The sequence below is a fragment of the Bacillus horti genome, assembly GCF_030813115.1.
GTDB lineage: Bacteria > Bacillota > Bacilli > Caldalkalibacillales > JCM-10596 > Bacillus_CH > Bacillus_CH horti.
The window spans coordinates 1-115,343 of the sequence record NZ_JAUSTY010000003.1 but is presented as its reverse complement, the minus strand read 5'-3'; the positions used below and the strand labels follow the sequence as shown (position 1 = coordinate 115,343).

Below are 115,343 nucleotides of genomic sequence, written 5' to 3'. Positions count from 1 at the left end.
TTCGAGGTCGATTTTAAACATGTTTTTCCTCCATCCTATTCGGCCGGACTTAATACGTATTCTTTCTATTTTATCACGTTGTGACCGCAAATCCTAATGGTTGGAAAACTCCCTTTCTAGCTCTAAGGTCTATTTTTTGTATATAATTAGGAGAAGACATATAGGATGAAAGAGGTAAACGTGGATGAAAAAAGTAATTAGTATCATGATTATTGCATTCCTTCTTACAGGGTGTGGGGTGGTAAATACGAATCAAGAGGATGAAAATATCGATACCAGTGGCACGATCCAAAATGAGAATGAACAGAGCCCGGCGCAAGATGAATCACAGATCATTGAGAGCAAAGAAATCATTTTCTCAATTGAAGGAGTCAAGCTACTTGCTGATGAAAAATCAGACGATGTGTATAAAGGAATTACGGTACAAACAGAAGCAACAAGCAAAACGTTTCCTTGGTATACTGTAACCAATGAAACGTATAGCCCTGTCGTGAAGAAAGCAGATGTCAACGAAGATGGGACAGAAGAAATCGTCGTCATTTTAACCATTGGAACAGGAACCGGAGCCCATGTCCAAGAGATTCATGTATTACATCAAGAGGATCTTTCGGAAATCCCAGTGGAAGATCCCGTTGCTTATCTACAACAACATGTGGAATCTAGCATCACCCATGAAGTTGATGGCAGAGTAACCGTGAATGTCAAATGGGACGATCAAGAAATATCCATGACCTTTGACGAGTCGGATGTTGGCGTTTGGAATGAATTCGTAAGTTTCGGACAAATCATCCGCTACGACGCGACTGACAATAAGCTACGAGCTGAATTGCCTGGTGCGGTCTCTCCTGCTTTATTCGCTGTAACAGCAACTGTAGAGTATGATGAGAAGCTTGAAGTATCGACGATTACACTGACAGAAATAATCGATTAAACTTCTTTAGATCAAAAATCTTCAGATTTAAAGTAATGAAAGAAAAAAGCAAGTTCCAACGCGATCGGCATTAGGACCTGCTTTTTCGTATGAAAGGACAGATAGTAGGATACTATTCAAAAGGAGCATGTAGTTTAGCTGGCATTTCTTCATACGTTTCTGTGTTGATGGTTGTCTCACTGTCAATTAGCCAAACCGATGTACCGTCAACGATTTCTTTCTTCAACGTATATACTTTTGTATATTTGGTGTAACGCTGTTCGGTAGTCGTTAACAACCAGTAACTCGCTGCAATTTCAGCTGTTACTTCTTGATTGGACCGTACTAATCGCCCATCCAAAATCTCATATGAAGGAATGTAGTTCAGGCTAGAGCCTCCATAGCTTGGCATAAAAATTTCATTATTTCCTGTTATTAGCCTTTGGTAGTCTGTCGGATCGTTCAATGTCGGATCATACACAGATTGGAGAAGTACAAGGTACGAGCTAACTGTGTTAGCAGCACCCCTTAATTCCAATTTATCCCCATCCTGAATAGGCTCTTTCCAGACTTCTCTGTCAATGGACACCTGCTTTTTTCCTTGGTCCCACTGAATATTGTAACCCAGGGCTTCCGAAACAAAACGAATGGGAACCATAACCCGTCCCTGTGTTATCAAAGGGGCTACGTCAGTTTTAACGAATTTGCCGTTAACCACCAGTTGAATGGTATTGGCTGCAAATATACTTCCTGCTAAAGCTGATACTACAAGCATAATAGCCAGAGTAAAAACCGCTACCTTCCTTTTCATAGAAGTCGCCTCCAAGTTAATTTTTAACATCTATTAATAAAAGACGCATGTGCACTTAATTTGGTTGCGACAAATTTGCGAGCATCCTCTACTTCCATTTCAGCCTGAGTATTCAATTAGAATGCTTTGAGTGCTAGGGTCCTATTTCACGGTTGATCCAGTTAGACTGGTTATAAAGCTAAAGCGAAGCGGTACCATCACGAGGCCACTCTCCTAGATAACTCCAACCAATTTTTGGATTCTATATATTAATCTATAACCTCTCCCTGAAATCATAAACAAATAATTTTCTATTTTATTTTTTTTGTGAATATTGCAAACCAAAATAAACATTCATTTGAGAGAAAATAAAAGAAGAATGAGCCCGTTTATCGAGACTCACTCTTTTTTATACCACGCCAAAATATATCCCATACTTTCTTAGCGTTTCGTTCTATATCTGTCAATGAGTAAAGAGTAATCGTATTTCCTATGCCCTCCAATAAACAAAAGTAAGTAAAAACAACATCTCGTTCGTCTAAATCGTTATCAACTTCACCGGACATTTTGGCTCTTTTAATAGCATTCTCCATAACAGCATTAACTCGTTCCTGACTTTCATTCGTTGCCTTCGTTAATTGTTCCTCTAGCTCTGAAGGAGGATACAGTAGGATACGATTATAGAATTGATTTTCCGTTTCATCACTATAAAAATGCAGGACATGATCCAAAAAGGCGACGAATAGCCTTTCTTCTTCTGTGTCAGCTGACTTTGCTAAAGAAGCTTCAGTAAACTCAACATAGTCCACACACATTTGATCCACTACAGCCATAAATATCTCTTCTTTATTTTTATAGTGAGCATAAAGGGACGGTTTCTTGATCCCCACCTTTTCTGCTATTTTACTCATTGAAGTTGCTTCGTACCCAAGAATCGAGAAAAGCTCTATTCCAGCTAGCTTGATCTTCTCCTTCGTATGCATATCATTCTCCTTTACAATTAAATTAGTTTGAGATATACTTCCTGTTATGCGACCTAACGGTAGGTAGTTTATGTTGATTTAATGTTATCATTGCTACCCTGCTATGTAAAGGCAGTTTTTTAGTCCCTATTTCCGACCTAACGGTAGGTTCCTAATCTATTAGCTTTATTAATTAAAGGAGTAATAACTATGGTACAAAAATCTATTTTTCGTAATCGCACTTACATGCTTTTGCTTATCGCTGGTATTTTCGCCGTTGTAGGCTTTAGTTTGTTTCTGACAACAACAACCTGGTACGTAGTAAGCGAAATGGGCTCTCCTGGTATGCTAGGTTTTGTTTTGATGGCAGCGACTATCCCTCGCTTGCTCCTCATCACCTTCGGTGGAGTGTTAGCTGATAAATATAAAAAAACAACGATCATGTTCAGCACAAACTTAGTTCAAGCTATTTCGTTATTCGTTATTTATTGGCTTGTCGATACAGATTCAATGACTATGCTTTTATTATTTATGCTGTCAGGATTGTTCGGGATGCTTGATGCGTTCTTTGGGCCAGCCAGTTCATCCATGATTCCTAAAATTGTTGAAAAATCTCAATTACAGCAAGCAAACGCTTATTTTCAAGGGGCTGACCAAGTCTCATTTATTATAGGCCCCATACTTGCAGGACTGATTATGGAGACAATGGGAGTTTCAACAAGTTATTTGGTGGCAACCGTTTTGGTTCTATTATCAGCTGTCATTATCTTTCCTCCATTTATTAAAGAAGAGCCCGTAGAGAACAACATAAAACAAAGTCCATTAAAAGATTTCCGCGAAGGCTTCACTTATGTTCGCTCATCTACATTTCTGCTTACAGGCATTACAGTGTTGATTACATTAAACTTTTTTATTTTTGGAGGTATACAAATTGCTATTCCCATCCTGGTCGATACGCTCGGCGGGACACCGATTCATCTAAGCTACATGGAAGTAAGTCTTGGGATTGGAATGGTTGCTGGAACACTTATTATGAGCTTTGTTAAGCTGAAGCGTAAAGGATTCACCTCTTTAATGGGGCTTTTTTCTTCCCTTATATCCTTACTCATCTTTAGCTTGGCCCCGAACTTGGCACTTCTAACTGGAGTAGTGTTTTTTATAGGATTTTCAATGGCTTTTGTGTTTGTTCCTATTTTTACAGCGATACAGGAATTTACGGACAATCGAATCATGGGACGAGTGATGAGTATTGTTTATTTAGCTATGAATGGCTTTGATCCTATCGCCTATGGTATTGTCAGTGCTTTAGTTTCAGCTGGCTATAATATTCAACTTATCTTGTTTGTATCAGGCATCTTGGGAATGATTGTCGCTATTCTTGTATGGTTTAAAGGGAAAACGTATGTGAAATCATAAGATAGTTTTTTTAAGCAAGCTCCAAGCCTTGGCTGAAGCTTGCTTTTTAATGGATAATTTTCTGTTAAGCATCCAATGAATCACGGAAACGCATGATATCCCTAATTGGCGGTTGCCCAAACATGCGCGCGTACTCACGACTGAAGTGTGAAGGACTTTCGTAGCCGACAAGGAAAGCAGCATCAGCGGCATCTATCTTTGAGGAGAAAAGCAAACGCCGAGCCTCCTGTAATCTAACCTGCTTCTGATACTGGATCGGGCTCATCGCCGTGACTTCCTTGAAGTAATAAAAAAAGGATGAAGGGCTCATATGGGATTCTTCCGCTAATTCATCAATGCGTAACGGTAGTGCAAAATCGCGATTTAGTCGCTCTATTACCTTGGCAATTCTTTGAGCATGACTGCCTATCAAAGCGAACTGTTTAATCGCATCACCTTGTTCTCCCTGGAGAATTCGATAAATAATCTCTCCGATTGTATACGGTGCTAGTACAGGTATGTCATGTGGATGATCCAGTAGCCTAACGAGCCGTAGTACGGCATCGAGGAGAGAAGCATTCATTCCGCTAATCATCAGGCCGCGTTTAGAATTATGCCTGTCTCGTTTTCCTTCTTCCCTTTGATCAGAGTTCTGAATAACTTCGAGAATCTGATTCATATCGAATTGCAGCTGCAGAGATAAATACGGTGCCACGGGAGTTGCTTCAACCACTTGCCCAGTAATGGGTAAATGAACAGAAGCGGCTAAGTAATTGGCTGGACCATATCTATAGCTCTCCGGTCCCAACATAACTATCTTTGACCCCTTAGCAACGACGCACAGAGATGGCTCATATACCGCATGAACCGGCTCAGATATCTGAGAAGCACGAATGAAACGTAAGGAAGGTATAGCCGTCTCATGCGTACCATCTTGCTTCGAGAACCGCTCAATTAATTGACCCAATTCTTCCCTTTCTCTAAAAAACTGTTCTCCCATTTCGAGCCCCTCCAGATTCCTAATTGTTGTTGTACTTGATTTTATACAACATTGGAGGATTAGGCAATAATAGCACACGATCCGACTACCACCTTGCTTCAGCAAGACGTCATAATTGGGATTAGTAACCACTTGAATGCATTTACCATATCGGCACCTCTTTTTATCCCATTCAACAAAACGTCACTTTAGAAACGATAAGGAGGATGGAGACTTGTTATCAGGAAGAAGATTTTGGTTACAGCTGTTCATAGCCATTGGTTTGATACTAATCCCTTCCGCTTGTAGCAGTGAAGGACCTGAAGCAATTGCAGACATGCAGAGTGGTCATACAAATCAGATTGAGGAAAACAATGATTCCGGCGAGAAAGGCGATGGTGAGATGAAAAACAACAGCACACATCCGCATCCTTATGTTGGCATGTGGGTGACTGAGGACGGATATATCCGTCATGAATTGCTACCAAATGGAAGATATGATGAAGCACGTGGAGATCGCGAAAGCGCCTATCAAGGAAGCTATACTATCACAGGAGATTACATCGAATATCTCGATGACACTGGCTTCACAGCAGATGGCGAATTTCGAGATGGAGTGTTATACCATGCTGGTATGGTGCTTTACCGTGAAGAGTAAGTTGGAAAGTTTCAAATTGGACAATCTAGAAAGTCAAATACTATAAACAAATCGTATAACAAACCATTAATAAAGGAGCGTTGGTAAGATGTCTGGAATTAAGGGAAAGGTTGTTGTTATTACTGGGGCTAGCAGTGGGATTGGTGAAGGTACGGCACGCTTGCTTGCAGAGCAAGGTGCCCATGTTGTCCTCGGGGCTCGGAGATTGGATAGACTGGAGGCTTTAGTAGCCGACATTCAATCTGAAGGAGGCTCGGCGATATATCAGCAGCTAGACGTGACAGACCTCGAACAGGTGCAGGCCATTGTTCAATTGGCCAAAAAGGAGTTTGGACACCTTGATGTCGTCATAAACAATGCAGGTGTCATGCCACTATCACCACTTGATGCTTTGAAGGTTGATGAATGGAACCGTATGATTGATGTCAATATCCGTGGTGTACTACATGGCATTGCTGCCGGGATTCCGGTTATGAAGGAGCAAGGATTTGGACAATTCGTTAATGTGGCTTCCATCGGGGCCTATGCGGTCTCTCCTACTGCAGCCGTATACTGCGCTACAAAATACGCTGTTCGTGCTATCACTGAAGGCTTGCGACAAGAGGTTGGTCGAGATATTCGGGTAACATTAGTATCCCCTGGTGTAACGGAGTCAGAGCTTGCCGAGAGCATATCGGATGAGGAGGCAAGACAGCTAATGAAAGAATATCGGCGTGAAGCCATTCCGGCTTCCTCCATTGCTCGGGCTATCGCTTACGCTATTGAACAGCCAACTGATGTAGACGTGAACGAACTTGTTGTCAGACCTACCGCATCGCTTGCTTAATCCGTTCAAAGCGAGCAGAGGTTAATCTTTCGGCAATAATAACCCTTAAAGGCAAATCATTTGATAAGCACATAACTCTCCTCCTGCATAGGATATAAGAGTCGAAATCTGTGTGTAATAACACTAAGGAGGCAGAGCTTTGTCTTTTAACTACATTAAATATTGGGAAAATACGTATCAAACAGGAGGAACATCAGGAGATGGCTCGTACGGTGTCCTTGCTGCCTTTAAAGCAGAGGTTATCAATACGTTATGCTTAAAGCATGGCGTACAAAAAGTAATTGAGTTCGGCTGTGGTGACGGGAATCAGCTCCAGCTCATGAACTATCCTGAATATCTTGGATTAGACGTGGCCTCCAGTTCGATTAAGCTTTGTGCCGAAAAGTTTAAAGAGGATGATAGCAAGAGCTTTCTACAGTATGTACCTGGAGCTTTCGTGAACAAGGGGTTTTTACAAGCAGATTTGGTAGTCTGTTTGGATGTACTCTATCATATTACGGATGAGGAGGATTTCAAAGCGACATTACAGGATATTTTTCAAGCGTCCACTCAGTTTGTTATTCTATATACTCGTATAACGGATGGAACTGATCCCCAAGTCATTGATACGATAAAGGATAGAGATATTATGAGCTACCTGTCACAGTTTTCGGATTTTAAAATTGTCGAGATCATTCCGCAGCGTTACAAAGAGCTATCCTCAGCTGATTTTATAATTTTCCGTAAGGTTTCAGACTAATAAATTTCTTTCTATGGCAAGGTTGAACTGCCCTAGTAAAAAGGGCGGTTATTAAGAAAATAGCTTCAGGTACCCTATCCATGGCCCTAAACTTAAGGGACTGCCCTAAAAAGGTAGAACTGAGTGAGACAGTCCCAATAAACACAGAAGGACACCTCTAATCCACATAAAAGTGGGGAAGAAGTGTCTTTTTTTATGGTGGGTGACCAAAAATCGAGGGATAACTTTCTAAACAGCCCCTTTTGTAATGTCTTTTAACCTTTGGGTAACGGAGAGTATTATACCTCTGGATATTCAAAAACTGTTTGAAATTAAACGATGTGCTCTGTGCTCTATACGCCAAGCTGAATCCTTCCTTTTATTATATCAGGAAGTTGAGCAGAGCTATCTAACCAATCTTTTAATGATAGAGCTATCGGTTCACTGTTCCCCCCCACCCCAACCATAACGTCTAACGTTTTTGGAGAGTATACAACGGTATGCAGCGTACCAAAGAATTGCTGATATTGCTTATAAAATAGCGGAGATTTTTCATCATTGAACTGACGAAACAACTGAAGTGGCGATAATTCTTCCCTCCATGTACTTAATTCCTGAAGGAAGCTTCTACGCTCTAGAGAGCTTTGAATATACTCTCTGTTTTCGCTCCTCATATCTTGATGCAAAAAATGATTGGTACACATAACAGGATTTACTTTTTCAATATGTTGTTTGTGTGGAGAAGCTTCTACTAAGGCACTGTTCCCGTACTTATCCGTTATGGAATAATTGAAAGCATATCCATGTGGGAGTTTCTCTATTAGGTTAATGGCTTCATCCGTATTGGAGCAATGATCCAAAATCGAACGCCCAATTGTAGTGGCTACGAAGCCTTTTTCGCCTTTCTTATTATTCACAAAGTGGAGTCCTACAGTGAGGCCTTTCTCATTCATACCATCTAATCGACCGATAATTTGGCCACTAAACCCAACACTTGCATAGCCGTTGTTAGGCTTATTAAACACAAACCTAGCGTCATAAAAGCTTGGCCCAAAATCATAGTTTCGCACATAATAATCGCCTTGTATCATTGTCGTGCAGCCCATTTCTGGAAAGGGAAAATCATAACCACTATATAGTTCTAGTGCCCTCTCAAGGGGGATCCCTAGTCCTGCTGCTAGCCCATCTATCTCCTCCCCTAGTTGTGGAAGTAAAGCCTGCACAACCTCCCTTGCCTCAGTGTCTGAGAAAGCAGTCTCTCTAAACATCATTAAATTCTCGCAAGCACGATGAATAGCTGGGTCAATAGTTTTTCCTTGCGTAAAACCAATTTCTTTATAATTCCCTTTTAGTTCTATGACTTTAACGATTAAATCCTCATATTTGAAATCCCTCATCCTCTTTTCCCCTCCATTTTATGTAGCTTGGCTACTGGCAGCAATATCTCCATACGTCTAGAGTCTGCCCCTTTATATTTCTCAATAATCGGCCCTGCAGCAATCCATTCGTGAGTATAGGCATATTTTACAAGGGCTTTATAGGCCTCTGCTATTTTAAATATGGGTTCAGTAAATGGTAACGTTAGACATACGCTTGAAGGCAAATTCTCAATAGAGTAAATGTCATGTACATGATCTACATGAGCAAGGTCTCTTTTGGAAATGCCAAATCCAACTAATGCTTTTACCGAATTAAGGCCAGACAAGTACTTTAAATAAGTGTTATGGTAAGATATTCTCACCTGTCTAAGCTCTTTTCCTCTTCTAAAGAATGTTTCATTGAAACCACCCATTGGGGCTTCCTCTGCAAACCAAATTATCGTCTCTGCTTCATGTTCAACTAAAAAAATGGACTCTTTCTCACCAGACGACTCTAGATATTGTAAACCAATACCTAAAAGCTGATGCTTCCTTCTCAGCTCTTCTATCCAGCCCTGCTTCAGTTGTTCCCGCTCCGGTAACGCTGCATGTAAATATCTCTTAATTTCAGAAATAGGTACATCTGCTAAACGCAGACTTTGTATCAGCTGTGCCTTATGAATTTGATCTTCCGAAAATAACCGATATCCATTCTCTCCTCTAGTTGTCTGCAACAGCCCTTCAGACTCATAGTATCTTAACGTACTTTTTGAAAGTCCTGACCTTTTCGAGAAAGCTTCAATGGTCATCATGATGTGCTTGCTACCTCCTTTCTTCATTCTTCATCCAGTCTAATCGTACACCTTCAAGTTACTTGAAGGTCAAGAGGATATTTAAAAATATCTACTTAAAATGAATAAACACTAAAGCAAACGGTACCCTAGTGTTTAAAACAGTATCATTCTATTTAATTACATATTGAGACAGAGGTAAATCTAGCTCTAATAGTCCTTCTACCACTAGCTTGGCCATCTCTAGCGCACCGTATTCTGAGAAGTGAGTATCATCTTGGATACCAGAAGGGTAGTTAGCATGGGCGTCTGGTTTAAGCCATAAATACAGCTCTTTTGCTTTTTCGGTGCCTAAATCTTGAAGCAGCCTCTCACTTTTAGCTCCTAAGTCAATTAGGGGCGTTTTAGTTTCCTGAGCTAGTTGTTTCATAGCATTAGGATATTCACCATGCGTAGCTTGAAGCTCTCCTTCTTGATTAAAAGACCTTCGCTGTACAGGAGTGAACAGCACAGGAAATGCTCCCTTTCTTTTAGCTACCTCAATATATTTCAGCAAATATTCCTTATACGTAGTAAAAGGCTCTGTTCGTCTTTCTGTGTCAGGCTTTGCATCGTTATGTCCAAACTGGATGAACAGGTAGTCTCCTGTAACCAACCGCCCTTCTATTTCCAACAGTCTTCCCTCTTCAATAAAGCTTTTTGTGCTTCTCCCTGAAGACGCTTTATTATGAACGTGAACATGCTCATTCATTAAATTCCCCAACAGTTGCCCCCATCCAGATCTAGGATAATAGGAAGTGTCATAGTAAGACACTGTTGAATCTCCTGCTAAGTAAATGTTGACTTTTTTCATGCTATACCTCCTGTAAGTTCGTTCATTTCTCCTATTAAAAAAGACTAGCCAAATACCGATTACTGAAATATGTAGTTATTTAATAGCCCCTTAAACATAACTCTTAGATATAGGAAAAAAATAGATAAGCTAAACATTATAAATACTAGAGGGAGATAGGCTGAATGAAGTGGTTGGTAAAGAAAAATTTTATAGTGAAAGTTTTATCCATTATTTTAATTATACAGGTTCTGCCCATCAAATCCCTAGAGGATATCGAAGCATCCTCCTCCATCCATACGCTTGTGCTTAGGCAAAACAGTACCACCTTCACCCATAACGGACAAGCTCTAAAGGCCGTACAGCCCGTCACGTTAAAAAATGGAGTGACGTATGCTCCTTTAAGCAGCTTAGCAAAGGTCTACCAATTTAACATTTCCTTTGACCCCAATACAAAAGAATCTATCGTGAAGAACGACGCTCTAGAAATACGTTTTAAAGCTAATACATCAACCATTAGGGTTAATGGACGCACGGTACAATCAAGTGGGGAGCTTTTTACACAGCAGGGCTATTTAATGGTACCTGTTCGCACCTGGGCAGAGCTGACAAGAAGCACTTTTGCAGTAACTAAGGACTCCATCACGTTCAAATGGAAGGACTCTTATTTAGCACCTAACACCGCGCCGATTGCCGCTTTTAAGACGGATAAGCAGGAGTATCGCTTAGGTGAGCCTATCCGATACACGGATCAAAGCTATGATGATGAGGATCAGATTGTTCGAAGAACATGGAAGGGAAATGAGCCAGCCTTTTTTAAGCCCGGGGATTATACGATCCACTTAGAGGTTGAGGATCGGCATGGACTTAAAAATTCCGTTCGGCATACGATCACCGTAACGGATGTACAGCTTCACTCTGAGGAGGAGTTCTATCGCCTTTTTACTCCTGTTGGTGATAAGTTCCCTATTGCTGGTCCGTCTGTTTTAGAGTTTGAGCCTATAGCTTACACCGTTCATCCTGAGAATGTAACCTTTGTGCGTAGTAATAGCCCAGAGCACTTAAACGGAGAGGAAGGAATTGCTTATCAGGATACACTTTCTGGTCTTATTCGCTTTAATACGCATAATCAGAACCTAGCCAATCAAAATATGAGAATCCATCTTATCGCTACAAATCCACATCGTACATCGGCTCTAGTAGATATCCGTGCTTTTGGTCAGGGAGGTCCCACCACTTTCGTCTCTACAAGTGGAAAGACTGCCGTTTCTAGGTATCTCACTTCTTGGATGAATTCACGTAAGCATTCAACCATACGTATTCAGGCTGGGCAGTCAAAAATAATTGTACCTGAGGTAAATGAATCGCTTCTCCGCTCTGGATTAACGATGACTACCTATACAGATGTTTACACAAATAAAGAGTTGACGTTTTCTATTGTAGTTACAGCTGCTGATACGGACCCTATTGAAGTTCTTTCAGAATTAAAATCTTTGAAGCGAGACGGTAAACACATTAGAGGAACGTTTCATGGGGCTAATCGCACCCTTGAGGTAGTGGAAGTAGAAAGTGTAGGGTATGCTCCTCAACGTCTTGTTATTGGGGATACAGAGTTTGATGAGATTGTTCAAGGGGTCGATCGGATCACTGGATCACGAGAATTGAACAGAGGGAATCAAGGTATTTTATATACCACGAAGCTTCAAGTAGCCCCACACACGCTAGTCGCTCTAAATGCTAGAGGGGGACATTATGCTGGTGCGTTTCTAGTCAATGGACAGGTGGTCCATGCTACTGACACAAGTATTCTTCGAAATCAACATGAAGCTGGTGTCCTGTATCGTACGGGTTTTTATGAGGAGACCGTAGAGCTTTCGTTTGTTCTAGCATCTGGCAGTAATTTACCGTTACATGTTCTCTTTCTTCCTGTATATGAAAAACAGATGGATGAAGAGCCGGTGAATGAGGAATTGTAAAAATTCTCTGAGGCTAGTTAATATTCCTCTATTTGTTGTGTTACAATAGCTACTAACAAGGATAAACTACTAAGGAAGATTGCTTTTTCTTGCTATTTTATATTCGATTTCATAGTCCCTTTTTAGCTATGAATAGCGAGATGAATAACAGAAGAATTTAAACAATGAGGAAGGTTGAAAACAGTGGAGCATAATAACTCAAACAATTTTATCAGAAGCATTATTAAAGAGGACTTGGCAACAGGTAAACGAACTCATGTCACCACTCGCTTCCCTCCGGAGCCGAACGGGTATTTACATATTGGACATGCCAAATCGATTATCATCAACTTTGATTTAGCCGATGAATTTAAGGGCACAACCAATCTGCGTTTTGACGATACGAACCCGCTTAAGGAGGATACGGAGTACGTCAATGCGATTAAAGAGGATGTTGAGTGGCTAGGTTATGAGTGGGACAACCTGTTTTTTGCCTCGGATTACTTTGAAGAGATGTATGAACGTGCCCTGCTCCTGATAAAAAAAGGGAAGGCCTATGTGGACGATCTTTCTCCTGATGAAATCCGCGAATATCGTGGTACGTTAAAGGAGCCTGGAAAAGACAGTCCTCACCGCGACCGTTCTGTAGAGGAGAATTTGGATTTATTTAAGCGTATGCGTGATGGTGAGTTCAAGAACGGAGAAAAGGTACTAAGAGCGAAGATTGATATGTCCTCTCCTAATATTAATATGAGAGACCCTGTTCTTTATCGTATTTCTCATGCTACTCATCACAATACAGGTGACAAATGGTGTCTTTACCCTGTTTATGCCTATGCTCATCCATTAGAGGATGCGATTGAGGATGTAACACACTCTCTTTGTACCACAGAGTTTGAGGATCAACGCCCCTTATATAACTGGGTTGTTGCAGAATGTGAGATGGATAGCCAGCCTCAGCAAATCGAATTTGGACGCTTAAATTTGACTAGTGTTTCCTTTATGAGTAAAAGGAAGCTTAAGCTTCTTGTCGATGAGGGTATCGTGGATGGCTGGGATGATCCTCGTATGCCTACGATTTCTGGCTTGAGAAGAAAAGGGTACACAGCAAGTGCTATTCGTACATTCTGTCGTGAGTTAGGTGTTTCTAAGGGAGACGGTGCCGTAGATGCTAGAATGCTGGATCACTTTGTACGTGAGGACTTGAAGCTAACTTGTCCACGAACAATGGGGATTGTTCGACCGCTTAAAGTGGTCATTACAAATTATCCAGAGGGACAAGTGGAATATCTTGATGCTGAGATTAATCCAGAGAATCCTGAAATGGGATTGAGACAGATTCCATTCTCTAGAGAAATCTATATTGAGCAGGAGGATTTCATGGAAAACCCTCCGAACAAATACTTCCGCTTATTCCCTGGTAACGAGGTACGTCTGAAGCATGCTTACTTTATTAAATGTGAGGATGTAGTTAAGGATGATCAGGGCCAAGTGGTTGAGATTCACTGTACGTATGATATAGAAACGAAAAGTGGAACGGGCTTTACTGGCAGAAAAGTAAAAGGAACGATTCACTGGGTGGAAGCTTCTCAAGCAGTTCCTGCTGAATTCCGTTTGTATCAGCCACTTGTGTTAGCTGAGGAGAACAATGGGATTGCAAAAGGAACTGAGGAAACGGTGGAAGTGACGGAAGCTGAAGAAAAAGATGGAACGGTGGAAACGAACAACGGAGCAGAGAAAACATTCCTAGACACTATCAACCCAAACTCGCTGCAACGCTTAAACGGTTTTGTAGAGCCTAATATGAAGGGTGCACAGCCGCAGGATAAGTTTCAATTTTTTAGACACGGTTATTTTAACGTAGACTCCAAGGACACAACGGCCGACAAGCTCGTATTTAACGAGATTGTTTCTCTGAAAAGCTCGTTTACGTTATAGGAATAAAAGCAGATAAAAAGAGTTTGTTTCATAAGTAGAATTTTCTACTTGGGACAGGCTCTTTTCGTTTCACTTAAATAGGAGTCATATCAGTTTACAAATAGCATATTTTGCACTATAGTATACATTATAGACTCATAATATCCATAATTAAAGGAGGAGCTTCTATGAATGATAAATTGCAAAGGAAAATAAATAATCTACAAAATATTGACAGGCTACCTTTCGATGAATTAGTAGAGTTTTTCCCTCTTAATGATCGTGATCAAGTCCTAGACCTCGGGGCGGGAGCAGGATACACCTCCCTATCTATTGCTAATCAAGTGGATCGAGTATGTGCCTTTGACTTCGATCAAGATATTCTAGAGTACTTAGGGACCGTAGCCAAGGAACAAGCCATCAACAACATTGAAGCTGTCGCAGGTGATTTTCGAGATATGCCGTTAGAGGATAAGCGCTTTGATAAAGCCATTGCCTCCATTTCTTTACATGAAGCTTCACCATTAGAATCCGCTTTAAAGGAAATTAATAGAGTACTGAAGGACAAAGGCCTATTCTTATGTATTGAATTAGAAAAGAATGATACGATTCATGCACCTAGAGTGCCCTTTGCGGAAATGAAAGCTACGCTGCTTCAATCTGGTTTTTCCATTGTTGATACTATTTTTCCTGAAACAAAAGTAGCCAATCAAGCTATTTATATCATCATTGCTCAGAAAAACTGAATTTCAAATGTAAGGATAAAGATATAGATAAAAGAACTGTCAGAAGCTGGATTTAGCTATTTAGACAGTTCTTTTATACATGCTTATCATCCTGTTACTTTACAGCATACAAGGGTCTTCTTCTTTCTAGTACTACATAGAAAACAACCATTTATGACACAAGTAAAAACTATGCTTGAGCTGCTTTATATTCTTTATACAACCGTATTATGGTTTGGAAGTCTAGTTGGTCTGTAGAATGTACAATATAGTCAGCGTGGGAAAGGATTGACCCATCTCCCACCGCTACGGCAAACATGCCTGCTCCTTTAATCGCCGTAACTCCACTAGCAGCATCCTCTACACCGATACAGTGAGCCGGATCAACATGTAATTGTTCCGCTGCCGTAAGGAAAATCTCAGGATGAGGCTTTCCTTGTGCTACTTTTCCAGCGTCTACAATGGTGTCAAAGCTTTCCCTTAGTCCCAATGACTCCAGTACACTTAATGCGTTTTTACTAGCTGAAGCAAGTCCAATTGCTATGCCTTCCTTTTTTATATCATCTATAAGCTCTTTAATCCCTGGAAGAATATCCTGTGGACTAATCTGCTCAATAAGGGTGACATAGTGCTCATTTTTCTTTGAGGCAAACTGCTCCTTTTGAACGTCTGAGTAATCCTGCTGTTTGTTACCACGCTCTAGGATAAGCTCCAAGGAATCTGTGCGACTAACCCCTTTAAGCTGTTCATTAAAGGCACGATCAAACGGAATATCTAGCTCTTCGGCTAACGCCTTCCAAGCCAAGTAATGGTATTCTGCCGTATCTGTAATGACACCATCCAAATCGAAGATAAACGCATCTATTTTCATTGTCTACCTCCTAATGCGCGGGTGCTGTTTGGAGCTTGTGGAGAAAGCTCTACTTTCTCTCCATAGAGATGAACCTCTAGCTTTTCACCCTCCAAAAGCTGTAGATCCACACCTTTACCATCAACCTGTAAGCGAAGGCGTCTTCCTTGGTATTGTAACGGAATGGCATACCCTTTCCATGAGTTTGGAAGAGTAGGTGCTAGGGATATTCCTGCTTCCTTAATTCGTAGCTGAGCAAAGCCAAACACAATGGCTAGCCACGTCCCTCCCATGTTTGCCATATGCAGGCCATCCTTTGTATTCCCATGAGTGTTATCTAGGTCTAAGCGAACCGTTTCGTTAAAGTAGCGGTACGCTTTTTCCTGCTCCCCTATTTTAGAAGCCATAATGCTAAACACACAGGAGGACAAAGAGGAATCATGTGTTGTGACCTTTTCATAATACTCATAGGAGCTCTTGATCACATCTAGCTCTTGCTCGTCCTCTAACAAGAAATGAGCTAACACGGTATCTGCCTGCTTACAAACCTGATAACGATACAACGTTAAAGGATGGTAATGTAAAAGTAATGGGAAATGCTCTTTAGGTGTGTTTTCTATATCCCATATATCCTTCTGCAGGAAGGAATCGTCCTGCGGATTAATGTTCAGCTCCGCATCATATGGCAGATACATATTCTTGTATGCCTGCTGCCAGCCTTCTACCTCATCTTCCTGCATGGCTAGACGCTTCTTTAAGCCCTCCAGTACATGAGGAGTTTCTTCTTGTAGACGTTGGTAGGCTAGCACGGCTCCCTTTAGATTATGCTTGGCCATGGCATTTGTATAATAATTGTTATTCACCACACAGGTATATTCATCTGGTCCTGTTACAGCGTCTAGCCTGAACTGACCTTGATAGAAGTGACCGGTATCCATCCATAAGCGAGCCGTTTCAAAAAGCACCTCAGCACCGTACTTCTCCATAAATTCGCGATCCTGTGTCACAGCATCATATTGAATGTAGCTGTAAGCAATATCCGCACTGATGTGATATTGAGCCGTACCCGCTGGAAAGAAGGAGGAGCATTCTGTACCTGAAATGGTTCTCCAAGGGAATAGGGCACCTTTTTGATGTCCCATTTCCTTCGCTCTTTCCTTCGCCTGCTCTAAAATCGAATAGCGATATAGAAGTAGGTTTTTCGCCAGCTCAGGATTAGTTAGGAGGAACACGGGGAACATATAGATTTCTGTGTCCCAAAAATAATGACCCTCATAGCCTTCTCCAGACAAGCCCTTGGCCGAAATATTAGAGAAGCGATCACGTCCAGTGGATTGAAGTAAATGATAAAGATTGAAGCGAACCCCTTCTTGAATCGATTCTTCTCCCTCTACCTCCAGATCGGTGTTTCTCCAGTATTCCTTTAAATAGGCTTGTTGCTGCTCAAGTAAAGCACTAAACCCTATTCCACTAAAACGCTTGTGAAGATCCTGAGCCGCTTGCTGTAAGGAGGGTTCCTTCTGATGTCTCAGTGTATCTACGAAAACCGTTTTCTTCTCAAATTTCACCGTTTCATTTAGCACGAAGTGGAATTCACTTTTAAACGCTGAATCACTTGCCTTATCGGTTCTTCGAGCTGACGCAGAAAGATGATAGACTGTAGCACATCCACAGCTGAGCTCTGAACGCTCTGTTTTACACTCTACGTACGCTACCTCTCCATCCTGTTCAATCTGTGAAACACTTAAATGCTTCCCATGACCCGAAGCCACCCTTGGATCATTCTGATTCACATAGTTTGTTACATCTCCATCCACATAGGATGTCATTCGCACCTTACCGGTAAAGCTAATCGGTTCAATCGTGACCTGTTGAATGAAAAGCTCCTTTTCCGTAAAGGAGACAAGACGCTTAAACGTGACCTTGATTTCCTTCCCTAAAGGAGAGCGCCAGTGCACGGATCTTTCTGTAAAACCTTGATCCAAGTGCAGGGTACGTGTATAGTCTAGCACTTCACCCTCAAATAGGCTGAAGCGTTCTTCCTCTGCGCCTTCGCCCACGTAGATCAAGGTCGTTTGAGCATCAATAATATTCACGAGCTTTTGTACCTTCTCGGGGAAAGCGTAAAGCTTCTCCCCGTATGAAATATCCTCTATATCATGAAACGCATTTAGGTATGTTCCCCTAATAGTTGAGCTTCCTTCTGCATAGCCCTCTTCAAAATTCCCACGAACGCCAATATAGCCATTTCCCGTAAAGTACAAGCTTTCTTCATTAAGGAGCTGGTCCATCTGCCTAGCCTCTGAGCTGATTTTCCAAGTCAACGTCAACACTCCTAATCCTAGTTTAGTTTCTCTTCTCTCTATCCTGATTCATCTATTCTTCTCTACTTTATTTCTGCTTTAATTCTTCCTACTTCACTGATCTTGTCAGCCAAATTGATTATTGGCTAAGTGTTATTCTTTGACGCCACCACTCGTTAAACCAGATACGATTTGCTTTTGGAAGAAAAGCACAATGATTATGGTTGGAATCGTCACAATCGCTGTTGCTGCGGCAACCTCACCCCAAAGAATCTCAAACTGTGTACGCAGGAATGAAATCGCAACGGGCACCGTATGATAAGACGAGTTCGTATTTAATGTAATGCTTAATAGAAACTCATTCCAAGCTGCAATGAAGGTGATGATAGCCACGGTAAATACACCCGGCGCAGCAAGAGGAAATAGAATTTTATATAAAGTTTGAAACGCTGTAGCCCCGTCAATTTTCGCCGATTCCTCCAGAGCCAGTGGAATTTGATTAAAATGCGTAACCAAGATCCATACAGCAATAGGTAACGTAATAGTTGAATACGGCAATACAATAGCAAAGCTGTTCAGCCAGCCTAGGCTTAAAAACATATCATAGACAGGCCCAATGACCACCATTTGTGGAAACATAGACACCGCTAGGATAATACCGAGGAATACGTTTTTCCCCCAGAAATCAAACCTAGAAATCGCATACGCAGCTAATGTAGCAACAACCACAATATATAGCGTGGTAACCGTTGAAACAATGAAGCTGTTCAATATAGCACTCAAAATGTTCTTCTCGAACATTACTTTTATATAGTTCACTAACGTTGGATTCTCTGGAATGATATTAAAGGCACCTGCACCAAAAATTTCTCCTGATGTCTTAAAGGAAGTGACCACAATCCAGAAGAACGGAAAAACCATAGCAAACAAATACAGGGCAACGACAATACCAAAAATAACCCAAAACTTTCTCTTTGACTGTTGCATGATTATACCTCCCTCTGAATTAGCTTCTATCCATAAGATTTGTGCCTAACAATCTGACAAACAAAGTAGCGATTAAAGCTACACACACGAACATAATCACAACGACCACTGAACCGTATCCAAAGTTTGTTGCTCCAAACATGATTTTATACGCATAGATGGATAACGTTTCTGTACTTCCACCTGGACCTCCACCAGTCAACACGTAAATGAGGTCAAACACCCGGAAGGCATCTAAGGTACGGAATAACAACGCTACTAGAATAGCCGGCTTCAATAACGGCAGGGTAACTCTGAAGAAGGATTGTACCTTATTCGCCCCATCAATGGAGGCAGCCTCATATAGGTTGTTAGAGATATTCTGTAGTCCTGCCAAGAGAAGTAAAGCCATATATGGAGTCGTCTTCCACACATCCGCTAAAATAGCGGAGAACATCGCTCCAGCACCTGTTAGTAACAAATTTTGCGACTGTGAAACAAGTCCGATATTTTCAAAGAAATGAGCGACCACTCCACTTGTTCCATCATACAGGTAGCCCCACATCATCGCCGCTACCGCTGTTGGAATGGCCCACGGTATTAAGGACGTTGTTCGAATAAGACCTTGACCCCTCATAGCTTTATTCAGAACAAGCGCCAATCCTAGCCCCAGTACAAGCTCTATGGAAACAGAGGAGAAAGTAAAGATTAACGTATTGACTAACGCCGCCCAGATCCTTTTATCAGCTAACGCTTTCTGGTATGCCTCGAGTCCGATAAAATTCGAGGGAACTAAGCTGTTTTGAATATCCTCCACCAGAGCAGGGAGGTTCTGTGCATGGATGAGCTCATATTTAGCATTTAAGTCCTGAATCACTGCCGTTGACTTAGTGTATAACTCCTGAAGTTCATCCATCTGCTCACTACTGATTTGGATGACACCACTTTCTTCTCTATACTGTTCTCCAGTGCTCTCCAGCTCCTGGATTAGGTCTTGAACCTTAGCCTGATCCTCTGTATCGGTTACGTTCTCTAGGTCATCCTCTAAAAACATAGCCACATACAATTCCGTTTCTTTAAACAGGTTCACATTAAACTGCTCACTTAAGTAAAGACCGGATTTTTGCTGGTTGTTAAGCTGATAGTCAAATAACGTATAGGTAAGGGATTGTACAACTGGCCACAAGGAAAAAATAGCGATGATAATAATGGCTGGTAAAATAAATAGGCTTTCCTTGAAGCTCAATCTCTTCTTCATCGATCTCACCCTTTCATCTTTCTGTATAGAAAGAGGCTCTAATCAAATTAGAGCCCCATCCATTTGATCCCTATTCCGCTATAGCTTCTTCAATCGCCTGAGTGATTTGATCTAAGTTATCACCAGAGCTTAAATAACGGTGAGCTTCGATTTGAATCGTATCAGACACCTGAGAATAGTCAGGTGAAACCGGGCGTGCAATCGTCCCTTCAAGAGCAACCTTAAAGCCAGGGAAGGAAAGCAGCTCATTAGAAGCAATAACCTCGTCGTTCTCTAGCAATGCGTTATACCCCGGAAGGTAGCCACCTGTTGTAGAGAAAATCTTTTGTCCTTCTTCACCAGAAACAAACTTGATAAACTCCCATGCTCCATCCTTGTTTTCAGAATGGTTATTAATCCCTAGAAGCCATCCACCAACAGATCCTCCATTAGGTAGGGGAGCAATTCCAACATCATCAACACTAATTGTTACGCCATCCTCCTGAGAGTTGATACGCCCAAACTGATAAGGCCAGTTTCTAGCAAACACGGCGTTTCCTTGTTCAAAGTTTGTGTGAACCTCTCCCTCTGAGTAGTTCAGCAGGTCTCTTGGAGAAAAGTCTGCTTGTGTAAATTTGTACATCGTTTCTAATCCACCACTAACATCCTGATAAGAATCACTGAATTCTGTTAGGTTAACCGTTAAGCCTTCATATTGTCTTGATTGATAGACAAAGCCTAGGTTTGTATCAGCTTCCCCTGTGTATCTCTCAGCCATGTCATATAGATCATCATACGTATAGTCACCACTTTCAAGTGTAGCGGCATCCTCTTCACTTACAATATCACTCCGGAAATACAATAGACCTAGGTCAGGGAAAAATGGAAGTGTAAACTGTTTACCCGTATAGTTTCCAGAATCCATAGAACCAGAGTTGTAATCATCTTTACTTAATCCATCTTCTCTCATTCTTACATCAATCGCTTCAAGATAGCCTGCATCAGCAAATTCACCAGCCCAAACGACATCAAGAGATAAAACATCATACTCACTTGAACCACTAGATAATGAGTTTAAAAGCTGATCATGCATTTGAGCAGAATCATTCGTCATTTCTACCCATTCTACGGCATACTCCTCGCTGCTTTCATTAAAAGCGTCAATAACTGCTTGTGTCGCTGGAGTGTTATCATTTTGTCCAGCAAATTTAATGACTGTCTTATCCCCAGTGCTTGTATCTCCACCAGGTGCTTCGTTTCCACCAGCATTGTTATCTGTTCCGTTTGACGTGTCGCCACCGTCATTTCCAGCGGCACAGCCTGCCAAAATAAGAGCGAACATCATTGTAAACGCTATCAATTTGAATAGGTTTTTTCTATTTCTCATCGTATTGATCCTCCTTGTGCTTCATTCTATTTGTTTCTATTTGCTTGCATTGTACCCTGATTTTTTTTAAACTTATATTAATATCTTAAACTTTTTGTTAATATTTTAATCCAAGTTGCGTGAGGAGGCTTGTCATGAACAGTACAACCTTGAACAGCTCCATAGTGAAAAAGTTCATGAAAACAAGAATGGAAAATAAGCAGAATATGTACGCCCATCCTTCTTATACCCTAGAGCAAAGACTTTTACACTGTGTGGCGAGAGGAGAATTGGAGGAGGCTAAGCTTGTTTTAAGTCAAATTAATCAGTTGGATCGAGCAAGGCTAGCAGATAATCAGATCCGTTCCTTGAAGAATTCCTTAATCATCACATGCAGCTTATTCACTAGAGCCATTATCAAGGGTGGTCTTTTACCCGAGGATGCCTTTAACCTTAGTGACGTATATATTCAACAGATAGAGAAAGTGAATACCAAAGAAGAGCTCGATGAACTAGAGTATGAAATGCTCGTTTGCTTTGTAGACCGTCTTCATGCTGAAAAAAAGCCCGCCTATAATTACACGATTAACCGTGCCATTACTTTTATTCATGAGGAGCTTCTAAAAGACCTCTCTTTAGAAAAAGTGGCAGAGCATGTCAACGTGCATCCTAACTACCTATCGAAAATGTTTAAGGAATCTGTAGGAGTTAGCCTAACAGAATTTATTAACAGTAAGCGTATAGAGGAGTCCAAGTATTTCTTGCTCCATTCTAAGCTCACCATATCAAACATTGCCCAGCTGTTTCAGTTCTGTAATCAGAGCTATTATTCCTCACAGTTTAAAAAATATGCGGCCATGACACCTAAGCAGTACCGGGATCGCCATGCTCTTACTGAGCAATTAGAGGCTTAAGTTCGTTCCAATAGTGTAAAAAGATGAGGAGTTCTATCATTACTTTTTAAGCGTGTAGGAGCTTTTATTTATCCAAGAAATGAGTTAAAAATAATCCTTTAACTTGGAGAACGGAGTAAGCAAGAAAATTTATTTAAATGTCCAAAAGTGGGATACTATTAGTACGAATCCTATCCAAAATGAAAAGTAGGGGATATAGACTATGAAATGTAAAATTAATCGTAATGCAGCAAAAGTATTAAATCAGATGTTAAGTAGTGAAGATGCACAGGGAAAAACGCTACGTGTAGTGATTACACATATGCATGGGGATCATGCTCACTATGATTTAGCTTTAGATACACCAACCGAGCATGATGAAGTTGTCAAAACGGACAAAGATATCGATGTATTACTTGATACACGTGAAGAATTCCTTGATGGGGTCTGGATTCAGTATTATTATGTACCTGAAGAAGGGTTTGTCATTACAAATCCATCAAAGGGTAATCATCATCATCATTAATCGTTCTTAGATTTGGTAGCAAACCCAGCTCTTCAATATAACAAATGAGAAAACCCGAAACTGTTCGCATAAGCATACAGTTCCGGGTTTTAATTTTTCAAGCTATTCTGCAACAGTCCACTAACTCCAAATAATGTTTTGTTATCCATTATCGTTGTACTTTTCTGGAGATACTCTGCTGTTTTACGTCTTTCTTAATTAACATTTGCACCTTCTTTCTGGAGAACGTTTGGTTAAATGGTTACTTTTCATTATCCTGCGGATTAAGAGATCCCTTACTGCCAATCAGCTCCTCAATAACCTTTTCCATAAACCTCTCCTCTTCTTTGTTAAAAGCACTAGGAAATAAATAAGGATTAGGCTCTTCAAAGGAACCTTCATTACTATCGAGCTGTTTCATCGAAACACCATCTAAAAGGGGTTCAACTATAGGGTTCATTATTGATACCATTGCTTTGGTATGTGCAAGAACTTCAGGATCATTAGGTGCTTTTCCTTCTTGAATGAATCGCTTCATTTTGCTAGTCCACGTGATTATTTCCTTATCCGATTCAAGTCGCACCGTATGCGAGTGTAATTTATTAAGAACCGAATCGGATGCATGTTCACTTATCCAGCGGTTTCGTGCCTCTTTATTTTTCAAGGCATGAATGAGTACCAGCAGCGACTCATGATCTACGAGTTGTGATCCTGAAACCGTTCTTTGAATGCGGGTAATAACTTGTAAAACCGTCTCAATCTGTTTCTGCTTTTCTTCCAGCATATTAGCCTGATTGGCCAGTGTCATTGCTAAGTCTTGCTCAGGTTGATTTAGATATTCTGCAACTTCCCCGAGTGACAAATCCAAAAACTTTAGTACTAATATTTTTTGAAGCTGAGCAATGGATTTGTTGTTATAGATTCGATGTCCATGTTCTGTGTATTCAGAAGGTGTCAGTAGCCCCAACTGATCATAGTGACGAAGTGTTCTTTCAGTGATTCCTGTCAGTTTTGCGAATTCTCCAATAGAGTAATTTTTCTCCATTGTCATTTGTCCTCACTCCCCTTCACTTTAAACTTTAGCACTTGACGTTACGTCAATAGCAAGGACTATTTTTTATATGTAGGAGAAGTGTCCAAAGTAATCCTTATAGCTATACTTTCTATAGGAACATTTCTTTTTTCCCTTTAGTTCATGTATGGCTATCCACTTAAAGCCACAGCGATTTTCTCCATCCCTTACTTTGGAGTGCGATATATGTATGCAATGGTAGCTTTTTTGTTAAGAAAAACACTATCTTCTTAGCACCCAGCAATCAGGCACTACGATATAATTTTTTAAAAATAAGGCTCGACTTTATCACAGCCGCGCCTTTAATCCAAACATTATTTTCAGTTGCATTGAAAAGTGTCCTTTAATACCATCAATCTAAAGTAAACGTATACCCTGGAAACATCAGATGCTCCTTCACAACATTTCTTTCGACCTTTTCAAAGGAATCCACTAGATACGTCGTATTACCTAAGCCTCCGCCAGGTCCATGTATTACTCTTAACTCCCAGAACTCTTCAGACGCTAGGACTCCCCTAAAAGTTGTTATCTTTTTTGAAATTCCTCCAAAATTTCATGTGTACCTACTTCTCGTTAATTAATTGCTCAAGCATTTGAAAGGGCATAAAAAAAGCTCAACTAACACAAGTACGACGTAGAATATAGCTATCTACGGCTACTACGCTAAAATTGAACGGTTGTTAAGAAGAGCTGTTTTCATAGTATCTGAGTTTCTATCGAGGTTACCCATAATCTTTATTCTGCGCTTCCTAACATCTAGACTTTTCAGCTGATCTGTTAGGATAACTCCCGTAAAAACAAGACCGTCTGGTAGTGGCACTTCAAAAGGGTAGTCCTTAGCTTGACTAGTAATAGGGCACACGAATGCAAAACCGGTTAGTTCGTTAAACTCTACTTCACTGAGGATGACGGCAGGACGACGACCAGCTTGTTCATGACCAGCCTGCGGATCAAAATCGAGCCATACCAAATCCCCTCGTTTAGGGATGATCAAATCTTCTCATCTCCTTCAATGCCGAGGTCAATTTCTTCATGCCTTGAGGCAGGCTTTATACGTGAGAGCAAGGAACTCAAATGAGCACGTAAATCTTCATTTGAAGCATCTGGCTTCTTTTTGGGTCGAATTAAAATATCATTGTCTGACGTTACGTGAATTTCGACTTCCGCACCAGCTTCAAGCTCCAAACGTTTTAGTATTTGATTAGGAATCCGAATAGCGCTACTATTGCCCCATTTACTAAGTGTTGAAGTTGTCATTAGGACCATGCCCTTTCCTTTGGTTTGATCATTAGTTCGATCCAAGTATACCACACCCTTATTTTAATGTATATACATATGATATACATATGATATACATATAAGATAGAAGTGATACCTTAGGCAATACATTTTTTCTATAGCTAACATAAACACACTTATCTAAGAGTAAGCCTATTGTTTCACCTCCCGTCCTATGTCACTATAAAGTAATGGAGGGGATAAAGTGAGAAAGATATCTGGCATTCTACTTATTATAACTCTAGTAATCTTCGTCAGTGGTTGTTTTGAAAAAGCAGAAGTTCAAATTGAAATGCAGGCTTATATTGGTCTGACAGATGCAGAAAGAGCATTGATCCCGGTGAGTCCAGGTGATTCCATTGTGGCAAAGATTATCGTAACTGAGGAATTGACCTCTATTATTGGAGAACAATATGTGGGGGAAGACGTATACTCGGTGACATTTAATCAAACGGCAACAGATGCTAATGGAGATATTATTGTGTATATGGCCTTAGATAAAAGAACTGTTCTTGGAAAAGGTTACTCAACTCATTCTCTAACCCGGTGAACAATAATTATTTCCCTCTAGTGGAAATGTACCAAACATGATCTATAGGTATTAGATAATAAAGCGAATGCCAATCCAGCAACACGCTACACTAAGCAACACAGACAGAAATATGTAGGCCACGGCTAATAGAAACTTTTTCTTTTTTACTAGTTGAAGTGTTTCATAGCCAAAGGTAGAAAAAGTGGTGTATGCTCCGCAAAAACCAGCACCAAGCATAAACCATACCTCGTTTGGTATGTTGCCTTGAGTATGAAGGGCATAGAGCATCCCAAGTACAAGTGATCCTGAGACGTTGATCATCAGGGTTGCGATTGGGAACGAAGCTTTTACTTTTGAGGATATCCATTTCCCTAAATAAAATCGAGCACAGGCACCTACTACCCCTGCTATTCCTATCCATGCAATCATATAGCTTCTCTCTTTCTCTTCCTATTTTTCACCTGAAGCTTTGCTATGCCATATCCCACCGCTGCAAGCAACACCCCTCCTCCAGTACTTAACAGAACATAGACCACAGCTAAACCTAATTGATTTTGTTCAATTAAGGAAATCGTTTCTAGGGAGAACGTAGAGAAAGTGGTAAATGATCCAGTGAACCCAACTCCAATACCGGTTTGGACGGCTACTGAAATTTTTGACCCTGCTAATGCTAAGGTAAAAAACCACCCAAGAAATAAACAACCACTCAAATTAACAAGCAATGTCGCATATGGAAACCCGCTTGATACTGGCTCCATCCACACGCCTATCCCATAACGAGTAATCGTTCCGAAAAATGCCCCTATTGCCAAAGCGATACCATTCATCTGGTCTTCCTCACCTTCTACTCTCATGTCTGTATTATATCAAATCGAGGACCGCACATTAATTTATGGTAAAATTGGGACAAACAAACGACAACTATATCTAGGAGGACATGATGAGTAAAATCAAAAGGGAATTCTTTCTCAATGCATTTGTTATCTCCCCTATTGCCGTACTCATCTGCGGCTATTTCGCTGCTAGAATAAGTGTCAGCCATTCAGAGCTTTTAAATACAGGTGACTGGTTTCTTCCTTTTATTATTTCGTTTCTCGTGTCGTATCCTTCTTATCTACTTATTAGTTTCATTAACTACGTCATTGGTCGCAAGCTAAAGAAGTTAGGGAAACGCCTAATTCTGTTTAATGCTTTAGGAGTCCTTGTTGTATTTATCGGATGGCTACTATTCGATGAAATGATTGCTCTCATTATCTTCCTCACCCCATTTATTCTTTTTTCTATAGTGTCCGTTATCATGAACCAAACAAATAACTGATTAAGGCAAGAACTACGCTTTTAGGGAGGATCGTGAAAGATCAAAGAAATTTTTTATAAAAAAATTGAGAGGCGGTGTCGATCTAGTCAAAAACCAATCGTCGTATATGTAGAAAAGAAAATTTAACAGAGGAGAATGCTTATGTATACGGTAAAATCACATGATGGTACCAAGATTGCTTACGACAAGCAAGGTCAGGGTCCGGCTGTCATATTAGTAGGCGGTGCGTTTAGCTACCGCAAGTTTCCAGGACAAATGGAGTTGGCTGAGCGTTTAGCAGAATCATTCACGGTGTACAATTACGACCGTCGTGGTCGGGGGGATAGCGAAGATAGTAAGACTTACGCTATAAATCGTGAGGTTGAAGATTTGAAAGCGTTAATTGAGGTAGCTGGAGGACAGGCCTATGTATATGGCTTATCTTCAGGTGCGGTTCTAGCCCTTCAGGCAGCAGCAAACGGAGCTTCAATTGAAAAGCTAGTGCTACACGAGCCTCCTTTTGTGGTGAAGCCTACAGATCCTAGACCACCAAATGATTTCCTCCCGCAATTGAAGGGAATGATCGAAGGGGATCAGAGAAAAGAAGCGATACGTTATTTTATGGTTAAAGGGATGGGGGCTCCTTCTTTTGTACCTTTTATGCTTCGGTTAATGCCCGGAACGTGGAAAAGTATGATGTCTATTGCTCACACTTTACCCTACGATGCAGCTTTACTGGATGGATATTCAGATGGTAAGCCATTAGACACTAAGCTATGGAGTGGCGTTGATTGCCCAACACTTGTGGTGGAGGGAACGGAAAGTCCGGCCTCCTTACGTCATGGAGCTCAAGCTTTAGCTAACATCCTTCCGAACGCGAAACTGCAGAGTAAAAAAGGCCTGGGGCACACGAAAAAGCTTGATGCGGTAAGGATTGCAGAAGAATTGAAGGCTTTCTTTACACAGACTAGTCTTACGTCTACGACCTCAAAGTCCGATGGATCTGTCTCTCTAGATAGATCAAAGGTCTCCCCCGATAATCTTGCTGGAGTAGGGAAGGAGAGACGTTAATGAGTACATTGAACACAGCAGTCGTTAAGTCTAACACAAGCAAAGGGGTTAAATTCCTTTTAAGCTGTGGTGTTGCCGTTGCTCCTTTGTTTTTCGCTGTCTCTATAGCTCAATTTCCGCGTGAAGGCTTTGATATCCGGCAGCACGCCTTAAGTACATTGACATTAGGAGATCTGGGATGGCTTCAAAGCCTTAATTTTATCCTGACCGGTCTACTCTCTCTGTTCGCAGCTCTCGGAATAAGGGGCTTGATTCGCAAGCAAAGAGGTGGTGTATGGGCACCGCTTCTAGTCGGTCTTTTCGGACTGGGAATGATGATGGCAGGTATGTTCCGTCCTGATCCCGGCTTTGGTTTTCCTGTAGGTGCTCCTCCAGGGATGCCTGAATCGATGAGCACTATGGCTGCTATTCATTCTTTCGCGTTCTTTACAGCCTTTATTTGTTTAATTGCAGCTTGTTGGGTTATGGCCTCTCATTTTTCTAGTAGAGGCAAACGCAGATGGAAGCGATATTGTATCCTAACAGGTATTGTAACCCCACTTTTGATCATGGTTGGTATGTCCTTAGGCATTTGGGTTGGGGTAATCATGGGTACTGCTGGACTTGTTGCCTTTGGTTGGTTATCTGTGTTAGCTGCCAGCCTACGCAAGAGGGTAGCTACTGTAAGATAACGGACGTTATTTGACGATGTAAGATATATAGGGCGTTACATTTCAAAAGAGACTAAAATTTACATTTAATAAAACAACAATTAAATTACATTTATAAATTAGAGGAGGAAAAAACGATGCGTTTTATGATGATTGTAAAAGGTACAACAGACTCAGAGGCGGGGACACCCCCTAGTCCAGAACTAGTTGAGGCGATGAGAAAATATAATGAGGAATTGGTTAAAGCCGGCGTCCTTCTTGCCGCAGATGGACTGCAGCCTACGTCTACAGGGGTTCGCATCTCCTACCCTGAAGCAGGAGGTAAACCTACTGTTGTGGATGGACCGTTTACAGAGGCGAAAGAAATCATTGCTGGCTATACGCTCATTGAAGTGAAATCACGGGAAGAGGCGATTGAATGGGCTCTTCGTATGCCTGATCCTCATGGCTTGGGACAAGGAGAAATCGAGCTAAGACAGGTGTTTGAGCACCATGAAATCACGAGTGATCCCGAGGAATTGGCTCAGGAAGCGCTATTACGTAAGCAATTGGAGGAGAGGAAGACCTTGTGAAGCAAACATCCACACATCGTACCATCGATACAATTTGGCGCATGGAATCTGCCAAGCTTATCGCAGCATTAACTCGAATGGTTAGAGATGTGGGGCTTGCTGAGGATCTAGCTCACGACGCACTGGTCATCGCTTTAGAGCGATGGCCAGAGGCGGGTATACCAGATAATCCAGGGGCATGGCTGATGACTGCAGCAAAGAGGAAAGGCATTGATTTCCTACGCAGAAATAAGCTGAGATCTGAAAAATATGCTGAGATGGCCCATAGTACGGATGGATATACGCAAGATCTGACAGATGAGCTAACTTCTGGAGAGGTCCGCGATGACCTTCTCCGACTTATCTTCATGACATGTCATCCGGTTTTGTCCCAGGAAGCTAGGGTAGCTCTGACACTGCGACTGCTTTGTGGACTGACCACCGAGGAAATAGCCCATTCTTTTCTTGCAGCCGAGCCAACAATCGCTCAAAGAATCGTTCGAGCTAAAAGAAAGCTGAAGGATGAAAAAGCATCCTTTGACATGCCTATAGGAGCAGAGCTGGTAGATCGGTTATCCTCCGTGCTTGAGGTCATCTACCTCATGTTTAATGAAGGCTATGCGTCGACCTCTGGAGAACATTGGGTCAAGCCCCTGCTCTGTCAGGAGGCTCTCAGAATGGGACGTATGCTTGCTGAGCTAGCTCCACAGGAGACGGAGGTGCACGGACTGGTAGCATTGATGGAAATCCAGGCTTCTCGACTTAAGACACGCGTCAGCTCAACAGGTGAAATGATCCTCCTGATGGATCAGGACAGAGCCCAATGGGATCGGCTACTCATACGCCGTGGACAAATGGCACTAGAGCGTTGTCGGAAGCTAGGTCGTCCGTTAGGACCATATGCTATCCAAGCCTCGATTGCCGCCTGTCACGCTGAGGCACCCACAGTGCAGGATACTAATTGGATTCGCATTGCAGCCCTTTATGAGGCTCTAGCAACAGTTTCACCCTCGCCTATCGTTGAGTTGAACAGAGCTGTAGCGGTGGCCATGGCTTTCGGCCCTGCTTATGGTCTTCAAATTGTTGAAGAGATTGCCACACAGTCAGCGTTGAAGGACTATCATTTGCTACCGAGTGTACGTGGAGATTTATTGAAGAAACTAGGAAGGCTTGAAGAGGCACGTAAAGAGTTTGAACGAGCAGCATCATTGACACGTAATGTTCGTGAACAGGAGCTGTTGCTTAAACGAGCCTCAGAGTGCGGTCCTATCTAAGTAAAGTAAGAAAGGAGGGATGCAGATGAGATTTATTTTGCTTGTGAAAGCAACAGGTCACTCTGAAGCTCGTGTACCACTTAGCCCCGAATTCCGTCTTGCTAAAGCAAAGTACTTAGCCTCCATGGCTGAGAAGGGTGTGCTGATATCTGCAGAGGAGCTTTTACCGAGTAACAGTGGTCTTCGTATGACCTATACCTCACATGAGGATGCACCCGAGATGGAATGCGGTCCTTTTTCCCTAGACTCTAGTCTATTGGCAGAATACATGGTCATCGAGGCTAAATCGCTGGAAGATGCGGCCGACATTGCAAATCAATTTCCCATTCCAGAAGGGTATGAGCACAAAAATATTGAGTTACGCAGGCTGAAAGATGCACCCCCTAGTTTGACGAACCCGTGGCTAGAGAATGACTTGGAGAATCAACTTGGTATGCTACGAAGCTATGAAAGAACTAAACATAAAGGAGAGGATCAAGTATGAACCCTGAAGTAACAGAATTTATAGAAGCCTTAACAGAGGATTGGCAGAAAGAACTAGCCGTGGCCCTTCGCGACGTAGTTCATAACAGTGTAGAGGATATCCAAGAACGCATTCAGTACAAAAAGCCTCATTTTCTCAAAAACGGAAAATATGCAGCCGTGATTTCCCCATCAAAGGCTGCTGTCAGCTTCACTATTTTCAATACAACAGGCCTAGAGCTTCCGGCAGACAAATTCGAGGGGCCAGCAGAAAGAAAAACGTTGAAGCTTAAAAAAGGACAAACAGTTGATACTGTCGAGCTCTCTGAGCTACTGAAACAAACCACGTCTAGCCTTTGATAAAATTGTGGTCTGTACATAAGGCGTTGGAAGTATTCGAAATATCCAGCGCCTTGATTGTAGAAGGATTCCAAGTGAGCCTTTTTCAAAAGTTGATGGTTTTCTATGATGTTAGTCTCAAAGCTATAACGGTCAACACAATACCAATCATCGCTGTAATTCGCATAAAATTGACAGGCTCTTTGTATAATACAATTCCAAGGATCCCAGCTCCAAGTGTACCGATCCCCGCCCATACGGCATAAGCGAGGCTTAAAGGAAGCGTTTCTATTGCTTGAGAAAGAAGAAGAACACTCATAACAAATGCCCCCATCATTAATCCATAGTTTAGCCATGAATCTTTCATTGCCGCTCTTTTTAACCCTATAAACCCTACTATTTCAAAAACACCTGCTGCAATAAGATAGGCCCAGCTCATAGACTCTCTCCTTTCCTCCTCCATTCTATTTTGACTAAATCCTCTTTATTTGAATTGTTATGTTTCTGTTCTCCTGATTTTTTCAGCAAAACAATAAAGAAGAATAAGAGACAAACAAGGCAGAACCTAAGCAAGCTCCATGGCTCACCGAACAAAAGAATATCTAGTATAAACGTTCCTCCTGCCCCCACTCCAACAAATACAGCATAGACAGTTCCTGCTGGAAAGGTTTGCGTTGCTTTCATCAGGCAATGAAAGCTTAAAAAGAAAATTAACAGAAGGGGCCCACCTAATAAATTAGCTTTTAATAATCCCGCCCAAACGATTTCTAGCATCCCTCCAAGCAGTAAGTATCCCCAACTTGAGGGCTGGATACCAGAGAGAGTAGAATCAGCAGTGCCTTTCAGTTCTATTCCTTGCTCATCTAAGGTAGAGGAATCAAGAATGCCTTCCTGCACGTTCGCTCTCCCCTTTTGGATGAGTAGGTCAGTAGTTTCTTTAATCTGATCCTCTTTTTGTTTTTCAATATTGGACCGTGTACTAGATTTAAATAAAAGGTAGGCTCCATCTATAACATAAAGAATCGCCCATAGTGTGACCACATAAATCCCTGTAGATTCGTGATAAAAGCCTGATTTACCCTCTTTGGCCGCCTCTTTCCACCACTCTAGGCTATCTGGCAAAGGCATTTTGGAATGAATAATAAAAAACAGAATCACATGGATGAAGATAAATAAAACAGTGTGAATCAGAAAGCCCTTAACCCTCTTCATCGTCTTTCTCCTTTTTGTTCAAGTAAACTTCCATCATTTGTTCGATATAGGCTACTAATTCGCTATCATGTCCATAAACTAACGATGAATCAGCTGAAATAGAAGACCAATATTTCTCTAGCAGCTCCACATTTCCTCCAAACATAGCAAGAGCCCATTCCCATAGTCTCTCAGCTAAACGTTGAACCTCCTCTGATTCAGGTGAAGCATTCATGTGACTACGAATTTCACTGAGCAAGGCGATATATTCCTGCGTACGTGGGTCCTCACTCCCCATGATAGGAAGGTTGGATAACGTTTCGATCTCACTTGAGGTATACTCCTTTTCGGAGAAGTATGGAGGGATGACACCATCCACAACTTCCCTTTTTTGAAGCTCTTGTAGCAATAGGATAAGCTCCTTTGCTTCCAGCTTTCCACTTGTACCGATGGCATGTAACACAGATTGCAACAAAACCCGCTGTCGCTCCAATTCCTTCTGTTTTTGATCAATAACGCTGATTTGCCATTGCAGCGAGCGTGCCCAGACCATCTCTTCTGCCTCATTAAGTGAATGCGTTTGATCGTGCAGCACATTCAATATTTGCTTTAACGAGTACCCTAAAGACTTTAAAAGTAAGATCTGTTGCAGCCTTATTAGCTCTCGTTCTCCATACTCGCGATATCCGTTTTCTAGCATTTTATCCGGTTTTAATAGTCCGATTTCATCATAGTAATGCAAGGTTCTTTTACTTACCCCTGTAAGCTCTGCAAGTTTTCCGACGCTATACATGTTCATCACCTCAAACAAAGTATAAACCATAACGCAAACGTTATAGTCACATCTAAGGGAATTTTTGATCATCTTCCCTTATTCAATTGTTCTTCTATTATTGGTCAACGCCTTTATAAAATATCTTTATAAAATAATGTTATAATATATGTTTGATTGTTGACTTAAATACAGTTATTATATATACTGACTTCAAATTAATAATCAAACAAATATTTGATTAAATGAGGGATATCATGCACAAGTTCAATGAAAACCAAGATACATGCGATATATTTTGCTACGATCAGGAAAAAGTCGAGCGTGTTTCGGTGCTCGTGCAACAAGAAGAGCTAGCTCCTGCTGCTGATCTATTTAAAGCTTTGTCCGATCAAACAAGATTAAAGATTGCTTATGCTCTATTACAGGAAGAAGAGTTATGCGTATGTGATGTGGCTCATATCATCGGAGCTACTATGGCAACAGTCTCCCACCATTTAAGACTTTTACGGAGCTTAGGAATAGCGAAAAGCAGGAAGGAAGGCAAATTAGTTTTTTACTCGCTAGATGATGAGCATGTTAGGCTGTTGGTACAAACAGCTATCATTCATAGCAAAGAATCAAAGTAGATGGTAAAGGGGATGCCAATATGGAATATGATGCTATTGTGATTGGTGGCGGTCAAGCAGGACTAGCTACTGGCTACTTTTTAAAGCAAAAGAAAAAGAAATTCTTAATTATTAACGAAAAACAAAACATCGGAGATTCATGGCGTGAGCGCTACGATTCATTAATCCTTTTTACACCCAGATCCTTCAGCGCTCTCCCGGGTCTTCAGCTATCTGGTGACCCGCAGGGCTATCCAACCAAAGATGAAATGGCAGACTACCTATATACCTATGCCACACACTTTGAATTACCCGTTTTAAATAATATGAAGGTTATTTCTCTGAAAAGAGAGAGTTCATCTTTTATCCTTAGCATGCAAAATGGAGATACGTATCGTGCCAAGCAGGTCGTCGTAGCCACTGGTGGCTTCCATACCCCTTTCACTCCAGCAATAGCTCAGTCTATTAGCCGTGATGTGTTTCAGATGCATGCTTCTGATTATCGTAGACCGGACCAAATTCCACCTGGAAATGTCCTTATTGTTGGGGCAGGTAATACTGGAGTTCAGATCGCCGCTGAGCTAAGTGAAACCCATCAAGTCACTTTGGCCAAAGGTAAAAAAATTAAAGCTCTTCCTCAATCCATCATGGGGAAGGATCTGTTTTGGTGGCTTGATCTCCTTGGCATTTTGGATGTGAAGATAACTTCAAGGTTAGGAAAGTGGATTAGGCAAAGAGATCCAGTTATTGGTGGAGATATTCATAAAGTGAAAAAGAATGTCACTATGAAAGGCAGGCTTGTGGAGGTGGATAACCAAACAGCGGTGTTTGAGGACGAGAGTCGTCAAGATGTACAGTCGATTCTATGGGCAACAGGATATCGTAATGACTACTCCTGGATTGACATAGAAGGAATACTCGACCAAGACGGGAAGCCTATTCATCAAAGAGGAGTATCAACCATTCAAGGCCTCTATTTTGTAGGACTTAGCTGGCAGTATAAGAGAGGCTCCGCTCTTATTCATGGGGTAGGTGAGGATGCGGAGTTTCTGGTTACTAATATGGGATAGGTACCTGACTAAGTGGCTCCCGCAGCTCTTTCAGCTGTTTCATTACGCTTTCAATATCATCGTATTTAAACGAAGAGACAGCTCATATTTTACCGAGGATTCAGCCATCATAGTTTGATTCCCTTAACATGATGAGCATATGTGCATGAATCAGCTGCTCAAAGGCATTTAGATTTCCTTTCTGCGCCTTTTTCACTTCTTTTATTATGTCCACCTAATTCCCCCTTTCGTTTAGACGTATGTTAGATGCACGAAGGTACAAATGGGTTTTAAAAAAATTAAAAGCCTCGTAAATTTTCTCATATTAGAGGAACCTTTTTGTCATTTCCTAAAACATTTTCCTCTGTTCTACGTCTAATATAGTAACAAAAAGCTTGGAAGGGAAGCGTTAATCTATGAAGAAACAAGCACTAGCTCTACTCCTTACCTCCGCCATGTGTGTATCATTAACAAGCACTTCATTTGCTACTCCTACTAAAGAAGTACAAGTATTGGTTAACGGAGACTTCATGAACATGCTAGTTCCGCCCGTCATTAAGCAGGGACATGTACTAGTACCGGTAAGAGAGTTATCTGAAGCGTTAGGCTACACAGTAAAGTGGGAACAATCCAGTAAAACCGTTTATTTGGATAATGAGGAAGAAAGATCAGATGCTCAAAACCCTAGCAATGAAAAGATTATCGTAAATGGTAATCCTATTGCCTCTGATATTCCCCCACAGATTATACAGGGGAGGACAATGGTTTCTGTTCGGACTATTTCTGAAGCGCTAGGCGCAAAAGCAAGTTGGGATCAGGCTAACCGAAGAGTTACAGTTGATACGTTAAAGAATACGGTATCTTTTCCAGAAAACGTTCCCTTATCTTTTGAACCACTGGATTTGCAAAATATTGAGCAGCTTTCATCTATTCCCTCTACATGGGTTAAGCAAGACACCATTACGATAGGACAAATAGATCAAACTGAAATTGAAATGGACTTATATAAAGTGGATTCAGATATTGTTCCTATAATCAATGGAATTTTCAGCTATAAAGGTCAACAATTTGTAGTAAACGATCTAAATGCTTGGACAATTAACGAAGTGGAATTTCAACAATTGAATTTGGAGTTTGGTATAGAAGGGAACAAGTATCTAATCATGTCCGCTATAGGGGTTGAATACGCGTCAAAGATCATTCTATTCGATCAAATAAATGAGGAATGGTTAGTATTAGACACTTGGGGAACTCTAGTGGCTAGTGATAGTCATGGGCTGTATATTCAGTTTCCAGGTCGAGGAACGAATCCGCCAGATTTTTCGTTCATTCGTTTACAAAACAACCGCTTTGTGAGGGCTAGTATGAATGAAATCTTCCAGCCTTTTTTAGAATCTCTTGATTTAGGAAGAGAAAGATTAGCTAGCCGATTTGTAACAAAAGATGAGCAAGCTGAATGTATTTGTCAACTGAAAATCCAGCCACATAGTCATTTAATTTCCGGCCACTTGGCATAAAAAATAATGGCTTTTTTAATTTTCAAAGAGCAATTCTTATCCGCCTGTATCAGTGGCGTTGGGACATGAATTTCAAGCTAATTCCTGGTTTTGCAACCACTCCTTTGTTTCCTTCATTCGGTATGAGTTTCCATTCATGTTGACGATGTAGGACTGATGCGTCAGTCGGTCAATCATGGCTGCTGTCATGACCGGATCCTGAAAGATCTCGCCCCATCGTTCGAAGGATAAATTTGTTGTAATAATCGTCGATTTGCGACCGGCTCGAAGTGAGAGATGGGTAAACAACAACTCCGATCCTTCTTTGTCAAAAGAGATGTATCCCATTTCATCGGCGATGACCAAATCATACTTCTCAAAACGGTTCTGGAACGCACGCAACGTTTGTTCAGAACGACATTCCTTAATACGATTGACGAGTAGGGGCACCGAAGTGAACCACACCTTGTAGCCCTCCTGACATGCCTTCAAGCCGAGTCCCGTTGCAATATGCGACTTCCCCGTCCCTGGATTGCCAGCCAAAATGAGATTGCGACCTTCACGGATGAAGTCGAGTGTCTTGAGGAGCTTGAATTTCTTTTGGGCATCTTCCGGTAAGTACTCAATACATAAATCCTCAAGATATTTCTTGTGCGTAAATTCAGCGCGTCGAATTCGGTTATATCGAGCGGATTCATGGCGGGCGTCACATTCTTTTTCTAGCAATTGGGCAAGAAACTCCTCATAACTGATGTCCCGCTGGTTGGCTTCTTGGATTTGCTCTTCCAGATGGTGACGAATCATTGGGAGACGCAGCTCCTTACTGTACGCTTCAATCGCTTCTTTCCACGCTTTACGTGGGCTTTTTGTCATGCAGTGACCTCCTTGGTTTCTTGGATATGGGCATAAAACAATTCATCGTACATGCGTAAATGCTCTTTGGCTTGATCGGCTATCTCGCACTCGTTCTTCGAAAGAGCAGCCGTAGGAATGGCGATTTCTCGGTTTTTAGCACATAGCACCTTAATCTTGTCCGTTGTGACATGGTTGGGATGAATGGCACGCAATTCCTCGATGCTGCACTCGACTTCGGTTAGACTGACATCGTCTTGCATATATTGCAGCAGGTGTACAAAATCCCTCTCATGTTTGGTATAATAGGTCTCGTAAATGTTTTTTATTTTTTTGGATGCCTGATGCAGTGCCGTGCTACCGGCTAATGCACCAGGTTTTTTCTTTAGCGTTTCAATATAATGACTTAGGTCCAGCCTCCATTCATGGCAACCGGTCAGACGAGCATGCTCAGCGAATCTCTTTCCTTCATGAAAACATAGAATCTGCGTGGAATAGACTTTCACCATCACTTGTTTGCCAACCAAATGATCAGGCACAGAGTAGCGATTTTGATCCACAGCCACCGTGGCATACTTGTCTACCCGACAGTAAAGAACACGTGCCGCATCAAACATCGGCAGGGCAGGGAGTAGGCCATCTCGCTCTTGTTCCATGAGCTCATTTGCCGACTGGTTCTGGTGATCCATTTGTGGTTTTTGGTTCCGCTTGGTACAAGTCTCAAGCAGATACTGATTCGCTTCCTCCAAGGTTTCAAAGGTATCCCTAAATGCAAATGCTTTACGACGAACGACTTCCACACTCCGCTCTACATGGCCTTTCTCATTTCCGCTGTGAATGTTACAAAAGCGAAATTGAAATCCATAGTATAGTGATAACTTCAGCAGGCCTTCTGTCGGCTCCTTTCCCGTTCCGGCGAATTTCTTGACCGCGACTCTCATGTTGTCATAAACCATTGTTTGATACACACCCTTCACGTGATCAAAGAATAACGCGTGAGCCTCTTGAAAGCATTCTGTCGTCTGTTTCGTGAACAGCCAAGCAAAACGGTAGTTTCCATAGGCTGAGGTGAATACAGCCATTTGGTACGTTTGTGTTTTCCCGTTGATCGTTAGTTTAACCTCACCCCAGTCGAACTCACATATGTCTCCCGGTACGTAGGTGGCTTTGATGAATGCCTCCTTTACTTTGTTTTCGTTCTTACGAATGGTACGAAGAACGGTACTGTAGCTAATGTCAACGCCTCAGCTTCTAATGCTTCGAAGATGTCCATGGGCTTCTTCTGCTGCTTACGCATTCCCTTATTGCGTTTTTCTTCATTCTCGGTTAAATGCTGTTTGATTTTCTCGTTGATCTCAGGGGTGAGCTTACGTTTTGGACGTTGGCCAACCTTGTATTTTGGAGCAGTGGTCAGGGCATCAATTAAAGCTTGTACATCGAAATTGGTGTTGCCCGCTGCCAGTAGTTGCTCCCTCCTTTTCTCATATTGGTTGATATATTTGCCCACCGTTTCACGGTGTATCCCCGTCAATCTCGCTATCTCCCTGCGTGACTTCCCTTCATGAATATGCATCATTAATATGTTTTGCATCATGTTCATCTCTAGCATTCTCTCCCAGCCCCCACTTGTTGATTTTCTCTACAAGTAGGTTTATCGGTTGTGGCTGGTTTTTCAATGAATACGGTGGCCTATTTTTAAGTTATCATATACAGCTGAATTTAGAGTATTTCTTTTTAAAGATGGGCAACAAGAAGAAATGACTTACTCGCTTAAGTCTGATGAAATGATAAAAAAGCACTAGGATAATCTGTGGACTCCTGTCTTATTTTCCTCTCTAGCATCTACATCTATTGTAGGTGCTTTTTTCCTGAAATTTATTTTTACTACTGACACAAATTTCGCAAAATTTAATTGACTGAATAATTTAAATTACTATATGATTTATATAATAATTCATGTTAGGTTTTACATCTTTGTTAGCGCTCCATATGATGGAAAGGGGGAAATGAATTGGTTCAGGAGCAAATCCTACAGATTATAGAGAATAAAGAAGTAGCTCAACGAAAGCTAGCACGTATTGCCGGATTAAGTGAATCATCAATTTCAAGGTTTCTGCACGGGTTTGAGGAGGTCAACTTTGAGGCTGTTCTTCGAATGGTCAAATATCTGTTCCCAGATAAAGAATTCGAAATAATGAAAAAATACATGTTAACGCAAAAATCAAAAAATGCTCGGATTTCTATGGAGTACTGTACCGTAAACAGATTGCACGAGGAACTTCGTGAGCTGATTGAGAATCTTGCTTCTGCTGTAAACCCAATAGATAAAGAATGGGCAGTGATGTACCAGTTGATTTTAGAGCATAGAGGGAGGAAAACTCCTTCTTATGATCTGCTCACTAAAGTAGAGGTCTACAAACCGAAAGAAATCGAAATGCGGGTTCTCAAATCTATCCTTAAAGGATACATTTATTACGACTTAGGTCAGTTTGGTGCATTATCTTTACATCTTAAAGAAGCGGAAGTACAAATAGGCGAAATCAAGGATGGATTCCTCAAAGACTCTTTTATATTACGAATTGATATCTTGATGAGTATGGTGTATTTATTAGAAAACAATGTTGAGAAAGCAAGAGAATACGGCAAAGCTTTGCTTAACAAGGATTGGTTCGAGCATACAAAGGCAATAGCTTACAGCCGATTAGGGCATTCGTATATGTTTGATGACTTTTATACATCCAAGATGTATTTGGAAAAGGCCTTAAAGTTATATACTGAAATGGAAGATTGGAATAATGCTACAATCGTAGAATATGATATTTCCTTTATGTCCTCCTATTGGAAGGCTGATCAAGAACATCCCAAAAATCTTGATGATTTTGAGATATTAACAAATTATATCTACTATTTAATTCAAACAGGTGATAAATCCTTTGCTGAAAAACTTTGGAATAAAATAGACGTTACTGCTCTTTCAGAACGGGATCAAGCGTTTCATTGGTTTTATAAAGGGTTGTTAACAGATGACACCAAGTACTATTACTACTCAATTGATTACTTTGTAAAAGTCTCTGATTATTTTCATGTACGCCTCCCTGTTGACGAACTTCTAAGGTTAGGTGAGAATGAAGAAGCATTGAAAATCTTTTTAAGAAAGGGGATTTCACATGAAAAAAATAAAGAAATTGTTCTTAATCGCTAGTTTCACACTATTAATCATTAGTTCTTTCGGACAACAGTTTGCATTTGCTAATCCAAGTGGGGCTGGAACTTATTCCACTACTAGTGTCTCAATTAACCCAAGTCCGTTAGATATTCCTGTAGGGGACACTGAATAATTACACGAAGATAAAGGGGCAAATCTCACAGTATGTTTTCATATTGCTGATTTGCCCTTTAAGTATGTTCTATAACAATTTTAATATCTTGATGACTACCTCTTAAGCTATGGAATCTCAATATCCAAATCCTCAAGATGCCTATGAACGTCTTCAATAGGAACAGCTAAGCCTACCCGTGTGGCTTTTCCTTGAATATCTACACGCGAAGTGGCGAATACCACTCCAATGACCTCACCCTGCTCATTAATGATTGGACTTCCACTATTTCCTTTATAGATAGGTGCATCAATTAAGAGAAGCTCACCCTCGTCACGTTGTAAGTACCCTGCCACATGTCCTTCATTGGCAATATGATTGAAAAACAATGGATTCCCTATGACATAAATGGATTCATCTGTAGCATCCTCATTCCCTTCCGATAAAGGTAAAACCGGAAGACCCTGAGCATTTATGTGAAGGACAGCAATATCCCGAACAGGATCACTTACTAGGACATCCGCAATGTATCCGTCTCCAGTGGGGAAAATGACTCTGATCTGTAGCCCACCCTCAATGACATGATGATTCGTAATAATAATGCCATCCTCCGTAACGGCAAAGCCTGTTCCTTTACCATCCTCCGTACGTATAGTTACAATTGATTCTTTGTACTGTTGAATATCCTCATTTTGAGATAGCTCACTGGATTTCACTAGAAACTGGATTGCTGCTAACGAGTAAACCTGTGGCCAAAAAGCTAGAATATTAGCCACTAACGCTAAGGAGAAGACAAAGGCGATGATTCGTCTAAATCCCTTTCTCTGCAAAAGAGGAGGCGGTATATCTTCATCTTCTTCCTCGTCATCATCAAACCAGTCATCTGGTAGAGCTCCTTGCTCTTGCTCCCACTCCTCCTGCTCTTTTTTTATTTGGTTCTGCTGATCTCGTTGCCCCTCCTGTTCCTCACTTTGCCCTTGCTCTAAGGTTTCTTTATTTCGCTTATCCTTATTGTTCCGATCATTATTCATATCATCACAGTACCTTTCCGTATTTGCGTATACTATACTCCGTTCCTTACTACATTTATCTCATTTCATGACTCTCTTATTGATTTGTTCCTTAATTCGCCTTACTTCATTCTATGAATCTATCCATTTACTCCTAATCATTACCTCTATCTTATCTTATAAAAACCTTATGATGCTAGCTATTTATACGTTAGACATAGGGCTTAGTTTCGACCCTATGTAGATTTTGAATCCGATTTAGCTTTACAAAAGATGTCCCCAAGCGAAATGTGTGTTTTCGTTTGACTATAAATTTTACCCATGCTAAAATTTGATTACTTAATCAAAAAATTAATTAAATAATCAATAAGGTATGTTTTTTATGAAGAATATTAATGCTTAAAAAGGAGACAAAAGCAGTGTACAACGAAACTACTCTAGGTCTATCAAAGATCGAAAAAGCTTTACTTATCATATTATCACCCATTATAGGAGCATTATTAGGTTGGTTTATCCCTTCAATTGCTGAATGGGCTATAAAGATACCTTTTATTCCTTTTGAAGGAGTTTTTGAGTGGATTGCAACTCTAGAAAGCCAATGGGTTTCCGTGATAGCAGCCGTTTTAGGGATGTTAGCTGGGGTATTTTTTGTCTTTTATGCTTTTAGTGAATCTCTTAAAGTAACAATCACAGATGAACAACTGAAGCTTGAATTTAAAGAAAAGGCAACGACGCTTCATAAAAGCGAAATATCCGCGATTTACTTAGAGAAAAAAGAGCTGGTCATCTTAAGCTTGAACGGAAATGAACGGTTTAGAGTACCGTTTGATGCCAAAAGAGATGCTGTATCGGGGGCTTTTGAAAAACACAGGTATCCATGGAAGGATAAAGATCCTTTTGAAAATCAGTATCAGCGGTGGATAGCAGACCATCCAGACTTTCCTGCACATGTGAATGCTCTCATATCCGCTAGAGAGCGAGCTTTAAAGAACGAAGAATCCGAAGAGGCCCAGGTGCTAAGAAAGGATTTAGCTAGCCAAGGTATTGTTGTTCGTGATAAAGATACAAGACAGTATGTCAGAATCGTTAAGGAGAGATAAATGAGTGACGATGCCAAAAAAGAAGATAAGCCATCCTTCATTGCAGAAGCAAGGCGTAATCAAATTATAGAGGCTGCTATCCGTACTCTCGATGAAGATGGATACGTAAAAGCAAGCCTTGCTCAAATAGCCAAAAAAGCAGGCATTAGTACCGCATTGATCTCCTATCACTTTTCTGATAAGAGCGATTTGATGAATCATCTCCTGATGTACCTATTAGAGGATTCAACTGCCTATATTTTAGGGAAGGTCCATCAAGAAAGGACACATACTGAGAAATTAAAGGCGTTTATTAAAGCAAGATTATCTTACCAGCATGCACAGCCAGACCGATACACAGCATTAATAGAAATCATCTTTAATGCTAGAACCCCTGACAATATTCCATATTATAAGCTGAACTCTGAAGAGGATGAGGATGCTATTATGAATGAGCTACAGTCCATTTTACTTGATGGGCAGAAAAAGGGAGCATTTGGAGATTTTCATGTTAGTGTTGTAGCTACTATGATTCAAGGAGCAATTGGAGAATACGTGCTGAACTCGGATATAACAAAGAAGGTTGATGTAGAAATATATAGTAATGAGTTAATAAGTATAGTTCTTCGGGTAGTAGAAGGAAAATAGACTAACTTAAAATCAATAGGCTACCCGTTAGTGGGTAGCCTACAATCTATAATTTTTCTTCTTTACACTATTTTAAATACTTTCCTCATAAAGAATCTCGTCATCAATTCCTAATTACCACCTTTACTAGATTATAGCTAGTTAAGATTAACGTCAAAAATTTATTACAGCCCATTGGTGCTCTTCACTTACCTTATTATCTACTTATATCTCTCCTATAATATAAAAAGCCCTCATAACCCATTGGCTTTGAGAGCTTAACATCGTGTCGTTACTTTTTACTTTTTACTTTTTACTAGCTATATTCAGGAGCTGACCAGACAGGACTTTTCTATCCTTGCTTAGCTACACCTTCAACAAGCTTTTCTAGATCAGGATTAAAACCCTTAATAGCCTTCTCCCCCACCACAGTAACCGGAACACCTAGAAAACCAAATTTTTCAACCTCTGCTTGATATTCCTCACTGCTTAGTACATCTCTGACCTCAAAAGGATATCCCTCTGTAGTAAGGTATTGCTTAACCGCATCACACTCTACACAGTTTTTCGTGGAATACACTATAATTTTATCGCTCATCTCTATGACGCTCCTTTTTATATAAGTCTTTTTTTAATAAGTCTTATTGCTGTTTTAACATCTATCTCATTATCCTATTAAACAAATATCTATTGACCTTTCACCTATTATACTACAATCCCCTAAACGGATGCCTTTAAAGTGATTGTTTTCTTTTCTCGGTACGTTTCTAACACCTCTAAAAAAGGCTCAGCATACTTCTCAAGCTTCTGACTCCCTACACCATGGATTTGCAAAAGCTCCTCCTCACTCAGAGGAATGTAAGCACTCATTTCACGAAGGGTTTTATCTGAAAAAATCATATATGGCGGTAGTTTGTTTTCCTCCGCTAAGGCTCTCCGACATTCACGCAACGCTTCAAACACGTCATCCAGAGGTTCAGCCTGTTCGACTTGAACCTGTATTTTACGGAAAACCTGCTCCTCCCCTTTTAAAATAGGAACTGATTTCGCTGTAAGCTCAAGAGTTGGGTAAGCACTATCTGTGGGCTTCAGGTATTGTTCAGCGATAAGGAAATCGATAAACAGCCCTATATCTTTCAGCGTCATTCCTTTTAAAATGCCATATGTCGGTAGCTTCGTTAAGCCAAACTCTAGTACCTTTTGATTGGATGAGCCCCCTAACACCTGCGCAACGATTGCCTTACCAAACCTTTCTCTCATCCTTTTTACACAGGAGAGAACCATCTGTGCCTCTCTCGTGACATCTACGGCTTCACCTGTATCTAAGCAATTGCTACATTGACCACATGCATCCCCAATCTGGTCTCCAAAATACTGCAGGATATATTGCTGTAAGCATTGCTCTGTATGGCAGTACGTGACCATTTGCTGTAGCTTATGAAACTCTGCCTTTTTTCGCTCCTCTGCAAGCTCAGATTGATCAATGAAATACGTTTGTGTTCTAGTATCCTGAGGCGAGAAATACAGGACACACTCACTCTCTAAGCCATCTCGACCTGCTCTTCCTGCCTCTTGATAGTATGCCTCTATATTCTTCGGTAGATTATAGTGCACCACGTAGCGCACATTGGACTTATCGATTCCCATTCCAAACGCATTGGTTGCCACCATCACTAGCTTCTGATCGAGCAAAAAAGCTTCCTGTGCCTCAGTCCGCTCCTGTTCTCCTAGTCCACCATGATATCTGCCTACACCATACCCCGCACGACTGAGCCTCTCATACAAATGCTCAACCTCCTTACGCGTAGAAGCATAGATAATTCCCGCTTCATTGCGCCTTTGCTGCAGAAACTGTTCTAGCGCTTTAGCTTTATCTATTCCTTTACGTACAGAAAGCTTAAGGTTGCTTCTTCCAAAGCCAGTAACTATTGTGTTCTCTCCAGCTATATCTAAGTGCTGCATTAGATCCTGCTGCACATCAACAGTGGCTGTGGCTGTTAGAGCTAGAACGGCTGGCTTTTGAGGTAAGCTTTGAAGCCATGACCGGATGCTAAGGTAGCTTGGCCTAAAATCATGACCCCACTGAGACATGCAATGAGCCTCATCAATCGCTACTAGAGAAAGGGGTAGCTCTCCTAGAAACCTTACAAAGCTATCCATTTCTAGCCGTTCGGGAGCTAGGTAAAGCAAGCGAAAGTCTCCCCTGCGTAAACCCCTCATTCTATCTACTACCTCTTCTCCCGTTAACGTACTATTTAGAAAGGTAGCTTTAATTCCCATTTCATTTAACCCGTCCACCTGATCCTTCATTAACGAAATGAGTGGAGAAATGACGATTGTTAGTCCAGAAAAAAGTAAAGCGGGGACCTGATAACAAACAGACTTGCCCCCTCCCGTTGGCATAATCCCTAATGTATCCTGCTGAGCGAATAGACGCTCTATTATAGCCGCTTGCCCCGGCCGGAAGGTGGGGTAACCGAAGTATTGCTGTAGCTTTTGTTCCGCTGCTTTCATCATTTGAATACTCATTAACTAGCTCCTTGATCCGTGTACTTCGTCTGACGTCTAATTCTATTTTACAAGTATAACAAGAAAAGCCACGCATGTCTTTTTCAACGGTAAATGGGCATAAATTTGCTTTGTGGGTGAAAGCACTACGGCAATATTGTGATTGAAGTTCAATAGGGATGGGCTATCTATGGATTACTAGTACAAGCAGCCTTATTTAGCTCCCTAATTAATTCCTTATTCTTCGCTCCTTTAGAGTTCTTTATTTCATAGCTTTTGAATAAATAAAAACTTAAGGAGGTGCTGTTCATGCAGTATTATTACGGAGATCAGATGCCATTGCGAGTTCTCGATGAGGCTGAATTTTGGAAGCATCAAGAGGAGGAACATACTGTTGTCATTAGAGAGCTAGTAAGAGATCTTGAACAAGAATATGTGAGCGGCTTAGAGGAATGGGAGGAGGCATTTGCCAAGACACACCAGCTTGTGGTCAGGTACATAGAAACGGTGAATCGTTCAAAAGGTCAGATTTCTCAAGAGTTTTATCAAAATGTTTTGGAACTTGTTTCCTTCTGCTTAAAACAGAGTGAGGAGTTTATTAAAAATTTGAGATTTGACTTTATATGTAGATGATGCTTCTGATAGAAGCAGACTTAGGAACACACCTACCTGAGAATTAGGTGTGTTTTTTGTTTCTAGGTGTCCATGAAGGTAACCCGTCCATCCTTACAAGTATTCAATTCATAATAATCATATTACTTATATAATTTTAATTCTTCTAAAAAATGTATTGACCAATTTATTCCATACGTATAAAATTGGTATAGACAACATGACAATTCCTGTAAACTGTGAAAAAAGGTGGGGGTAAGGTTGAAAAAAAGTTTAATGCTGACCGTAGCCATGCTTCTAGTGTTCGCTGTATTTCTAGGAGCTTGCTCAGGAAACGGAAATGAAATTACAAATTCTAACGTAGAGGGGGATAGCGGAGGAGGGGAGGATACGAGCCAAGCTTCTGGCGATACGATTGACCTACATCTGATCACGATGTTTGGAGGAACAGATCCTGCCACTGACGTATTTAAAAAATCTCTGGAGGAGTTCACCCAAAAACATCAGAACGTCAAGATTACAGAGGAGTCTTTAACGTCAGGTGATGAGTTTAGAACGAAGGTTTTTGCCAGCTTCTCTAGTGACAGCGAGCCCGATGTCACGTTCTTTTTTACAGGTGCTGATTCAAGGAACATTATTGATGCAGGAAAGGTTGTTCCTTTTGACGAGCTTTTGAAAGCGGATACAGCTTGGGCAGATGGCTTATCTCCAGCCGCTTTGGACCAGGTGCGGGAAGCGGATGGACAGCTTTTTGCCGTTCCACTGACAGGCTATTATGAGGGCTTGATTGTAAACAAAAAATTATTCGAGGATCACGGGCTTGACCTGCCGACTGATTGGGATAAATTCGAAACGGCCATCAAGACGTTCGCTGAAAATGGAATTGTCCCACTTGCCGGTTCCTTGGATGAATCCTATTACCTTGTTGAGCATTACATCCTATCAGCAGGCGGTCCTGAAGGGAATACGGCCGGGTTAAAGGACGGAATTCATGAGAGCTGGATCACTGGCTTGAACAAAATTAAAGAGCATTATGAATTGGGTGCCTTTCCTAAAGACACGCATACGATAAACGATTCTATGGCCCAGAATCTATACCAGCAGGAGCAAGCGGCGATGATGGTGAATGGCTCATGGGCACTAGGCGGACTGTCTGAGGAAGTGATGGCGAATACTACCGTTCTGCCATTCCCTGTTATGCCAGGCGGGAAGGCCACGTATGGCGATCTTGTGGCCGGCTTTGGTTCAGGATATTTTCTAAGCAAAAAATCCCATGAGGATGAGAGTAAGCAAGAAACGGCCTTGGAGCTGATTAAGTTTTTGACCTCCAAAGAGATTGTTAAAGCGTTTGCTGAAGCTAACGGAGGGGTGCCTGCTGCCAACGTTGAAGTAGAGGGATTATCAAGTGCGGCTCTTGATGGACACAAAATGGTGCAGGAGGCCAACTCCCTATCTTACCCGATAGATTCCCAAATTTCTCCTGAGGCGTTTACCCATATTCGAACAAACCTCCCGCATATTGCTGTTGGTAGAAAAACAGCTGAAGAAGTGTTGCAGGAAGCTAAGGATATTGAGGATAGCAAATAGTATGGTTGATGTTCCCCATAGCGTTACGTCGTCCCGCTTTGTTTATGGACGGCGTAGCCCTTTCTTTTATTCGAATGATTGTTTTAGAAAAACTTGGCTTATCGCCAAGTCCTGGCGAAAGCCTTAGTTTTTCTTATACTATCTACCTGCAAACTTTTAAATTCTGATAGTACAAAAAATTAGGAAACTAAAGGTGATTATGTGAAGGGCGATAAACTGTTTATTACTCTATTTTTATTACCGATGGTGATCATTACAGGCGTTTTTCTCTATTATCCTTTTTTTAACGGAATAATAAAAAGCTTTTATCAATCAAACGGTTTTTTTAACTCGACGTTTATCGGTTTGGACAACTATGCACGTCTGTTCAAGGATGAAGTTATTCGCATTGCCACGTTTAATTCCCTTGAGATCATGCTCTACGCCGTTATTTTTCAGGTAGGTATCGCCTTGATTCTGGCGGTGTTGGTGGACTCAATTAAGTTTGGCAGGGGATTTTTCAGAACATCCTTTTTCTTCCCTGTTGTGATCTCAGGAGCGGCTATTGGTTTATTGTTCACGCTAATCTACGGCTACAACTACGGAATGCTCAACGGCATCCTAGTGAATCTAGGCTTAGAACGGGTACTGTGGATTAATGAAAAAACGTCTCTCCTTGCTGTTGCAATTCCAACGGTGTGGCAGTATGTCGGCTTCTATTTCGTCATCCTCCTGACGGCTATTTTAAAAATTCCTAGCGACTATTATGAAGCGGCTAAGCTGGACGGGATCACAGGCTTTAAACGAATGGTGTACATCACCATCCCCTTGATTTGGAGCGATATCAAAATCTGTATCATTTTAGCCATTACAGGTGCTTTTAGGGTGTTTGAAATGGTTTATATTATTACGAAAGGGGGACCATTCAACACCTCGGAGGTATTAGGGACCTATATGTATCGGAAAGCCATAACTGATCAAGCGTTTGGATACGGGGCAACGATCGCTGTGTATATCGTGATTCTTGGTGTAGCACTGGCACTGATCACAAATCGCTTATTGAAACGAGAACAGGTTACATATTAACCATATATCAGTAAGAGAGGGGTAAGACATGCAGATCAAACTGGAACAACGCACTTTATGGGAGAAGCTACAGCTAAACCTAACCGGCTCAAAAATAGGCAGGTTTTTTATTTACTTTAGTCTGAGTATCTGGTCGCTCACCACTATCTTTCCGTTGCTCTGGATCGTGAATAACTCTTTTAAAGATTCTGCGGATGTGGTCAACAACTCTTTTGCTATAGCTGCAGATCCAACTCTCCAAAACTATGTCAATGCGTTTCAATCTATGAATGTCGGTAAAAGCTATCTGAACAGCTTTATCATGTCCGGGGGTACGGTGTTTTTTGTCCTGCTCTTCGGGGGAATGGCTGCGTTTATTTTATCTCGTTTTCACTTTAGGCTCCGTGGATTTATTCAGGGCATACTCGTGTTAAGCTTATTGATCCCTTCTTTCGCCACCGTCTTACCTGTCTTTGAGCTATTAATCAAGATGAATTTATTGAATACGCATTGGGCCTTAATATTACCACATACGGCCGGGTATTTGCCTTTCGCTGTACTCGTCTTATCAGGCTATATGGCTACAATCCCCAAAGAGCTAGAAGAAGCTGCCGTTATGGATGGCTGCAGCAGATTGAAGATGTATACTAGGATCTTTTTCCCTATATCCAGACCATCATTTGCTACGTGCAGTGTCTTTGTATTTCTATGGTCTTATAACGATCTCTTCTCCTCCTTGATCTTCGTGGGTCAAGAGCACATTCGACCCATAGTGGTCTTATTATCCTTTATTAGCTCACAGTACGGCACAGATTATGGGCTGATGGCTACTGCGGTAACGATTACAGTTATTCCAGTCTTGGTTATCTATTTATTTGTGCAAAGGTTTATTGAAAAAGGACTGACAGCAGGAGCCGTTAAGGGATAAAATCAAAAAACTAGAAGGAAGTGTGCTGAAGATGAGGAAGGTTGAAAAGAGTAATCCCCTCCCGTTGTACTACCAGTTAAAAGAGATTATTCAGGAAATGATCGATAATGAAGAGTTAAAGCCTGATGATCTAATCCCCACCGAACGGGAATTATGTGTCATCCATGGAATTAGTCGCATGACAGCAAGAGAAGCGATCATGTCCCTTGTGAATGAGGGGATTTTATACAGGGAACAGGGCAAGGGAACATTTGTAGCAAAGCCTAAAATCAACCATCAGCTTTCTGAGCTCAAAGGCTTAACTGAGGATATGGAACGAATGGGACATACGGTGGGGACAAGAACACTGCAGTTTGAAATTTCACCTGCTACTAAAAGGGTAGCTAAGCATCTTCAGTTAAAGGGAGAGCAACAGAAAGTCATCATGCTGAAGCGCTTGAGGATAGTCGATCAAATTCCATATGCCCTTGAATCAGTCTGGCTTAATAAGGAGAAATGCTTTAACCTGACCAAGGAATGCTTAGAAGGCACGTCCCTCTATCAAATCCTACGCGAGCGGTATAATCTGATTCCCCACTATGCTCGTCAAACTGTTGAGCCTATCAGCCTGAGTGAATATGAAAGCAAGCTACTCGATGTCAAGCCAGGGACCCTGGCTTTATTGTTCAGAAGAACGACCTATTCCATTCAAGAAGAAATTATTGAGTATACGAAAGCGATCTATCGTACCGATCAGCATAAATTTGAAGTCATTTTAAAAGCATAGGCTGACCAACAAGCTACCTGACCTACGCAGGATGAAGCAACACAAGTCTAACCAGCATGGACCAAAGGAGAGACAGGTACTACGTCATAGGGAGGGAACTGCATTAATGATAAAAGAATACTTTAACCACATCCACACAGGATTGGAAACGATATTGAAGGAGGAAGCTGAAAAAATAAAGGAGGCTGCCCAAACCATTGCCCAAACTGTGGCAAATAAAGGGCTTATCTATGTTTTTGGCTGTGGGCATTCACATATGATAGCTGAGGAGATCTTTTATCGTGCCGGGGGATTGGCTCCCGTTAATCCGATATTTACCGAGTCCTTAATGCTGCACGAAGGAGCTGTCCGTTCCTCAACATTGGAAAAAATGGCGGGCTATGGAGAACACGTCTTAAATGAGCATCGTCTGTCCTCTGCCGACATATTAATCGTCGTATCAACCTCCGGGAGGAATCCTGTTCCCATAGATGTAGCGATCACAGCCCAAAAGGCTGGATGCTTTGTGGTTGCATTAACATCGTTTCATTATACCAAGCTGCAATCCCGTCACCAAAGTGGCAAGCATTTATCTGATTACGCTGACCTCGCCATTAATAATCATGTTGTACTAGGGGATGCTGTCATGGAGCACGAGCGTGTAACCGTCCCTTTTGCTCCTGTTTCAACGATCTATAATATGGTTCTGATCAACTCTATAGTTGCACAGGCAATCGCCTATATCGCAGAAAATGGAGATCAACCCCCTATTTTTTTAAGCGGCAATTTAGATCACTCTGAGGAGCATAATTTGCAGCTTATCACAGCATACAAAGATAAGATTCCTCTATTAAAATAAGGAGAAATAGTAGTCTATTTTCGATTTATGGGATTGGGAGATTAACCATGAAAAGGGGCTGTCCCAAACCCAAAAGTTTTTTAAACTTTGGACTTTTTTGACTGCCCCGTTCTCTAACGGACATACGAGACTCTTAGAGAGTGATTTTTAGCTAATTCTATTTCTAACGGACATTTTTAACTCTTAGAATGAATATCTAGAGATTTTTCCTCAAATCTCCCTTCTAAGGTGCAATTTTGTCCGTTAGAATTTGCAGAACTCCGAAAAGCACGGCTAAGGTGCAAATATGACCGTTAGAACTTTCATTGCACACCACATCTACTCGATAAATCATTTGACACTTTTGGGACAAGCCCTCTCTATTCTATTAAATAGTTAATTACTCGTGCTTGCTCTCATCCGTAAAGTAAATGCCATTACCGGAATCGTCCTTAGCACTTACCCACAGACCATCAGGTGTTTCACTAGGCTCGTCTACAAAATGAAGCTTACCTTGATTGTTTTCATAGATGTCTTTAACAGATGGTACAAGTAGAACAGGACCAGCGGCATCGGGACCGCCCTCTTGAACCTGCTCAACCATAAGCTCAACGTCTGTTCCAGGTAGCTTAAAAGCAACAGTAAAGTCGCCTTCTCTCCAAGATTCCTCTAAGCCTAATGCGTCGCGGTATAGGGCTTTAGCACTTTTAATATCTTTAACAGGTACAAAATAAAACATTACGTTTCCTTCCATGTTTACACTCCCTTTTTTCATAGATTCGTCTTAATAGTTATGTTATCATTAACATAACTTGGTTATGTTAATAGCATAACTGGGTTATGTATTTTTGTCAATCAAATAATAAAATTGAATCTACCCTATTAATTTGGCTATAATGAAAACATCTGCCTAAGAAACGACATAGGGAAAAATATAGGGAAATGGAGGCTGAGGCTGCGATGAATCCAGAAATTCCAGTTCCCGGCTCGACCCAGCATCGGCTGATTCACGCTGGTCTCAAGCGCTTTAGCGAAATAGGCTACAAAAAAGCTGAAGTGGATCATATTGCAGCTGATGCGGGCGTAACGGTCGGAGCTCTTTACCATCATTATCGGTCAAAAATTAAATTTTATGGGATGCTACGGGACGATGTGACCCTGCGTATTTTAGATCGTATGGAGGCCGTAGCGGAAGCTGTTTCGGAAAGTCAAGCCCTTAAGGCTGCCTTTTTAGCGGCGTACGACGGCATGATTAAGCTAAAGGTTGGAAGGCTTCTTTCTGAGCCAGATCCACGAAACGTGAATAACGCTATAGCAGATTATTTAGGAAAGCTAGCTGTTGCCGCACAAGAACCTGCTGGACAAGAGCTTGGCATTTTACTAGCTGAGGCTTTGCGCGCTGCATATGCGAGAATTGTGGAGCAGCAAGGGGATGCGATGAAAATTAGAGAGGCTTTGATTCGACTTTTATAATCCACAAAAAAGGTTGCTCTATACCTCTCAGGTAAGAACAACCTTTTTAACAGCATATGGAAAGCATATCTTAAAGTAATTCTTCAATCGACTTCTCTATCTGTTCAGGGGTAGTCGTAGGAGCGAAGCGCTCAACCACGTTTCCTTCTCGATCCACCAAAAACTTTGTAAAATTCCACTTAATCGAATCACCCATCATTCCCTTTTGCTGCTTTCTCAGAAATTGAAACAACGGATGGGCATCTGAGCCATTTACATCCACCTTCCCGAACATAGGAAAAGTTACACCGTAATTCACCTGACAGTATTCCAAAATCTCTTCATTCGTTCCCGGATCCTGAGACATGAACTGATTACAAGGAAAGCCTAAAATCTCTAAGCCCTGCTCCTTATACTCCTTATTCAGCTTCTCCAAGCCCTCAAATTGAGGAGTAAAGCCACATTTGCTCGCCGTATTGACGATAAGTAGTACCTTGCCTTTGTAGTTAGCTAAGGATACCTCTTGCCCATTTGATAATGCTGCTGAATAATCGTAAATACTTGCCATGACGATCACCACTTTCGTTCATAATTTGATAGTTTTATTATGGTACATGCTCATTTATTTAGCTGTTAATTTCTTTATATCTGTTATGTCTTTGTTGATTTTACTTTATCCCCTTTCTTACTAGATTACAAGAAATATGAATAGCGTATAACCATACCTCACCACACACTTTTCACATCACGTTTGTTTATATCGAGCTGAAATTTTATATTGACTTTTTACGATGAATCCATTAAATATATTATATACTTAATAAATTAGTTACTTATCTATTTAGTTGCTAATTTGTTTTCAGTGAGGGGGCAAGAAAATGTATGAATAACTCTGAGAAAGAGGATGTTCGCAAGGAAACGGTAGATGGGCTCATCGAGGTGTTTACGCGCTTTAAACGCCAAAGGGAAAGAGAGCTTTCCAAGCATATCACCAGCCGTCATAAAAGAAGTGAAGAAACACTCCTTAAGCTTCTTTATGAAAAGTCTCCATCTGAAGGCATGAAGGTATCTGAGCTAAGCGCATTGATGTGTGTCACCTCCCCCTTTGTTACACAGCTTCTAACAAGCATGGAGGAAAACGGTTTGATTACACGCGAAAATGACAAAAATGATAGAAGAATTGTTCGCGTTTTCCTTACCGAGCAGGGAACCCAAACCGCTTTAGACATACAAAAGTCTATGTACAATTGGTTCTCTGAGCTAGCCCTTTATCTAGGAGAAACAGATAGTAAGCAGCTCACCAGTTTAATGCATAAGGTCTATCACTTCATTGAAACATCACATGAGCATAAAAAAGAGGAACAAAGCAATAAGAGTGAAAAAACTTAACGCAAAGAAGGTCAGATCATGATATCCATATTTAAATTTTTGAAACCATACTGGCTACCGATCGCTCTGGTCATTCTGCTGACTTTAGCGGGTAGTTTGCTTGAGCTCTACTTACCTACGTTAATGGCCGATATTGTAGACATTGGAATTGTGAATTCAGATACACCTTATATTTTAAAGACAGGTGGCTGGATGGTTCTATTTTCGATTTTGGCCGTACTATTAACCGTTGCTAAAATCTTCTTCGCCTCTCGGGTGGCTTTAGGCTTCGGCCGCGACGTACGAAAGAAGCTATTTGTAAATGTAGAAAATTTCTCCCTACAGGAGTATGAGAAAATTGGAGCTGCTTCCTTGATTACACGGACAACAAATGATATTAAGCAGGTACAGGACGTCCTTAACATGATGCTTAATATGATGACAAGAGCTCCTTTACTGTTATTGGGAGGCATTATTCTAGCCGTTTCCCGAGATGCTACGTTATCTCTTGTATTTTTAGCTGCTTTACCTGTTTTAACTCTTCTCATTCTTCTAGTTTCACACAAAGCGATACCTTTGTTTGGAGCCTTACAAAAAAAGACAGACCGCTTAAATTTACTCCTGCGTGAAGGACTTTCAGGAGTGCGTGTTGTTCGGGCTTTTAATCGTGTTGAAGATGAAAAGAAACGCTTTGTCCAAGCGAATGAGGATTACCGAGACACAGGGATTAAGGTAAATAAGCTAATGGCTTTCCTTTTCCCGATTATGATTATTGTAATGAGCTTTACGAATATAGCGATTGTTTGGTTCGGAGGAATTCGTATTGACTCTGGAGCCATGCAGGTCGGTAATCTAATGGCTTTCCTACAATATGCCATGATGATTTTAATGTCCTTGATTATGCTCTCTATGACGTTAATTATGATTCCTCGTGCACAGGCGTCAGCCAAACGGATTAATGAAGTGCTTCAGCTGCAATCTGATATTAAGGATCCAGAGCAGGAGAACAAAGGAACTGGACTCTACGGGGATGTGGAATTCAAGAATGTTACGTTTCGTTATGAAGGAGCAGAAAAGCCCGCTGTAGAGAACGTATCCTTCCACGCTAAGCCTGGAGAAGTCACGGCGATTATCGGAAGTACAGGTGCTGGTAAAACCTCCTTACTTCAGTTAATCCCAAGATTCTACGATATTGAAAAAGGCTCTATTTTGGTTGATGGAGTAGACGTACGTTCTATGTCCCAGCAGACATTACGGAAAAAGATAGGCTATGTACCACAAAAGGCTACTCTGTTCAGTGGGAGCATTGCAGAAAACCTGCGCATTGGAAAGGAAGACGCTAATGAACAGGAAATGGAGACGGCCCTTCGTACCGCTCAGGCGATCGATTTTGTCCAAGAGAAGGAGGACGGTCTACAGTCTCATATTGAGCAAGGAGGAGCAAACCTTTCTGGTGGTCAAAAGCAACGTATGTCTATCGCTAGGGCATTGATTAGAAAGCCAGAAATTTATCTATTCGATGATAGCTTTTCGGCTCTAGATTATAAAACAGATGCTAAGCTAAGACGTGCTCTTAGAGAAGAGACCCATAAATCAACAATGATCGTAGTAGCCCAGAGGGTGAGTACAGTGGTCGATGCAGACCAAATTATTGTACTCAATGAAGGAAAAGTAGCGGGCATAGGAACACATGATGAGCTACTTAAGAACAACCGCATTTATCAGGAAATTGTTACGTCTCAGCAGGCTGAGGAGGAAAGCGCATGAGTCAAAACACGAATAAAAAACCTCCCGTTAGCTCGGCTAGTATGGGTCGTGGACACGGCCATGGGATGGGAATGGGTCCCGTTGATAAGCCTAAGGAATTTAAGAAAACATTATTCCGTTTGTTCGGCTATTTAAAGCCACGTAGAAAGCAGCTTATCTTTGTAGCCATTGCAGCTCTCTTTTCTACCGTTTTTAACGTCATTAGCCCAATGCTGTTAGGTCGAGCTACCACTTCCCTATTCGATAGCTTCATTAATCAGGTGGGTGTAGATTTCGGTTTCCTTGGTCAATTACTCCTAACGTTAGCTGGACTCTATCTCTTTTCTGCATTATTTGCCTTTTTACAGGGCTATATTATGGCCAGTGTATCTCAGATGACCATTGCTGAAATTAGACAGAAGGTAAATGAAAAGCTTACTCGCTTACCTTTAAAATACTATGATCAAAACGCTCATGGAGATATCCTCAGTCGTGCTGTTAACGATATAGATAACATTAATACGTCTCTACAGCAGGCTCTAACACAGATCATTACATCCGTCATTACTGTTATCGGGGTCATTGTGATGATGCTAGTGATTAGCCCACTGCTCACATTGGTTGTCATTGTCACGATTCCTCTTAGCTTGGTTGTTGTTCGAGTAGTTGCTTCCTTTTCTCAGAAGCATTTCGCTAACCAGCAGAAGGAGCTAGGTGAAATCAATGGTCATGTAGAGGAAATGTTCACGGGTCATCAGGTTGTTAAGGCTTTTGGACATGAGCAAAAGTCGATTAATGAGTTTGAAGAGATTAATGATCGGCTATATCATTCTGGATGGAAGGCTCAGTTTATTTCGGGCATTATGATGCCGCTGATGATGTTTGTGAGTAATATTGGTTATGTGTTGGTGTGTATTGTTGGAGGAATTTTGGTGCTGAACAATACGATTAGAATCGGGGATGTGCAGGCGTTCATTCAGTACTCTCAGCAATTATCTCAGCCTATGGTTCAGGTCGCTAGTATAGCAAATATGATACAGTCGGCGATTGCTTCGGCTGAGCGTGTCTTTAAGCTACTGGATGAAGAAGAAGAGCCGCGTGAAGAGCTTTCATCTGTTGACACAGATAAGCTACCTGGTCATGTTTCCTTTGATCATGTACGCTTTGGATATAAGAAAGATACGGCGATAGTCAAGGATATGAATGTAGAGGTTCATGAGGGTCAAACGGTTGCTATTGTAGGGCCAACTGGAGCTGGTAAAACGACCATTATTAATCTACTCATGCGTTTCTATGAGCTAGATAGTGGAAGTATTCGTGTTGGTGGTGTTGACCTTAAGGATCTATCTCGCGAACAGGTACGTGATATGTTTGCTATGGTTCTTCAGGATACATGGCTGTTTAACGGAACCATTAGAGATAATATTGCTTACGGACGTGAAGGCTCTACAGAAGCGGACATTGTACGAGCGGCTAAAGCTGCCTATGCGGATGACTTTATCCGTACGCTTCCAGAAGGCTATGATACGGTGTTAGGTGAGGATGCCACGAACATTTCCCAAGGTCAACGACAGCTGCTGACGATTGCTCGGGCTATCCTAGCTGATCCTAAAATTCTCATCCTAGATGAAGCAACAAGTAGCGTCGATACACGGACAGAAATGAACATCCAGAAAGCAATGAACGAGCTCATGGTTGGTCGCACAAGCTTTGTGATTGCCCACCGCCTCTCTACGATTAGAGAAGCTGATCTCATCCTAGTGATGGATAAAGGGGACATTATTGAAAAAGGAAATCACAAGGAGCTGTTGGAGCAAAAAGGCTTCTATGCAGACTTGTATTACAGTCAGTTTTCAGATAAGGAAGCGGTTAGTTAAAAAGTCAATGAAAAGAAAGGCTTTACGTTGTACCTATAACTGTTGCAGCAACTAGTGAGTTAACCTTTGAATAAACGCTTTGATAGGAATAAAGGTTGGTCTATGAATAAAGGTGGTCTACATTAGAACTTTATAATGAGACTACCTTTTTTTCTGTCAACGGTTACCACTTAATAGTCGTAGGGATCTATAATGTTTGATATAGTAATACTATATTCTATGGTTTGAGGTGTGTTTGCTATGAGCAAAATAAGCTTCCATTTAAGCCCCTATTCCGTAACCTGCGCGAATGAAACGATCCTATTGCTGAGGAAAGAGTTTGAGCTATTGCAATTCCTTTATGAGTATCTTCAAACTCCTTTTTCAAGAGAGCAGCTACTTAATGCTGTTTGGTCTATGGAGGAACCAACGGACAGAACAGTGGATGATCATATCTATCGTTTGCGTAAAAAGCTAAAGCCTCTCCAGGAGTTCTACACTCTAGATACGATTCGCGGCTTTGGTTATCAGCTTACCTCTCGCACGAAAACACATACACATGCCTTCGATATTACGATGAGTTTGGACCCTGAATTTCAGCAGGCTACTTCAAGCTTAGTGAGCATGTATCGCCTGTACGGAAATGGGCAAGCGATCGAAACCTTGTTAAATGATCAAAATCTTGGGATTCAGCTACCTACTGAGGATATCGTCAATATTCATTTTATGAAAGGCGACTTTGCGTTTATGGCTAATCCACATGGAGCTCCTTTTGCTGATCGTCTCATGTTTCTCCTGTACATGCTAGAGATTTTGGACGGGAAGGACACGGTTTTCTATTACGAGAAAGCGATACAACAAAACAGCTTCACCCAGCGCACAGCCTATGAAGCCCGTATACTTTTACCCCTATATCTTTACTTAAAGTCAGAGGAGTGGACAAAGCTAGAAGCAGCTATTGCCATAGCTGAGCAAGAAATTAAGGGAGCGGACCACGGCTTTTATCCCTTTTTCCATAACTTCAAGCTAATGTATGGTATGGCTACAGGAAAGGATGAATATAGTAAGGAGCAGATAGAGGTACTAGATGCGATTTTTGAAACTCGACCTTACATGAGAGAGAAAGGAATTTACTACATCCTACTCGGAATATTTAACCTGTTAAAAGGCGAACAGAAGGAAGGCGGCAAATGGCTACAAGACGGCTTTTCTATAATCAAGCATTCTTTGTTTGTAAGCCATTTTGTGTTCGGCCTCGATTTATTACGTTTCTTCCTAAGACGCGGACTTAACGCTCCCTTCTGGAACCAGTACCTTGAGAAGAATATGCGGCAAGTAAAGGCTGAGCATGATGAAGAAGCTATGAAAGCAGACATTTTAAAGCAACTTAAGGCAAACCTTTAGTTATTTTGAAAGCTCTCAAATATTTATTGGAAAATCCTCTGATATTCCTCTGACAAAACCCCTCTATGCTAGAGCTACACAAGTAGTAAGAGATAGAGCTTTGACTCTACTCTGTGGCTTAATATGATTAATAAGCCCTTGCTACGGTTACATGCATCTAGTTAAATTAGGGGGTTTTTTAATGAAATCATCTGTCTCACTTTATCAAAATAAAACGTTTATGAAGCTTTTTTCCTCATACAGCATCTCGATGCTTGGTATTTATTTCGATCGAATTGCGGTTATTATGCTATTTGCTTTTCTCTGGAATGAGCGTCCCTTAATGCTTGCCCTTATTCCGGTTGCCTTCGCCCTCCCTCAAGCCCTACTTAGTCAATTTGCTGGCGTATGGGTCGGTCGATTCAGTCAGGTTCGAGTCATGATGTTTGCTGACCTTGTATCAGCTCTTTTAACCCTTGTTCTCGCCTTTACGAATCAGCCTTGGCTGTGCATTGTGATTCTAGCGCTTCGCTCTACTATCACCACTGTACATTTTCCGGCTCAGCAAAGCTTGATCAAGCGTATTGTTCATAAGGATCAGTTGCTTAAGGCGATTAGTCTTAATGGAACAGTGTCCCAACTATCTAAGGTTATTGGTCCATTGCTTGGGGCTACGCTCGCTGGCTTATATTCACCTCAATTCTGTATTCTGCTGAACTTTGTGGCTCTTTTGATTTCCTTCGTCATCCTTTTAACCATGTCCAAGGAGGTCAGCACTCAGCAGGATTCTACACAGTTAGCAAATCAAAAGCTTCCATTTTGGCAGCTTTGGAGGGAAGGCTGGTCTATTGTCATCAAAACCCGTATGCTTTTATTTGGCTTTGCCCTCTCTTTTTTCACCTTTTTTGTCATTCAAATGATCGATGTTCAATTTCCTATCCTTGTGCGCGAGCTAGCGCCTCAAAGGCCAGAGCTATTTGGTTGGGTCATGTCAAGCAGTGGCTTCGGGGCGTTACTGACGATTACAATACTTATGCGATTTAAGCAAGTAAAGGCTTATGGGACTCTTTTGGGTGTGAGTATTGGTGTGATGGGGGCTACCTTTTTAAGCCTAGGACTACTGAAGCCTGGCGTAGCTGAATTTACTCCTATAGGTATTGGGATTATCTTAGGAGCAGGAGTTGGACTCTTTACGATTATCACTCAATACCTTTTACAGGATTTCACAACGGAAGAAACGGTCGGGCGAGTATCGGGCATGTATAATTCTCTTATGAGTGTAACACTGCTTGTTGCTCCTCTTCTTGGGGCATGGCTAGTGGAGCTATTTGATGTTGCATCTGTTCTTATCGGTACAGCTTTAGGCTTGCTACTATTAAGCTTGATTGGGTTTCTTTCTCAAAGAACCTTATCGTCCTCTAAAAAGTCTATGGAGACCTCTAAGCTCCCTGCTGCCCATGAAGGAGTGAATAGCTAGACTGATGTGAGCAATATTGTTGTCAAATGGATCAGGATCAACTACTCTACTCTTACAAGTAACTTTAAATAAGTTTAAAATGGACAGTACTAAAAGCTGTTGGAGGGGTAGCTATGAAAGTTGAAATCTGGTCTGATTATATGTGTCCCTTTTGTTATATTGGCAAGCGTAAGTTTGAGGTAGCACTGGAGCAGTTCGCTCATAAAGACAGGGTAGAGGTAACCTATCGCAGCTTTGAGCTTGATCCTGGTGCGAAGAGAGATAACCCGGAAAGCGTATATGAAATGCTGTCGGCAAAGTATAACGTACCTGTGGAGCAGGCTAAGGCGATGAATCAAAATGTAGCGAAGCAAGCTGAGGAAGTTGGACTAACCTATCATTTTGATACCATGGAGTTGACCAATTCCTTTGACGCTCATCGCTTAACCCACTTTGCTGCACATCATGGCAAGTCTGGGGAGATAGCTGAAAAGCTGTTCCACGCGGTTTTCACAGCCTCCAAGAACATCGGACAGCATAACGTTCTGATAGAGCTAGCTACCGAAGCGGGTCTGGATCTAGAGGAGACCACAAAGATGCTTCAGGGAGACCATCATACGTTAGAGGTTCATGCTGATGAACAAGAGGCTAAAGAATTAGGTATTCGCGGGGTTCCTTATTTTGTGATTGATCGTAAATATGCGATTTCAGGGGCACAATCTAGTGATGTTTTTCTTGATACCCTGCAAAAAGCATGGGGTGAAGCTAGACCATTGACCGTTGTGAATGAAACCTCCCCTAAAGCTGGACAGGATTACTGCTCAGACGGTGAGTGCAAAGCCTAAATAGACGAACGGCGTTATAAAGAATCTAAATAGAGATAGTGAATAATTTTAGGCAAAATTTATGATCTAAAAAGCAAGGCGTTAAGGAGTCAGCATAGACTTCAAAGCGCCTTGCTTTTTCAACTTATGCTTATCTCCAAAGCAGCATTATATTCTAGCCTTAGACGGCAAAATCATAGTTTCTTTACCTATTCCATGCAGTGAAAGCTGAGTTAAAAAATAATCTCCTCTGCTTTCTTAGCGGTTGCCATCCACCTTAATGTGGCATTATGATGATCAATAATTTGCTGAGCCTTAAGAACCTGAGAATCCCAGGTGGAGTGTGCATCTGTAACTAACGTCACCTTATAATCCAAACTTCTTGCTCTACGACAGGTCGTGTCTACACAAACCTCTGTTTGTATACCTGTTAAAACAATATGCTCGATACCTTGCTTCCTAAGTTCTTCCTCTAGGTGTGTCTGATAAAAAGAGTCTGGAGTCTGTTTATGAATAATAACATCACCGTCCTGCGGAGCAATATCATCATGTACTTCCCAAGCTGTCGTTCCAAACACTAATGGTCCAGAGTCCTCGTCTTCAGCATGCTGCACATAAATAACAGGAGCCTGAGCTGCCCGTGCTTTCAGCAATAACTCCTGTACATTCTTAATTAGCCTGTCCCCTTGGTAGACAGGATAATCCTCAAAAAACATTCCCTTTTGAACATCTACAATTAGAAGTGCCGTCTTAGACATCCGTAATCCCCCTTAATTTATCACTTTGGAAAATCCTGTGATTGTAGTCTCTTTAAAACTAAATAAGAACTTACGTTCCCTGTATAATATAACTATAGAATACCTTTTAACATTTAGCAACTTAAATTTTTTGGGAGGATCAAGATAAATTAAACCTAGCAAAGGCAGTACAGGATCAGATAATAAATTCTTGACATATTGATTACATACGTAGTATTGTATTACACATGTAATCAATATTACATTTGTAATCAAATAAAGGAAAGGAGGAAGCAATTCATTTTTTACTTTAGAATTGAGTTACTTAGTCCATTAACTTAGTTCATATCTTAGTTCAGTTACTCTTAATCGAATGAACGTTCATTGAACGATGGCTTAAGAGATTTCAAATTATTTAATTACAGGTTGAGTATGATTATAATAGATAAGGAATGAGGTTGCTCAAATGGAAAAAATAAAGCATAGCTTTAAGCTTACTAACACATATAAAATTACATTACTTCTGTTTCTATTCGCACTCATCCCATTAGCAGGATGCACGTCAGCGAATGAATCAGCTGCTTCTCAACCTAAAGAAGAGCCGGGGACTAATCAAGTTCAAGAAAAATCATCCTCAGATTCCTCCAATGAAACAGTTGATGCTCCACATTTAGGTGACACTTCAATCGATGAGCAGTTTACTCAGCTTGAACAAGAGTTTGACGCTCGAATCGGTGTCTATGCTATTGATACAGGCACAGGTCAAACGATTGCTTATCGTGCAGATGAGCGGTTTGCTTATGCCTCTACGTTTAAAGCCCTCGCTGCTGGAGCTATCTTACAGCAAAGCTCCATAGAAGAGCTAGATAAAGTGATCACCTACAAGCAGGAGGATTTGGTTACTTATTCACCTGTGACTGAGCTGCATGTAAACACTGGAATGTCACTTAGGGACATTAGCGAGGCTGCCGTACGTTACAGCGACAACACAGCAGGGAACCTAATGTTTCATGAGCTTGGAGGCCCAGAGGGATTCCAAAACGCGCTAGAACAGTTAGGTGACACAATAACAAACCCAGTGCGGTATGAGACAGAATTAAACGAAGCCAAGCCGGGAGACGAAAGGGATACTAGTACACCTAGAGCCCTTGCAGGAACACTTGAAGCCTATATATTCGGAGACATCCTTCCAGAGGACAAGCGCTCCATCCTCATAGATTGGATGCTAGGAAATGCTACTGGTGATGAGCTCATTCGTGCTGGAGCACCTGAGGGCTGGACTGTCGCTGATAAATCTGGAGCAGGGGGCTACGGAACACGGAATGATATTGCCGTTGTCTGGCCACCAGATGGGGATCCTATTGTCATGGCCGTATTATCTAGTCGTGATACTCAAGATGCTTCCTATGACAACTCGCTTGTAGCTCAAGCGGCTAAAGTAACATTAGAGACTTTTAAAAATAATGCTGAGTAGCAGTAAGTAGTGGTTGAAAGGGGAGATTAGTCATATGATTTTTACTCAATTTGTTATTAGCTTACTTATATCATCGACTACTGTTGCCATCATCATGCTGGTAAAGAAAGTCTTCCAAAAACAGCTCTCTACCAAATGGCAATATGGGCTATGGTTTTTATTGATGGCTGCCTTAGCCCTTCCCTTTCTTCCGACTCAATTGTTCACTTTGGAGCGTCAACTTCCATTACTTGATGCTCCTTTACAACAAGACACAGGTTCATTGACAACTAATGAAATCCGTGAAGCTGTAAATATTAATTGGCTACAGGATTTCACAACAACTGTGAATCAGGCTACTCCTACATTTCTAAATAACCTTACAGCTTGGGTGTGGACTATTGGAGCAGTCGTGATGACTATACTGACCCTAATCGCTTGGCTAAGGTTAAATAAAATTAAACGAACAGCTCTGTCCCTGAATAGTACAGATATAATAGCTTTACTAGAGCAATGTAAGCAGCTTTTAAAAATTTCAAGGAAAATAACTGTAGTAGAATCAGCACTTGTCAAATCACCCATGATATTTGGTTTATTTAAGACCTACTTAGTATTTCCAGCTAACTTTTCCCACTGGCTCTCTGAAGAAGAATTGAAGTATATCTTTCTGCATGAGTTAAGTCATTATAAGAACAAGGATCACTGGACCACATACTTGACCGTCTTATTCCAGCTGGTTTACTGGTTTAATCCGCTTGTGTGGATAGCATTTAGAGAAATGAGATTAGATCGTGAAATCGCTTGTGACCATGCAGTTTTACAGATATTAGACAAGTCATGTCATATTACATATGGACATACCTTGCTTCGTTTTGCTCACAAAGCATCACAGCCTAACTCTCTGCCTATTCCCTTAACTAGTCAGCTAGCCAGTAAGAAGAAGCATCTAAAAAGAAGATTAGAAAAAATCGTTATGTTCAAGCAGGAATCTATACTATTGAAGGTGAAAAGTACAGCTATCTTCCTGTTGGTAGCTTTACTTTTAGCTCTTCAAGCTCCCCTTGTGTCCGTATTAGCTAAGGAGGAGCTTCGCTATGATTTTAATGAAGAACAAACGATCTACGAGAATCTTAGCTCTTATTTTGCAGAAAATGAGGCAAGCTTTGTTCTGTATAATAGTCAAACCGGGCAGTACACGATTCATAATGAGGAGCAAAGCAAACGGAGAGTATCTCCTGTTTCAACGTACAAAATCTTCAGCTTGCTATTTGGTTTAGAGTCTGGTGTCATCACGAAAGAGCAATCTACCCTGTCCTGGAATGGGGATATCTATCCTTATGAGGCGTGGAATGGGGACCACGATTTATTTTCAGCGATGGAAAGCTCAGTGAATTGGTATTTCCAGAAGTTAGATGGAGCACTAGGTTCAACCCAACTACAAGACTATTTAGTACAGCTTGGCTATGGCAATACGGATATTTCTGGTGGAATCCAGCAGCATTGGCTTGAATCCTCATTAAAAATTTCTCCAATTGAGCAGGTTCAGCTTCTGGAAGCCTTTTATACAAATAAGCTTGGATTTGATGAAGAAAATATTGAAACAGTCAAAGAGGCCATCCAATTAGAAGAGAGCGAAGGGACCATCCTTTCAGGAAAAACAGGAACGGGATCAATAGATCATAGTAACGTTAGTGGTTGGTTTGTTGGATACGTTGAGAAAAATGGAGATACGTTCTTCTTTGCCACAAATATTCAGGGTAAAAATCACATCAGCGGAAGCTCAGCAGCTAACATAACGCTCTCCATTTTGAAGGATAAGGGCATTTATTAGAATATTGACATCTAGTGTATACCTATGTAGCATATAGTATGTGTAATCCAAAGGGGGTGGCTGTGGGTGTCTAAAAACGTACCTAGTATCTCAGAAGCAGAATGGGAGGTTATGCATATACTTTGGGCAAAGGCACCACGAACGGCAAATGAAGTGATTTCCTCCTTGCAGGAAAAAACGGACTGGAAGCCTAAAACCATTCGTACTCTTTTGGATCGCCTAGTTAAAAAAAATGTGGTTGGTGTGAATCAAAATCAAAAGCTTTACACCTTCTATCCTCTATTCACTCAAAGCGACTGTCAGCATGCAGAGGCACAGTCCTTTCTTAATCGTATTTATGGCGGGGCAATGAAGTCTATGCTTGTGCAATTTATGGAGGAGGACTCTTTGTCTGAAGAGGATATTAAGGAGCTTCAATCTATTCTCAAGAAGAAGTCGTAAAGCTTAGGCTTCGCTTTATTTTAGTCGTTTCTTTTTAAACTTATTAAAGGGGATTAAAGGGGGATTCAAATGAGTGGTATTGCTCAAACACTAAAACCACCATACTATGCGGTCATTTTCACCTCTGAACGAACAGAAGGTACTCAAGGCTATGGTGAAATGGCAGAAGAAATGGTAAAGCTTGCGTCAATTCAACCTGGATTTCTTGGAGTAGAAAGTGCACGAGAAGGCTTGGGTATTACGGTGTCTTATTGGGAATCTCTAGAAGCTATACAAAAATGGAAGCAAAATGAAAGACATCTCATTGCACAAAGCAAAGGGAAATCAGAATGGTATCTTAGATATAAAACGAGGATTTGTAAGGTTGAACGAGATTACGGCTTTGAAGCAACAAACACAAAATAAATTTTTTGAAAAATAAGATTTGATATAAGCAAAAAAGCTTGGATTTTGAGCACGGGTTTCTAACAAGAAGCCTCTCTCTCAAACCAAGCTTTTTTTATTCATTTATATTACTTTTATGGCTTGATACGTGTCATTTTTAACACCTTATCAATTAGTCTTACCTATAACTTATTCTACCTCTTACTTGAATCAAACGGCTCGCCCAATCCTTTTGGAGCACGAGACGATTTAGAGAACAGAATAAGAGCAATTAGGGTCATTACATATGGGAATATTTTAAGCAACACTGGTGGTACAACAGCAAGGGCTGGTATTACCTGTGATACGGTTGCGATGGTACTGGCAAACCCGAAGAAAAACGTAGCTGCTAAAATTCCTAGTGGCTTCCACTGACCAAAAATCAAGGAGGCTAGAGCTAGAAATCCTAATCCAGCAACCGTTCCACTAAACTCTCCAGAATACGTCACAACAATCGTTGCCCCACCTAATCCAGCAAAGGCACCTGAAATGATTACGGCCATGTATCTAATGAATCTTACGTTAATCCCTGCTGCTTCAGCGGCATGAGGGTTTTCCCCAACCGCCCTTAGTCTCAAGCCGAAGGACGTTTTGTACAGCACAAACGCACTAACCAATACGATACCTAACACTAGCCATGTTGTGATATAGGTTCTTGTGAATAATAAGCTTCCTAGCACAGGTATATCAGATAGGAATGGTACATCAAACGGTCGAAATTGACTCGCGCTAATTTTCCCGCTTCCCATAATTCCACGTGCTAAGAAAACAGTTATAGCTCCAGCAAGCAAGTTTATCGCGACACCACTAATAATTTGGTTAGCGCTCAAGTTTATGCTGGCAAAGGCGTGTAATAGGGAGAACAGCATACCAAGAACCATCGCCGCTAACAAGCCAACCCACACAACCCATGCTTCATTTGGCCAAATTCCGTGCATCGTATAGATTGTAAATGCCCCGGCAAAGGAGCCTACGACCATTAAGCCCTCTAATCCGATATTAACAACACCACTTCGTTCACTAAATAAACCACCAAGCGCCGTAATCAGGATAGGGATTGTATATAAAACGGCATAAGGGAAGATCTGCTCAATTAAGCTCCACATCCTACAGCTCCCCCTTTCCTTGGCCAGATGTCTCATTTTTCTTAGCTGAGCGACGCTTTAAAAATCTCGTCACCAAGCGCTCAATAAGAATACTAGTAGCCGCAAAGTAGATGACAATAGCGATAATGGAATCTGCAATTTCTGGTGGAATACCCGTCATCGCATTCATAAATCCTCTTCCAGCATATAAAATACCAAAGAATATGGCTGCTAACAGAACACCTATAGGGCTATTAGCTCCTAATAAAGAAACAGCAATTCCATCAAACCCTTGAGTAGGCAACACACCGATTTGCAGGTTTACGGCATTCCCTGTATATTGAGCCACACCAGCTAGCCCAGCTAAACCACCTGCAATCATCATCGATACAATAATGCCTTTGTTCACGCCTATTCCTGCATACTCAGCCGCATGTCGATTAAAGCCTGTGGCCTTCAGCTCGTACCCAAGTGTAGTCCTATTTAATAGAAACGCCACAACAATTACAGCAAGAACGGCTAAAAATAAGCCTAAATTGATAAACGAGCCACCAAATAGATTGGAAAGAAACTCTTCTCTTAATGATGCATTAGCAGGCAATTGCCTAGTCTCTGTTTCAAGAAATTCTCCTTTTAAATAGGCTGGTACTGTGTAATACACAATCCAATAAGCAATCCAGTTCATCATGATTGTAGAAACAACCTCATGAACGTTAAATCTAGCTTTTAAAAGTCCTGGCAATAAGCCCCAAAGTGCTCCTCCAACAAATCCAACAATAATCACGATAGGAAGAAGTAGCGGTCTGGCAAGATCAAGATTCAGACCTACAGCAGTAGCCAATAAGCCCCCAATAAGCATTTGGCCAGCCGCACCAATGTTAAATAATCCTGTACGGAAAGCAAAAGCAACGGACAATCCTGTAAAAATTAAAGGGGTTGCCGTAGCTAGCGTATTTCCAACCCGTTCAATGTTCATTAATCCACCACGGAATAAAAAAGTATATCCTGATATTGGATTATGTCCTGACGCTATCATTAAAATCGCACCCGCAAGTAAACCGGCAAGAACAGCAAGCAAGGATACTATAACTTTTCTCATGCTTCTTCCTCCCCTTTTACTCCGGCCATCATCAAGCCCAATTTATTCTCTGTAGCATCTTTGGCATCGACAATTCCGACCAGTTCACCGTTATTCATGACAGCAATACGGTCAGATAGGTTTATGATTTCATCAAGCTCTAAGGATACGAGTAGTACAGCGTTACCTCTGTCTCTATGCTCTACTAAACGCTTATGAATATATTCAATAGAGCCCACATCTAATCCACGAGTCGGCTGAACAGCAATCAACAATGTCGGGTCTAGCTCGATTTCTCGGCCTATAATCCCTTTCTGCTGATTTCCACCCGATAGTGTTCTAGCTACAGAAGCTGCTCCTTGCCCAGAACGGACGTCAAAGCTTTCCATAATGTTTTTAGCGTACTCACGAATAGAGCGCCTATTCAGCAAGGCACGCTTGGCAAAAGGTGGGCGATTATACACCTTTAGAATCATATTATCTTCCATAGAATAATCCAAAACTAATCCACGCTTTTGCCTATCCTCTGGAATATGACCGATTCCTTTTAATATACGGCTACGAATAGAATGCCTAGTGATATCCTCCCCTAGGAAATGAATCGCTCCCTGCTCTGCTTTCTTAAGTCCTGTAATTCCCTCAATAAGCTCAGATTGCCCATTACCCTCTACTCCAGCAATACCTAGGATTTCTCCAGCTCTAACCTCTAGAGAAAGGTCTTTCACAGCCATGTTTTTACTAGCATCCTTAATGGACAGCCCGTCGACCTTTAAAACAACGTCTCCAACCTTTGCCTCTTTCTTCTCCACACCAAAAGAGACATGTCTGCCCACCATCATTTCAGCCATCTGTGCCTCACTTGTTCCTGCCACATCTACCGTACCAATTGTTTTCCCTCTGCGGATGACGGTACATCTGTCAGCAACAGCCTTGATTTCCTTGAGCTTATGGGTAATCAGAATGATCGACTTTCCTTCTTTGATCAGATTCTTCATGATCTCCATTAAATCCTTAATTTCCTGTGGAGTAAGGACAGCAGTAGGCTCGTCCAAAATCAAAATTTCCGCTTTACGATACAGCATCTTTAGGATTTCAACTCTTTGCTGCATCCCTACTGAGATGTCTTCAATCTTAGCGTTAGGATTAACGTTAAGGCCGTAACGTTTTGAAAGCTCTTCAATTCGTTTCGCAGCTGTTTTAAGGTCTAACACCCCGTATTTCTTCACTTCGCTACCAAGCATGATATTTTCCGTAACCGTAAAATTGTCCACAAGCTTAAAGTGCTGGTGAACCATTCCAATACCTAGATCATCGGCAATATTAGGGCTTGCGATGCGTGTTTCTTTCCCACGAACCTTAATCACACCTCGATCGGGCTCGTACATGCCAAAAAGCATACCCATCAAAGTGGATTTCCCTGCCCCATTTTCTCCTAATAAAGCGTGAACTTCACCCTTTTGCAAAGCCAAAGAAATATTATCATTAGCCACGACACCAGGAAATTCTTTTCTAATGTTAAGCATCTCAACGACGTATTCCACAGGGTCCCCTCCTTGTTCAGAAGATCATTGTACAAAAAAACATTTATCTATTAGGTGATTTGAGATTTTCCTTCTTAGACAAAGAAATGCTCGGCAGCTGCCGAGCATTATTCAACGATCAATCTATTACTCAAATAGATCTCCTTGTTCTGCAGAAACGGTAATCTCGCCAGATTTAATCTTTTCTACAACTTCCTCAACCTGTTGAACAGTCTCTGCACTTAGGTTAGGGTTCTCATCTGGAATACCCACTCCGTCATTTGTTACATCAAACGTAAGTGTTTCCCCACCCGGGAAGTTACCTTCTGCTTCTGCTTGAATCATATCGTAAGCAGATTGACCAATTTTCTTCATAGCAGACGTAAGAATAACAGATTGATCTCCGTCATAAATACCATCCTCATATTGATCAACGTCTACCCCAACGATCCAAACATCCTCACCAGATTGAACGCGAGTTCTCGCTTCACTGATCGCACCAACACCAACACCACCAGCACAAGCGAAGATCACATCTACACCACGGTTGAACATTTGCCCTGCAATTTGCCCACCAGCAGCTACATCATCAAATGTACCTTGATAGATTACATTTTCTTGCTTCATTTCAATATTTGTTCCTAGGTTTTCATTTGCATATTGAATCCCTTGCTGGAAGCCCCAGTTAAACTTCTGAACCGGTGGAATTTGCATTCCTCCAATGAAGCCTGCTTCCCCTTCTTGAAGCTCAAGAGCTGTTGCTACACCAGCGATAAATCCTGACTCATGCTCCGCGTAAAAGATGGAAACTGTGTTTTCATTAACGACAACTTCTCCATCACCACTATGTGGCGCACCATCAAGGATAACAAATTTTGCATCTTCATATCTGCTTTGCGCATTATGAATAGCTGTTTCAAACTTAAATCCAGGCGTTACAATAAATCTGAAGCCTGCATCATATAAGTTACCAATTTCTTGTAGATACTCAGCTTCTGTTTCTCCATTTGGCTTTAGATAACGATGCTCTAAGCCCAACTCTTCAGCAGCCTCAACTACACCTTCCCAAGTTCCTTGGTTAAAGGATTTATCATCAATTGTTCCAGCGTCTGTAACCATTCCTACTTTAAAATCAGCGTCTCCAGATCCTGTTCCATTATCAGAACCACAGGCTGCAGCAATCCCCATGACAAAAACCAGCATGGCTAATGCGATAATGCCTTTTTTCATCTCAAAAATCCCCCTATTATTCTCTTAAAATCTTTAAGTTAAGTTGTATTTCATACTCTACTATATGCTTTACACTCATCATTTTCAATAGTTTTCTTTTCCCTACTATCTAGCATTTATTCTTTCCATCTTTTAAAAATTTTAAAACAATTTAAAAAGAATTTTCGACAAGATATTAAGCATATAATTTTTTTGTTTTATATGTTACTTCTACCTAACAACAAGAGAAACTACGATTACATCTTGTTCTACTTATTCTGATCGGTTTTCCATTCAACCTTATGCTGACTAGACCATTTCTGTACCCGTTTCTTCAGCTCCTTGAATTCATCCTGCTCCCGAATGTGGTAGCCAATAGCTCCCCATTTATGCTTCAAGTAAATATTTAGATAACGGGAATTATCTCTTACTTCTAGCTTCTTGATATCATCTGCTGGATAGACCCGATTCCCTACTAGAAGCTTGTCCTCTTCAATTGAAATCATCCGCCTTTTATTGACGAACACAAAATTCATAATGGCTAAAGCTATGATTAATACTAAATATCCTCCGATTAGCCAAGGTCTTCCTTCACTCTCTATTGAATTCATAAAAAGCATAAAAACCGGTACGGTCACAAGAAATACTGGTACAATGGAAGCCGCAAGCAATGGCTGTGTAGCTGTAAACGAATCCGGCTGTTTTCCCTGAACATGCTTCATTTTAGATTCATCCCTTCATCCTGTTACAATTATCCCAATCATCTTCATATCTTTTTATTATACCTTATATGTAGGTGTGTTTTATACCTCTTCCTTGCTACCAAATGCTATAGCGAAAAAAAAGAATCCCCTTTGGAGACTCTTTATCAGAACAATTTTCTACACTGTGAAATAACATTTTTTAAATCCTGTTCATTTAATTTTCCTAATTTCCTCATAAGTTCTTTTCTAGGAATGGAAGCAAGCTTTGTCGTTCTTGCTACAGAAGGATATAATAGACCTGATTCTTTCCAAAATTCAATAACAACATCAAACTCACTCCGAGGTGCTGCACTGGTGATTGGAGAGATGATTACATCTATATCTATCGTTAAATCATGACCAACAATAACGACAGGACGAACCTTAAACATCTCAAAATTTTGAAAGTAAACCTTTGTAAGCCAAATGTCTCCTTGCACTAAAGTGAGTATTACCCAAGTGCATCATAGGCATTATCCTGTTCGTTTAGCCAAAAGTCATAGTTCTCACCGACAATAAACTTTCGATCTTCTTCCGAAAAGTACTTTTCATTTAAAGCTTTCAAAAGTTCTTTTCTTTCAACTGCTGACAACTTTTCAATCTGTTGAATAATTCTCTCAGTGACTGACAACTTGACCACCTCCAAACATGATTTAGCCAAAATGGTAAGCAATATCTCTTTGCCTTTAAATTATATCATGCACCGCTCATTAACTAAAGGGGCAGCGATCCACAGTAGCTTTACCTCCTAGATTTACTAATAATAGAGGCCAAAATAGCAATCAGTAAAATGGACGCTAACCCCCAAGCTGACCATGCTATTGCACTGTGGTCTACCTGTTTAATCCCTATAGCTATTAGAGCCCAAATCACAACCAATCTATAAGCCTGATCATTGTACGCATGACCTATCCACAAAGCAAGCAGAGCAGCAACAAGAAGAACTGCTACAGACCAAAACGTATCTGATAAGCCCCAGCCACCCCAATCTGCTGCATACAAGGCAACACTTATGTTAACTATGGTAGCCACCGAAATCCAGCCTAGATATATACTAAAAGGAAGCTTTATAAACAAAAAGGCTGGTAATGTGTCCCGTTTATCCTCTTTGGCCTGAAACCAGAGCGAAGTGTTTGAACGGGTTTTTAAATAAAGAATAATTAATGTACCTAACAGAGCGAGCATGATGAGGACAGAAATATTGATCTGTAGGTAATGCCAGAACACAATCCATGAGCTGTTTAGAACACAGCTTATGAAGAACCATGGGCCTATCGCTTCAAACCTCGGATCATTCCTCCATCTGGGAAGCGCTTGTAGAATGACAAATCCCCCCAGAAGAAGATAAATGAGCGACCATATCGAAAAAGCATAGGATGCAGGCGTTACCAGAACGGGATACATCTCGGAGATCTCCCCCGTATCTCTTCCTGCAATAGGTAAAGCATTGGCTAAAAAATTGACAATAAGTACACCAACATATCCAATAATGTTTAACCAAACAAATCCTATTCTGCTCATAGAAGCACCTCCATATGCTTCTATGTATACCCTGTCTTTAGCAGATTATGCTTGTTTATTCTATCTTTGTAGAAGCCACTCATAAGTTGTCTCAGTAATTTGCTCTGGCTCTACTCCTAAATCCTCTTGAAGCCTGGCCTTAAACTCATCATAGTATTGACGAAGCTGGATATATTCCTGATTAGCTGCATAAGCCTCCAGCATGAGTCTGCAGCATTCCTCTGAATAGGGATCCACCCCGTGAACAGCCTTCAAGCGATGTAACGCTTGTTTACCACGCATCGCTTGTAGTTCATACTTTGCCATATCCAAAGAAAGAGCAAAAAAACTTTGCTGCAGCTCACTTCTTTTGGCCTCTGCCCAAGGATAATCGCACTCCTCAAGGTAATCTCCCGTGTAGAGGGCAAGCTTTTGCTGCCCCACCTCCCAATTCTGCTCCGTATCAATAATTAGATGACCCAAGCCCTGTTCAAATTGGAACACATCTGTAGTTAGCTTGTCCTGAAGAATGCGATAGCTATCCTGAGCAAATTCAACCTTTGCTTCCCCATTCCACTCCTTCAGCATCTTTCTGATTTGATAGATCGATGTATGTAAATGAACAACAGCTTTATCCATTGGGTAGTCTGGCCAGATCGTTTCAACCAGATGATCCTTGGACAGCCATTTCCCATTATGATGCAGCAAATAAGCAAAGAGCTCCTTTGTCTTAAGCGTCCTCCATTTCAACTCTTTTATGGTTCCATCATTTACCTGCAGGACAAAGCGTTTAAAGCATTGAATAAGAGGTTCAGACTCTTGCGGTTCATCTTGCCGTTCATTCCTTCCCTTAAACCCCGAGTACTCTACAACACGATCCACTGTTTTCGTTAACCGTGCAGGTAGGATTGGCTTTAGAAGGTAATCTAGAGCGAAGAGCTCGAACGCCTCCAAAGCAAAGTTTGAATACGCTGTAACAAAAATAATACGCAGCTCTTGATTAGCCTGCTGAAAATGCTCCGCAGCCTCCAACCCGTTCATTTCAGGCATATCTATATCTAGGAACACAATATCAACAGGCTCCTTTTTCACATGATCCAGACCAGCTTGCGCAGACGTATATTTTCCGTCCACTTGCATTCTGCCATCCATCTTTAGGAGTCTCTCAAGCTGCAGTAACGCTGGTCTTTCATCGTCAACAAGAATGACCTTCATTCCTCACTCACCCTCCCTAGGGTTTCTTACTTCCTTCTTACTTCCTTCTTACTTCCTTCTTACTTCCTTCTTACTTCCTTCTTACTTCCTTCTTACTTCTTTCCTCTTACTTCATATTTCTTTCTTCTTTATTTCCTTTACCTAATCACTGCTCACACCCTCATCCTCCACTATCATAGAAGGGATCTCAAAGCGTACAACAGTCCCTTGCCCTGGTTGACTTTCAATGTGTAGCCCTTCTCCATAAAACATCTGTAGTCTCCGATGGATATTTAGGATTCCCACTCCTCTGTCCTCACCGGTCTCTCGCTCCCGGAAAAGCTGCTGAACCATTTCCGGTGTCATCCCTAATCCGTCATCCGTAACGGTCACCATAACCTTTTGTCTAACAACATCCTCCCACACCTTTAACCAGATGCTCCCTCCTGCTGCCTTTTTCATAATCCCATGTCGTACAGCATTTTCAACAATAGGCTGGATGCTTAATGGAGGTACTTGAACCTGTATAGACTCATCAATGTCATAATGCATGGTAAGTCTCTCTTCAAACCGGCCCTGCTCTAGAGATAAGTACGACTTCACCAGCTGTAATTCCTTTTGAAGGGAAACCTTTTCCTCCCGATGATGAAAATCAAAGCTACTTCGCAAATATTGGCTAAGCTCCCACAACAGCTGCATCGCTTTGTCAGGCTCTACAGGGCAAAGAGCAATAATTGTATTTAAGGCATTAAATAAAAAGTGCGGCTTAATCTGGGCCTGTAAAAAGGCCATTTCTGTTTGAACGACAGCTTGAACAGAACGTCTAAGCTGTAAGAGCGTACGCACTCTTGCCTTTAGCTCTTCTGCATCTACAGGCTTACTCAAAAAGTCATTAATTCCAGCTTGAAATCCTGTTTGAATATCCTCGGAGCGACTTCTAGCTGTAAGCATTAAAATTGGAAGCTCAGAAAGCAGGAACCGCTCACGTATTCTTCGAGATAGCTCCAGACCAGAAAGGTTAGGCATCATCCAATCGACTATGAGAAGATCAATCTGTCGGTTTCTTTGAATTTCCTCATAAGCTCTTTCTCCATCTGATACAGCAATGACTGCATAATTTTCTAGCGATAGCAAATTAAGCAGGACACGTAGATTAATAGGATCATCATCGACAACAAGAATCGTGTACTCTTTTTCCTGCCTTTCTTGACCCTGCAGATAGCTAAGCTCTATTTGCCTTAGAGGCAAAGCCTGCTCCCTTTTGACCCCTTCAAGGGAAACACCCTCTTTAGCTAAGGGAAGAGTGAAATAAAAAGAACTGCCTACCCCTACCTTAGATTTAACCCAGATCCGGCCATCACCAAGCTCAACTAACCTCTTCGTAATGCTCAAACCCAGTCCTGTTCCGGAGTATCCTTCCTGCTCATAAGGAACCTCAAGCTGATCATACGGTTTGAATAAATCTATTAATCTCTTTTCTTCAATTCCAATTCCAGTATCTACTATAGAAACGGTAACCTGTCCCTTCTCAATACTAGCTCCTACTCGAATTTCACCTTCGCTTGTAAATTTAATCGCATTCCCAAGCAGGTTATATAAAATTTGATGAAGCTTATCCTCATCCGCATACACAAATGGCATATGAGTCGGCCATTTCTGGACAAATTCAATTTTTTTGTTACCCACTAAATGAGTGGCTACCTCTAGGACTGACTCAAAGACAGCCTGCAGACCAACCGCCTTTCGGTTAAGAGTGACCTCGCCATTTTTGAGCTTTGAGAAATCTAATAGATCATTAATTAAGGAGGACAAACGCTTCCCCGTAGAAACAACGAGAGAAAGATCCTTGCTCTGCTTCTCATTCATACTTCCAGCAGCGCCCTGAAGCAAGGATTCAGATATATTAATGATGCCATGTAACGGAGTACGTAGTTCATGAGATGTATTCGCTAGAAATTCATCCTTTAATCCATCTAACGTAAGCAGCCTTTGCGAAAGCTGCTCCACCTCTTCAAAAGATTGGGCATACGTCTTAGCTAGAAGCATCGCCTGCGCGACAACAAAAAGGAGCATTTCATAAGCAGCGATCGCCTGACCTTCAAACATACCATTCACGTAGAGGATATTCACAAACATAACAACAATAATACTTTGAATGCTCATGAATAAAAACAAAGCATCCTCTAGATGGCGTTTCATGGCGGCAAATAGAGCGTACATGACATAGCACATCATCGCAAAAGCCACCATGAATAAGATAATCTCCCATTGTGAAAATAATTGAACAGGAAGAATAATAGCCACAATTACCGCAGAGGTGGTCAATACCTTAGATAATATTGTAGCCCATTTGCTTAAAGCATTGGGAAACGAGACCGATACGTACAGCATTATAAATAAATAAGCAAGAATGGAGGGAATGAACTGAAGCTTCATAAACCACTCATAGCTGAGGCCTGGTAGTGCAGAAACAAGAAGCTTTTCCCCATGAGTAAGCACATAAACAAGAGCACACAAACAGAAAAGTCCTAAATATAGTAATGCCGTTTCCTTCCTACGAAGGGAATATAGAAACAGAAAATAAATAACAGGAATTAAAAAGCTAGCTGCCGTGAGCAAGTCTACTAGGACATGAAACTCTCTATTTTTTAGAACAGAAGACTGATCCCCAAATACCAGCGGATAGATCATCCCACCAGAAGAATAGCTGTAGTTCGCTATTTGTACGAGGATTTCAACCTCATTTCCAGTCACAGAAGCAAAGCCAACATAAGGAATATTGCTCTCTTTTCCTGTAATTTCCTCACCACTTGGTAGTCCACTAGCTCCAACCAGTTGACCTTGCATATATACTTTATTTGCCGAACGTATATTGGTTGTCCGAACCCCATAAAGACCCTCATCACCTTGGAGCTTAACCACCATTCTAAAGGTGGCAAACCCACTAGCGGATTCCCCTTCCTTTGCTATATACTCGTTCCATTTGCTAGGCAGAGACACGATCCCTGTCGGACTGGGAGAGTTAGAGCCTGAAAAATCAGCAGGCTCAAGTAACTGATTTCTGTAAAACTCCCATTCCCCTGTTAATCGAACGATTCCGTCATCGCTAAAATCCCAATCCCCTAAATCAAGCACACCTTCTACAGCTTGCGGATTATTTTGAGCAGACACAATCGTTTGAACAACCCAGTATCCTGGTATAACAACGATGAATAGAAAACAAACCACGAACAACACAAGCCATTGCTTACTCATCCTAGGTGCTCCTTGTTATCAAACTTTTTATGAACTGATTGTATCACATCGACAAAAAAGCTATGTTGTCGTCTTCAGAAAACTATTAATGAAAGTATAAACATTTTCTCTGAACAACTTCTGATCAAAAAGAGATTTTAATATTTAAAAATTTAGAAAATTCCATTGACACACCCTACGCAGTGGCATATAGTTTTATATAACGAAAAAGTTGTAATTATTGTCGTTAAAAAATAAATGGGAGGTTTGGAAATGAAAAATGACTTTTTGCGGTTGGGGAAGTTTTTGTTGCTTGTCTTATTATTTCTTATAATCACTGCCTGTTCAGGGACAAATGAAGAATCTGCAACATCCGATCCTGAAACAAATAACGACAGCTCGAACGAAGGTACTTCCTTTGGGGGAACCCTTACTTTTGCTTTCAACGCTCAACCCCCTACATTAGATCCGACGGGAACCACGGCTACAGCTACACGAGACATTGCACGAAATATCTTTGAACAGCTTGTTACGTTTGATAGCAATCTTGAGGTAAAACCAATGCTTGCCGAATCCTTCGATGTGGACACAGAAGCAAAAACGGTCACCTTTCAATTGCGCCAAGGTGTGAAATTTCATAATGGGGAGGAAATGCTCGCTGATGATGTTGTCGCATCCATGGAGAAATGGGCACAAAGCTCTGCACAAGCAAATTCCTTCCTATCTGGAATCTCCTTTCAAGCAGACGGGGATTACACGGTTGTTGCCCAATTAGAGCAAAGCGGATCATTAGACATGTTCATCTTTGCTGACCAAACTCAAATTGCTGCTATTATGCCCAAGGAAATTGTAGAAGCTGCTACCCAAACGGGGGTTAGTGAATACATTGGGACAGGCCCATATCAATTTGTAGATTGGCGCTCAGACCAACATATCCATCTGGAACGCTTCGAGGATTATCAATCCAGAGAGGAAGAATCGGATGGCTTAAGCGGCAAAAAGATGGCCTATGCCGATGATATTTATTTCCAATTTGTTTCTGATCCCTCAACACGTGTCACAGGGATACAGACGGGAGAGTATCACATCGGTAACTTCATTCCCTTTGATAATGCAGCACAGCTTGAAGCAGACCCTAACGTTACAAACAGCATTCAGGAAGCCTCCTTTCCGGGGCTAGTTTTCAATAAACGTGATGGTGTGTTTAAGGACATTAAACTACGACAGGCCGTGGCCGCTGCACTGAATATGGAGGACATGATGTATGCAGCCTACGGTAATGAGGACTTTTTCACCCTGCGTCATGAGTTGATGCTAGAAGAACAGATCGCATGGTATACCGATGCTGGGAAAGGACAATATGATCAGCGTAATGAGGAAAAAGCACGGGAGCTATTAGCTGAAGCTGGATATAACGGGGAGGAAGTGCGTATCTTAGCCTCCCGTGAGTATGAAGATTACTATTCTCTTGCTGTCGTAGCCCAGCAGCAGCTTGAGAGCGTTGGGATGAATGTGAAGCTAGAGGTTTATGATTGGGCCACCGTGCTAGAGAAACGAGCTGATCCTAGTGCGTATGACATGTTCACAAGCGGCTGGGCCCTGCGTCCAACCCCTGTTCAGTACCCTTTTCTAGCTTCTGATGCTGAGTGGCCCGGCTGGACAGACAGCCCGGAAATTGACCGACTCATCGACGAGATCCAAGCGTCCACCAGTCAAGAGGAAGCCTTAGCTTTAACGACAGAGCTACAAGAGGAGTTCTGGAACTACCTACCCATTATTAAACCTGGTAACAGTGTTGAAATTACGTCCCATCGTAATGAAATAAGTGGATTTGATTACTTAAATGGTCCCATCCTATGGAATATAAGCATTGATGATTAAAAGAGTTAGGGGGCAATACAGTTGACAGGTTATATCCTTAAGAGACTTCTCTCCATCATCCCTGTGTTACTCGTTGTGGCCGTTGTCGTTTTTTCAATCACCTTCCTCACTCCTGGTGACCCTGCTAGCGTCATTCTCGGTCCTGAAGCATCGGCCCAAGAGGTCAACAAGCTTCGAGAGGAGCTAGGCTTAAACAAACCGGTTCACGAACAATTTCTCGAATGGATAGGTGGCCTACTACGAGGAGACTTAGGGAGCTCATTGTTTATGAGGGAAACGGTTGTAGAAGCTTTTTTCAACCATCTTGGACCTACGTTTTCCCTAGCGTTAATCGCTCAGGTGATCGCCATTCTGATTGCTATTCCATTAGGTATTCTGGCCGCTGTTCGCCGGGGCACAATGACCGATCAATCGGTGATGGGTCTCTCGCTAGTGGGGATTTCTGTTCCTAGCTTTTTATTAGGGCTGTTTTTAGTGTTGCTTTTAGCTGTCCAATTACGCTGGCTACCCGTTGCAGGCTATCGCCCAATAAGCGCCGGGATGCTAGAGCATTTGAAATATCTGATTATGCCGGCCCTCGCTCTGGGGGCTATGCAAGCCGCTCTCATTACCAGAATGACCCGTTCAGCCATGCTTGATGTATTTCATCAAAACTATATCAAAACAGCCAAATCAAAAGGGCTCAAAGAAAAGGTTGTTATCTATAAGCATGCTTTACGGAATGCTTCCATGCCGATTTTAACCGTTATTGGTCAAACCTTTGGTGTTCTAGTCACTGGGGCTGCCGTTATTGAAACGGTCTTTAATATTCCCGGTCTAGGGCAGCTCATTGTGAATTCTGTAGAGCGCCGTGATTATGCGGTCATCCAAGGTGTCGTGCTTCTAATCGCTGTTACTTACGTGTTACTCAATTTGGTCATTGATCTTTTGTACGGTGTGTTGGACCCAAGAATAAGGCTAAGTCGAAAGTAGGAGGAGAGGAACTATGGAAGCCTTACCACAACGAGAAAATCTCGATGACATCAAAAAGCTTATGCGCAAGGAGCAATCCCAGCTCGCTGTCCGACGCTTCTTATCCAATCGTATGGCTGTCATTGGCAGTTGTATTATTCTGCTGATCCTCCTGCTGGCGTTAGTTGCCCCTTTATTGGTCCAGCATGGACCATTAGAAATGGTGCCTACGGAGCGGTTAAAGGCTCCTAGTGCGGAGCACTGGTTTGGTACAGATAATTTTGGACGAGATGTGCTTAGTCGAGTGGCCTACGGAGCGCGTGTATCCTTTGGTGTCGGCTTAGCCGTTACCCTGATTACCGGAGTTGCGGGCATGATCATCGGACTCTTATCCGCCTACTATAGAGCATTGGATCATGTTTTAATGCGCATATGTGATGGGTTAATGGCCTTTCCCGCTATTCTGCTAGCAATCGCTATCATGGCTACGATGGGCTCCAGAACGGAAAATGTCATCATTGCCCTGAGCATTGTGTTTACCCCATATGTGGCTAGGGTGGTGCGTTCATCTGCTCTAGTCATCCGGGAACAAACGTATATTGAGGCGTTGCACTCCCAAGGGGCAAGCTCTTTGAGAATTATCGCCCTGCATATCGCCCCTAATACGATTTCTCCTTTGATCATTCAGTGCACGTTTATCTTCGCTGATACGATCATCACAGAAGCGGCCCTAAGCTTTTTAGGAGCTGGGATTCCCGCTCCTAATCCGAGCTGGGGAAATATTTTATATGACGGCAAGCTAGTGATTTTTAATGCTTGGTGGATGACGGTGTTTCCTGGGATCGCCATCATGCTGACCGTACTAGGATTAAATCTATTTGGTGATGGATTAAGAGATTTATTAGACCCACATACGAATAAAGCCAAAAAATAAGAGGGGGAAGGATAACTGTGGAAAAGGATCATCTATTGCAGGTCAAAGGGCTCTGTACACATTTCCCCACGGAAAAAGGAAGAGTGACCGCTGTCAGTCATGTGTCCTTCCATATAGATAAGGGCGAGGTTTTAGGGATTGTAGGAGAATCTGGCTGTGGGAAAAGTGTGACGGCTGAGTCGATTATGCGCTTACTCAATGAAAAGGGAGGCGTCTTCTATGAAGGGGAAATCCTGTATGAGGGTGAAAACCTCCTGCAGATGAGTGAGGACGAGATGAGGAATATTCGAGGAAACAAGATCTCCATGATTTTTCAAGACCCGATGAGCTCTCTAAACCCCGTGTATACCGTTGGTAACCAAATTATCGAAGGACTTGTTAATCATCAAAAGCTCTCCAAGAAGAACGCCTATCAAAAGGCGGTTGAGATGCTCAAATTAACAGGAATCCCTTCCCCTGAAAAAAGAGTCCATCAGTACCCCCATGAGCTATCTGGTGGCATGCGCCAGCGGGCCATGATTGCCCTAGCGTTAGCCTGCCGTCCCACTCTACTCATCGCCGATGAGCCAACCACAGCGTTGGATGTGACCACCCAGGCTCAGATTCTTGAGGTGCTGGAGGACTTGAAAAATGAACTCAATATGGCGACCATCATGATTACTCATGACCTTGGAGTTGTTGCTGAAGTCTGTTCCAGAGTGATTGTGATGTATTTAGGGCAAGTGATAGAGGAAGCGGAGGTTGAAGAGTTATTTGATCGTCCTCTACATCCCTATACACGTGGACTACTGCGCTCGATTCCTCAATTGGATGGAGACAGGGAGCAGAAGCTACACGTGATCGAAGGGATGGTGCCTACCCTCCATGACGTACCAACAGGCTGTAGATTTGTAGCTAGATGCAAGTATGCAGATGAACAGTGTCACCAGGAAGAACCCGTATTTTCTTTCGTCACTGAGCAGCATGCCGTTAGATGCTGGCACTACGAAAAGATTGAAAAACAGGAGGCTGATCATAGTGAAGCCCCACATTGAAGATAAACAGCCCCTTCTTGACATTAAGAATTTAAAAAAGTATTTTCCTATACGCACTCCTCTGGGACGTACTAGGTCCTATGTGAAGGCTGTAGATGATGTAAGCTTTACGCTGTTTGAGGGTGAAACGTATGGACTAGTAGGTGAGTCTGGCTGCGGAAAAAGCACCACAGGAAGAACGATTTTGCGATTGCTAGAACCTACGGCTGGGGAATGCCTCCTTGATCAGCAGGATATTTTTCAAATGAATCAAAAAGAGCTACGGGATGTAAGGAAGCGGATACAGATGGTTTTTCAGGATCCCTATTCAGCTCTTAATCCCAAGAAGCGGATTGGAAAAACGTTAGAGGAATCCCTTGCCATCCATCGTATCTCTTCTAAAAAAGTAAGAACCGAGCTCGTCATGGAGCTTCTGCACAAAGTAGGGTTCCAAAAAAGCCAGTATTACAGGTATCCTCATGAATTTTCAGGGGGACAACGGCAAAGGATTGGCCTAGCGCGAGCCTTAATCTTAAATCCGAAGATCGTCATTTGCGATGAACCGGTATCTGCTTTAGATGTTTCCATTCAGTCTCAGGTCATCAACCTCCTAGAGGAGGTTCAGGAAGAGTTTAAACTGACCTATTTATTTGTAGCCCATGATTTAAGTGTCGTTCGGCATATTTCCGATCGGGTTGGCGTGATGTACCTAGGTCATATTATCGAGGAAGCGAAAACAGATGATTTATATAAAGACCCACTTCACCCTTATACAAAGGCACTGATATCTGCCGTCCCTATAGCGGACCCAAAGCAAAAACGAGAAAGGATTGCTTTGAAGGGCGAGATTCCCTCTCCCATTAATCCACCATCAGGGTGCGTCTTTCATACCCGTTGCCCTTATGTGATGGAACGCTGCAAGACGGACATCCCCGCTTTGGAGACGAAGGAAAACGGACATCGTGTAGCTTGTCATTTGTACGATGACATGTAGGACAACTAGGGCTACACGTTGTCCATAAGACATCCAAAAGAAATAGACTCAGACAAAACAGGTAATTTGAAGGAGATGGAGAATTTGAATAGTAACAGCCCTAATCGGTTTAATATAGCATTAACTGGTGATAGTATTATTGCTAGACGAATATCCATGCACCAGGATGAGCAAACGGTAAATCTCTATCAAAAAATAAAAGAAGCAGACGTTGCTTTTACTAATCTAGAGGTTCTGCCCAACAACTTTGTCGGTCATCCAGCCGCCCGTAGTGATGGGGCACACTTTGCCGCACACTCCTATGTTCTCGATGATTTGATGGATATCGGCTTTAATCTATATTCCTGTGCCAATAACCACGCTTTAGATTACGGAGTGGACGGGCTTTTGTCAACGATTCAGGAATTAGAAGAAAGACAGCTATCCTACGCTGGCATTGGGAAAAACCTTACGGAAGCCAGAATGCCCGTGTACCATTCCGTTTCAGGAGGAACCGTAGCTCTGCTGTCCTGCACCTCTACCTTTTTTGATGAGCAGGCAGCAGGAGAGCAGCGCCCAGAAGTACAAGGCAGACCAGGCGTCAACCCACTAAAATTTGAGGTAGAATATGAAGTAACGGAAAAGCAGCTGCATGCTCTAAAGGAAATCTATCAGGATTTGGGGCTTGAGGAGCAGCGGCAAAACTTTGTAAAGCTTGGATTCGGCTCTGATCCCACAAATAAAAAGCTATTTCCCTTTGTCGATACAAACCTAAGAGTAGCAGGTACAATGAATGCCCTATTTAGTGCCTCCGATACCCCAAAGGTGCGGACGAAAACGAGCACGAAGGATATGCAGGATATGGCCAAATGGGTGAAGGAAGCTAGGGCTAGAGCAGACGTTGTGATTGTCAGCCTGCATGCGCATGAACAAGGACAGGTGAAGGAACAGCCTGCTGAGTTTATCAGGGAATTTACTCATCGCATGATTGATGAGGGGGCTGATGTTGTGGTTGGACATGGACCTCACCTGCTTAAAGGACTGGAAATCTACAAAGGAAAGCCGATCTTTTACAGCTTGGGGAACTTTATTGGACATAATGAGTTGGTGTTTAAGCTACCAGAGGATTCGTACAAGCGCTTTAATGTAGATTCAACCCTTACGCCAAGCGAAATATTTAGACTACGAAGTGACAATGGACGAAAAGGATTTCCTGGAAACGCCGTTTATTGGGAAACGATCATGCCGATTTGTCAGATCAAGGATGGGCGCTTGCAAAGCATTGAGCTTCATCCCGTATCCCTAACGCGGGGAGACACTCCTTACAAGCGAGGTAGACCGTATTTATCCGATGCAAAAACAGGAATTGAAATTATGAACAGGTTTAGTGCTCTGTCAAAGGAATTTAATACGACCATACATATAGATGAAACCGGAAAAGGGATCATTCATCTCTAGCATTCTTTTGACTTGCCAGATAAGGTTTAGGAGGAAAACGATGAAAATCAGGCTTGCCGCCTTCGGTTCAGAACAAATGATAGAGCAAGTAACGAGATTTGCAGCTCATTTTGAAGGCATTGAGTTTATCCCTTATATCTATCATAAAATTGAAGAAAGCCCCCAGCTGGTTCAGCGTGCTACGAATGTGGACGTTCTACTATTTACTGGCCCGTTGCCTTATATGCACTCAAAGAAGGCCATTCAAGAGAAAAAGATTCCAGCTGTTTTTATTCCAGTTGATGAATATATGATATCTTTGGTCCTTTTTAAAGCTATCCATCAGTTAAATTGTACTCAGTTTTCCATGGATATCACCGATGCCGTTAATATGGAGGACGTCCTTGATGAGCTATCTTTGGATATGAAGGATGTTTATATCCAGAATCTTAGCCATTATTATGATCTAGAGGGCAGGTTAAACGATAAAGAAGTGGTACAATTTCATGAAAAGCTATGGCTCGATGGAAAGATTCAGATGGCCATTACGTCCATAAGTAACGTCTATGCTGAGCTGAAGCGGAAAGAGATCCCTGTCATTCGCATGATACATCCCAAAAAAACCATTATGGATACCCTTAGACGTGCCATCATGTTTGGAGAGCTGGAGCTAAGTAAAAAAGCACAGATAGCCGTTGGAATTGTGTCCATCCATCAGTATCAAGCCCTTCTCACAGATAAGGGGAGTTATTTAGCTGAGCACAGTTCTTTAGTGCTGCATCAGCTACTTTTAGATTTCAGTGCAGAAATTAATGCTTCCATTCAAAAAGTAGGGAAGGAAGAGTTCATCATTTATAGCACCAAGGGTCCTTTTGAAATGATTACAAATCAATACCGCTTCCTTCCTATTCTTACTAAGATTAAAAAACTATTAAATATAAAGGTCAATATCGGTTTTGGTTTTGGATTAACGACAAAAGAAGCCGAAAATAACGCTCAGCTGGCTCTAAAGTATTCCGCTGACAACCGCGATAAATACTGTGCGTATCTTGTGAATGCAGATAAGAGGCTTTTAGGACCTTTAACGAGTCATTCTGTAGAAGGGGTCCATGATCATGGCTCTACCTCAAGCGACTATTTATTGTTCATTAGTCAAAAGAGCGGGATTAACATTCAGAACGCTAGGAAAATAGTAGAATTCCATAGAATGACAAGCTATAAGCCTTTCTCAGCCACCCAGCTGGCAGAGTATATGCAAATCAGTCGCCGTAGTGCAGAACGTTTCATCAAAAATATGGTCACTGCAGAGTTAGCTAGAGTGATTGGGGAGGAGCAATTAACACCTCGAGGTCGTCCTACAGCTTTATATCAACTGAACGACTTGGAAAAGGAGCACGCATGAATCACAAATCTTCCATTAACTATGTCTTACAAGCTAGTAGCCGGGAATTCTATTGGGAAGGAAACGGGCAGCTTTCTATTAAAACGTTTCGCCATGGACGTGCTCATTATCGAGTAAACCAGGGCTTTTTTGCCGTTGAGCAAGACAGATATCTTTTACTTAATGAAGGTCCTTATAGCTTAGCGATTGAGCAGGAGAAGGATATTGATTCCTTTTGTCTGTTTTTTAAGGATGGGCTTGCTGATGAAGTCCAACAAAGCTCTCGCTTATCTACTGATCAGCTTCTCACTGATCCCTATCAAACCTCAGCTTCTCCCGTTCAGTTTTTTGAAAAAACATATCCGCATGATCCTCTTTTGTCCGCTTTGATGCTACAGTTAAAAAGCAATCTAGACGAGGATGAGGACGAGCCCGTTTGGATGGAGCAGCAATATTATAACATCATGCAACGCATCCTCCAGATTCACAGCCATACTCTTGAGGCCACCCATTCCCTGAGCGCCTTGCGCACAGCGACACGTGAAGAACTTTTTAAGCGTGTAAGCCTTGCTCATGACTATATTCTAGCCTTCTTTGATCAAGCCTCCCTTACTCTAGAGCAAATAGCTAGGGTCGCTTGTGTCTCACCAAATCACCTTTTAAGAAGCTATACTGAGGTGTTTGGGCGTTCTCCATTTCAGCATGTTTCAGAACTGAGAGTAAAAAAAGCCCTTCAGTTGCTAGAGAACACAGAGCTCCCTATGACTGAACTTACGTTTAGACTCGGTTATTCAAATCCTGTTTCATTTAGTAAAATGTTTAAGAAACACGTTGGCCTCTCTCCCCTCCAGTATCGCAAAAAGGTGATATCGGATAAGAATCCCTAATTAACTTGCTATATGATTAAAGTATAAGTGAGTAAACGTAGAACATAGCTCACTTTTAAAGAGAAGGAGGAATGTTATATGACTCAGCACACGATCATTCAAAAAATTGGACAAATATCAGTACCTGTCCGAGAGGATATGGAGAGGGCTATTCATTTCTATAAGGAACTGCTGGGTTTGCCTTTGCTTTTCAGCACATCTACGATGGCCTTTTTTGACTGTCAAGGGATTCGCCTTCTGCTAAGCCTCCCGGAAAAAGAGCAGTTTGCTCATGCGAGCTCCGTGATCTATTTTCAGGTCGAGGATATTCAGGCATCCTTTGCTGCGCTTAATGACAAAGGAGTAGCCTTTATTGATGAGCCTCATGCTGTAGCGAAAATGGGAGATACAGAAACATGGATGGTGTTTTTTAAGGACACCGAAAACAACATTCATGCCCTAATGAGCGAAGTAAAGGTAAAGTAGTTCTTATTTAATGAATGGCTATTTAATCAAGGAAAGCACCTCAATATGGCAACTTTCGTTACACATTGGGGTGCCTTTTCTCCTACTGAGCTTTGTCGACATAAAATTGATACAGTCTCTCTATCCCTTTTTGAATGTCGTGCTCTTGTACATTTCCGTATCCTAGTACGATCTGATGAAGATGCTTGCCTTTTACAAGACTATATTCTTCTACACTATGTACCTTAACTCCGTAAGCTATAGATTCCTGCCAATCATCAAGAAAGGGACCCTCAGGAAATTCTACACGCATATGCATCCCTGCTTCATCCCCAATAATTCTCGCCCTCTTGCCAAAATGCTGCTTCAAAGCACTGATTAACAGCGTGCGCCGTTGACGGTAGAGCTTTTTCATTTTATGGATATGGCGATCCAGACGACCATCTCGCATAAAGCGAGCTAACGCTATTTGGGGTACAGTTGGTGTGCGTAGATTTAGCTCTTCTCTCAGCTGTGCAAATCGCTTAATCAAGTGTTGTGGAAGGACAATGAAACCCAAACGGAGGCCGGGGGCAAGGGTCTTGCTAAAGGTCCCCACGTATAGGACTCTTTCAGGGCTAAGGGAATATATCGGTGGAATCGGAATCCCCTTCAAACGAAAATCGCCATCGTAATCATCTTCAATGATGTAAGAATCTGCTCTCTCTACCATTCGAACGGCTTGCTGCCTTCGTTGGATCGGTAATATGCCACCGGTCGGAAATTGATGAGAGGGTGTCAGAAGAAGCAGATGACGGTCAGCAAAATCGTCTAGCTCATGCAGCTCCATGCCAGATTCATCCACATCTACTGGAGCGATTTGATACTGATTCTGTTTAAAGATATGATACGTAAACTCTATTGTCGGATCTTCTAAATATATGGAATGATATTGTGCGCGCAGCGCCGTTGCGATCAAGGAAATCCCTTCCGAGGAGCCAGACGTAATCATGACCTGCTCAGGGTGGCAGCGCATTCCTCTCGTGCGGTACAAATAAGCACAAATTTCCACTCTGAGCTCCTCTTCTCCCCTACTATCTCCATAATCAAATAGAGCGCGCGACGATTCCACCACAGCGGCCTTTAAATACTTAGACCACAATGTGTCAGGAAAGCTCTCTAAATCCGGGGTTCCTATTCCAAATTCAATCATATCCTCCTGTTGTTCCCGTAATTCCTTGGACTCTCCTTGGGGCTCACTTGCTTCGACCGTAACTTCAGGTTGAACGCCACTTGAAGTAAAAGAGAGGATGCCATCAGCTACATACGTACCTGAGCCAGCGTGGCCGATCAGATAACCTTCGGCAACCAGTTGCTCATAAGCGTCGATGACAACATTTCGAGCAATCCCAAGCTCTTGGGCAAGCTTACGTGTAGGAGGAAGACGAGTTCCACTACTAAGCTCTCCCTTTTCTATTTTTTTGCGAATTTGACTACATAGCTGTGCCGTTTTAGACAGCTCTGCTGTTGGACTTAGATAAATGCCGAACATTTCCCCACCTCCAAATTGGTTCCTAAAAACAATATAAAATTGGCTCTTTGATGAACCGTTTTCTCTTATTATAATGACTTTACATTTAATAATGAAAGGGGAATTTCACGATGAATAAAAGAAGATTAGGGCAAACAGACATTGAAGTTAGCGCTGTTGGATTCGGCTGTTGGGCGATAGGAGGGCCATTTTGGCTAGATGGATTGCCTGACGGATGGGGAGACGTGAATGATGAGGAGTCCATCCACGCTATTGAAACGGCCTTGGAGCATGGGGTTCATTTTTTTGATACCGCAGACGTATACGGAACAGGAAGAAGTGAGGAAGTGATTGGACGCGCTTTGAAGGGAAGGCGTCATGAGGCCATCATCGCAACGAAGTTCGGCTTCACCTTTGATCCACAGACTCAAAACGTCTTTTCTAAAGTTGATGTCTCTCCAGCGTATATCCGCTCAGCATGTACAGCCTCTCTTAGACGACTAGATACTGATTATATTGACCTGTATCAGGTCCATGCAGGGGGTATTTCAAATGAAGAAATCGACTCTACTGTCGATACATTAGAGCAGCTGCAGCAAGAGGGCTTGATTCGCTCATATGGCTTTAGCACAGGTGATATGGATCGAGCAGAAGCATTTGCCAAACGAGCCTCTGGCGCTTCTACTATACAGCATCCATTCAACGTTCTGCTTGGCGATTCCAAGGCGCTTGACGTATGCGAGCAATATCAACTAAGTAGCATTAACAATGCTCCCCTCGCTATGGGACTGTTAAGTGGTAAATTTGATCACACGTCTCACCTGTCTTCTGATGATGTACGTGGCAGCTCTCATGAGTGGGTCCATTATTTCAAGGATGGCAAACCGAAGGCTGAATTTTTGAATGCACTAGATGCGGTAAGAGAAATCTTAACGTCTGGGAATCGTACTCTAGTGCAGGGAGCCCTTGCTTGGATTTGGGGTAAAAGCGATCGAACCATTCCGATCCCAGGATTAAAAAAGGCCAGCCAGGTGGAGGTAGCAGCAAAAGCGATGAGCTTTGGACCACTCTCTCAAGAGCAACTCAAGGAAATCGACAACATCCTAAAGCAACAACGAGTCATAGAGGCTTAAGCAAATCGATGTTAAGAAAGACGGTGCATCATGAAGCATAAAAAACCAACACAAACCACTATAGGAGAAGATCCATCTGGTCTAGACTGGTGGGCGAGTGGTGGTCTGTTTTGGTAGACGAACCCACTCTCAGAAGAAATGCTCACGATGAGGAAGAAGTGCACACACTTGGTTTTGCTTTGCTGTGGGGATCGGGGGCTATTTTCTCCATACCACACAGGAAATAAGTACGCTGTAAGAGTGGTATTCTAAGCCAAATACCACTCTTTATTTGTGCCAAAATTCCTTCTTTTTCATTGACAGTCCCAGCACCTCGCTTTATGATGAAGAAAATAAAGCCAATTATTCATATAGGAATAATTAATATGGAGGTACAGTTATGAAAAAGAATGTGGCACTACCGTTGATCACAAAAGGAATTCTTGCTCTACTTTTGACCTTTTCCCTTATCTTCCTGCAAACCACCAGCATTCTAGCTCAAGCTGCGATTGTAGATGAAAAGAGTGTCTCTGAGCAAACATCTGTGATTGGAAATGTAAAACAGGTCTCTGAGCGATCTCCTGTGGAGGGTGTAGCCGAATACCAGCAGTTTTTACAGGACAAGTATGGAATTACACTTCAGGATGCTTTAACGAAAGGCGGTTTAATTGAAGCAGTAAGTACACTGTTACAGGGCCAATCGGTAGCTTCAACAGAAGAAGAGACAGCCATTACGTTTTAACGATTTAAGTACCTCACATGCTTTATATCCCCATGCTTTGGCCCTATATGAAGCAGGCATTCTAACTGGCCCTTCCATTCAGAGCAATGAACCCCTCACTCAGACAGTTGCTGCACTAATCGCTGTAAGAGCAGCTGATTTTAAAGAGCTCGCTTATACATACCCAGTCGAAAAGATAGATGCTGCCTTGAGCAAGCTACAGCTTTCCAGCACCGATTTTAGTATTAAAACAGGTCAGGAGTTAGCTACAGCCGTAGACACTGGTCTCATTCCAGCTTCACATTACCTCTCGTTTGAACCATACGCAGAAGCATCTACTGAGTTTGTCTATGAATTACTAGGAAAGGTTCTAGCTAATAAAGGTCTTTATAAAAATTATATTGGCTATACCAGTGATGCCGATATTTTTCAGCAACACCAATTGACGATTACGAATTGATTACAAACAACAAAATTGTACAGGAAGGCAGCCCCTATCAGGTACATTCCTTCTCCTTAAGTGAAGATTCTCAAAGGATTGTTGCTGAATTAAAAAAGCTGGATCCAGACCTTAGCATTACCTCTTATACGTTTTGGGTCGACGAGCCTTTCTATAATTATCTGCTAGGTGAGTCTAAATAGAGATAGAGTAAAAAACACAAGTAAATTTTGAATAATGAGTGAAGTAAGATGGGAGAAAATGAAGAATGAAATGAGAGATAGACTCGAATTATGTAAAAGAGGATAATAAAAGAACAAACGTCCACACAAAGTAGACATAAAGCTTTGATTTATTACAAAATCCTCATTATGAAAGGGAGTAGTAAATAGCTTGATTTGCAAGCTCACTACTCCCTATCTCTGTTAGGTTTTCTCGTATGGCGCTCTTCTTTTCATTTGTTTTCTTGCTAGAAGGAATAGGGATAGAATCATAATTAATATTACAATTATAGATCCTACAATGTTCACTACGTTAGGAACAATAAGCTCCAGTTCAATAGGATTAGGTCTTGAGAAGGAAATATCCCACGTCAGTGTGCTACCTGAAACCTCCTTAGCATTATGCTCTCCAAATGATTTGATAGGGAGGGTCAGCATAAACTCAAAATCGACTTGATCTAGGATTCTGCTCGTAAGCATTCTTCCAAGAACATTATTGGTTAACCGATCCAGGTTTCTCTCCTCAAGGTACTCTGTGATGATCTCATCAATATCAATAACGCCCTCTATGCTATATTTGGAGTAAAAAAACTTATGCTCCTCTTCAATATGTAGCCTTTCAGACGCTACCCCTGCTTCATTGCCTGTCCCTGAGCCTCTTCCTTGCCCTGTGCTTCCTTCTGATCCAATGCCTTCTTGAACATTAAGCTCTTCTAGGGATTCAAAATGCTTATGAGCCTGATAGCCAATTCCCTGCCCTTCCGTCTCCATAGACTCCAAGGTAAATCCTGAATCGGCAAGTGCATCTCTGATAAGTCCCTCCACCTGGTCCATTAGAAGAAATTCTGAAGTGTTAGGAAGCTCTAGCTGAATCATTAGATCCATTGTCCCATCCGGGTTAATAGTCACATGACTTTTTCCTTGCACACATCCTGCTAACACGATAAGCAGCAAAATGAAAGAGATTAAGAATAATAGCTTTCTTTTCATCACGCTATGTTCACTCCTATCATCATACGCTAATCTGATTTCTGATCCTTCTTGTCGTTATCCTTTTCCTTCATTTCTATTCATGTTTGTTACCCTTTAGTCTCGTCCTTACACTATCTTCGTTATTTCTCTAGCTACTTTTTGTCAGTTCCTCTACTTCCTGTACAATGATCCGTATTCCTTCAGAAATTTCCTGACCACTTACCCTAGAAATGCTGAGCCGGATAAACTTTTCTCGATTCAAAAAGGTAGACAGATAAAATCTCTTGCCTAAGGATACTCGAACTCCCCTTGCCATCAGACGTTCCTGTAGGCTTTCCAAATTAACTGAAGCCGGCAGCTTTAGCGACATATAAAAGCCTGGACTGGATGGATAAGGCTCAATGAGCCCACGGTTGTTATAGTTTAGTAGTGCTTCCTTTAACGTCTGTAGACGAGCTGAATATTCTGTGTACAAATGACGTTTGTGCCTCTCGTACATTCCATTTTTAATATACACTTCTAGAGTAGCCTGAGATAATAGGGCCGCTCCATTACGTTTATTATGAACTTGAAACGTTTGGTACAAAAGCTCTGGCAAAACGACAGCTCCAAGCTTCAAGCCAGGAAAAATAATCTTTGAAAAGCTTTTCAAATACACAACATGTCCTGTTCTGTTATACGCAAAAATAGGCTCATACTTGCGTTCTCCCCCTAGATCTGCCATATAATCATCCTCTACAATATACACATTGTATTTGCTCGCTAGCTGAGAAATTTTCTTCCGTTCGTTAACTCCGTACGTAGTTCCTAATGGATTATGATGCCTAGGCATGGTATAGAAAAATTTAATGCTCCCATTCTTAAAAATCCGTTCAAGCTCTACTAGATCAATTCCTTCCATGGTGCGTGGAATAGAACGAACAGGAATCCCCTCTTCTTCAAGGTATCGTAGGTAAATCCCGTAGCTTGGTTGCTCTACTAAAATCTCTGAATGTCCATTAGGGAACGGAATTTTAGCTAAAAGCTCCATAGCTGGTTGTACCCCTGCCGTTATGACAATCTGCTCTTGCTTGGGGAAAATCTGATCATTGGCTAAGTGCCATACTAGTGTTTTCCTTAAATTTTCTAATTCTTGATGATTGCCGTAGGAAAACAATTTATATTTGTACGTATCGATCGCTTTATTCGTACAATGCTGAAAGTCCAAATAGGGGAATAGATGGGCGTCTGGTCCTACTGAAGCGAAATCAATTCGTTCTTCCCCATTGCTCTGAGATCGTTCTAGACTCGACTCTCCCACGACATAAAATCCACTTTGTGGGACGGAATAGATGAAGTGCTCCTTCTCCAGCTCCAAGTACGCTCTAATAACTGTACTCTGGCTACACGCATACTGCTTGGCCGCTTGGCGAATAGAAGGGAGCTTCTGACCTGGCAGATAGTGTCTCTCCTTAATTTGCTGTTGTAGAATATTAAGAATAGATACATACTTTCTCAATTTTCAGTCCCCCATCCCTTCTCTTATTATACACAGCCTTTTTCCAGCTGTAACGATTCTTTTGAGAAAAGTCAGAAGGAATATCCTCCTTTACCTCCCCCTCCCCTTCTTTACCCACAAAGAAAAAAACTCATCACTTCTAACTGCTTCGGTACAGTTCTCCGAAAAGACCATTGTTTAAAGCTAGTAATGACTTTAACATAACAGTTGAAGACTTAGAAAAAGAGATATACGGACTGGTTTTAAAGGGGGAGTGAAGTCATGTCTAAAAATAATGGACTTGGATTAGTCTACCTATTTGCTGTTATAAATTCCTTAATTGTTGGCTTTTCTTTTCTATTTACTAAAGTTGCTCTAGATTATGCCCCGCCGATTGATACCCTTGCGTTTCGCTTTGCCGTCGCCTTTCTAGTGATGTCTATCCCGGTGTTATTTGGACGCATTAAGCTTAGCTATAAGGGTAAGCCTGTGTTTAAGGCTATCCTCTTAGCATCGATGTATCCCTTAGGCTTTTTTACACTTCAAGCGTTCGGCTTGCAGCATGCTACGTCTGCTGAGGGTGGGATTTTACACGCTTTCACACCCATTTTAACACTAACATTGGCGTTCATCTTCTTGAAGGAGGTCACTACGACACTACAAAAGCTGTCCATTTCCCTTTCCATTTTTGGGGTGATATTTATATTTGTCATGAAGGGGAGCACTGTTGATCTTTCTAATATGACAGGAATTTCTTTGTTATTCTTAGCATGTTTGTCCATTGCTGGATACAGTGTACTGGCTCGCTTTCTGTTAAAATCCTTCAGGCCGGTGGAAATTACATTTCTAACACTTGCCGTTGGCTTTTCTACCTTTTTAATTTACTCTGTGACCCAGCATGCGATCGCTGGTACACTTACCGAGTTTTTAGTACCCTTAACTAATCGTAGTTTTGTTTTCTCTATCTTTTACCTAGGGATCCTATCCTCTCTCATTACATCACTAATCTCTAGTTATTCATTGTCTAAAATTGAAGCGTCCAAAATGAGTGTCTTTGCCAATATGTCCACCATTGTTTCTATGGCTGCAGGTGCAATGTTTCAAGGCGAGGTCATTACTGTGTACCACATCATAGGCGCTACCTGTATCATAGCTGGTGTAATTGGTACTCAGTACTTTCATCGGAATAGGGTTCTTAAAGCACCTTCCTTGAGCTCAGAGCAAGCTAAGGTTTAATTAGAAGCGTATCAAGGAAGCTAAATAAGAGTAAATAGAAACTTAAAAAATAAAGGTTAGTTTCATAAGGAGATGAAACGTATTAACATTAACAAAGGCACACCTTTCATGGGGAGCATGTGCCTTATTAAAGGGGGGAGAAATGGATGAGACACTTTTCCAAACCAGTTGTAGCGTTTATCCAAAACGATGAAGCTGAGTGGCATGACTATCCTTTTATTAAACATTTAAGTGAGTTTGTTCAAGTCGTATTCAAGCACACCCTCCCCGAGGAAATGGATAAGGAAATCGATGGCTGCGTGTTAATAAGTCCGAATTCAAATAAAGAATCACTCTTAATGGATCATCTAATAAATGATCAACATGTGGCTATAATTGAAATGGCGATGATCCACCAGCAGGAGAATCGTGAACACTTTTTGACTAAGCTATTTAGCCTTGCTCATTTCCGCTCTGTGCAGGAAACTCCATCCATCCAGTCCCTCATTCAATTTCAAAGTGAAAACAAATATTTACTTATGGCCTACGATCAACAACGCCAAAAAGAGTTAGGGCGAATGGTAGCAAAGGGCAATAATAGGGATATTCATAACGTTTACTTAGCTTACAAAGAAGTATTCTATAAGCTATTAGGCCAAGCTCCTTCAGTTGGTGCAAACATAAATGTGTTGTCTCATATCATGGGATATTTTTCTGAACAGCTAAGTAGGGATGAGAAAGAACAGTTTCTTTCCTTACTGGAGGACTATCGTAAGCGGCAAGTACCCTTAAGTGACCCACTAAAGGTTTTAAATAGATGGGTTCATCAGTATGATCAAAAGTACCTACTGATGCAAACCTTTTTACAGCCCTATCCAGAGGGGCTACGAAGCTGATTTATAACGACTTACGGAATAATAATGTGGAGCCACCTACTCTAAAGCATGCAGAATTCATTTATTATTAAGTAGTTGCACATCAAATAGGAGGTATGCTACAATCTTTTTGAATGATCATTCAAACAAAGATAAGGGTGAGGTACAGTGACAGATAAAGACAAACGAGATCTCATCATTAAAGCAGCGTATCAGGTATTAGCAGAAAAAGGCTACGACAAAGCCTCTACTAAAGAAATAGCCCAAACGGCTGGTGTGGCTCAAGGCTTAATTAATTATTATTTCCCTAGCAAGGATCTGCTTTTTGCTGAAGTGTTTCAGCAGGAAACAAAGAAGTATTGTGAGTCTCTGCAGGATTTGAAGAACTATGGGAGTCAAGAGCTTTCCGTGGAGAATTTAAAACAGGTGCTACAGGTACCTAAAAACAGAGCTCTTTCAGATTCATCCATGGTGCTTCTTCGTTACGAGTTATTTGCTATAGGATTGCGTAATGAGAAAGTATCTGAGAACCTTAAAGAAACTCTACAGACAAAAAGAGCCAGATTGAATGATTTGATTCAAACGATCGGTCATTTACCTGAGGATTCTTCTAAGCCGCTTGCTTCTATTCTGCTCTCTGTTTTTGATGGTCTCGCGCTACAGCAAATGTGTGACGACGAGTTCAATTATGATGAAGCTTATGATATGCTCGCTGTCGTATTAGAGTCTTATTTGACAGCAGCAAATAAAAAAGAAGAAAAATAAAATTTTTAGAAGTTATTGTTTGAACGTTCAAATAATATATTGTAGCATGCTTTTTCTCTGGGAACACACTAAAGAGCATTATGATGCTTAAATTAGTTAGAAAATCAGAGTTACTAATTCATTATTTGTTTGCTCATTCAAACAAAATAAAATGTGGAAAGGGTGATTACTCGTATGAGTAAAGGTACAAAAGAAAAACCGTCTGTAACATCTGTAACATCAAAGCAAGAAAATGGGGAAACTTGGCTTGGAAGGCTAGGACACTTTATCTACCACAGACGAAAAGCTGTTCTCATATCTAGTCTATTGACCACAATATTATTGGCTATCATTGCAGCTGGGGCAATGGGCGTCATGGTACTAAATCGTTGGGAGGCTGACGGTAGCGAGTCTATGCACGCTCAAGAAGCTTTAATTGAACATTTTAACACAGATAGTGCTAATGTCATTCTCCTAGTTACGGCGAGGGAAGGAACAATTGATAACCCACTCGTTGAAGAGGCAGCAAATTCCGTAGCAGCTCAGCTAGCTGGTGAAGCATCTGTTGGAGATGTTTGGTCCTATTGGTCTGAAGAACGCGATCCAACAATGCGCAGTGAGGATTCAACTCAGGGCTTAGTTCTTGCTTGGGTTCAAGGTAATGCTACAGAAGCACGTGCTGAAATTGCCACGATGATCCCTGCCTACACGATAGAAAACGAAATGATCACGGTGCAGGTTGCGGGTGCCGAAGCGGCTTCGACCCAAATCAGCGCCTCAGCTACTCAGGATTTTATTCGAGCTGAGATGATCATTATTCCACTCATGCTTGTTCTGCTGTTATTTGTTTATCGCAGGTTCATGCCAGCTTTGTTAACGTTAGGTGTTGGGCTATTCTCCGTATTTGGTACGATGGCTGCCCTGCGTGGTTTAGCTTCGTTTGTAGAAGTAGCGACATTTGCCGCTAACATCACGTTAGTCATGGGCATTGGCTTAGGTATTGATTATAGTTTGTTTATTATCTCACGCTTTCGAGAGGAACTAGCTGCCGGGAAAACAGTTGATAAAGCAATTATACATACCCTAGAAACAGCCGGAAAAACGGTCATTTTTAGTGGTGTAACCGTAGCAGCTTCCTTATCTGTATTATTAGCGTTTCCGTTCTCCTTCCTACAATCCTTTGGCTATGCTGGAGTTCTTGTTGTCATTACAGCTGTTCTTGGCTCCATTATCTTCCTACCTTCTGCCCTTGCTATTCTAGGAGCAAAAGTATCTAGACGTGTGAAGGTAAAAGCTAACAGGACAGCTCAAGTCGACAATGCACAAAAGGGAATGTGGTATCGTTTAGGACAACGAGTGATGAAAAGACCAATCTGGTTTGGTGGAGTAGCTGTGATTTTTCTACTACTACTAGGTTCACCAGCCTTAGATATACAGATTGGACTACCTGATGATCGTGTTCTTCCTTCCTCTGCTTCCACTCGTGCAGCTTATGATGAGATGCGCGCTAATTTTCTTGAGGAAGCTAACGATGCGATTCACTTTGTCGCTCCAATCACATCCTTGTCCGCAGAGGATCTTGCCGCCTCAGCAGAGTATGCAAGTGAATTGTCTAAGGTTGAGGGGATTTCACAGGTTAACTCTATAGTAGGTTACTTTAAGGATGGGGAGCTAGTGCGTGAGCCTGGCCAGTCTGCTGAGCGTTTGGTAAGCGATACAGCCATTCGATTTGATGCTATCCCTACAAGAGAAGTCTTAGGTGGAACCGAGGTTGGGCAGCTTGTAAACGAACTAAGAGCCATTTCTGCTCCGTTTCCTGACCTAGTGGTCGGAGGGTATCCTGCTGAGCTAACCGATTTTAGCGAAATGATGATGAGCCGAGTTCCCCTTGTAGCCATCCTTATTCTATCGATTACCTTTGTCATTCTATTTCTTATGTCAGGTAGTATACTCATTCCGCTTAAGGCAACCATTCTTAACTTACTAAGTTTGTCTGTCATGTTCGGGGCGCTGGTGTATATATTTCAACAAGGCCATTTCTCATCATTCCTTGGCTTCACTCCAATTGGTACGTTAGATCCCGCCTTCCCGATCCTAATGTTCTGTGTCGCTTACGGGCTTTCTATGGATTATGAAGTGTTTATGCTATCTCGTATTAAAGAGGAATATGATCGGACAGGGGATAACACAAAAGCCGTTCTCTATGGTATTCAGCGTAGTGCACCACTCGTCTCCGCAGCAGCCATCATTCTTGCGATCTCATTTTCAATCTATGCGACTGGGGAAATCATGTATTTACAAATGCTTGGTGTCGGTATAGCTATCGCTATTATCATAGATGCAACGATCATTCGTGCGATTCTAGTCCCTGCATTTATGCGTATTGCTGGTAAAGCAAACTGGTGGGCTCCTCCAATGCTCCGTCGCTTTCATGAACGCTTCGGAATTAGTGAAGGATCTTCGATTATAGAGCCTCCTAGCTTGCCTGCACAGCCCCCCGTTACAAAAGCAGATTAATACAGCTGAGTAAGTCCTTGTTTTAAGCAGATATCCCGCCATAAGAAACTAAGGGCAATAGACCAAAAGAAGGACGACTTTCACACCCTAAAAGCAGGGCTGATAGTCGTCCTTATCTGTATATTAGGTGCTTACTTTTTCCCTTAGTACAAGCTCTTCTTCCTTGTAGATACAAGCACTCCATTGCTTAGGGTTTCTTTCAAACAGTGTGTGGTCACACATTTTGCATTCCTCCGTAGCAAAAGGACACCTAGGCTCAAATCTACACCCTTCAGGTAGGTTAATCTGGTCTGCCACTTCGTCGTCCACATCAATTCTTTTACGCTCAAAGTCAGGATCGGGAATCGGAACCGCAGAAAGAAGTGTTTTGGTATATGGGTGCTGAGGATTCAGAATGACTTCTTCCACTGGACCTAGCTCAACAATTTTCCCTAAGTACATAACGGCTATCCGATCACATAAGTATTTAATGGTAGATAGATCATGAGAGACATAAAGCATGGTCAAGCCCATATCTTTTCGTAGGCTTTTTAATAGATTTAATATGCCTGCTCGAATAGACACGTCTAGCATGGATACAGGCTCATCCGCTACAAGAAACTTTGGCTCAAGCACTATTCCTCTGGCAATTGCCACACGCTGTCTCTGTCCTCCACTCAGCTCATGGGGATAACGATACATGAAATCCTCTGCTGGCTTAAGCTCTGCTGTTTCTAAAGCACGAACTACTCTCTCATGAATCTTCTCTTGGTCTTTTAGGCCATGAATCTTGAGTGGCTCAGCAATCGTTTGAAAAATCGTGAATGTTGGATTAAGCGTTGAATAAGGGTCCTGGAAAATCATCTGAACTTGCTTACGGAACTGCTTTTCATCTTTTTTGGAGATGTTTAGATAATCCTTACCCTCAAACTTAATCGTCCCTTCAGTCACGTCCTGTAAGCGTACAAGGATCTCTCCCGTTGTTGTTTTACCCGATCCACTTTCTCCAACTAGACCTAGAATTTCTCCGCTTTCTATACTCAATGAAATATCGTCGATAGCTTTGACATATTGGTTTTTCTTTTTAAACATATCCCTAATGCCACTACCTACTTCATAATACTTCTTTAGGTTTTCGATTTGTATGAACGGTGTTTGTGTTTGTGCTTCACTCATCGTTCTATCCCTCCGTCCTTGCAGCAATCAAGCGATCACGAACCATATCCCAGGACTCTCTCTTTTTTGCCTCTGCACGAAATCGCTCCACCTCATCAATATAATGACAGGCTACAGAATGCTCCTCTTCCACCTGATGTAACTCAGGAGCTTCCTCCCGGCAACGATCTGTAGCAAAGGGACAACGTTCTTGGAAATAGCAGCCTGGCTTAGGCTCTAGCAGGTTAGGCGGTGAGCCTGGTATAGAGATTAGCTCCTCCCCCATATCTAGCAAGCTAGGAAATGCGTTTTGTAAGCCTAATGAATACGGATGGTACGGGTTCTTAAAAAATTGACGTGTACTGGCCTTCTCCATGATCTTGCCACCATACATCACAATAATCGTGTTGCAGGTTTCTGAAACAACGGAGATATCATGAGTAATAAAAACCATAGAGCTGTTGATTTCCCTCTGGATCTGAATAATTTTGTTTAATATGCGATCTTGCACAACCACATCAAGAGCCGTTGTTGGCTCATCAGCAATAATTAAGGCTGGATTTAGAGCCAAAGCCATAGCAATGATGGCTCTTTGCTTCATTCCTCCACTCATTTGATGTGGGTAATCTCGTAATCTTTTACGCTCTAAGCCTACTAGTTCGAACAATTCTCCTGCCCTGTGCCTGGCATCCTCCTTGCTCATAGAAGAGTGGGCAAGCATCGCCTCCATTAATTGATCACCAACGCGATAGACTGGGTTTAGAGCATTCATCGCACTTTGGGCAATCATAGAAATGTCCTTCCAACGAAGCTTACGAATCTCTTCCTTGCTCTTCTGTACTAAATCCTCTCCCTTGAAGAGAATTTGTCCTTTAGGAATGAAGCCATTGTCAGGAAGCAGCATCATCAACGCCTTAGCCATCGTTGTTTTCCCACAGCCACTTTCCCCTACTAAGCCTAAGCGTTCCCCTTCCTCAATCTTAAAGGAAATGTTACTAATGGCATGCAATGTTCCTTTTTCCGTTTTGTAATGGATGTCTACGTTCTTTACTTCTAATAAGGCCATTTGTTACCTCCTCCTTAATCTAGGATTGACGACTTCCTCTAGCGCACGGGCTACAAAGAAAACCGAGACGAGAAGTAGGATAATAGCTATACCCGGCGGCATCATCCACCACCAAGCATCACGAGAATGCCCACTGATAAAGTTTTCATGAATGATTTGCCCCCAGCTTGTCACGTTCGGATCTCCCAATCCTAGGAACGCCACACTCGCCTCAGCTGTAATCGCCCAATTGACCATAAAGGCCATCTCTAGTAAAGCAAGTGGAATGACATTGGGTAGAATATATCGAAACATAATCCGCACATGACCGGCTCCCGCAACCTTCGCTGCTTTTACGAAAGGACGCTTGGATACGGTCAACACCTGAGAACGAACAATCCTAGCTACCGTTCGCCAAGTCAGTAGGGAGACCGCTATAATGACGTTGGTGATACTTGGTTGAAGTAGCGCCACTAACACGATAACAAAAGGGATAAAAGGAATAGCGTAAAAAATATCAACAATTCTCATCAATAGATTATCAATCCAGCCCCCAAAGTAGCCAGAAATAATCCCAATTGTTGTTCCTACAAGAGTTACTAAAACAGCCGCTAACGAGCCTACTATGACCGCTGTTTTTGTGCCAAGCACAATCATACTAAAGATATCTCTTCCAATATTAGTTGTACCAAATGGATGCTCTAGGGAAGGTGGGTGTAATCGCTTAATTTGTCCTTGCTCATCCCTTAGATTCTCCGTAATATCATACATGGCAATTTGCTCGGCAAAGATGGCCACAATAACGAACATCATCAGAACGATAAGACCTGTTAAAGCAAGCTTATCCTTGAGAATATTATCTAGAAATAAACGGAGGGTCCCTTTATTATTCTTCTTTGATTGAACTAAAGGCTGCTTCATCTTCATTTCTGTTTTTGCCGTTTGGCTCACGTCGGATCACCTCTCTATTTATAAGTAATTCTTGGATCTAAATACGCATAGATCAGATCCGCTACTAGATTCATAACCATAATCATAGCAGCAAGAATAATAAAGGAAGCCTGTGCTACCGGATAATCATGCCGCTGAGCAGCCAAAACCATTTCCCGACCAAGTCCTGGCCAACTGAATACATACTCTATAAGCACCTGTCCTCCTATTGCCGAGCCAATAAATAACGCTCCAGCTGTTACAACAGGAAGAAGGGCATTTCGTGCCGCATGACGATATAAGATCGTACGATCCTTAAGCCCTTTAGCTTTTGCCATTTCAATAAAGTCCTCTCCCATAACCTCAAGCATCGTATTCCGCATGATCAGCATCGGTGTAGCTAGGAAGAATAGACCCGCTACTATGGTAGGGAGGGTAAGATGCCAAAGAAAATCTAAAGAAAAGAAAACCTGCCACGAGTTAGCTGCTTCATACCCGGATGACCTCATTCCTGAATGCGGAAACCAGCCCAACTGGACAGAAAAAAAGTAAATGGCCATAATTCCAACCCAAAATGTTGGGGCTGATCTAGCTATTAGGGTAAAAACGACCCCTACCGACTCTCCTATTGTTCCACGTTTCCAAGCCATTCGGGCTCCTCCAAGAACCCCTAGACCATAAGCAAAGATCATAGCGGAGAACATAATAATAATGGTTGCCCCAAGCTTATCTAGCAATATATCGATAACAGGCTGCTTATAATAAAAGGAACGCCCAAAATCCAATTGCACAAAATTCTTCATAAACAGACCGTATTGTACCCATATGCTTTCATTTAAACCGAAGCGCTCCATAATTTGCTGTCTTGCCTCTGGCGGTACAGAGGGATCAAGCATCGAGGCTGCCGGATTACCTGGCATAAGACGAAACAGGAAAAAGATAACGGTTGCGATAATAAAGATTGTTATTAACATCTGAAATGTCCTTTTTAACACGTAAGAACCCACTTGACTCACCACCTAAGCCTTGTTGTATAAGAAAAGCTTCTATTGAAGGCCTCTCGAAGAAGTCCTCTAGTCCATCATTAGGGAAAGCTTTTCATCCAATCAGAAAAAAACGTATGATTCTGCCGTAGATTGATGCAGCTTGACTAATTACTAAGTACACATACAAAAATAGAAAAGGGCCGACCTTTCGTTGGCCCTTTTTCTTTTTAATCCGATACTCGTCACTCATGTACATGTACTAGTTAAATTTCGGCAAGAGCAGTGTTAACTCCATACATTTTGTGTTCAGAACTTGCTCAGCCATTATTCTACTGGCAAACGCAATCTGCCTTGATCATCCCATGTATATCCAGCAGCCTCAAGGATTTGTCGGGCTGCATCAAGATCGAACTCAGGTCTATCCACATCAGGCTTATACCAGAATTCATTATCCGGACTAATAACAAGTCCTGCTCCACCCTTGACACCATAGCCCTGTAGATACACATCTAGAATCGTGTCATAATCTACCGTATGAGCGATCGCCTGACGGAAGGCCAGATCATCAAATGGCGGTTTACGCATATTAAAGCTTAAGTATTGGTAACCAATATCTCCAGCATCCACGACCGTTAAATGAGGAATTTGCTGTGATCTCTCAATATGAGCTGGAATAAATTGCTCCGCATTCATATCAATATCTCGCGTCTCTAAAGCTGTCATAACCCCTTCGTGCTGAGCATAAATATCGTAAATAAATCCATCTATAGCGATGTCCTCATAAAAGTATGGATTTTTTGAAGCACGTAGCTCCTGACCTCTTCTCCAGTGATCAAGCTGGAAAGGACCACTTCCAATGGCTTGCTCATTCAAGTACTCATCAGGATGGGACAAGCCCTCTTCCTCAACAAGGTTCTCCCAGATATGCTTAGGTATAATAGGAATCTGAGCCATCGTTACACCGACAAATGGGGCATATGGCTGCTTTAAATGGAAACGAACCGTGTACTCATCAACCTCTTCAACAGAGTCGATCGCTTCTAAGAAGGCCATAAAATAGCCTACTTCCCAATCAATATAGTAGTCATAGCTGAATTTAACATCGGCAGCTGTAACTGGCTCTCCATCATGGAAGCTCATGCCTTCTCTGACCTTAACTTCGATGGTTGTGTCATCGACAATTTCCCAGCTCTCAGCAGCGGCTGGCTGTGGCTCTGCTGTTGGGCTAAGACGAACCAGCTTGTCATAAATCAAACGAAGGTTACGCCATTCATAGGTACTGTGTGCACCTACCGGGTTTACTGTATCCAAGTCAAAAATACTTCCTACCTTCAGCCATTTATCATCTGTCAATGGTGTGGCTCTCATCGGTGTCCATTCGTTGTACATTCCCTCTCCAGCCATCATTACCATGTTGTCGAATCTTTCATTGTTATACGCATGATACAACGCTCTAGCGTAAAGAGTAAGTAATGGCGCTTCCGACGCTAGCATTTCCTGAGCATCATGTATGAGCTCTTGCCGTCTGTCTGGATCCATTTCAGAACGTTGTGCTTCCGCAATTCGATCGTAGGCCTCGTTCATAAATCCCGTTGTGTTATTGCCTCCTGCTATCGCATTAGAAGAGTGAAAGATGGAGTAAATGAACATATCTGGATCGATCCGGTCAACACGACCTCCCCATCCTACCGTATAGGCGTCAAAATCCTGCTCATCACTGTACAAAATATTGATAAGTGTATTAAATTCCTGAGGCTCTAGGCTAACACTGATCCCTAGCTCCTCCCAAACCTTCTGAACATCTACAGCAGCAAGATAGTTTGCTTCATTTGCATCACGCAAAGAGCTGAAGATTCTGACATCTGGAACGACTTCTCCGTGTTCTACATCTGCATCCTCTGTTCCGGTATCACTGCTACATGCAGAGAGGACTAGAACTAGAGCTAAAAGCCATACAGCCCAACCTGTTTTTTTCCATTTGCTATTCAAGATGAATTCCCCCTTTAAAAGTCTAACGTATCCTAGTTATAAGCTAGGCTTGTAGGGGTTGTATAGCATCTTCTTTTATTTATCTTATTTATCACATTTTTTTGTATATTTAATCTTTTTTATTATTTTTCTCACACCTTTATTGTTAGGGCTTTCATTCCCATTCCTTACTTCTTAGACGATCATCTGCTTCATATATGTATGTTCTTCTCCCATCCTAGAAATGTAAAAAAAGAAACTTCTATAGTATAGAAGCTTCTTTAGAACTATTCACGAATATATTTATTTTTCGGTCTGCCTACACTTCCGTAATCCATGCGTGTTTTAACTACGCCTTCCTGTAGTAAATGATTCAAGTAACGATGTACGGTGGCATAAGAGATCCCTGTTCCCTCACTAACCTGCTCAATGGTGATAGGTCTAGCTTCCGATTCTAAATATTCTAATATAACCTCTAAAGTCTGCTTGGATATCCCTTTGCTTAGTAAGCTTTCAAATTGAACCGTGCTACCCTCATCCTGAGGTTCACTTTCTTCCTCTTTGGTGTTCTGTTCACTCATCGCTACCATTCGTAAGTGTACCTTGATTCTTGAAATCATATCAATCGCCTTTATGGGCTTTAGGGCAAAATCATTAGCTCCCGCCGCTAAAAACTGATCGGCTAAAGACTGTCTCTCATCCACAGTTAGAACCATTACAGGAACAGTCTGATCCATTTGCCGGATCGTCTTTAAGGTCTGTAACCCGTTCATTTCAGGCATGTGGTAATCAATTAAAATGAGATCTGGATTCTCTGATAAATAGAGCTGCACGCCCTGCCTGCCATCACTAGCTAGAATAGGATTCCATTCAGCAAAGCTACAAATCTCTTGGAAGGTATAACGGGTGTCCTTGTCATCATCAATAATTAGAATTTTCTTCTTGGTCATTTTCCTCTCCCCCCTTGGGTAAAAACATGGTGAAGGCCGAGCCTTTATCCAATACACTATTTACTTTGACCCAGCCTTGATGAGAGTGGGCTACATTCTTCACAAAGCCTAAGCCTAAACCACTTGTGCCCTTTGTACTGAAGCGCTCCTTCCAAACACGGTGTAGATGGTCACGGGGAATCCCCGTTCCATTATCAATAACCGAAATGGCGACGCCCTCTTTGGCATAAATCGACTTAGAGCTCACATAGAATATCTTCACCTTAACCCCTGGTTTCTCTGTAGATTGAGTAGCTTCCAGGGCGTTTTGAACTAGGTTATTAATGGCCCTGACTACCCGAATATGATTAACGTAAATGACCTTTTCTTCTTCCTCTACGATATATTCAATTTTCTGGTTTAAATCTAACTGAGCCTTCGTGTAATTCATGAGCTCTCGTAAATTAATCGCTCTTTTTACATCTTCATATAAAATCTCAGATATCATTTCATTTAAATTTTCCACGGAATGATTAATTTTCCCTGTATAGTCCACCAATTTGGGGTTGGAGGTTGGTCTTAGGCGCATATTCACCAGTGAGATTAAGCCTTGAATGGTGGTCAACGGTGTTTTTAAATCATGAACAAGTGTCTGCATCTCCTGACTTGCTCTAGATTCTATCGCTTCTACCCGCAATTGCTGGAGCTCTCGATCTCTTTTTTTGCTAGCGGCTAACTCATTTAAGCGTAACAAATGATTCCTCAGCAAAGCAATGGTCACAATAGAGCAGAATAGATAGGGAATACAAATCACTAAGCTAATAAAGGATAGGATATGCTCCCCTTCCATGGAACGAATAACTGAAGCAATCCTATACACGATTTCACTTTTTCCAAAGCCCAATGAATGTAAGCTAGGATTAATCTCAAACCACTGAAACCCCATCATTAGTTGAAAAAGGATTGCCGCTTGATTATGCAGCTTTGCTTCATCCATCTTCAAAAGCCCGACCAATATAAAATAGACCGAAGTCACTATGAAGGGAACCAATAAATGAAGCGTGTATTTGTGGAAAATAATAAGAAAGGCATAAGAGCCTATAATGATAAGAAGGGTAACAGCGATGCCTAGCCATCTTCCCCTCTTCCTTTGTAGCTGCTGTCCCACACCAAAAGCGACTAAAAAGATAGGCAGCTCAGATACAGTATAGAGAAGGACCATGAGCGTAGCTGAAATAATGATTTTACCATTATCTCTAAGCTGCTCTCCCCGCTCTAGATAGCTTGTCACCAAGTCAAATCCCGGAGCTAAAAAATACATAAAGCTAAATAGCCAAATAATAAGCCCTATTAGGGCGATAAGCATAAGCATGTTTCTAGTGATACGAACCATCTTAGTTATTCCGATAACGTTAATTGAATCAAACACCCCTGTCACAGCTCTTTGTTGAATATATTTATTTGAAAATTTAGTCAATTATTTCTGTTACATCCTCTCAGACCGAGTCAAAGCCACACACAAACAATGTACAATGTACATTGAAAGCCTCTGACTTGAACCCTACCTGTCTTTGTTCCCAACTAATTCGACGTAGGCCTATGTTTACCTGCCCCTTTTTGCCATAATTCTTAATGTTTTTTAAGGCAAAACTCCGTCTTTTATGATGAAACCAAAACTACGCTCTACACAAAATCTATTCCATATTCATTTCTAAGACGATCTCTTTCTCCTGCATTTGAGATAAAATTCTATTCATGTCAACGACTTGGAAAGGGAATGTAACACCTAGGATCTCCTGTTTCCCCGCTAATATAGCTAATGCTGCTGTAAATATTGCTGTCGTGTGATAGTCTGAAAAAGTAGAGAGAGCTACTGTTTTTACTTTGGGCTTACGGTTAACAAACCCTTGTACCTCTACTGAAAGATAGGCATGCTCTGGCTGATTAGGATCATGCTTAGACATTTTTGAAACAATGGCTCTATTTTTTAGACGAGTCAACAGGCTTACAATACCCATGCGCTTTAAGACAGACATCAGTATATTGAAGCTGCTTTTGTTCCATGCTGTCCAAAAGTAAACATGTTCAATACCAAGCCACTTCTTTAATTCTTGTCTTTCTGTATGTTCTATTAAGCGCACTTCCCTTTGAACGGAAGGGTTAGCATGATCCACGCGCTTTTCGAATACCATTTTTCTTTTTACAGTAAATCCAGGAACCGTACTTTTAGCGTGAAGTTCATGGGATGTGTATACATCCTGGCTTATGATCTTAAGCATATCGATGATTCCTGAAGCACCGGTTTTAGCATTGGTGTTTTGCAGAAGCCCAACATGAACTTCCTTAATTTCTGTAAAGCTTGAAATGGCCTCTTTGACCATGACTCCGGATAGCCCAGGGATAAACCCTGACATTACGATTGATCCAACTCCCTGTTTTTTTGCAGCTTGGTCTAGCTTTTGTACTTTTTGGATAAACTTTGATGCAACCGTTACATCTATGCAGAGTACTTTATGATTTATGCAGGCTTCTTGAATATGTGGTTCTTCCTGTTCAATAGCAACGATGACTATATCCACCTGCTTGACGGCCTGTAAGATGCTAGACTGATCTTGAACATCAACAAAACTGAACGAAACTCCATCTCCCAACGAAGCTGCGAGTCGCTCTCCTCTGTCACGCTTATAATCACTAACGACTAACTGAATCTCTTGAAATTGCCTAAGTAACTCTTGGCTAATTAGACGACCTAGAACACCCGATGCCCCCACAACCATGACTCTCTGCATAGCTAACCTCCATTTTCAAATGAATCCTTTCTAAATGAAGCAATGGTAAGAAGAGGCCGTAGCTTTAGATTTTTTTCACAAACTCAGACTTTAGTTTCATCGCTCCATGAGTATCAATCTTACAATCTATATCGTGATCGCCATCAACTAAGCGTATATTTTTAACCTTTGTACCCATTTTTACGACGGTAGAGCTTCCCTTTACTTTCAAGTCTTTAATGACCGTTACAGAATCTCCATCCTGCAGAATATTTCCGTTTGCATCTCGGACGACGTTTGTCTCTTCCGATTTCACACCGTCCTCAGCCATTGTCCACTCGTGGGCACATTCTGGGCAAATGAAAAGGCTCCCATCCTCATAAGTGTAAGCTGAGCTACATGATGGGCAGTTAGGTAAAGTTGACATGTTTTGTCCTCCAGTCATTGTTTAAGTATTATTATAGTATCTATCTATGTATGGTGAACCTAGCGAATGTGCTTGATTAATACGAGCGCCCTGTCCATTAGTTTCTTTACTTTTGACCGCCTATCGGGCTCTAGCTCCAGTCCACTTCTACCTGCAACCTCTTCCACTACACGCTCCGGAGCCAGCTTATCTGTCATGATCTTCTCTTCCGTAATGATATGATCAAACGAATGGAGACAGCGATCAATTTGGGCTTTAGCCCAAGAGTCACCTCGCTCAAGCCGCTTGTTTAGCCTCTTGATGAGCGTCTTTTTATCAGCGTATAGAATAAAATGCTTGATTTCAACACCATCGTTAGCTAGTCTTTCAATAATTTCTTCATAATACAGCTTACTGGTAATCGTCATTGGTACAATCATTGTACCTTTGTAGTTTTGATAGATATATAATAGCATTTCGTAATTAAAGGAGCGCCATTGCTCACAGTCCTGAAAATCAGGCTTACTTGCTTCCCTAGGTACGTTACTTCTTATAAAATAACCTACATTCTCAGGGTCATAAACAAAGGAATTAGGTAATCTACGGTGTAACTCAAAGGCACAGGTTGTTTTACCAGAACCAAACGCTCCATTCAGCCAAATTATCATTTGGATTCACCTCAATATTCACCAATAACTTGTTTTAATCAGTCTACTGGATAACTTGCATACTGTCCACCTGATATGGATAAAGCCTCTCTAAACTAGTAATAAACGTAACCTTCCATATAGACTCTTACTCTTAAAATATGGTAATTTTTATGTAGATGGATTCAACTAGCCGAATTCATTCGTACTAACGGCTTTAATTACAAAAGTGCTTCAAGGTTGGTTAAACTTAATGAATGTGGAAGGGTGGTCGCCTATGCTCAATAAAATCTTAAAAATACTAGCTTTGCTTGTCCTAGCACCCGTTACTTTACTTGCTATTTTTCTAGCTTATATGACTTTTACAGATTACAAGCCACTCGTTCAAGAAGAGCTTACGATCCAGAATAACCAACACACGACACTTACGCAGGGAGAAGCCTTCACCGTGACTACCTTTAACTTGGGCTACTCTGCTCTGGACGCAGGGCAGGATTTCTTTATGGACGGTGGAACAAACTCTCGCGGGACTAGTAAGACACAAGTAGAAACGAACCTAAATGGAATCATACATACTCTTAGCGATCTACAATCTGACATCTTCCTGCTTCAGGAGGTGGATGTTAAATCCTCACGTAGCTATCAGGTGAATCAGGTTGAAGCTATAATTAACCAGTTACCTGAACACAGTAGCACTTTTGCCTACAACTATAAAGTATCCTGGGTTCCTGTACCTTTAACTCACCCGATGGGCTCTGTTCAAAGTGGATTGCTAACCCTTTCTTCCTTTCATAGCTCAGAGCAAACTCGCTTTGATCTACCCGGCAAAGAGAGCTGGCCTGTTCAGCTATTTGAACTGGACCGAGCCTTCATAGAAAATAGGTTTCCTGTAGATAACGGCAAGGAGTTGGTCCTGCTTAATCTGCATTTATCTGCATTTGATGAGGGTGGGCAGATTCGTAAGCAGCAGCTTGATTTCCTCTCCGAGTATATTCGACATGAAGTGGAAAAAGGGAATTATATGATTCTAGGTGGAGATTGGAATCATTCACTTCCTGGAACAGATCCAAGTCAATTTCCTACTCAACAGGAGTGGCCAGAGTGGCTACAGGAGTTTCCAGAAACATTTGGTCCCGCTGACTTTCAATGGGCGGTTGATCCTCAAATCCCTACTGTGCGCTCCATGGATGTGGCTTATGAAGTAGGGTTCAATTTCCTTGCTGTGATTGATGGTTTCTTCGTTTCTCCAAACATCCAAGTGATTGAAGTCCATACAAATGATTTGCAATTTGAGCACAGTGATCATCATCCTGTTACGGCTGTTCTTGTTTTGGAATAAAGAGCACTATCTATATTCAAGGAAGGATGGTAAAGCTATGCAGAGAAGAGAACGATTTGAAGCACCACTTCGCTTTTTCATTTGTTTACTCCCCCTTGTTATTTTTTCACTATTAGGCTGTTCTATATCTGGAGGAGGAGTTCAGGAAGTTGTTGTTGAGCCTTGGACCGAGTACTCACCGAAGCATGATCCCTCTTTTGTGGAAGAGTTAAGGAATCATAGAGCTTCCGGGCAAGAGTTGTATGAAGTATATTGGGATTTGCCGATCCTAGATATCCATAACCATGATGCAGCTAATGTTAAGGCGATCAGTAGATGGGAGGAATACGGGATAGATCGAATTGTGTTATTTGGTAGCATTTCTGAGCCCCGCGCCAAAGCAACAGATCATTTGACATGGGAGCATTATCAAAGAGAGCCCTCACGCTTCTATCCATCCTTCGCTGGCTTTCCGATTTATGAAGATGAAGGAATAGATATTGTCCGGGAAAATTTAGAGAAGGGATATTTGAATATCGGGGAAGTGGCAGCAGCCTCCACCTATTCACCAGTTGTAGCTAATTTGGAGTGGAAGGCACAGCACCCTAATGACGGTAACCTTCCACAAATATATGAGCTAGCGGGTCAATATCAAGTACCTATTCTGCTTCATATTGATCCTCCTACTGGCAACCCGATCATACATTTTGAATCAGCTATGGTTCAGAATCCTGATACTTCATTTATTTTCGCCCATGCTAACGCGTACAACTCTCCTGGCAATATAGAATCTTTACTAGAAAAACACGAGAATTTATATATTGACTTCTTTGCCGGATTTACCGCCTATAATCCAGATAGTATATATACATTAGAAGACTTTATTCCCCTAATGGAACAATATCCAGATCGATTCATGATCTCAACGGACTCTGGCTTTGGAATAAGCACCGCACAGGCCGCTAAAGCTATCTTTGAAACAATCGATCTCCTCTCCGCTGAGGCAGCCTTAAAGGTAGCCTATCAGAACTATGAGGCATTGATTGAAAGACAGCCACCAACTGAGACTCAAATCCAAACGATTATTGAGCTGTCGGAAAAAGCAGAGAGGTTTGAAACGTATCAATTGAACAAGAGAATGGCAAATGAGTTGATTTTCGAACTGATGGAGTTAACAGCAGGAATAGAAGAATGAATTCTATCTAGCGTTTCCTGCTTCTTACTTCTCCCCTTGGGCTTCCCACTTCGAAATTTCCTCTCTCACTCTAGGAGCCACTTCTGTTCCCAATAGCTCTATCGCTTTCATAACCTGTTCATGTGGCATTGTGCCTAGTGGAACATGGAGCATGAAGCGAGTCACTCCTACATTCTTACGGAGATGGATAATTTTCTGAGCTACTGTTTCTGGATCTCCAACGTATAAAGCTCCCTCAAAGCTACGTGATGCATCATACGCTGCTCTGTCATAATGTCCCCAGCCTCTCTCACGTCCAATAACGTTCATAACCGCCTGAGTTGAGGGGAAAAACGTATCCGCCGCCTGCTCATTGTCCTCTGCTATGAAGCCGTGGGAATGAGAAGCAATTGGTAGCTTAGACACATCATGACCTGCCCTAGCGGCTGTTCTTTTGTAAAGCTCCACCAGTGGGGCAAATTGTAAGGGACTTCCCCCTATAATCGCTAAGACAAGAGGTAAGCCTAAGAGCCCTGCTCGAACCACAGACTGACTATTCCCACCGCTCCCTATCCAAACTGGTAACGGATCCTGTACCGGACGTGGGTAAATACCTAGGTTCTCAAAGGATGGGCGATGTTTTCCCTTCCACGTTACTTTCTCCGACCTACAAAGCTCTAATAGAAGCTCTAGCTTTTCTTCGAAAAGCTCATGATAATCATTCAGATCATAGCCAAACAGAGGGAAGGATTCGATAAATGACCCTCTTCCGGCCATGATCTCAGCTCGTCCATTGGATAGTCCATCTAATGTAGAAAAATCCTGAAATACACGCACCGGATCATCTGAAGAAAGTACAGTAACAGCACTCGTTAGCCTAATCTTTTTGGTTTGTGTAGCAGCTGCAGCTAGTACCATAGCCGGAGCAGATGCAGCAAAATCCTCACGGTGATGCTCTCCAACACCGAAGACATCTAAGCCCACCTGATCGGCAAGAATAATCTCCTCTACGACCTCACGCAATCTTTGAGCATGACTGATGACCTTGCCCGTCTGAGCATCAGGTGTCGTTTCTACAAATGTACTGATTCCTAGTTCCACGTTCATTCCTCCCTATTTCCGTTAAAGTGAAAATAGATACAGATATTTTATTCCTTGCTTATAGAATCTGTCATTCTAATTCACTTTACTTTATATAGCTACTAGTATTTAATGTGCTTTCTTTCATTATAGCAGTTTTGATGGAGGGAGACCATCATATACTGTAGCAAAGGATAAATTAGTTGAATTAGCTAACCTGTTTTCAGGTCAGCTTGGGAAAGATAAACCCTCTAGCTGGCAGGAAGTGTTGGCTTACTATCAAACAAAATAAATATAAAAAGGCTGTCCCAATAGTAGTTTGAACTGCCCCCTGTCAAGTAGACAGTGGAATAAATAAAAGCTTAACACCAATCATAATTATGTGGTTGGTGTTATTTTTAAGCTGCTAAACTTTTCAGGTATTGTCTGTACTCTAATGGTGTCATACCATTCAATCTCTTTTGGTATCGATGGTGATTATAATATTCTATGTAGTCTATAATGGCTGCTTCCAGCTCCTCATATGTGAGAAATGTTGTAAGATAGTACATTTCGGATTTTAACATTCCCCAAAATGATTCCATCGGACCGTTATCGATGCACCTAGATACCCTTGACATACTTTGAATCATTTCTGCCTTGTCTAATTTCTTCTTAAATTTTTTGCTCGTATACTGGAAACCACGATCACTATGAAAGATAGGCCGAGCATCTGGGTGGGCTTGGTGAGCCAGATCAAAAGTTGTAAAACAAGGTCATTGTTGTTTGAATGTCCGATGACAAAAGAAACAATGCTTTTATCCGCTAGGTCAAGGATGGCACTAAGGTAAGCTTTGCTTTGGGTACCATATTTCATTTCCGTTACATCGGTCAGCCATTTTGTTCCGAATTCAGTGGAGTCAAACTCTCTATTTAAGATATTTTCTGCTGTAACTTGAGGTGTTGATTGGATGTATGTCTTTCGCTTCCTGCGGCATACCGATTTTAGATGTAACA

109 protein-coding genes and 3 pseudogenes (1 of these 112 running past the window's edge) are annotated in these 115,343 nt (G+C 41.7%); 59 read left to right on the top strand and 53 right to left on the bottom strand.

The features are described 5' to 3' along the window. Positions 1 to 21, bottom strand: partial view of a DEAD/DEAH box helicase gene (locus tag J2S11_RS04245; RefSeq protein ID WP_307391377.1) — the start only. It extends 3,198 nt beyond the left edge of the window; 21 of the gene's 3,219 nt are visible here — the first part of the coding sequence; its start codon is at positions 19 to 21; the stop codon falls past the left edge of the window. A 163-nt stretch (positions 22 to 184) separates the two neighbouring features. On the opposite strand from J2S11_RS04245, the gene J2S11_RS04240 reads away from it, so the two are divergent. Further along, the gene (locus J2S11_RS04240; protein ID WP_307391374.1) at positions 185 to 931 is read left to right on the top strand and encodes a hypothetical protein; all 747 of its coding nucleotides are present in this window, start codon (positions 185 to 187) and stop codon (positions 929 to 931) included. A gap of 112 nt (positions 932 to 1,043) precedes the next feature. On the opposite strand, the gene J2S11_RS04235 is transcribed toward J2S11_RS04240, so the two are convergent. Then, positions 1,044 to 1,721 carry a copper amine oxidase N-terminal domain-containing protein gene (locus J2S11_RS04235; RefSeq protein ID WP_307391371.1) on the bottom strand — a complete coding sequence of 226 codons (678 nt, stop codon included), beginning with the start codon at positions 1,719 to 1,721 and terminating at the stop codon, positions 1,044 to 1,046. A gap of 368 nt (positions 1,722 to 2,089) precedes the next feature. Beyond that, entirely contained in the window at positions 2,090 to 2,683 is a 594-nt protein-coding gene (locus J2S11_RS04230) for a TetR/AcrR family transcriptional regulator (protein WP_307391368.1), read from the bottom strand. A gap of 189 nt (positions 2,684 to 2,872) precedes the next feature. Between J2S11_RS04230 and J2S11_RS04225 the strand changes: the two genes are divergently transcribed. Beyond that, positions 2,873 to 4,078, top strand: coding sequence for an MFS transporter (locus J2S11_RS04225; RefSeq protein WP_307391367.1), 1,206 nt, complete (start codon positions 2,873 to 2,875; stop codon positions 4,076 to 4,078). A 64-nt stretch (positions 4,079 to 4,142) separates the two neighbouring features. Here the strand turns inward: J2S11_RS04225 and J2S11_RS04220 are convergent, their stop codons facing one another. Further along, on the bottom strand, positions 4,143 to 5,057 hold the full coding sequence (locus J2S11_RS04220; protein ID WP_307391365.1) for an AraC family transcriptional regulator: 915 nt from the start codon (positions 5,055 to 5,057) through the stop codon (positions 4,143 to 4,145). A gap of 382 nt (positions 5,058 to 5,439) precedes the next feature. On the opposite strand from J2S11_RS04220, the gene J2S11_RS04215 reads away from it, so the two are divergent. The 3 genes from J2S11_RS04215 to J2S11_RS04205 all read left to right on the top strand — a co-directional run bounded on the left by J2S11_RS04215 (position 5,440) and on the right by J2S11_RS04205 (position 7,259). Further along, positions 5,440 to 5,694 carry an Atu4866 domain-containing protein gene (locus J2S11_RS04215; protein ID WP_307391826.1) on the top strand — a complete coding sequence of 85 codons (255 nt, stop codon included), beginning with the start codon at positions 5,440 to 5,442 and terminating at the stop codon, positions 5,692 to 5,694. A gap of 88 nt (positions 5,695 to 5,782) precedes the next feature. Next, positions 5,783 to 6,520: an SDR family oxidoreductase gene (locus tag J2S11_RS04210; protein ID WP_307391362.1), complete on the top strand. Its 738-nt coding sequence runs from the start codon at positions 5,783 to 5,785 to the stop codon at positions 6,518 to 6,520. Between the two features lie 139 nt (positions 6,521 to 6,659). Beyond that, positions 6,660 to 7,259, top strand: a complete 600-nt coding sequence (locus tag J2S11_RS04205; RefSeq protein ID WP_307391359.1) for a class I SAM-dependent methyltransferase — start codon at positions 6,660 to 6,662, stop codon at positions 7,257 to 7,259. Positions 7,260 to 7,591: 332 nt separating this feature from the next. Here the strand turns inward: J2S11_RS04205 and J2S11_RS04200 are convergent, their stop codons facing one another. The 3 genes from J2S11_RS04200 to J2S11_RS04190 all read right to left on the bottom strand — a co-directional run bounded on the left by J2S11_RS04200 (position 7,592) and on the right by J2S11_RS04190 (position 10,240). Beyond that, entirely contained in the window at positions 7,592 to 8,635 is a 1,044-nt protein-coding gene (locus J2S11_RS04200) for a C45 family autoproteolytic acyltransferase/hydrolase (protein ID WP_307391356.1), read from the bottom strand. Continuing rightward, positions 8,632 to 9,408, bottom strand: a complete 777-nt coding sequence (locus J2S11_RS04195) for a MerR family transcriptional regulator (protein ID WP_307391353.1) — start codon at positions 9,406 to 9,408, stop codon at positions 8,632 to 8,634. Before J2S11_RS04195 ends, J2S11_RS04200 begins: the two co-directional genes overlap by 4 nt. A 151-nt stretch (positions 9,409 to 9,559) precedes the next feature. After that, entirely contained in the window at positions 9,560 to 10,240 is a 681-nt protein-coding gene (locus tag J2S11_RS04190; RefSeq protein WP_307391351.1) for a rhamnogalacturonan acetylesterase, read from the bottom strand. Positions 10,241 to 10,404: 164 nt separating this feature from the next. Here J2S11_RS04190 and J2S11_RS04185 point away from each other — a divergent pair, with 164 nt between their 5' ends. The 3 genes from J2S11_RS04185 to J2S11_RS04175 all read left to right on the top strand — a co-directional run bounded on the left by J2S11_RS04185 (position 10,405) and on the right by J2S11_RS04175 (position 14,837). Next, entirely contained in the window at positions 10,405 to 12,195 is a 1,791-nt protein-coding gene (locus tag J2S11_RS04185; protein ID WP_307391348.1) for a stalk domain-containing protein, read from the top strand. Between the two features lie 183 nt (positions 12,196 to 12,378). Continuing rightward, positions 12,379 to 14,112, top strand: coding sequence for a glutamine--tRNA ligase/YqeY domain fusion protein (locus J2S11_RS04180; RefSeq protein ID WP_307391345.1), 1,734 nt, complete (start codon positions 12,379 to 12,381; stop codon positions 14,110 to 14,112). 167 nt (positions 14,113 to 14,279) lie between these two features. Beyond that, the gene (locus J2S11_RS04175; protein WP_307391342.1) at positions 14,280 to 14,837 is read left to right on the top strand and encodes a class I SAM-dependent methyltransferase; all 558 of its coding nucleotides are present in this window, start codon (positions 14,280 to 14,282) and stop codon (positions 14,835 to 14,837) included. Between the two features lie 169 nt (positions 14,838 to 15,006). Here the strand turns inward: J2S11_RS04175 and pgmB are convergent, their stop codons facing one another. From pgmB to J2S11_RS04150, 5 genes are all read right to left on the bottom strand, one after another. Then, positions 15,007 to 15,687 carry a beta-phosphoglucomutase gene (pgmB, locus tag J2S11_RS04170; RefSeq protein ID WP_307391339.1) on the bottom strand — a complete coding sequence of 227 codons (681 nt, stop codon included), beginning with the start codon at positions 15,685 to 15,687 and terminating at the stop codon, positions 15,007 to 15,009. Continuing rightward, the gene (locus tag J2S11_RS04165; RefSeq protein WP_307391336.1) at positions 15,684 to 17,990 is read right to left on the bottom strand and encodes a glycoside hydrolase family 65 protein; all 2,307 of its coding nucleotides are present in this window, start codon (positions 17,988 to 17,990) and stop codon (positions 15,684 to 15,686) included. Before J2S11_RS04165 ends, pgmB begins: the two co-directional genes overlap by 4 nt. A 132-nt stretch (positions 17,991 to 18,122) precedes the next feature. After that, positions 18,123 to 18,956 (bottom strand): carbohydrate ABC transporter permease, encoded by an 834-nt coding sequence (locus J2S11_RS04160; protein ID WP_307391334.1) that lies wholly within the window; start codon positions 18,954 to 18,956, stop codon positions 18,123 to 18,125. A gap of 19 nt (positions 18,957 to 18,975) precedes the next feature. Next, positions 18,976 to 20,193, bottom strand: a complete 1,218-nt coding sequence (locus J2S11_RS04155) for a carbohydrate ABC transporter permease (protein WP_307391331.1) — start codon at positions 20,191 to 20,193, stop codon at positions 18,976 to 18,978. A gap of 70 nt (positions 20,194 to 20,263) precedes the next feature. Beyond that, positions 20,264 to 21,559: an extracellular solute-binding protein gene (locus J2S11_RS04150; protein WP_307391328.1), complete on the bottom strand. Its 1,296-nt coding sequence runs from the start codon at positions 21,557 to 21,559 to the stop codon at positions 20,264 to 20,266. Positions 21,560 to 21,693: 134 nt separating this feature from the next. Between J2S11_RS04150 and J2S11_RS04145 the strand changes: the two genes are divergently transcribed. Together J2S11_RS04145 and J2S11_RS04140 are read left to right on the top strand one after the other, a co-directional pair. Continuing rightward, positions 21,694 to 22,452, top strand: a complete 759-nt coding sequence (locus J2S11_RS04145) for an AraC family transcriptional regulator (RefSeq protein ID WP_307391325.1) — start codon at positions 21,694 to 21,696, stop codon at positions 22,450 to 22,452. A 202-nt stretch (positions 22,453 to 22,654) separates the two neighbouring features. Further along, entirely contained in the window at positions 22,655 to 22,957 is a 303-nt protein-coding gene (locus tag J2S11_RS04140; RefSeq protein ID WP_307391323.1) for an iron-sulfur cluster assembly accessory protein, read from the top strand. Positions 22,958 to 23,198: 241 nt separating this feature from the next. Here the strand turns inward: J2S11_RS04140 and J2S11_RS04135 are convergent, their stop codons facing one another. The 3 genes from J2S11_RS04135 to J2S11_RS04125 form a co-directional block, all read right to left on the bottom strand. Next, positions 23,199 to 23,987: a MerR family transcriptional regulator gene (locus J2S11_RS04135; RefSeq protein ID WP_307391321.1), complete on the bottom strand. Its 789-nt coding sequence runs from the start codon at positions 23,985 to 23,987 to the stop codon at positions 23,199 to 23,201. A gap of 679 nt (positions 23,988 to 24,666) precedes the next feature. Next, positions 24,667 to 25,002 carry a type II toxin-antitoxin system PemK/MazF family toxin gene (locus tag J2S11_RS04130; protein WP_307391318.1) on the bottom strand — a complete coding sequence of 112 codons (336 nt, stop codon included), beginning with the start codon at positions 25,000 to 25,002 and terminating at the stop codon, positions 24,667 to 24,669. Continuing rightward, positions 24,999 to 25,310 carry an AbrB/MazE/SpoVT family DNA-binding domain-containing protein gene (locus J2S11_RS04125; protein WP_370875438.1) on the bottom strand — a complete coding sequence of 104 codons (312 nt, stop codon included), beginning with the start codon at positions 25,308 to 25,310 and terminating at the stop codon, positions 24,999 to 25,001. Before J2S11_RS04125 ends, J2S11_RS04130 begins: the two co-directional genes overlap by 4 nt. Positions 25,311 to 25,491: 181 nt before the next feature. Here J2S11_RS04125 and J2S11_RS04120 point away from each other — a divergent pair, with 181 nt between their 5' ends. After that, entirely contained in the window at positions 25,492 to 25,836 is a 345-nt protein-coding gene (locus J2S11_RS04120; protein WP_307391314.1) for a hypothetical protein, read from the top strand. A 51-nt stretch (positions 25,837 to 25,887) separates the two neighbouring features. Here the strand turns inward: J2S11_RS04120 and crcB (J2S11_RS04115) are convergent, their stop codons facing one another. Together crcB (J2S11_RS04115) and crcB (J2S11_RS04110) are read right to left on the bottom strand one after the other, a co-directional pair. Further along, positions 25,888 to 26,247: a fluoride efflux transporter CrcB gene (gene crcB / locus J2S11_RS04115; RefSeq protein ID WP_307391313.1), complete on the bottom strand. Its 360-nt coding sequence runs from the start codon at positions 26,245 to 26,247 to the stop codon at positions 25,888 to 25,890. Then, positions 26,244 to 26,645, bottom strand: coding sequence for a fluoride efflux transporter CrcB (gene crcB / locus J2S11_RS04110; RefSeq protein ID WP_307391311.1), 402 nt, complete (start codon positions 26,643 to 26,645; stop codon positions 26,244 to 26,246). Before crcB (J2S11_RS04110) ends, crcB (J2S11_RS04115) begins: the two co-directional genes overlap by 4 nt. Before the next feature lie 113 nt (positions 26,646 to 26,758). Here crcB (J2S11_RS04110) and J2S11_RS04105 point away from each other — a divergent pair, with 113 nt between their 5' ends. The 7 genes from J2S11_RS04105 to J2S11_RS04075 all read left to right on the top strand — a co-directional run bounded on the left by J2S11_RS04105 (position 26,759) and on the right by J2S11_RS04075 (position 31,483). Continuing rightward, positions 26,759 to 27,136, top strand: a complete 378-nt coding sequence (locus J2S11_RS04105; RefSeq protein ID WP_307391309.1) for a hypothetical protein — start codon at positions 26,759 to 26,761, stop codon at positions 27,134 to 27,136. A gap of 141 nt (positions 27,137 to 27,277) precedes the next feature. Beyond that, positions 27,278 to 28,186 (top strand): alpha/beta fold hydrolase, encoded by a 909-nt coding sequence (locus J2S11_RS04100; protein WP_307391308.1) that lies wholly within the window; start codon positions 27,278 to 27,280, stop codon positions 28,184 to 28,186. Beyond that, positions 28,186 to 28,857: a DUF998 domain-containing protein gene (locus tag J2S11_RS04095; protein ID WP_307391306.1), complete on the top strand. Its 672-nt coding sequence runs from the start codon at positions 28,186 to 28,188 to the stop codon at positions 28,855 to 28,857. The genes J2S11_RS04100 and J2S11_RS04095 overlap by 1 nt, the downstream gene beginning before the upstream one ends. A 116-nt stretch (positions 28,858 to 28,973) precedes the next feature. After that, positions 28,974 to 29,408: a YciI family protein gene (locus tag J2S11_RS04090; RefSeq protein ID WP_307391303.1), complete on the top strand. Its 435-nt coding sequence runs from the start codon at positions 28,974 to 28,976 to the stop codon at positions 29,406 to 29,408. Continuing rightward, the gene (locus tag J2S11_RS04085; RefSeq protein WP_307391300.1) at positions 29,405 to 30,661 is read left to right on the top strand and encodes an RNA polymerase sigma factor; all 1,257 of its coding nucleotides are present in this window, start codon (positions 29,405 to 29,407) and stop codon (positions 30,659 to 30,661) included. The genes J2S11_RS04090 and J2S11_RS04085 overlap by 4 nt, the downstream gene beginning before the upstream one ends. A 25-nt stretch (positions 30,662 to 30,686) precedes the next feature. Continuing rightward, positions 30,687 to 31,145 carry a YciI family protein gene (locus J2S11_RS04080; protein ID WP_307391298.1) on the top strand — a complete coding sequence of 153 codons (459 nt, stop codon included), beginning with the start codon at positions 30,687 to 30,689 and terminating at the stop codon, positions 31,143 to 31,145. Continuing rightward, positions 31,142 to 31,483: a DUF1801 domain-containing protein gene (locus tag J2S11_RS04075; protein WP_307391296.1), complete on the top strand. Its 342-nt coding sequence runs from the start codon at positions 31,142 to 31,144 to the stop codon at positions 31,481 to 31,483. Before J2S11_RS04080 ends, J2S11_RS04075 begins: the two co-directional genes overlap by 4 nt. A 103-nt stretch (positions 31,484 to 31,586) precedes the next feature. On the opposite strand, the gene J2S11_RS04070 is transcribed toward J2S11_RS04075, so the two are convergent. From J2S11_RS04070 to J2S11_RS04060, 3 genes are read right to left on the bottom strand one after another with little or no spacing between them, the layout of a single operon-like run. Continuing rightward, entirely contained in the window at positions 31,587 to 31,901 is a 315-nt protein-coding gene (locus J2S11_RS04070; RefSeq protein ID WP_307391295.1) for a DMT family transporter, read from the bottom strand. Further along, positions 31,898 to 32,674 (bottom strand): DMT family transporter, encoded by a 777-nt coding sequence (locus J2S11_RS04065; RefSeq protein ID WP_307391292.1) that lies wholly within the window; start codon positions 32,672 to 32,674, stop codon positions 31,898 to 31,900. The genes J2S11_RS04070 and J2S11_RS04065 overlap by 4 nt, the downstream gene beginning before the upstream one ends. Further along, positions 32,661 to 33,446 carry a MerR family transcriptional regulator gene (locus J2S11_RS04060; protein WP_307391291.1) on the bottom strand — a complete coding sequence of 262 codons (786 nt, stop codon included), beginning with the start codon at positions 33,444 to 33,446 and terminating at the stop codon, positions 32,661 to 32,663. The genes J2S11_RS04065 and J2S11_RS04060 overlap by 14 nt, the downstream gene beginning before the upstream one ends. A gap of 236 nt (positions 33,447 to 33,682) precedes the next feature. Here J2S11_RS04060 and J2S11_RS04055 point away from each other — a divergent pair, with 236 nt between their 5' ends. The 3 genes from J2S11_RS04055 (at position 33,683) to J2S11_RS04045 (ending at position 36,599) form a co-directional block, all read left to right on the top strand. Then, the gene (locus J2S11_RS04055; protein WP_307391290.1) at positions 33,683 to 34,054 is read left to right on the top strand and encodes an ArsR/SmtB family transcription factor; all 372 of its coding nucleotides are present in this window, start codon (positions 33,683 to 33,685) and stop codon (positions 34,052 to 34,054) included. Positions 34,055 to 34,074: 20 nt separating this feature from the next. Beyond that, on the top strand, positions 34,075 to 35,103 hold the full coding sequence (locus J2S11_RS04050; protein WP_307391289.1) for a flavin-containing monooxygenase: 1,029 nt from the start codon (positions 34,075 to 34,077) through the stop codon (positions 35,101 to 35,103). A 395-nt stretch (positions 35,104 to 35,498) separates the two neighbouring features. After that, positions 35,499 to 36,599 carry a copper amine oxidase N-terminal domain-containing protein gene (locus J2S11_RS04045; protein WP_307391287.1) on the top strand — a complete coding sequence of 367 codons (1,101 nt, stop codon included), beginning with the start codon at positions 35,499 to 35,501 and terminating at the stop codon, positions 36,597 to 36,599. Positions 36,600 to 36,671: 72 nt separating this feature from the next. Here the strand turns inward: J2S11_RS04045 and istB are convergent, their stop codons facing one another. Continuing rightward, entirely contained in the window at positions 36,672 to 37,451 is a 780-nt protein-coding gene (istB, locus tag J2S11_RS04040) for an IS21-like element helper ATPase IstB (RefSeq protein ID WP_307391285.1), read from the bottom strand. Continuing rightward, positions 37,448 to 39,039: pseudogene (istA, locus tag J2S11_RS22375) on the bottom strand (IS21 family transposase). The gene istB and the pseudogene istA overlap by 4 nt, the downstream one beginning before the upstream one ends. Before the next feature lie 402 nt (positions 39,040 to 39,441). Between istA and J2S11_RS04025 the strand changes: the two are divergent. Next, on the top strand, positions 39,442 to 40,632 hold the full coding sequence (locus J2S11_RS04025; RefSeq protein ID WP_307391278.1) for an AimR family lysis-lysogeny pheromone receptor: 1,191 nt from the start codon (positions 39,442 to 39,444) through the stop codon (positions 40,630 to 40,632). Positions 40,633 to 40,875: 243 nt separating this feature from the next. On the opposite strand, the gene J2S11_RS04020 is transcribed toward J2S11_RS04025, so the two are convergent. Next, positions 40,876 to 41,778 carry a S1C family serine protease gene (locus J2S11_RS04020; RefSeq protein ID WP_307391275.1) on the bottom strand — a complete coding sequence of 301 codons (903 nt, stop codon included), beginning with the start codon at positions 41,776 to 41,778 and terminating at the stop codon, positions 40,876 to 40,878. 398 nt (positions 41,779 to 42,176) lie between these two features. Here J2S11_RS04020 and J2S11_RS04015 point away from each other — a divergent pair, with 398 nt between their 5' ends. Together J2S11_RS04015 and J2S11_RS04010 are read left to right on the top strand one after the other, a co-directional pair. Continuing rightward, complete coding sequence (locus tag J2S11_RS04015; RefSeq protein ID WP_307391271.1) at positions 42,177 to 42,857, top strand: YqeB family protein; 681 nt, start codon at positions 42,177 to 42,179, stop codon at positions 42,855 to 42,857. Further along, positions 42,858 to 43,484: a TetR/AcrR family transcriptional regulator gene (locus J2S11_RS04010; RefSeq protein ID WP_307391269.1), complete on the top strand. Its 627-nt coding sequence runs from the start codon at positions 42,858 to 42,860 to the stop codon at positions 43,482 to 43,484. A 331-nt stretch (positions 43,485 to 43,815) separates the two neighbouring features. Here the strand turns inward: J2S11_RS04010 and J2S11_RS04005 are convergent, their stop codons facing one another. Together J2S11_RS04005 and recQ are read right to left on the bottom strand one after the other, a co-directional pair. Beyond that, the gene (locus tag J2S11_RS04005; RefSeq protein WP_307391266.1) at positions 43,816 to 44,061 is read right to left on the bottom strand and encodes a glutaredoxin family protein; all 246 of its coding nucleotides are present in this window, start codon (positions 44,059 to 44,061) and stop codon (positions 43,816 to 43,818) included. Positions 44,062 to 44,183: 122 nt separating this feature from the next. After that, entirely contained in the window at positions 44,184 to 45,992 is a 1,809-nt protein-coding gene (gene recQ / locus J2S11_RS04000; protein WP_307391264.1) for a DNA helicase RecQ, read from the bottom strand. 288 nt (positions 45,993 to 46,280) lie between these two features. Between recQ and J2S11_RS03995 the strand changes: the two are divergent. From J2S11_RS03995 to J2S11_RS03970, 6 genes and pseudogenes are all read left to right on the top strand, one after another. Further along, a pseudogene (locus tag J2S11_RS03995) lies at positions 46,281 to 46,583 on the top strand (DUF2935 domain-containing protein); the annotation flags it as partial. A gap of 261 nt (positions 46,584 to 46,844) precedes the next feature. Beyond that, on the top strand, positions 46,845 to 48,170 hold the full coding sequence (locus J2S11_RS03990; protein WP_307391261.1) for an ABC transporter substrate-binding protein: 1,326 nt from the start codon (positions 46,845 to 46,847) through the stop codon (positions 48,168 to 48,170). 201 nt (positions 48,171 to 48,371) lie between these two features. Then, positions 48,372 to 49,235: a carbohydrate ABC transporter permease gene (locus tag J2S11_RS03985; RefSeq protein ID WP_307391259.1), complete on the top strand. Its 864-nt coding sequence runs from the start codon at positions 48,372 to 48,374 to the stop codon at positions 49,233 to 49,235. A gap of 28 nt (positions 49,236 to 49,263) precedes the next feature. Further along, positions 49,264 to 50,142: a carbohydrate ABC transporter permease gene (locus J2S11_RS03980; protein ID WP_307391257.1), complete on the top strand. Its 879-nt coding sequence runs from the start codon at positions 49,264 to 49,266 to the stop codon at positions 50,140 to 50,142. 31 nt (positions 50,143 to 50,173) lie between these two features. Beyond that, on the top strand, positions 50,174 to 50,908 hold the full coding sequence (locus J2S11_RS03975) for a GntR family transcriptional regulator (protein WP_307391255.1): 735 nt from the start codon (positions 50,174 to 50,176) through the stop codon (positions 50,906 to 50,908). Positions 50,909 to 51,014: 106 nt separating this feature from the next. Beyond that, positions 51,015 to 51,746: an SIS domain-containing protein gene (locus J2S11_RS03970; protein ID WP_307391253.1), complete on the top strand. Its 732-nt coding sequence runs from the start codon at positions 51,015 to 51,017 to the stop codon at positions 51,744 to 51,746. A 379-nt stretch (positions 51,747 to 52,125) separates the two neighbouring features. Here the strand turns inward: J2S11_RS03970 and J2S11_RS03965 are convergent, their stop codons facing one another. Then, complete coding sequence (locus tag J2S11_RS03965; protein ID WP_307391252.1) at positions 52,126 to 52,479, bottom strand: VOC family protein; 354 nt, start codon at positions 52,477 to 52,479, stop codon at positions 52,126 to 52,128. Positions 52,480 to 52,685: 206 nt separating this feature from the next. Between J2S11_RS03965 and J2S11_RS03960 the strand changes: the two genes are divergently transcribed. After that, on the top strand, positions 52,686 to 53,198 hold the full coding sequence (locus J2S11_RS03960; RefSeq protein WP_307391250.1) for a TetR/AcrR family transcriptional regulator: 513 nt from the start codon (positions 52,686 to 52,688) through the stop codon (positions 53,196 to 53,198). A gap of 70 nt (positions 53,199 to 53,268) precedes the next feature. Here the strand turns inward: J2S11_RS03960 and J2S11_RS03955 are convergent, their stop codons facing one another. Beyond that, positions 53,269 to 53,745 carry a glutathione peroxidase gene (locus tag J2S11_RS03955; RefSeq protein ID WP_307391248.1) on the bottom strand — a complete coding sequence of 159 codons (477 nt, stop codon included), beginning with the start codon at positions 53,743 to 53,745 and terminating at the stop codon, positions 53,269 to 53,271. Between the two features lie 314 nt (positions 53,746 to 54,059). Here J2S11_RS03955 and J2S11_RS03950 point away from each other — a divergent pair, with 314 nt between their 5' ends. The 6 genes from J2S11_RS03950 to J2S11_RS03925 all read left to right on the top strand — a co-directional run bounded on the left by J2S11_RS03950 (position 54,060) and on the right by J2S11_RS03925 (position 61,831). Then, the gene (locus J2S11_RS03950; protein WP_307391246.1) at positions 54,060 to 54,566 is read left to right on the top strand and encodes a MarR family winged helix-turn-helix transcriptional regulator; all 507 of its coding nucleotides are present in this window, start codon (positions 54,060 to 54,062) and stop codon (positions 54,564 to 54,566) included. Between the two features lie 18 nt (positions 54,567 to 54,584). Continuing rightward, complete coding sequence (locus J2S11_RS03945; RefSeq protein ID WP_307391243.1) at positions 54,585 to 56,312, top strand: ABC transporter ATP-binding protein; 1,728 nt, start codon at positions 54,585 to 54,587, stop codon at positions 56,310 to 56,312. 41 nt (positions 56,313 to 56,353) lie between these two features. Further along, positions 56,354 to 58,168, top strand: a complete 1,815-nt coding sequence (locus J2S11_RS03940; RefSeq protein WP_307391824.1) for an ABC transporter ATP-binding protein — start codon at positions 56,354 to 56,356, stop codon at positions 58,166 to 58,168. Positions 58,169 to 58,408: 240 nt separating this feature from the next. Then, entirely contained in the window at positions 58,409 to 59,551 is a 1,143-nt protein-coding gene (locus J2S11_RS03935; protein ID WP_307391240.1) for a winged helix-turn-helix domain-containing protein, read from the top strand. A gap of 181 nt (positions 59,552 to 59,732) precedes the next feature. Next, entirely contained in the window at positions 59,733 to 61,007 is a 1,275-nt protein-coding gene (locus tag J2S11_RS03930; RefSeq protein ID WP_307391237.1) for an MFS transporter, read from the top strand. A gap of 113 nt (positions 61,008 to 61,120) precedes the next feature. After that, positions 61,121 to 61,831, top strand: coding sequence for a DsbA family oxidoreductase (locus J2S11_RS03925; RefSeq protein WP_307391236.1), 711 nt, complete (start codon positions 61,121 to 61,123; stop codon positions 61,829 to 61,831). A 212-nt stretch (positions 61,832 to 62,043) separates the two neighbouring features. Here J2S11_RS03925 and J2S11_RS03920 read toward each other — a convergent pair whose 3' ends face one another. Further along, on the bottom strand, positions 62,044 to 62,568 hold the full coding sequence (locus J2S11_RS03920) for a cysteine hydrolase family protein (RefSeq protein WP_307391234.1): 525 nt from the start codon (positions 62,566 to 62,568) through the stop codon (positions 62,044 to 62,046). Between the two features lie 445 nt (positions 62,569 to 63,013). Here J2S11_RS03920 and bla point away from each other — a divergent pair, with 445 nt between their 5' ends. From bla to J2S11_RS03900, 4 genes are all read left to right on the top strand, one after another. Beyond that, complete coding sequence (gene bla / locus J2S11_RS03915; RefSeq protein WP_307391232.1) at positions 63,014 to 64,021, top strand: class A beta-lactamase; 1,008 nt, start codon at positions 63,014 to 63,016, stop codon at positions 64,019 to 64,021. 34 nt (positions 64,022 to 64,055) lie between these two features. Then, entirely contained in the window at positions 64,056 to 65,831 is a 1,776-nt protein-coding gene (locus J2S11_RS03910; protein WP_307391230.1) for a BlaR1 family beta-lactam sensor/signal transducer, read from the top strand. Positions 65,832 to 65,897: 66 nt separating this feature from the next. Continuing rightward, positions 65,898 to 66,272 carry a penicillinase repressor BlaI gene (gene blaI, locus J2S11_RS03905; protein WP_307391227.1) on the top strand — a complete coding sequence of 125 codons (375 nt, stop codon included), beginning with the start codon at positions 65,898 to 65,900 and terminating at the stop codon, positions 66,270 to 66,272. Between the two features lie 69 nt (positions 66,273 to 66,341). Further along, entirely contained in the window at positions 66,342 to 66,677 is a 336-nt protein-coding gene (locus J2S11_RS03900) for an antibiotic biosynthesis monooxygenase family protein (protein WP_307391225.1), read from the top strand. Between the two features lie 173 nt (positions 66,678 to 66,850). Here J2S11_RS03900 and J2S11_RS03895 read toward each other — a convergent pair whose 3' ends face one another. The 10 genes from J2S11_RS03895 to J2S11_RS03850 all read right to left on the bottom strand — a co-directional run bounded on the left by J2S11_RS03895 (position 66,851) and on the right by J2S11_RS03850 (position 78,279). Further along, a complete protein-coding gene (locus tag J2S11_RS03895) occupies positions 66,851 to 67,801 on the bottom strand; it encodes an ABC transporter permease (protein ID WP_307391223.1) in 951 nt (316 codons plus the stop codon). Between the two features lies 1 nt (position 67,802). Next, the gene (locus tag J2S11_RS03890; protein WP_307391221.1) at positions 67,803 to 68,879 is read right to left on the bottom strand and encodes an ABC transporter permease; all 1,077 of its coding nucleotides are present in this window, start codon (positions 68,877 to 68,879) and stop codon (positions 67,803 to 67,805) included. After that, positions 68,876 to 70,399 carry an ABC transporter ATP-binding protein gene (locus J2S11_RS03885; protein WP_307391218.1) on the bottom strand — a complete coding sequence of 508 codons (1,524 nt, stop codon included), beginning with the start codon at positions 70,397 to 70,399 and terminating at the stop codon, positions 68,876 to 68,878. Before J2S11_RS03885 ends, J2S11_RS03890 begins: the two co-directional genes overlap by 4 nt. A gap of 126 nt (positions 70,400 to 70,525) precedes the next feature. Further along, positions 70,526 to 71,608 (bottom strand): BMP family lipoprotein, encoded by a 1,083-nt coding sequence (locus tag J2S11_RS03880; protein WP_307391215.1) that lies wholly within the window; start codon positions 71,606 to 71,608, stop codon positions 70,526 to 70,528. A 248-nt stretch (positions 71,609 to 71,856) separates the two neighbouring features. After that, positions 71,857 to 72,309 carry a hypothetical protein gene (locus J2S11_RS03875; RefSeq protein ID WP_307391212.1) on the bottom strand — a complete coding sequence of 151 codons (453 nt, stop codon included), beginning with the start codon at positions 72,307 to 72,309 and terminating at the stop codon, positions 71,857 to 71,859. A gap of 146 nt (positions 72,310 to 72,455) precedes the next feature. Beyond that, positions 72,456 to 72,770: a type II toxin-antitoxin system PemK/MazF family toxin gene (locus J2S11_RS03870; RefSeq protein ID WP_307391209.1), complete on the bottom strand. Its 315-nt coding sequence runs from the start codon at positions 72,768 to 72,770 to the stop codon at positions 72,456 to 72,458. An 11-nt stretch (positions 72,771 to 72,781) separates the two neighbouring features. Next, complete coding sequence (locus J2S11_RS03865; protein ID WP_307391206.1) at positions 72,782 to 72,961, bottom strand: hypothetical protein; 180 nt, start codon at positions 72,959 to 72,961, stop codon at positions 72,782 to 72,784. Between the two features lie 110 nt (positions 72,962 to 73,071). After that, positions 73,072 to 73,851: a TspO/MBR family protein gene (locus J2S11_RS03860; RefSeq protein ID WP_307391204.1), complete on the bottom strand. Its 780-nt coding sequence runs from the start codon at positions 73,849 to 73,851 to the stop codon at positions 73,072 to 73,074. 60 nt (positions 73,852 to 73,911) lie between these two features. Then, positions 73,912 to 75,045, bottom strand: a complete 1,134-nt coding sequence (locus J2S11_RS03855) for a response regulator (protein WP_307391201.1) — start codon at positions 75,043 to 75,045, stop codon at positions 73,912 to 73,914. A 141-nt stretch (positions 75,046 to 75,186) separates the two neighbouring features. Beyond that, on the bottom strand, positions 75,187 to 78,279 hold the full coding sequence (locus J2S11_RS03850) for an ATP-binding protein (protein ID WP_307391198.1): 3,093 nt from the start codon (positions 78,277 to 78,279) through the stop codon (positions 75,187 to 75,189). Positions 78,280 to 78,531: 252 nt separating this feature from the next. Between J2S11_RS03850 and J2S11_RS03845 the strand changes: the two genes are divergently transcribed. The 9 genes from J2S11_RS03845 to J2S11_RS03805 all read left to right on the top strand — a co-directional run bounded on the left by J2S11_RS03845 (position 78,532) and on the right by J2S11_RS03805 (position 88,180). After that, the gene (locus tag J2S11_RS03845; RefSeq protein WP_307391195.1) at positions 78,532 to 80,139 is read left to right on the top strand and encodes an ABC transporter substrate-binding protein; all 1,608 of its coding nucleotides are present in this window, start codon (positions 78,532 to 78,534) and stop codon (positions 80,137 to 80,139) included. A gap of 21 nt (positions 80,140 to 80,160) precedes the next feature. Further along, on the top strand, positions 80,161 to 81,111 hold the full coding sequence (locus J2S11_RS03840) for an ABC transporter permease (RefSeq protein ID WP_307391193.1): 951 nt from the start codon (positions 80,161 to 80,163) through the stop codon (positions 81,109 to 81,111). Positions 81,112 to 81,124: 13 nt separating this feature from the next. Then, the gene (locus J2S11_RS03835; protein WP_307391190.1) at positions 81,125 to 82,024 is read left to right on the top strand and encodes an ABC transporter permease; all 900 of its coding nucleotides are present in this window, start codon (positions 81,125 to 81,127) and stop codon (positions 82,022 to 82,024) included. A gap of 17 nt (positions 82,025 to 82,041) precedes the next feature. Further along, positions 82,042 to 83,058: an ABC transporter ATP-binding protein gene (locus tag J2S11_RS03830; RefSeq protein ID WP_307391188.1), complete on the top strand. Its 1,017-nt coding sequence runs from the start codon at positions 82,042 to 82,044 to the stop codon at positions 83,056 to 83,058. Beyond that, positions 83,039 to 84,031: an ABC transporter ATP-binding protein gene (locus J2S11_RS03825; protein WP_370875446.1), complete on the top strand. Its 993-nt coding sequence runs from the start codon at positions 83,039 to 83,041 to the stop codon at positions 84,029 to 84,031. The genes J2S11_RS03830 and J2S11_RS03825 overlap by 20 nt, the downstream gene beginning before the upstream one ends. An 84-nt stretch (positions 84,032 to 84,115) precedes the next feature. Beyond that, the gene (locus J2S11_RS03820) at positions 84,116 to 85,468 is read left to right on the top strand and encodes a CapA family protein (protein WP_307391183.1); all 1,353 of its coding nucleotides are present in this window, start codon (positions 84,116 to 84,118) and stop codon (positions 85,466 to 85,468) included. A gap of 40 nt (positions 85,469 to 85,508) precedes the next feature. Continuing rightward, on the top strand, positions 85,509 to 86,849 hold the full coding sequence (locus tag J2S11_RS03815) for a hypothetical protein (RefSeq protein ID WP_307391180.1): 1,341 nt from the start codon (positions 85,509 to 85,511) through the stop codon (positions 86,847 to 86,849). Then, a complete protein-coding gene (locus tag J2S11_RS03810; protein ID WP_307391178.1) occupies positions 86,846 to 87,715 on the top strand; it encodes a helix-turn-helix domain-containing protein in 870 nt (289 codons plus the stop codon). The genes J2S11_RS03815 and J2S11_RS03810 overlap by 4 nt, the downstream gene beginning before the upstream one ends. A 78-nt stretch (positions 87,716 to 87,793) precedes the next feature. Continuing rightward, positions 87,794 to 88,180, top strand: coding sequence for a VOC family protein (locus J2S11_RS03805; RefSeq protein WP_307391175.1), 387 nt, complete (start codon positions 87,794 to 87,796; stop codon positions 88,178 to 88,180). 82 nt (positions 88,181 to 88,262) lie between these two features. On the opposite strand, the gene pdxR is transcribed toward J2S11_RS03805, so the two are convergent. Next, positions 88,263 to 89,690 carry a MocR-like pyridoxine biosynthesis transcription factor PdxR gene (gene pdxR, locus J2S11_RS03800; protein WP_307391171.1) on the bottom strand — a complete coding sequence of 476 codons (1,428 nt, stop codon included), beginning with the start codon at positions 89,688 to 89,690 and terminating at the stop codon, positions 88,263 to 88,265. 110 nt (positions 89,691 to 89,800) lie between these two features. Between pdxR and J2S11_RS03795 the strand changes: the two genes are divergently transcribed. The 3 genes from J2S11_RS03795 to J2S11_RS03785 all read left to right on the top strand — a co-directional run bounded on the left by J2S11_RS03795 (position 89,801) and on the right by J2S11_RS03785 (position 91,962). Further along, positions 89,801 to 90,802, top strand: coding sequence for an aldo/keto reductase (locus J2S11_RS03795; RefSeq protein ID WP_307391168.1), 1,002 nt, complete (start codon positions 89,801 to 89,803; stop codon positions 90,800 to 90,802). A 379-nt stretch (positions 90,803 to 91,181) separates the two neighbouring features. Continuing rightward, positions 91,182 to 91,523 carry a hypothetical protein gene (locus tag J2S11_RS03790; RefSeq protein WP_307391167.1) on the top strand — a complete coding sequence of 114 codons (342 nt, stop codon included), beginning with the start codon at positions 91,182 to 91,184 and terminating at the stop codon, positions 91,521 to 91,523. Between the two features lie 37 nt (positions 91,524 to 91,560). After that, positions 91,561 to 91,962, top strand: coding sequence for a hypothetical protein (locus J2S11_RS03785; protein ID WP_307391164.1), 402 nt, complete (start codon positions 91,561 to 91,563; stop codon positions 91,960 to 91,962). A 404-nt stretch (positions 91,963 to 92,366) separates the two neighbouring features. On the opposite strand, the gene J2S11_RS03780 is transcribed toward J2S11_RS03785, so the two are convergent. Together J2S11_RS03780 and J2S11_RS03775 are read right to left on the bottom strand one after the other, a co-directional pair. Continuing rightward, positions 92,367 to 93,155 (bottom strand): hypothetical protein, encoded by a 789-nt coding sequence (locus J2S11_RS03780; RefSeq protein WP_307391162.1) that lies wholly within the window; start codon positions 93,153 to 93,155, stop codon positions 92,367 to 92,369. A 127-nt stretch (positions 93,156 to 93,282) separates the two neighbouring features. Then, positions 93,283 to 94,632, bottom strand: coding sequence for an aminotransferase-like domain-containing protein (locus J2S11_RS03775; RefSeq protein WP_307391159.1), 1,350 nt, complete (start codon positions 94,630 to 94,632; stop codon positions 93,283 to 93,285). 261 nt (positions 94,633 to 94,893) lie between these two features. Here J2S11_RS03775 and J2S11_RS03770 point away from each other — a divergent pair, with 261 nt between their 5' ends. From J2S11_RS03770 to J2S11_RS03755, 4 genes are all read left to right on the top strand, one after another. Further along, the gene (locus J2S11_RS03770) at positions 94,894 to 95,847 is read left to right on the top strand and encodes a DMT family transporter (protein ID WP_307391156.1); all 954 of its coding nucleotides are present in this window, start codon (positions 94,894 to 94,896) and stop codon (positions 95,845 to 95,847) included. Positions 95,848 to 95,993: 146 nt separating this feature from the next. Continuing rightward, positions 95,994 to 96,722 (top strand): YbgA family protein, encoded by a 729-nt coding sequence (locus tag J2S11_RS03765; RefSeq protein ID WP_307391154.1) that lies wholly within the window; start codon positions 95,994 to 95,996, stop codon positions 96,720 to 96,722. A gap of 147 nt (positions 96,723 to 96,869) precedes the next feature. Next, positions 96,870 to 97,466: a TetR/AcrR family transcriptional regulator gene (locus tag J2S11_RS03760; protein ID WP_307391151.1), complete on the top strand. Its 597-nt coding sequence runs from the start codon at positions 96,870 to 96,872 to the stop codon at positions 97,464 to 97,466. Between the two features lie 174 nt (positions 97,467 to 97,640). Next, positions 97,641 to 99,962: an MMPL family transporter gene (locus J2S11_RS03755; protein WP_307391148.1), complete on the top strand. Its 2,322-nt coding sequence runs from the start codon at positions 97,641 to 97,643 to the stop codon at positions 99,960 to 99,962. Positions 99,963 to 100,085: 123 nt separating this feature from the next. Here J2S11_RS03755 and J2S11_RS03750 read toward each other — a convergent pair whose 3' ends face one another. The 10 genes from J2S11_RS03750 to J2S11_RS03705 form a co-directional block, all read right to left on the bottom strand. Next, the gene (locus J2S11_RS03750; protein WP_307391145.1) at positions 100,086 to 101,117 is read right to left on the bottom strand and encodes an ABC transporter ATP-binding protein; all 1,032 of its coding nucleotides are present in this window, start codon (positions 101,115 to 101,117) and stop codon (positions 100,086 to 100,088) included. Positions 101,118 to 101,121: 4 nt separating this feature from the next. After that, positions 101,122 to 102,162: an ABC transporter ATP-binding protein gene (locus J2S11_RS03745; protein ID WP_307391141.1), complete on the bottom strand. Its 1,041-nt coding sequence runs from the start codon at positions 102,160 to 102,162 to the stop codon at positions 101,122 to 101,124. A 3-nt stretch (positions 102,163 to 102,165) separates the two neighbouring features. Further along, a complete protein-coding gene (locus tag J2S11_RS03740; protein WP_307391138.1) occupies positions 102,166 to 103,092 on the bottom strand; it encodes an ABC transporter permease in 927 nt (308 codons plus the stop codon). Positions 103,093 to 103,106: 14 nt separating this feature from the next. Next, positions 103,107 to 104,078 (bottom strand): ABC transporter permease, encoded by a 972-nt coding sequence (locus tag J2S11_RS03735; RefSeq protein ID WP_307391136.1) that lies wholly within the window; start codon positions 104,076 to 104,078, stop codon positions 103,107 to 103,109. Positions 104,079 to 104,381: 303 nt separating this feature from the next. Further along, positions 104,382 to 106,046 (bottom strand): ABC transporter substrate-binding protein, encoded by a 1,665-nt coding sequence (locus J2S11_RS03730; RefSeq protein WP_307391134.1) that lies wholly within the window; start codon positions 106,044 to 106,046, stop codon positions 104,382 to 104,384. Positions 106,047 to 106,312: 266 nt separating this feature from the next. Further along, positions 106,313 to 106,975: a response regulator gene (locus tag J2S11_RS03725; protein ID WP_307391131.1), complete on the bottom strand. Its 663-nt coding sequence runs from the start codon at positions 106,973 to 106,975 to the stop codon at positions 106,313 to 106,315. Then, complete coding sequence (locus tag J2S11_RS03720; RefSeq protein ID WP_307391128.1) at positions 106,947 to 108,431, bottom strand: sensor histidine kinase; 1,485 nt, start codon at positions 108,429 to 108,431, stop codon at positions 106,947 to 106,949. Before J2S11_RS03720 ends, J2S11_RS03725 begins: the two co-directional genes overlap by 29 nt. 217 nt (positions 108,432 to 108,648) lie before the next feature. Next, on the bottom strand, positions 108,649 to 109,743 hold the full coding sequence (locus J2S11_RS03715; RefSeq protein WP_307391124.1) for a saccharopine dehydrogenase NADP-binding domain-containing protein: 1,095 nt from the start codon (positions 109,741 to 109,743) through the stop codon (positions 108,649 to 108,651). A 64-nt stretch (positions 109,744 to 109,807) separates the two neighbouring features. Further along, complete coding sequence (locus J2S11_RS03710; RefSeq protein WP_307391119.1) at positions 109,808 to 110,149, bottom strand: zinc ribbon domain-containing protein YjdM; 342 nt, start codon at positions 110,147 to 110,149, stop codon at positions 109,808 to 109,810. 59 nt (positions 110,150 to 110,208) lie between these two features. Next, positions 110,209 to 110,796 (bottom strand): AAA family ATPase, encoded by a 588-nt coding sequence (locus tag J2S11_RS03705; RefSeq protein WP_307391116.1) that lies wholly within the window; start codon positions 110,794 to 110,796, stop codon positions 110,209 to 110,211. Between the two features lie 256 nt (positions 110,797 to 111,052). On the opposite strand from J2S11_RS03705, the gene J2S11_RS03700 reads away from it, so the two are divergent. Together J2S11_RS03700 and J2S11_RS03695 are read left to right on the top strand one after the other, a co-directional pair. After that, a complete protein-coding gene (locus J2S11_RS03700; protein ID WP_307391113.1) occupies positions 111,053 to 112,114 on the top strand; it encodes an endonuclease/exonuclease/phosphatase family protein in 1,062 nt (353 codons plus the stop codon). Positions 112,115 to 112,151: 37 nt separating this feature from the next. Further along, entirely contained in the window at positions 112,152 to 113,288 is a 1,137-nt protein-coding gene (locus J2S11_RS03695) for an amidohydrolase family protein (protein ID WP_307391110.1), read from the top strand. Between the two features lie 24 nt (positions 113,289 to 113,312). Here J2S11_RS03695 and J2S11_RS03690 read toward each other — a convergent pair whose 3' ends face one another. Then, entirely contained in the window at positions 113,313 to 114,368 is a 1,056-nt protein-coding gene (locus J2S11_RS03690) for an LLM class flavin-dependent oxidoreductase (RefSeq protein WP_307391107.1), read from the bottom strand. A 377-nt stretch (positions 114,369 to 114,745) separates the two neighbouring features. Then, positions 114,746 to 115,343: pseudogene (locus J2S11_RS03680) on the bottom strand (IS3 family transposase); the annotation flags it as partial.

Coding starts and splice junctions, on each gene's coding strand:
- J2S11_RS03765 (WP_307391154.1), top strand. CDS start 95,994: ATGAGACACTTTTCCAAACCAGTTGTAGCGTTTATCCAAAACGATGAA.
- J2S11_RS04020 (WP_307391275.1), bottom strand. CDS start 41,778: ATGAATAATGATCGGAACAATAAGGATAAGCGAAATAAAGAAACCTTA.
- J2S11_RS03755 (WP_307391148.1), top strand. CDS start 97,641: ATGAGTAAAGGTACAAAAGAAAAACCGTCTGTAACATCTGTAACATCA.
- J2S11_RS03955 (WP_307391248.1), bottom strand. CDS start 53,745: ATGGCAAGTATTTACGATTATTCAGCAGCATTATCAAATGGGCAAGAG.
- J2S11_RS03750 (WP_307391145.1), bottom strand. CDS start 101,117: ATGAGTGAAGCACAAACACAAACACCGTTCATACAAATCGAAAACCTA.
- J2S11_RS03790 (WP_307391167.1), top strand. CDS start 91,182: ATGAAAAAGAATGTGGCACTACCGTTGATCACAAAAGGAATTCTTGCT.
- J2S11_RS04010 (WP_307391269.1), top strand. CDS start 42,858: ATGAGTGACGATGCCAAAAAAGAAGATAAGCCATCCTTCATTGCAGAA.
- J2S11_RS03980 (WP_307391257.1), top strand. CDS start 49,264: ATGCAGATCAAACTGGAACAACGCACTTTATGGGAGAAGCTACAGCTA.
- J2S11_RS04200 (WP_307391356.1), bottom strand. CDS start 8,635: ATGAGGGATTTCAAATATGAGGATTTAATCGTTAAAGTCATAGAACTA.
- J2S11_RS03850 (WP_307391198.1), bottom strand. CDS start 78,279: ATGAGTAAGCAATGGCTTGTGTTGTTCGTGGTTTGTTTTCTATTCATC.
- J2S11_RS03940 (WP_307391824.1), top strand. CDS start 56,354: ATGGGTCGTGGACACGGCCATGGGATGGGAATGGGTCCCGTTGATAAG.
- J2S11_RS04050 (WP_307391289.1), top strand. CDS start 34,075: ATGGAATATGATGCTATTGTGATTGGTGGCGGTCAAGCAGGACTAGCT.
- J2S11_RS03695 (WP_307391110.1), top strand. CDS start 112,152: ATGCAGAGAAGAGAACGATTTGAAGCACCACTTCGCTTTTTCATTTGT.
- J2S11_RS03910 (WP_307391230.1), top strand. CDS start 64,056: ATGATTTTTACTCAATTTGTTATTAGCTTACTTATATCATCGACTACT.
- J2S11_RS04160 (WP_307391334.1), bottom strand. CDS start 18,956: ATGCAACAGTCAAAGAGAAAGTTTTGGGTTATTTTTGGTATTGTCGTT.
- J2S11_RS03875 (WP_307391212.1), bottom strand. CDS start 72,309: ATGAAGCATGTTCAGGGAAAACAGCCGGATTCGTTTACAGCTACACAG.
- J2S11_RS04230 (WP_307391368.1), bottom strand. CDS start 2,683: ATGCATACGAAGGAGAAGATCAAGCTAGCTGGAATAGAGCTTTTCTCG.
- J2S11_RS03965 (WP_307391252.1), bottom strand. CDS start 52,479: ATGGAAGGAAACGTAATGTTTTATTTTGTACCTGTTAAAGATATTAAA.
- J2S11_RS04005 (WP_307391266.1), bottom strand. CDS start 44,061: ATGAGCGATAAAATTATAGTGTATTCCACGAAAAACTGTGTAGAGTGT.
- J2S11_RS03925 (WP_307391236.1), top strand. CDS start 61,121: ATGAAAGTTGAAATCTGGTCTGATTATATGTGTCCCTTTTGTTATATT.
- recQ (WP_307391264.1), bottom strand. CDS start 45,992: ATGAGTATTCAAATGATGAAAGCAGCGGAACAAAAGCTACAGCAATAC.
- J2S11_RS03890 (WP_307391221.1), bottom strand. CDS start 68,879: ATGAGAAAAGTTATAGTATCCTTGCTTGCTGTTCTTGCCGGTTTACTT.
- J2S11_RS04090 (WP_307391303.1), top strand. CDS start 28,974: ATGCGTTTTATGATGATTGTAAAAGGTACAACAGACTCAGAGGCGGGG.
- J2S11_RS04065 (WP_307391292.1), bottom strand. CDS start 32,674: ATGAAGAGGGTTAAGGGCTTTCTGATTCACACTGTTTTATTTATCTTC.
- J2S11_RS03795 (WP_307391168.1), top strand. CDS start 89,801: ATGAATAAAAGAAGATTAGGGCAAACAGACATTGAAGTTAGCGCTGTT.
- J2S11_RS03950 (WP_307391246.1), top strand. CDS start 54,060: ATGAATAACTCTGAGAAAGAGGATGTTCGCAAGGAAACGGTAGATGGG.
- J2S11_RS04145 (WP_307391325.1), top strand. CDS start 21,694: ATGAACAGTACAACCTTGAACAGCTCCATAGTGAAAAAGTTCATGAAA.
- J2S11_RS04240 (WP_307391374.1), top strand. CDS start 185: ATGAAAAAAGTAATTAGTATCATGATTATTGCATTCCTTCTTACAGGG.
- J2S11_RS04175 (WP_307391342.1), top strand. CDS start 14,280: ATGAATGATAAATTGCAAAGGAAAATAAATAATCTACAAAATATTGAC.
- J2S11_RS03745 (WP_307391141.1), bottom strand. CDS start 102,162: ATGGCCTTATTAGAAGTAAAGAACGTAGACATCCATTACAAAACGGAA.
- J2S11_RS03715 (WP_307391124.1), bottom strand. CDS start 109,743: ATGCAGAGAGTCATGGTTGTGGGGGCATCGGGTGTTCTAGGTCGTCTA.
- J2S11_RS03900 (WP_307391225.1), top strand. CDS start 66,342: ATGAGTGGTATTGCTCAAACACTAAAACCACCATACTATGCGGTCATT.
- J2S11_RS04100 (WP_307391308.1), top strand. CDS start 27,278: ATGTATACGGTAAAATCACATGATGGTACCAAGATTGCTTACGACAAG.
- J2S11_RS04210 (WP_307391362.1), top strand. CDS start 5,783: ATGTCTGGAATTAAGGGAAAGGTTGTTGTTATTACTGGGGCTAGCAGT.
- J2S11_RS03970 (WP_307391253.1), top strand. CDS start 51,015: ATGATAAAAGAATACTTTAACCACATCCACACAGGATTGGAAACGATA.
- J2S11_RS04055 (WP_307391290.1), top strand. CDS start 33,683: ATGCACAAGTTCAATGAAAACCAAGATACATGCGATATATTTTGCTAC.
- J2S11_RS03815 (WP_307391180.1), top strand. CDS start 85,509: ATGAAAATCAGGCTTGCCGCCTTCGGTTCAGAACAAATGATAGAGCAA.
- J2S11_RS04135 (WP_307391321.1), bottom strand. CDS start 23,987: ATGACAATGGAGAAAAATTACTCTATTGGAGAATTCGCAAAACTGACA.
- J2S11_RS03705 (WP_307391116.1), bottom strand. CDS start 110,796: ATGATAATTTGGCTGAATGGAGCGTTTGGTTCTGGTAAAACAACCTGT.
- J2S11_RS03770 (WP_307391156.1), top strand. CDS start 94,894: ATGTCTAAAAATAATGGACTTGGATTAGTCTACCTATTTGCTGTTATA.
- bla (WP_307391232.1), top strand. CDS start 63,014: ATGGAAAAAATAAAGCATAGCTTTAAGCTTACTAACACATATAAAATT.
- pgmB (WP_307391339.1), bottom strand. CDS start 15,687: ATGAAAATAGATGCGTTTATCTTCGATTTGGATGGTGTCATTACAGAT.
- J2S11_RS03710 (WP_307391119.1), bottom strand. CDS start 110,149: ATGTCAACTTTACCTAACTGCCCATCATGTAGCTCAGCTTACACTTAT.
- J2S11_RS03855 (WP_307391201.1), bottom strand. CDS start 75,045: ATGAAGGTCATTCTTGTTGACGATGAAAGACCAGCGTTACTGCAGCTT.
- J2S11_RS03845 (WP_307391195.1), top strand. CDS start 78,532: ATGAAAAATGACTTTTTGCGGTTGGGGAAGTTTTTGTTGCTTGTCTTA.
- J2S11_RS03835 (WP_307391190.1), top strand. CDS start 81,125: ATGGAAGCCTTACCACAACGAGAAAATCTCGATGACATCAAAAAGCTT.
- J2S11_RS04215 (WP_307391826.1), top strand. CDS start 5,440: ATGAAAAACAACAGCACACATCCGCATCCTTATGTTGGCATGTGGGTG.
- J2S11_RS03930 (WP_307391237.1), top strand. CDS start 59,733: ATGAAATCATCTGTCTCACTTTATCAAAATAAAACGTTTATGAAGCTT.
- J2S11_RS04235 (WP_307391371.1), bottom strand. CDS start 1,721: ATGAAAAGGAAGGTAGCGGTTTTTACTCTGGCTATTATGCTTGTAGTA.
- J2S11_RS03975 (WP_307391255.1), top strand. CDS start 50,174: ATGAGGAAGGTTGAAAAGAGTAATCCCCTCCCGTTGTACTACCAGTTA.
- crcB (WP_307391313.1), bottom strand. CDS start 26,247: ATGATTGCATGGATAGGAATAGCAGGGGTAGTAGGTGCCTGTGCTCGA.
- J2S11_RS04060 (WP_307391291.1), bottom strand. CDS start 33,446: ATGTATAGCGTCGGAAAACTTGCAGAGCTTACAGGGGTAAGTAAAAGA.
- J2S11_RS04150 (WP_307391328.1), bottom strand. CDS start 21,559: ATGAGAAATAGAAAAAACCTATTCAAATTGATAGCGTTTACAATGATG.
- J2S11_RS03895 (WP_307391223.1), bottom strand. CDS start 67,801: ATGTGGAGCTTAATTGAGCAGATCTTCCCTTATGCCGTTTTATATACA.
- J2S11_RS04080 (WP_307391298.1), top strand. CDS start 30,687: ATGAGATTTATTTTGCTTGTGAAAGCAACAGGTCACTCTGAAGCTCGT.
- pdxR (WP_307391171.1), bottom strand. CDS start 89,690: ATGTTCGGCATTTATCTAAGTCCAACAGCAGAGCTGTCTAAAACGGCA.
- J2S11_RS04225 (WP_307391367.1), top strand. CDS start 2,873: ATGGTACAAAAATCTATTTTTCGTAATCGCACTTACATGCTTTTGCTT.
- J2S11_RS04105 (WP_307391309.1), top strand. CDS start 26,759: ATGAGTAAAATCAAAAGGGAATTCTTTCTCAATGCATTTGTTATCTCC.
- J2S11_RS03960 (WP_307391250.1), top strand. CDS start 52,686: ATGAATCCAGAAATTCCAGTTCCCGGCTCGACCCAGCATCGGCTGATT.
- J2S11_RS03935 (WP_307391240.1), top strand. CDS start 58,409: ATGAGCAAAATAAGCTTCCATTTAAGCCCCTATTCCGTAACCTGCGCG.
- J2S11_RS03880 (WP_307391215.1), bottom strand. CDS start 71,608: ATGAAAAAAGGCATTATCGCATTAGCCATGCTGGTTTTTGTCATGGGG.
- J2S11_RS04140 (WP_307391323.1), top strand. CDS start 22,655: ATGAAATGTAAAATTAATCGTAATGCAGCAAAAGTATTAAATCAGATG.
- J2S11_RS04045 (WP_307391287.1), top strand. CDS start 35,499: ATGAAGAAACAAGCACTAGCTCTACTCCTTACCTCCGCCATGTGTGTA.
- J2S11_RS04075 (WP_307391296.1), top strand. CDS start 31,142: ATGAACCCTGAAGTAACAGAATTTATAGAAGCCTTAACAGAGGATTGG.
- J2S11_RS03725 (WP_307391131.1), bottom strand. CDS start 106,975: ATGACCAAGAAGAAAATTCTAATTATTGATGATGACAAGGACACCCGT.
- J2S11_RS04220 (WP_307391365.1), bottom strand. CDS start 5,057: ATGGGAGAACAGTTTTTTAGAGAAAGGGAAGAATTGGGTCAATTAATT.
- J2S11_RS03700 (WP_307391113.1), top strand. CDS start 111,053: ATGCTCAATAAAATCTTAAAAATACTAGCTTTGCTTGTCCTAGCACCC.
- J2S11_RS03920 (WP_307391234.1), bottom strand. CDS start 62,568: ATGTCTAAGACGGCACTTCTAATTGTAGATGTTCAAAAGGGAATGTTT.
- J2S11_RS04070 (WP_307391295.1), bottom strand. CDS start 31,901: ATGAGCTGGGCCTATCTTATTGCAGCAGGTGTTTTTGAAATAGTAGGG.
- crcB (WP_307391311.1), bottom strand. CDS start 26,645: ATGAATGGTATCGCTTTGGCAATAGGGGCATTTTTCGGAACGATTACT.
- J2S11_RS04155 (WP_307391331.1), bottom strand. CDS start 20,193: ATGAAGAAGAGATTGAGCTTCAAGGAAAGCCTATTTATTTTACCAGCC.
- J2S11_RS04095 (WP_307391306.1), top strand. CDS start 28,186: ATGAGTACATTGAACACAGCAGTCGTTAAGTCTAACACAAGCAAAGGG.
- J2S11_RS03860 (WP_307391204.1), bottom strand. CDS start 73,851: ATGAGCAGAATAGGATTTGTTTGGTTAAACATTATTGGATATGTTGGT.
- J2S11_RS04190 (WP_307391351.1), bottom strand. CDS start 10,240: ATGAAAAAAGTCAACATTTACTTAGCAGGAGATTCAACAGTGTCTTAC.
- J2S11_RS03945 (WP_307391243.1), top strand. CDS start 54,585: ATGATATCCATATTTAAATTTTTGAAACCATACTGGCTACCGATCGCT.
- J2S11_RS03810 (WP_307391178.1), top strand. CDS start 86,846: ATGAATCACAAATCTTCCATTAACTATGTCTTACAAGCTAGTAGCCGG.
- J2S11_RS04185 (WP_307391348.1), top strand. CDS start 10,405: ATGAAGTGGTTGGTAAAGAAAAATTTTATAGTGAAAGTTTTATCCATT.
- istB (WP_307391285.1), bottom strand. CDS start 37,451: ATGACAAAAAGCCCACGTAAAGCGTGGAAAGAAGCGATTGAAGCGTAC.
- J2S11_RS03805 (WP_307391175.1), top strand. CDS start 87,794: ATGACTCAGCACACGATCATTCAAAAAATTGGACAAATATCAGTACCT.
- J2S11_RS04195 (WP_307391353.1), bottom strand. CDS start 9,408: ATGATGACCATTGAAGCTTTCTCGAAAAGGTCAGGACTTTCAAAAAGT.